Source organism: Pseudomonas sp. B2M1-30 (assembly GCF_025447575.1).
Lineage (GTDB): Bacteria > Pseudomonadota > Gammaproteobacteria > Pseudomonadales > Pseudomonadaceae > Aquipseudomonas > Aquipseudomonas botevensis.
The window spans coordinates 1-114341 of sequence record NZ_JAOEJT010000016.1 but is presented as its reverse complement, the minus strand read 5'-3'; the positions used below and the strand labels follow the sequence as shown (position 1 = coordinate 114341).

At 61.0% G+C, this 114341-nt stretch carries 100 protein-coding genes, 5 tRNA genes and 5 pseudogenes (1 of these 110 running past the window's edge); 32 read left to right on the top strand and 78 right to left on the bottom strand.

Annotated elements, in window-relative coordinates:
- A protein-coding gene (gene iolC, locus N8H74_RS25360; protein ID WP_262151178.1) for a 5-dehydro-2-deoxygluconokinase crosses the window boundary here: on the bottom strand, positions 1-1534 show its 5' portion. The gene continues 404 nt to the left of window position 1, outside the view; only the first 1534 of its 1938 coding nucleotides appear in the window; the start codon lies at positions 1532-1534; the stop codon falls past the left edge of the window.
- Between the two features lie 311 nt (positions 1535-1845).
- Here iolC and N8H74_RS25355 point away from each other — a divergent pair, with 311 nt between their 5' ends.
- Both N8H74_RS25355 and N8H74_RS25350 read left to right on the top strand, forming a co-directional pair.
- Positions 1846-2766 carry a MurR/RpiR family transcriptional regulator gene (locus tag N8H74_RS25355; RefSeq protein WP_217834380.1) on the top strand — a complete coding sequence of 307 codons (921 nt, stop codon included), beginning with the start codon at positions 1846-1848 and terminating at the stop codon, positions 2764-2766.
- A gap of 107 nt (positions 2767-2873) precedes the next feature.
- Complete coding sequence (locus N8H74_RS25350; protein ID WP_262151176.1) at positions 2874-3989, top strand: Gfo/Idh/MocA family oxidoreductase; 1116 nt, start codon at positions 2874-2876, stop codon at positions 3987-3989.
- A gap of 37 nt (positions 3990-4026) precedes the next feature.
- Here the strand turns inward: N8H74_RS25350 and N8H74_RS25345 are convergent, their stop codons facing one another.
- Genes N8H74_RS25345 through N8H74_RS25315 form a run of 7 tightly spaced genes read right to left on the bottom strand, consistent with a single transcriptional unit; the run spans position 4027 to position 10472 of the window.
- Positions 4027-5058 carry an ABC transporter substrate-binding protein gene (locus N8H74_RS25345; protein ID WP_262151174.1) on the bottom strand — a complete coding sequence of 344 codons (1032 nt, stop codon included), beginning with the start codon at positions 5056-5058 and terminating at the stop codon, positions 4027-4029.
- 14 nt (positions 5059-5072) lie between these two features.
- Positions 5073-6176 (bottom strand): FAD-dependent oxidoreductase, encoded by a 1104-nt coding sequence (locus tag N8H74_RS25340; protein ID WP_262151172.1) that lies wholly within the window; start codon positions 6174-6176, stop codon positions 5073-5075.
- Positions 6173-7516: an FAD-dependent oxidoreductase gene (locus N8H74_RS25335; RefSeq protein ID WP_262151170.1), complete on the bottom strand. Its 1344-nt coding sequence runs from the start codon at positions 7514-7516 to the stop codon at positions 6173-6175. Before N8H74_RS25335 ends, N8H74_RS25340 begins: the two co-directional genes overlap by 4 nt.
- The gene (locus N8H74_RS25330; protein WP_262151168.1) at positions 7513-7803 is read right to left on the bottom strand and encodes a (2Fe-2S)-binding protein; all 291 of its coding nucleotides are present in this window, start codon (positions 7801-7803) and stop codon (positions 7513-7515) included. Before N8H74_RS25330 ends, N8H74_RS25335 begins: the two co-directional genes overlap by 4 nt.
- On the bottom strand, positions 7803-8597 hold the full coding sequence (locus N8H74_RS25325) for an ABC transporter permease (protein WP_262151166.1): 795 nt from the start codon (positions 8595-8597) through the stop codon (positions 7803-7805). The genes N8H74_RS25330 and N8H74_RS25325 overlap by 1 nt, the downstream gene beginning before the upstream one ends.
- Before the next feature lie 4 nt (positions 8598-8601).
- Positions 8602-9447: an ABC transporter permease gene (locus tag N8H74_RS25320; protein WP_262151164.1), complete on the bottom strand. Its 846-nt coding sequence runs from the start codon at positions 9445-9447 to the stop codon at positions 8602-8604.
- On the bottom strand, positions 9444-10472 hold the full coding sequence (locus N8H74_RS25315; RefSeq protein WP_262151162.1) for an ABC transporter ATP-binding protein: 1029 nt from the start codon (positions 10470-10472) through the stop codon (positions 9444-9446). The genes N8H74_RS25320 and N8H74_RS25315 overlap by 4 nt, the downstream gene beginning before the upstream one ends.
- 240 nt (positions 10473-10712) lie before the next feature.
- Here N8H74_RS25315 and N8H74_RS25310 point away from each other — a divergent pair, with 240 nt between their 5' ends.
- Positions 10713-11543, top strand: coding sequence for an IclR family transcriptional regulator (locus N8H74_RS25310; RefSeq protein WP_217834371.1), 831 nt, complete (start codon positions 10713-10715; stop codon positions 11541-11543).
- A 90-nt stretch (positions 11544-11633) separates the two neighbouring features.
- Here the strand turns inward: N8H74_RS25310 and N8H74_RS25305 are convergent, their stop codons facing one another.
- Complete coding sequence (locus N8H74_RS25305; RefSeq protein ID WP_217834370.1) at positions 11634-12197, bottom strand: hypothetical protein; 564 nt, start codon at positions 12195-12197, stop codon at positions 11634-11636.
- 433 nt (positions 12198-12630) lie between these two features.
- On the opposite strand from N8H74_RS25305, the gene N8H74_RS25300 reads away from it, so the two are divergent.
- A complete protein-coding gene (locus N8H74_RS25300; protein WP_262151159.1) occupies positions 12631-13032 on the top strand; it encodes a hypothetical protein in 402 nt (133 codons plus the stop codon).
- Between the two features lie 374 nt (positions 13033-13406).
- Here N8H74_RS25300 and N8H74_RS25295 read toward each other — a convergent pair.
- Positions 13407-13730, bottom strand: a pseudogene (locus N8H74_RS25295) (phage holin, lambda family).
- Between the two features lie 315 nt (positions 13731-14045).
- On the opposite strand from N8H74_RS25295, the gene N8H74_RS25290 reads away from it, so the two are divergent.
- Positions 14046-14474: a hypothetical protein gene (locus tag N8H74_RS25290; protein WP_225930202.1), complete on the top strand. Its 429-nt coding sequence runs from the start codon at positions 14046-14048 to the stop codon at positions 14472-14474.
- Positions 14475-14482: 8 nt separating this feature from the next.
- Here the strand turns inward: N8H74_RS25290 and N8H74_RS25285 are convergent.
- Both N8H74_RS25285 and N8H74_RS25280 read right to left on the bottom strand, forming a co-directional pair.
- Positions 14483-14782 (bottom strand): annotated as a pseudogene (locus N8H74_RS25285) (major capsid protein); the annotation flags it as partial.
- 11 nt (positions 14783-14793) lie between these two features.
- Positions 14794-15501, bottom strand: coding sequence for a hypothetical protein (locus N8H74_RS25280; protein ID WP_262151154.1), 708 nt, complete (start codon positions 15499-15501; stop codon positions 14794-14796).
- A 182-nt stretch (positions 15502-15683) separates the two neighbouring features.
- On the opposite strand from N8H74_RS25280, the gene N8H74_RS25275 reads away from it, so the two are divergent.
- On the top strand, positions 15684-16280 hold the full coding sequence (locus tag N8H74_RS25275; protein ID WP_262151152.1) for a hypothetical protein: 597 nt from the start codon (positions 15684-15686) through the stop codon (positions 16278-16280).
- A gap of 44 nt (positions 16281-16324) precedes the next feature.
- Here the strand turns inward: N8H74_RS25275 and N8H74_RS25270 are convergent.
- Positions 16325-16579, bottom strand: a pseudogene (locus N8H74_RS25270) (phage head morphogenesis protein); the annotation flags it as partial.
- Between the two features lie 63 nt (positions 16580-16642).
- Positions 16643-17941: pseudogene (locus tag N8H74_RS29355) on the bottom strand (DUF4055 domain-containing protein); the annotation flags it as partial.
- A 172-nt stretch (positions 17942-18113) separates the two neighbouring features.
- Here N8H74_RS29355 and N8H74_RS25260 point away from each other — a divergent pair.
- Positions 18114-18260, top strand: a pseudogene (locus tag N8H74_RS25260) (MFS transporter); the annotation flags it as partial.
- 185 nt (positions 18261-18445) lie between these two features.
- On the opposite strand, the gene N8H74_RS25255 reads toward N8H74_RS25260, so the two are convergent.
- From N8H74_RS25255 to thrS, 9 genes are all read right to left on the bottom strand, one after another.
- Positions 18446-18522 (bottom strand) — tRNA-Pro (locus N8H74_RS25255).
- A gap of 90 nt (positions 18523-18612) precedes the next feature.
- Positions 18613-18969: a MerR family transcriptional regulator gene (locus N8H74_RS25250; protein WP_003179985.1), complete on the bottom strand. Its 357-nt coding sequence runs from the start codon at positions 18967-18969 to the stop codon at positions 18613-18615.
- A complete protein-coding gene (gene ihfA, locus N8H74_RS25245) occupies positions 18950-19252 on the bottom strand; it encodes an integration host factor subunit alpha (RefSeq protein WP_002553164.1) in 303 nt (100 codons plus the stop codon). The genes N8H74_RS25250 and ihfA overlap by 20 nt, the downstream gene beginning before the upstream one ends.
- A gap of 3 nt (positions 19253-19255) precedes the next feature.
- The gene (pheT, locus tag N8H74_RS25240; RefSeq protein ID WP_262151148.1) at positions 19256-21634 is read right to left on the bottom strand and encodes a phenylalanine--tRNA ligase subunit beta; all 2379 of its coding nucleotides are present in this window, start codon (positions 21632-21634) and stop codon (positions 19256-19258) included.
- A 26-nt stretch (positions 21635-21660) separates the two neighbouring features.
- A complete protein-coding gene (gene pheS, locus N8H74_RS25235; RefSeq protein ID WP_077044525.1) occupies positions 21661-22677 on the bottom strand; it encodes a phenylalanine--tRNA ligase subunit alpha in 1017 nt (338 codons plus the stop codon).
- A gap of 109 nt (positions 22678-22786) precedes the next feature.
- Positions 22787-23143, bottom strand: a complete 357-nt coding sequence (gene rplT, locus N8H74_RS25230) for a 50S ribosomal protein L20 (protein WP_007905879.1) — start codon at positions 23141-23143, stop codon at positions 22787-22789.
- Positions 23144-23173: 30 nt separating this feature from the next.
- Complete coding sequence (gene rpmI / locus N8H74_RS25225) at positions 23174-23368, bottom strand: 50S ribosomal protein L35 (RefSeq protein ID WP_002553160.1); 195 nt, start codon at positions 23366-23368, stop codon at positions 23174-23176.
- A gap of 60 nt (positions 23369-23428) precedes the next feature.
- Complete coding sequence (gene infC, locus N8H74_RS25220; protein WP_217831760.1) at positions 23429-23980, bottom strand: translation initiation factor IF-3; 552 nt, start codon at positions 23978-23980, stop codon at positions 23429-23431.
- On the bottom strand, positions 23980-25902 hold the full coding sequence (gene thrS, locus N8H74_RS25215; RefSeq protein ID WP_217831740.1) for a threonine--tRNA ligase: 1923 nt from the start codon (positions 25900-25902) through the stop codon (positions 23980-23982). Before thrS ends, infC begins: the two co-directional genes overlap by 1 nt.
- Positions 25903-26283: 381 nt before the next feature.
- Here thrS and N8H74_RS25210 point away from each other — a divergent pair, with 381 nt between their 5' ends.
- Together N8H74_RS25210 and N8H74_RS25205 are read left to right on the top strand one after the other, a co-directional pair.
- On the top strand, positions 26284-26583 hold the full coding sequence (locus tag N8H74_RS25210; RefSeq protein WP_217831739.1) for a hypothetical protein: 300 nt from the start codon (positions 26284-26286) through the stop codon (positions 26581-26583).
- 292 nt (positions 26584-26875) lie between these two features.
- Complete coding sequence (locus N8H74_RS25205) at positions 26876-27088, top strand: cold-shock protein (RefSeq protein WP_007956027.1); 213 nt, start codon at positions 26876-26878, stop codon at positions 27086-27088.
- A gap of 70 nt (positions 27089-27158) precedes the next feature.
- Here the strand turns inward: N8H74_RS25205 and N8H74_RS25200 are convergent, their stop codons facing one another.
- Both N8H74_RS25200 and N8H74_RS25195 read right to left on the bottom strand, forming a co-directional pair.
- Positions 27159-27476: an I78 family peptidase inhibitor gene (locus N8H74_RS25200; protein ID WP_217831738.1), complete on the bottom strand. Its 318-nt coding sequence runs from the start codon at positions 27474-27476 to the stop codon at positions 27159-27161.
- A gap of 162 nt (positions 27477-27638) precedes the next feature.
- The gene (locus tag N8H74_RS25195) at positions 27639-27944 is read right to left on the bottom strand and encodes a hypothetical protein (RefSeq protein ID WP_262151145.1); all 306 of its coding nucleotides are present in this window, start codon (positions 27942-27944) and stop codon (positions 27639-27641) included.
- A gap of 131 nt (positions 27945-28075) precedes the next feature.
- Between N8H74_RS25195 and N8H74_RS25190 the strand changes: the two genes are divergently transcribed.
- Entirely contained in the window at positions 28076-28288 is a 213-nt protein-coding gene (locus N8H74_RS25190) for a hypothetical protein (protein WP_217831736.1), read from the top strand.
- A gap of 35 nt (positions 28289-28323) precedes the next feature.
- On the opposite strand, the gene N8H74_RS25185 is transcribed toward N8H74_RS25190, so the two are convergent.
- The 8 genes from N8H74_RS25185 to N8H74_RS25150 all read right to left on the bottom strand — a co-directional run bounded on the left by N8H74_RS25185 (position 28324) and on the right by N8H74_RS25150 (position 35953).
- Positions 28324-29352, bottom strand: a complete 1029-nt coding sequence (locus N8H74_RS25185) for a nucleoside hydrolase (RefSeq protein WP_262151143.1) — start codon at positions 29350-29352, stop codon at positions 28324-28326.
- Between the two features lie 42 nt (positions 29353-29394).
- The gene (gene rbsD, locus N8H74_RS25180; protein WP_217831734.1) at positions 29395-29799 is read right to left on the bottom strand and encodes a D-ribose pyranase; all 405 of its coding nucleotides are present in this window, start codon (positions 29797-29799) and stop codon (positions 29395-29397) included.
- Positions 29796-30713, bottom strand: a complete 918-nt coding sequence (rbsK, locus tag N8H74_RS25175) for a ribokinase (RefSeq protein ID WP_262151141.1) — start codon at positions 30711-30713, stop codon at positions 29796-29798. The genes rbsD and rbsK overlap by 4 nt, the downstream gene beginning before the upstream one ends.
- Positions 30714-30737: 24 nt before the next feature.
- Positions 30738-31757, bottom strand: a complete 1020-nt coding sequence (locus N8H74_RS25170) for a LacI family DNA-binding transcriptional regulator (RefSeq protein WP_262151139.1) — start codon at positions 31755-31757, stop codon at positions 30738-30740.
- A 3-nt stretch (positions 31758-31760) separates the two neighbouring features.
- On the bottom strand, positions 31761-32738 hold the full coding sequence (locus N8H74_RS25165) for an ABC transporter permease (protein ID WP_217831731.1): 978 nt from the start codon (positions 32736-32738) through the stop codon (positions 31761-31763).
- Positions 32735-34288 carry a sugar ABC transporter ATP-binding protein gene (locus tag N8H74_RS25160; protein ID WP_262151136.1) on the bottom strand — a complete coding sequence of 518 codons (1554 nt, stop codon included), beginning with the start codon at positions 34286-34288 and terminating at the stop codon, positions 32735-32737. Before N8H74_RS25160 ends, N8H74_RS25165 begins: the two co-directional genes overlap by 4 nt.
- 56 nt (positions 34289-34344) lie before the next feature.
- On the bottom strand, positions 34345-35301 hold the full coding sequence (locus tag N8H74_RS25155) for a sugar ABC transporter substrate-binding protein (protein ID WP_217831729.1): 957 nt from the start codon (positions 35299-35301) through the stop codon (positions 34345-34347).
- Between the two features lie 199 nt (positions 35302-35500).
- A complete protein-coding gene (locus N8H74_RS25150) occupies positions 35501-35953 on the bottom strand; it encodes a hypothetical protein (protein WP_217831728.1) in 453 nt (150 codons plus the stop codon).
- 337 nt (positions 35954-36290) lie between these two features.
- Between N8H74_RS25150 and N8H74_RS25145 the strand changes: the two genes are divergently transcribed.
- The 3 genes from N8H74_RS25145 (at position 36291) to N8H74_RS25135 (ending at position 38544) form a co-directional block, all read left to right on the top strand.
- Entirely contained in the window at positions 36291-37379 is a 1089-nt protein-coding gene (locus tag N8H74_RS25145; RefSeq protein ID WP_217831727.1) for an asparaginase, read from the top strand.
- A 201-nt stretch (positions 37380-37580) separates the two neighbouring features.
- A complete protein-coding gene (locus N8H74_RS25140; RefSeq protein ID WP_262151228.1) occupies positions 37581-37850 on the top strand; it encodes a DUF1654 domain-containing protein in 270 nt (89 codons plus the stop codon).
- Positions 37851-37854: 4 nt separating this feature from the next.
- Complete coding sequence (locus N8H74_RS25135; RefSeq protein WP_217831725.1) at positions 37855-38544, top strand: endonuclease I family protein; 690 nt, start codon at positions 37855-37857, stop codon at positions 38542-38544.
- 53 nt (positions 38545-38597) lie between these two features.
- Here N8H74_RS25135 and N8H74_RS25130 read toward each other — a convergent pair whose 3' ends face one another.
- Positions 38598-39509 (bottom strand): siderophore-interacting protein, encoded by a 912-nt coding sequence (locus N8H74_RS25130; RefSeq protein ID WP_262151130.1) that lies wholly within the window; start codon positions 39507-39509, stop codon positions 38598-38600.
- 85 nt (positions 39510-39594) lie between these two features.
- The gene (locus tag N8H74_RS25125; protein ID WP_217831723.1) at positions 39595-39963 is read right to left on the bottom strand and encodes an SPOR domain-containing protein; all 369 of its coding nucleotides are present in this window, start codon (positions 39961-39963) and stop codon (positions 39595-39597) included.
- 249 nt (positions 39964-40212) lie between these two features.
- On the opposite strand from N8H74_RS25125, the gene csrA reads away from it, so the two are divergent.
- Entirely contained in the window at positions 40213-40407 is a 195-nt protein-coding gene (csrA, locus tag N8H74_RS25120; RefSeq protein WP_003179932.1) for a carbon storage regulator CsrA, read from the top strand.
- A gap of 207 nt (positions 40408-40614) precedes the next feature.
- On the opposite strand, the gene N8H74_RS25115 is transcribed toward csrA, so the two are convergent.
- The 3 genes from N8H74_RS25115 to N8H74_RS25105 form a co-directional block, all read right to left on the bottom strand.
- Positions 40615-41070 (bottom strand): DUF2214 family protein, encoded by a 456-nt coding sequence (locus N8H74_RS25115; RefSeq protein ID WP_217831722.1) that lies wholly within the window; start codon positions 41068-41070, stop codon positions 40615-40617.
- 116 nt (positions 41071-41186) lie between these two features.
- A complete protein-coding gene (locus N8H74_RS25110) occupies positions 41187-41441 on the bottom strand; it encodes a hypothetical protein (protein WP_217831721.1) in 255 nt (84 codons plus the stop codon).
- Positions 41442-41549: 108 nt separating this feature from the next.
- Positions 41550-41626, bottom strand: a tRNA-Val gene (locus N8H74_RS25105).
- Between the two features lie 183 nt (positions 41627-41809).
- On the opposite strand from N8H74_RS25105, the gene N8H74_RS25100 reads away from it, so the two are divergent.
- On the top strand, positions 41810-43093 hold the full coding sequence (locus tag N8H74_RS25100; protein ID WP_262151124.1) for an FAD-binding oxidoreductase: 1284 nt from the start codon (positions 41810-41812) through the stop codon (positions 43091-43093).
- A gap of 56 nt (positions 43094-43149) precedes the next feature.
- On the opposite strand, the gene N8H74_RS25095 is transcribed toward N8H74_RS25100, so the two are convergent.
- From N8H74_RS25095 to leuC, 23 genes are all read right to left on the bottom strand, one after another.
- Complete coding sequence (locus N8H74_RS25095; protein WP_262151123.1) at positions 43150-44121, bottom strand: XdhC family protein; 972 nt, start codon at positions 44119-44121, stop codon at positions 43150-43152.
- Positions 44122-44123: 2 nt separating this feature from the next.
- Complete coding sequence (locus N8H74_RS25090) at positions 44124-45359, bottom strand: cytochrome c (RefSeq protein ID WP_262151120.1); 1236 nt, start codon at positions 45357-45359, stop codon at positions 44124-44126.
- Positions 45360-45361: 2 nt separating this feature from the next.
- On the bottom strand, positions 45362-45901 hold the full coding sequence (locus N8H74_RS25085) for a (2Fe-2S)-binding protein (protein WP_217831717.1): 540 nt from the start codon (positions 45899-45901) through the stop codon (positions 45362-45364).
- A complete protein-coding gene (locus N8H74_RS25080; protein ID WP_262151118.1) occupies positions 45894-48725 on the bottom strand; it encodes a xanthine dehydrogenase family protein molybdopterin-binding subunit in 2832 nt (943 codons plus the stop codon). The genes N8H74_RS25085 and N8H74_RS25080 overlap by 8 nt, the downstream gene beginning before the upstream one ends.
- A gap of 369 nt (positions 48726-49094) precedes the next feature.
- A tRNA-Asp gene (locus N8H74_RS25075) sits at positions 49095-49171 on the bottom strand.
- Between the two features lie 93 nt (positions 49172-49264).
- A tRNA-Asp gene (locus N8H74_RS25070) sits at positions 49265-49341 on the bottom strand.
- Positions 49342-49395: 54 nt separating this feature from the next.
- Positions 49396-49471: transfer RNA gene (locus N8H74_RS25065), tRNA-Val, on the bottom strand.
- A gap of 252 nt (positions 49472-49723) precedes the next feature.
- Positions 49724-50500 (bottom strand): SDR family oxidoreductase, encoded by a 777-nt coding sequence (locus tag N8H74_RS25060; protein WP_217831715.1) that lies wholly within the window; start codon positions 50498-50500, stop codon positions 49724-49726.
- A complete protein-coding gene (locus N8H74_RS25055) occupies positions 50497-51708 on the bottom strand; it encodes an O-succinylhomoserine sulfhydrylase (RefSeq protein ID WP_262151115.1) in 1212 nt (403 codons plus the stop codon). Before N8H74_RS25055 ends, N8H74_RS25060 begins: the two co-directional genes overlap by 4 nt.
- A gap of 81 nt (positions 51709-51789) precedes the next feature.
- Positions 51790-53295 carry an amidophosphoribosyltransferase gene (purF, locus tag N8H74_RS25050; RefSeq protein ID WP_217831713.1) on the bottom strand — a complete coding sequence of 502 codons (1506 nt, stop codon included), beginning with the start codon at positions 53293-53295 and terminating at the stop codon, positions 51790-51792.
- Between the two features lie 41 nt (positions 53296-53336).
- Positions 53337-53897 (bottom strand): CvpA family protein, encoded by a 561-nt coding sequence (locus N8H74_RS25045; protein ID WP_186552365.1) that lies wholly within the window; start codon positions 53895-53897, stop codon positions 53337-53339.
- 98 nt (positions 53898-53995) lie between these two features.
- Entirely contained in the window at positions 53996-54670 is a 675-nt protein-coding gene (locus N8H74_RS25040; protein WP_262151111.1) for an SPOR domain-containing protein, read from the bottom strand.
- Positions 54654-55961: a bifunctional tetrahydrofolate synthase/dihydrofolate synthase gene (folC, locus tag N8H74_RS25035; RefSeq protein WP_262151109.1), complete on the bottom strand. Its 1308-nt coding sequence runs from the start codon at positions 55959-55961 to the stop codon at positions 54654-54656. The genes N8H74_RS25040 and folC overlap by 17 nt, the downstream gene beginning before the upstream one ends.
- Positions 55958-56878 (bottom strand): acetyl-CoA carboxylase, carboxyltransferase subunit beta, encoded by a 921-nt coding sequence (gene accD / locus N8H74_RS25030; protein WP_262151107.1) that lies wholly within the window; start codon positions 56876-56878, stop codon positions 55958-55960. Before accD ends, folC begins: the two co-directional genes overlap by 4 nt.
- A 202-nt stretch (positions 56879-57080) precedes the next feature.
- Positions 57081-57713, bottom strand: coding sequence for a phosphoribosylanthranilate isomerase (locus N8H74_RS25025; protein ID WP_217831709.1), 633 nt, complete (start codon positions 57711-57713; stop codon positions 57081-57083).
- A 63-nt stretch (positions 57714-57776) separates the two neighbouring features.
- The gene (gene truA / locus N8H74_RS25020) at positions 57777-58601 is read right to left on the bottom strand and encodes a tRNA pseudouridine(38-40) synthase TruA (RefSeq protein WP_217831759.1); all 825 of its coding nucleotides are present in this window, start codon (positions 58599-58601) and stop codon (positions 57777-57779) included.
- A 196-nt stretch (positions 58602-58797) separates the two neighbouring features.
- Complete coding sequence (locus tag N8H74_RS25015) at positions 58798-61431, bottom strand: FimV/HubP family polar landmark protein (protein WP_262151105.1); 2634 nt, start codon at positions 61429-61431, stop codon at positions 58798-58800.
- 208 nt (positions 61432-61639) lie between these two features.
- Complete coding sequence (locus N8H74_RS25010) at positions 61640-62650, bottom strand: aspartate-semialdehyde dehydrogenase (RefSeq protein WP_262151103.1); 1011 nt, start codon at positions 62648-62650, stop codon at positions 61640-61642.
- A gap of 159 nt (positions 62651-62809) precedes the next feature.
- The gene (asd, locus tag N8H74_RS25005; protein WP_011333354.1) at positions 62810-63922 is read right to left on the bottom strand and encodes an aspartate-semialdehyde dehydrogenase; all 1113 of its coding nucleotides are present in this window, start codon (positions 63920-63922) and stop codon (positions 62810-62812) included.
- 66 nt (positions 63923-63988) lie between these two features.
- On the bottom strand, positions 63989-65071 hold the full coding sequence (leuB, locus tag N8H74_RS25000) for a 3-isopropylmalate dehydrogenase (RefSeq protein ID WP_217831706.1): 1083 nt from the start codon (positions 65069-65071) through the stop codon (positions 63989-63991).
- 57 nt (positions 65072-65128) lie between these two features.
- Positions 65129-65896: a class I SAM-dependent methyltransferase gene (locus tag N8H74_RS24995; protein ID WP_217831705.1), complete on the bottom strand. Its 768-nt coding sequence runs from the start codon at positions 65894-65896 to the stop codon at positions 65129-65131.
- Between the two features lie 103 nt (positions 65897-65999).
- The gene (gene leuD / locus N8H74_RS24990) at positions 66000-66644 is read right to left on the bottom strand and encodes a 3-isopropylmalate dehydratase small subunit (RefSeq protein ID WP_217831704.1); all 645 of its coding nucleotides are present in this window, start codon (positions 66642-66644) and stop codon (positions 66000-66002) included.
- A gap of 2 nt (positions 66645-66646) precedes the next feature.
- Positions 66647-68077, bottom strand: coding sequence for a 3-isopropylmalate dehydratase large subunit (leuC, locus tag N8H74_RS24985; RefSeq protein WP_262151099.1), 1431 nt, complete (start codon positions 68075-68077; stop codon positions 66647-66649).
- 140 nt (positions 68078-68217) lie between these two features.
- Between leuC and N8H74_RS24980 the strand changes: the two genes are divergently transcribed.
- Positions 68218-69108: a LysR family transcriptional regulator gene (locus N8H74_RS24980; RefSeq protein ID WP_217831702.1), complete on the top strand. Its 891-nt coding sequence runs from the start codon at positions 68218-68220 to the stop codon at positions 69106-69108.
- Between the two features lie 68 nt (positions 69109-69176).
- Positions 69177-72455 (top strand): bifunctional diguanylate cyclase/phosphodiesterase, encoded by a 3279-nt coding sequence (locus N8H74_RS24975; protein ID WP_262151097.1) that lies wholly within the window; start codon positions 69177-69179, stop codon positions 72453-72455.
- A 127-nt stretch (positions 72456-72582) separates the two neighbouring features.
- On the opposite strand, the gene N8H74_RS24970 is transcribed toward N8H74_RS24975, so the two are convergent.
- Positions 72583-73299, bottom strand: coding sequence for a FadR/GntR family transcriptional regulator (locus N8H74_RS24970; protein ID WP_262151095.1), 717 nt, complete (start codon positions 73297-73299; stop codon positions 72583-72585).
- A gap of 366 nt (positions 73300-73665) precedes the next feature.
- On the opposite strand from N8H74_RS24970, the gene N8H74_RS24965 reads away from it, so the two are divergent.
- Both N8H74_RS24965 and gudD read left to right on the top strand, forming a co-directional pair.
- Positions 73666-75012, top strand: a complete 1347-nt coding sequence (locus tag N8H74_RS24965) for an MFS transporter (protein WP_217831699.1) — start codon at positions 73666-73668, stop codon at positions 75010-75012.
- A 24-nt stretch (positions 75013-75036) separates the two neighbouring features.
- Positions 75037-76380 carry a glucarate dehydratase gene (gudD, locus tag N8H74_RS24960; protein WP_217831698.1) on the top strand — a complete coding sequence of 448 codons (1344 nt, stop codon included), beginning with the start codon at positions 75037-75039 and terminating at the stop codon, positions 76378-76380.
- 25 nt (positions 76381-76405) lie between these two features.
- Here the strand turns inward: gudD and N8H74_RS24955 are convergent, their stop codons facing one another.
- A complete protein-coding gene (locus N8H74_RS24955) occupies positions 76406-77278 on the bottom strand; it encodes a LysR family transcriptional regulator (protein ID WP_217831697.1) in 873 nt (290 codons plus the stop codon).
- Positions 77279-77437: 159 nt separating this feature from the next.
- On the opposite strand from N8H74_RS24955, the gene ampC reads away from it, so the two are divergent.
- The gene (gene ampC / locus N8H74_RS24950) at positions 77438-78604 is read left to right on the top strand and encodes a class C beta-lactamase (protein WP_262151090.1); all 1167 of its coding nucleotides are present in this window, start codon (positions 77438-77440) and stop codon (positions 78602-78604) included.
- Positions 78605-78718: 114 nt separating this feature from the next.
- Here the strand turns inward: ampC and N8H74_RS24945 are convergent, their stop codons facing one another.
- The 3 genes from N8H74_RS24945 to N8H74_RS24935 all read right to left on the bottom strand — a co-directional run bounded on the left by N8H74_RS24945 (position 78719) and on the right by N8H74_RS24935 (position 81145).
- Entirely contained in the window at positions 78719-79285 is a 567-nt protein-coding gene (locus N8H74_RS24945) for a DUF4174 domain-containing protein (RefSeq protein ID WP_262151225.1), read from the bottom strand.
- A gap of 204 nt (positions 79286-79489) precedes the next feature.
- The gene (locus tag N8H74_RS24940; protein WP_262151088.1) at positions 79490-80275 is read right to left on the bottom strand and encodes a sulfite exporter TauE/SafE family protein; all 786 of its coding nucleotides are present in this window, start codon (positions 80273-80275) and stop codon (positions 79490-79492) included.
- A 120-nt stretch (positions 80276-80395) separates the two neighbouring features.
- Positions 80396-81145 (bottom strand): hypothetical protein, encoded by a 750-nt coding sequence (locus tag N8H74_RS24935; protein WP_262151086.1) that lies wholly within the window; start codon positions 81143-81145, stop codon positions 80396-80398.
- Positions 81146-81395: 250 nt separating this feature from the next.
- On the opposite strand from N8H74_RS24935, the gene N8H74_RS24930 reads away from it, so the two are divergent.
- From N8H74_RS24930 to N8H74_RS24920, 3 genes are all read left to right on the top strand, one after another.
- Positions 81396-82544 (top strand): aldose epimerase family protein, encoded by a 1149-nt coding sequence (locus tag N8H74_RS24930; protein ID WP_262151084.1) that lies wholly within the window; start codon positions 81396-81398, stop codon positions 82542-82544.
- A gap of 88 nt (positions 82545-82632) precedes the next feature.
- Positions 82633-83454: an aldo/keto reductase gene (locus tag N8H74_RS24925; protein ID WP_262151082.1), complete on the top strand. Its 822-nt coding sequence runs from the start codon at positions 82633-82635 to the stop codon at positions 83452-83454.
- 30 nt (positions 83455-83484) lie between these two features.
- The gene (locus N8H74_RS24920) at positions 83485-83955 is read left to right on the top strand and encodes a DUF1810 domain-containing protein (protein WP_217831690.1); all 471 of its coding nucleotides are present in this window, start codon (positions 83485-83487) and stop codon (positions 83953-83955) included.
- Here the strand turns inward: N8H74_RS24920 and N8H74_RS24915 are convergent.
- Entirely contained in the window at positions 83920-86280 is a 2361-nt protein-coding gene (locus tag N8H74_RS24915) for a DNA polymerase II (protein WP_262151079.1), read from the bottom strand. The two genes, N8H74_RS24920 and N8H74_RS24915, sit on opposite strands and share 36 nt — an antisense overlap.
- A 210-nt stretch (positions 86281-86490) precedes the next feature.
- On the opposite strand from N8H74_RS24915, the gene N8H74_RS24910 reads away from it, so the two are divergent.
- Complete coding sequence (locus tag N8H74_RS24910; protein WP_262151076.1) at positions 86491-86931, top strand: CBS domain-containing protein; 441 nt, start codon at positions 86491-86493, stop codon at positions 86929-86931.
- Positions 86932-86967: 36 nt separating this feature from the next.
- Here N8H74_RS24910 and N8H74_RS24905 read toward each other — a convergent pair whose 3' ends face one another.
- A complete protein-coding gene (locus N8H74_RS24905) occupies positions 86968-87591 on the bottom strand; it encodes a glutathione S-transferase (RefSeq protein WP_262151074.1) in 624 nt (207 codons plus the stop codon).
- A gap of 255 nt (positions 87592-87846) precedes the next feature.
- On the opposite strand from N8H74_RS24905, the gene N8H74_RS24900 reads away from it, so the two are divergent.
- A complete protein-coding gene (locus tag N8H74_RS24900; RefSeq protein ID WP_262151071.1) occupies positions 87847-88287 on the top strand; it encodes a phage infection protein in 441 nt (146 codons plus the stop codon).
- A gap of 77 nt (positions 88288-88364) precedes the next feature.
- Here N8H74_RS24900 and N8H74_RS24895 read toward each other — a convergent pair whose 3' ends face one another.
- Positions 88365-89453, bottom strand: a complete 1089-nt coding sequence (locus tag N8H74_RS24895) for a DUF1615 domain-containing protein (RefSeq protein WP_262151069.1) — start codon at positions 89451-89453, stop codon at positions 88365-88367.
- A 251-nt stretch (positions 89454-89704) separates the two neighbouring features.
- Between N8H74_RS24895 and N8H74_RS24890 the strand changes: the two genes are divergently transcribed.
- The gene (locus tag N8H74_RS24890) at positions 89705-91915 is read left to right on the top strand and encodes a TonB-dependent siderophore receptor (protein ID WP_262151067.1); all 2211 of its coding nucleotides are present in this window, start codon (positions 89705-89707) and stop codon (positions 91913-91915) included.
- Positions 91916-92037: 122 nt separating this feature from the next.
- Positions 92038-93573, top strand: coding sequence for an FAD-dependent oxidoreductase (locus N8H74_RS24885; protein WP_217831683.1), 1536 nt, complete (start codon positions 92038-92040; stop codon positions 93571-93573).
- A 24-nt stretch (positions 93574-93597) separates the two neighbouring features.
- On the opposite strand, the gene hemB is transcribed toward N8H74_RS24885, so the two are convergent.
- Both hemB and N8H74_RS24875 read right to left on the bottom strand, forming a co-directional pair.
- A complete protein-coding gene (gene hemB / locus N8H74_RS24880; protein ID WP_217831682.1) occupies positions 93598-94572 on the bottom strand; it encodes a porphobilinogen synthase in 975 nt (324 codons plus the stop codon).
- Positions 94573-94764: 192 nt separating this feature from the next.
- A complete protein-coding gene (locus N8H74_RS24875; protein WP_217831681.1) occupies positions 94765-95463 on the bottom strand; it encodes a glutathione binding-like protein in 699 nt (232 codons plus the stop codon).
- A 311-nt stretch (positions 95464-95774) separates the two neighbouring features.
- Between N8H74_RS24875 and N8H74_RS24870 the strand changes: the two genes are divergently transcribed.
- A complete protein-coding gene (locus tag N8H74_RS24870; protein ID WP_217831680.1) occupies positions 95775-96449 on the top strand; it encodes a histidine phosphatase family protein in 675 nt (224 codons plus the stop codon).
- 187 nt (positions 96450-96636) lie between these two features.
- On the opposite strand, the gene mnmH is transcribed toward N8H74_RS24870, so the two are convergent.
- The 3 genes from mnmH to N8H74_RS24855 form a co-directional block, all read right to left on the bottom strand.
- Complete coding sequence (gene mnmH, locus N8H74_RS24865; RefSeq protein ID WP_262151064.1) at positions 96637-97740, bottom strand: tRNA 2-selenouridine(34) synthase MnmH; 1104 nt, start codon at positions 97738-97740, stop codon at positions 96637-96639.
- Positions 97740-98774 (bottom strand): selenide, water dikinase SelD, encoded by a 1035-nt coding sequence (gene selD, locus N8H74_RS24860; protein WP_262151062.1) that lies wholly within the window; start codon positions 98772-98774, stop codon positions 97740-97742. Before selD ends, mnmH begins: the two co-directional genes overlap by 1 nt.
- Before the next feature lie 201 nt (positions 98775-98975).
- A complete protein-coding gene (locus N8H74_RS24855) occupies positions 98976-109499 on the bottom strand; it encodes an autotransporter-associated beta strand repeat-containing protein (protein WP_262151060.1) in 10524 nt (3507 codons plus the stop codon).
- A gap of 498 nt (positions 109500-109997) precedes the next feature.
- Here N8H74_RS24855 and N8H74_RS24850 point away from each other — a divergent pair, with 498 nt between their 5' ends.
- Positions 109998-110957 carry a nucleoside-specific channel-forming protein Tsx gene (locus tag N8H74_RS24850; protein WP_262151057.1) on the top strand — a complete coding sequence of 320 codons (960 nt, stop codon included), beginning with the start codon at positions 109998-110000 and terminating at the stop codon, positions 110955-110957.
- Positions 110958-111028: 71 nt separating this feature from the next.
- Here N8H74_RS24850 and N8H74_RS24845 read toward each other — a convergent pair whose 3' ends face one another.
- From N8H74_RS24845 to N8H74_RS24835, 3 genes are all read right to left on the bottom strand, one after another.
- Complete coding sequence (locus tag N8H74_RS24845; protein WP_262151055.1) at positions 111029-111985, bottom strand: zinc-binding alcohol dehydrogenase family protein; 957 nt, start codon at positions 111983-111985, stop codon at positions 111029-111031.
- 29 nt (positions 111986-112014) lie between these two features.
- Entirely contained in the window at positions 112015-112188 is a 174-nt protein-coding gene (locus tag N8H74_RS24840) for a DUF1427 family protein (protein WP_186533475.1), read from the bottom strand.
- A 119-nt stretch (positions 112189-112307) separates the two neighbouring features.
- Positions 112308-113081, bottom strand: coding sequence for a helix-turn-helix transcriptional regulator (locus tag N8H74_RS24835; RefSeq protein WP_262151052.1), 774 nt, complete (start codon positions 113079-113081; stop codon positions 112308-112310).
- Positions 113082-113217: 136 nt separating this feature from the next.
- On the opposite strand from N8H74_RS24835, the gene N8H74_RS24830 reads away from it, so the two are divergent.
- Complete coding sequence (locus tag N8H74_RS24830) at positions 113218-113445, top strand: DUF6555 family protein (protein ID WP_217831673.1); 228 nt, start codon at positions 113218-113220, stop codon at positions 113443-113445.
- Positions 113446-113484: 39 nt separating this feature from the next.
- A complete protein-coding gene (locus tag N8H74_RS24825) occupies positions 113485-113757 on the top strand; it encodes a hypothetical protein (protein WP_217831672.1) in 273 nt (90 codons plus the stop codon).
- Between the two features lie 30 nt (positions 113758-113787).
- Here the strand turns inward: N8H74_RS24825 and N8H74_RS24820 are convergent, their stop codons facing one another.
- Positions 113788-113943, bottom strand: coding sequence for a metallothionein (locus tag N8H74_RS24820; protein ID WP_217831671.1), 156 nt, complete (start codon positions 113941-113943; stop codon positions 113788-113790).
- A 217-nt stretch (positions 113944-114160) separates the two neighbouring features.
- On the opposite strand from N8H74_RS24820, the gene N8H74_RS24815 reads away from it, so the two are divergent.
- A partial coding sequence (locus tag N8H74_RS24815) for a hypothetical protein (protein ID WP_262151230.1) occupies positions 114161-114341 on the top strand: 181 nt, incomplete at its 3' end.

The following is a 114341-nucleotide window of genomic DNA, read 5'->3' as shown; positions in this document are numbered from 1 at the left end:
GCAGTTCATGTCCGCTGACCTGGGACGCCTGATACAGCCCCTTGATCTGCGCTTCCTGTTCCAGCCGCAGCAGCGGCTCGTCGTCGGGATGAAACTGCACCAGGCACTTGATGATCTGCTCTTGCGGCCAGGCGATCAGGTTGCTGCCGATCGAGCGACCGTGCTCGAAAGCCAAGGGCCGCGATCCCTGCACTTCCACCGGCCGCGCCACCCACCAGCCACGGCCGGTGGCGGCATTCAATGCGTCCTGGCCGAAACGCTGGTCGGCCAGCAGCCCGACATCGGCCTCGACGCCTTGCTCGCGCAGATCGGCTTCGGCCCGCTCCACAGCCTGGATGAACAGTTGCTTGAGTGCGCCGATGCTGCTCAAGTCGCGCCCGCCGCGTTGCGCCAGTTCCACCAGTTGCCCGCGATGATCGAAGGCGAAGATGAACAGTTGCTTCCACTGTTTGCGTGGCACGCTGACCTGATGCAAACGCTGCAACACTACATCCTGGTCGGGCCGGGTAATCGGCACCGGGCTGTTGAACAGGTAATCGAGTTCGGCGCGGGTCGGCATCGCCGGAGCGCAGGCATGGCGCGACACCACCAGCCCGCCACAGGCATTGGCCAACTGGCAGCAGCGTTCGTCGCTGGCGTCCTCCAGCCAACCGCTGAGGAAACCCGACATGAAGGCATCGCCGGCCCCCAGCACATTGAGCACTTCCACGCGCACACCGGCATGAATGGCGCCGTCCTCGAGCCGTGCCGGGATCTCACCGTGAATCACTGTGCAACCTTGCGGGCCGAGCTTGACCACCAGCGTCGCGGCGCTGAGCCGGCGGACATTGCGTAACGCCGTGAGCAGATCCTCGGCGCCGCCGGCAATCAGAAACTCTTCTTCAGTGCCGACGATCAGGTCAAAACGCGGGAGGATTTTTTGTACGTGCTGGCTGACGTTGCGATCGGCGACGAAACGGGTTTCGCCGTCCGCCTTGCCGGTCAGGCCCCAGAGCACCGGTCGATAATCGATGTCCAGCACCCGTTTGACGTTGTGTTTCTCGGCGTAGTCCAGCGCCTGGATGCTCGCCTTGTAAACGCCGTCGGTGGAGAAATGGGTGCCGGTGATCAGCAGGGCCTTGCTGGCGGCAATGAAGGTTTCGCTGATGTCTTCGGCGCGCAGCGCCATGTCCGCGCAATTCTCGCGGTAGAACACCAGAGGAAAGGTTTCGCGATCCTTGAGGCCCAGCAGGACCATGGCGGTCAGACGCTCCGAATCGACCTTGATGGCGCTGACATCACAGCCTTCGCGAGTCAGGGATTCCACCAGGAAGCGGCCCATGTGGTCGTCCCCTACCCGGCTCAGCATTGCCGACTTCAGTCCCAGCCGCGCGGTGCCGAAGGCGATGTTGGCGGACGACCCGCCGAGGTACTTGGCGAAGCTGCTCACGTCCTCGAGCCGCGCCCCGACCTGCTGCGCATAGAGGTCGACGCCAAGGCGCCCCAGGCAAATCAGATCCAATCGACGTCCACTGGCAAAACGAGTCTGGCCCATGCTGGCTCCTGTTATTTTTATCAGCCCGTGTTCCGGACGACGACCGCGCCGGACACGCTTGGTGGATGCAGACTAAAACGACCGGGATCGAACAATCAATAAATATTCCAATTAATTTTTACGTGGAATATTTTTTCCAATAAACTTGGACACAACCGTTCCAGGCCCAGAGCAATCGTTTCAGCAAGCCTCACCGCCGCGCAAGCTCAAGATTTTCTTCGGGCCTACCCTGTAGACTGCGCACAGCCACCTATTGTCAGGGGACGAGGTGAAGCACCGTCCCTATAAGAACAAGCCAGAAGGATTCCCCAATGTCCCGCACCGATCAGCCGGCCACGACCGAGAGCACGCCCGAGAGCGATCTTGTCAGCCCCCCGATCAATGCCGAGCGTCTGCTGCAACTGATTACCCAGGAATACGAAAGCCTGCCGCGCCAGCTCAAACGCATCGCCAGCTACATGAGCCAGCAAAGCGACCGGATCATGGTCGACCGCATCAGCGACATCGCCCGCGAGTGCGAAGTGCATCCATCGGCGATCGTGCGGTTTTCCCAGCGTTTCGGTTTCAGCGGCTTCAGCGAAATGCAGGCGCTGTTCCGTGAGGCGTACACCCACAAGACCACACCGGTGCAGAACTACCAGCAGCGCATCCGCAGCATGATCGCCAACAAGTCGCAGAAAGCCAGCGGCGGCGACCTGGCGCGCGAGTGCATCAACGCGACCCTGTCGGGCATCGAACGACTGGGGCTGGAACTCGATGACCAGGCCTTCGACAAGGCCGTGGACCTGGTAGTGAATGCCGACAACATCTACGTGGTCGGTGTGCGCCGTTCGTTCGCGGTGGCCGATTACCTGGTCTACAACCTGCAACACACCAACAAGCGCATCCATCTGGTCTCGGGCCTGGGCGGCAGCTACCGCGAACAGATGCGCAGCGTGCGCGCCAATGATCTGGTGATCGCCATCAGCTTCACGCCCTACGGCAAGGAAACCCAGCACTGCCTGCGCATCGCCCAGCACCATCAGGCGAAAACCCTGATCATCACCGACAGCAATCTCTCGCCCCTGGCCAAACGCGCCAACACCGTTCTGCTGGTCAACGAAGGCAGTTCGTTTGCCTTCCGCTCGTTGAGCGCGACGCTGTGCCTGTGCCAGGCGCTGTTTATCGCCGTGGCTTATCGACTGGAGTTGAAGGTCGACGAGATTCACGAGCAGGTCGGGTTCGAGGACTGAGCGGACTGCGTCGACAATTCGTAAATATTTTTTCTAAAAATTGATTAGAGAGAATATTTATTCTACAAATAGGCCTTCTGAAAACAACCCTTCAAAAGGCTCTCGTCATGCGCGAACTCGGAATCGGACTGATCGGCACAGGCTTCATGGGCCGTGCCCACGCTTTGGCTTTTCGTAACGTCAGTGCGGCATTCGAGCTGCCCTTCACCCTTCGCCTTGCCGCGCTGGCGGATGCCGATTCCAGCCGCGCGCAAACCTGTGCCACGGCGTGGGGGTTCGAGCAAGCCTATGGCGACTGGCAGCGATTGATCGACGATCCGAAGGTCAACCTGATCGCCATCACCACCCCCAATCACTTGCACTATCCGATGGCCATGGCCGCCATCGCCGCCGGCAAACCGGTGTATTGCGAAAAACCCTTGGCGGTGAATCTGCAGCAGGCCACGGCCATGCACCGTGCGGCCAGGGATGCTGGCGTGGTCACCCGCGTCGGCTACAACTACCAGCACAACCCGATCATCGGCCTGGCGCGAGCGCTGATTCACAGCGGCGGGCTTGGCGAGATCATCAGTTTTCAAGGCGAATTCAGCGAAGACTTCATGGCCGACCCGGCCTCCCCTTGGTCATGGCGCTGCGAGGCCGAGCATGCCGGCGGCGCACTGGCCGATCTGGGCAGCCACTTGCTGGGCATGGCGCGTTATCTGCTCGGTGATATCGAGGCGGTCTGCGCGGATACCCAGACCGTACACCGCCAGCGCCCTGCGACTGCCGGTAGCGAGGAACAACGCCGCATTGCCGTCGACGATCAGGTCCATGCATTGCTGCGCTTCGCCAGTGGCGCACGCGGCACCTTCAGCAGCAGTTGGCTCAAGCACGGCTACAAGAATCATCTGAGTTTCGAGATCAGCGGCACCATGGGCACTCTGGCGTTCGATCAGGAGCGCTTGAATGAATTGCGTCTGTATCGGGTCGGGCAGGACGGCTTCCAACGCTTGCTGGCCGGGCCGGACCTGCCCGGGTATGCGGCATTCAGCCCGGCGCCGGGGCATCAGTTGGGTTACAACGAATTGAAGACCCTGGAAGTGCATGAGCTGATCATGGCCGTGGCCGGCCAGGGAGCCGCCGGTACGGATTTCGAACAGGCGCTGGCAGTGGAACGCCTGGCGACGGCGATTCGCCAGGCGGCGCGGGAGCAGCGTTGGGTCGATGTCAGGGAGGTGTGATTAGCCTCCCCTGCGGTCGAGAAACAGGCGCTAATCCCTACCGCTCGATCGACCGGCTCCAGCGCGCATTCCACTCCGGCCGCGCCTGGTTCACCTGGTCCCAATCAATCGAGATCGCCGTCTGCAAATACCCCTGCATCGCATCCACCCGCGCGCGGGTCTTGTCGGTGGTCGGGGTGGTCGGGTTCGACGGAATCTGGTCACCCTCCTCCAGCGCCGGGGCCTGGGCTTCGGCGGTCAGCAGGAACGCGGCCAGTTTCTGCGCCAGTTCCGGCTGGTCGTTGCGGGCGATCACGCATTCGGCCACGTTCAGCACCACCGAGCCTTCCTTGGGCTGCGCATATTCCATCGGCACACCCAGCAGTTTCTGCGTGGCAACCTGAGTCGGCGTCAGCGGGAAAATCGCGGCTTCGTCGGTCTGCACCATCTCGGAGATTTTTGCCGAGCTGGCGATGTACTCCAGCACATTGGGGCCGACGGTTTTCGGCCAGGCCTTGAAGCCCGGCTCGACATTGCTCTCATCGCCGCCCTGAATGCGGTTGAACATCAGGAAACCATGCAAACCGAAGGTCGATGAGGCCAGAGACTGGAACACCACTTTCTCCTTGAAGCGCGGGTCCGCCAGGTCCATCCAAGAGGTCGGTGCGGCCCAGCCTTTTTCCTTGAACATCTTGGCGTTGTAGCCAAGGCCGGTGACGCCCAGGGTCACCGCCACGGCCTGATCCTTGATTCGGGCCTTGGCCGGGATTTGCTCGAGGGGCGCACTGGGCGCGAGCTTGTCACACAGGTCCATGGAAATGGCGCGGTACATGATGCCGTCGTCAAGGAACATCACGTGCATCTGCGGATTGTCTTTGTTGGCCTGGACCTTGGCCAGGATATCCGACGAGGTGCCCGGCACGATCACCACTTTGACGTTGTTGGCCTTTTCGAACGCGGGCAGCACCTTGTCGGCATAGACCCGCTCCATGGTGCCGCCGTTCATGCCCAGGTACAGCGTCGGCACGGCGTGGGCGGTGGAAGCGAACAGAGCGAGGGACAGGCAGGACAGCGCAATACGTGTGTTCATGGATGTTTTTCCTCTCAGGCTTGGAAACGACAGATGGAAAACGCTTCGATGGGCTGGCGGCTGGCCCCGTTGCAGACAATCTCTGCCAAGGCTTCACCGACGGCGGGACCGAGCTGGAACCCGGCGCCGGCAAAGCCGAAACCGTGGAGCAGGCCAGGTGTGGTACTGCTGGGGCCGATCACCGGTTCGTGATCGGGTAGATAACCTTCGGTGCCGCTCCAGGTGCGGATCGCCTGGGCGCCCTTGAGAAACGGGTACAACTCCCCGGCGTTGCGCAGGATTTCCAGCACCGCCGCTTGCCCCGGGCGTGCCTGTCGAGGGCCAAGGGCGAAGCCGCGACCGCCGCCAAGAATGCAATTGCCCCGGGCCACCTGCCGCGCATAAATTCCGCCGCCCTCGACCCCGGTGCTGACATTCATCACCACCGGCAACGGCTCGGTGACCAGCATCGCCGGGTGCACCGAGGTGATCGGCACCGACTCGCCGAACTGCGCCGCCACCGTGCCGGCCCAGGCACCGGCGCAATTGAGCAGCCAGGGCGCCTGCAAACGCAGGCCGTTGGCGCAATGCACCTGGAACAGTCGACCGTCATGCTCGATCCAGGTCACTTCAGCCTGTTCGAACACCTGCGCGCCGGACTGTTTTGCGGCGCGGGCGAAAGCGGGCGACACCAGCCTCGGGTTGGCATGGCCGTCCTCGGGACATAACGAGGCCCCCACCGCCACATCGCCAACCCATGGAAACCGCGCACGCAACTCGGCGTAATCCAGCAGTTGCAGACCCAGACCAAAACCCCGCACCGAATCGGCGTAGCGGTGCAAAGCCTCCAGGTCGGCCTGACTGCGCGCCAGCTTCAAATGCCCGGAGCGCACATATTCGCCATCGATACCGATCAGCGCCGGCAAGTCCGCCCACAGCTGATGAGCACGCTGCGACAGCGGCAACTGATGCAACGGCCGGCCCTGACGCCGCACACCACCGTAGTTCACACCGCTGGAATGCGAACCGCAGAAATCCCGCTCCACCAGCACCACACGCTTGCCTTTGCGGGCAAGCATCAGGGCCGCCGACGCACCGACAATCCCGCCGCCCAGCACGATGACTTCAGCTTCGATCATGGCTCCAGCTCCACACCAAACGGCAGCGGTTTGATCGGTGCCTGGCCGCGCAGCCGTCCGACGTTTTCAATCCCGCGCCCACTGCGTTCGGCGACGATTTCCGCTGCCGCCAGTCCGCACATCCGGCCCTGACAGCGCCCCATGCCGACGCGGCAATGGGCCTTGACCCGATTCAGTTCCCAGTGGCCCTGATCGACCACCGCGCGCACTTCGCCGACGCTGACCTCTTCGCAACGACACAGGATCAGTTCATCCGGTGCCTGCTGGGCCCACTGTTCAGGGAAGGGAAACGCGGTTTCCAGGCCATGGCGAAAGCGCTGGATGCCAGCCAGTTGTTGTTCCAGAACGACCGAACGACGCTGATCGATGGCAATGCCCAGATCCTCCAGCACCGCCAGCGCCGCTCGCTCGCCGGCCATTTGCGCGGCGTCGGCGCCCATGATCCCGGCCCCGTCGCCCGCCAGATAAACGCTGTCGATGCTGCTGCGCCCGGCGGCGTCCCGTTGCGGCAGCCAGGCACGGTTCAGGGCATTCCAGACAAATTCACAACCGAGCAAATCCGCCAATTGGGTTTCGCTGCGCAGGGCATGGGCGAAGGCCACGGCGTCACAATCCAGGGCGCTCTCCCCCCAACGAATAGCGCTGACCCGCTGTTCACCGTCGATCTGCGTCAGCGTTGCGCCCTGATGCACGGGGATGCCATGGGCTGCCAGCCAGGCGCGGTAATACACACCTTTGGCCAACGTCGTCGGTTGCCCGAGCAACGCCGGCAACGCCCGGCACTGGGCGCTGAACGGCGCACTATCAAGCACCGCGACCACGTTGGCGCCAGCCTTGGCGTATTGATAAGCCACCAGGTACAGCAACGGCCCGCTGCCGCAAAACGCCACTCGCTCGCCGATGGCACAGCCCTGATACTTCAAAGCGATTTGCGCCGCGCCCAGGCTGTAGACCCCGGGCAAGGTCCAGCCTGGCACCGGCAGAATGCGGTCGGTGGCCCCCGTAGCGACGATGACTTTCGAATACTCGAGACTGTCGGCGCGGCCGTCGCTGAGCATATCCAGACGACCGTCCTCGGCGTTCCACACCAGCGTCTCCGGGCGGTAGTCGATCAGCGGCGCCAACTCATCCATCGTGCGATGCACAGCCTCGGCCTTGTGCGCCTCGAAACCATAAAGTTGCCTGGCCGAGCGCCGGAAGTTGGCGGGCTGACGCCGGTAGATCTGCCCGCCCCCGCGCAGGCTTTCGTCCACCATGCACGGCATCACGCCATGGTGCAGCAGGGTCTGCGCCGCACTGATGCCTGCCGGGCCGGCACCGACAATCACCACCGGCTTCATGACTGACGCCCCGGGTCGCGGCTGATGGCCTGGCCTTCTTCCAGCAACGTCGAACAAGCCCTCACCCGCCGACCATCCGCCAGCCGTACCCAGCAGTCCTGGCACGCGCCCATCAGGCAGAATCCGGCACGCCGCTCGGCGCTGAAATCACTGCCGCGCAGGTGTTCGGCGCAAGTCAGCACGGCGGTCAGCAGGGTGTCGCCGAGCAGTCCCGTGGCCGGTTGCCCGTCGAGGGTGAAAGCCAGCGTCGCGCGCTCGTTTTCTGCCAGTCGTTTGAACAGCGCCATCAATGTTTCCCCACCAGCACCCGGTCCAGGCCATAGACCCGGTCGAGCAGAATCATGGTTGCCGCCGTCAGTGCGATCACCAGCGCCGAGACCGCCGCCATCATCGGGTCGATGGACTCGGTGGCGTACACATACATGCGCACCGGCAAGGTTTGCGTGGCCGGCGAACTGACAAAGATCGACAGCGTGACTTCATCGAAACTGTTGATGAAGGCGAGCAACCAGCCACCGGCAACGCCGGGCAGGATCATCGGCAAAGTGATCTGCCGGAACAGCGTGAAACGGCTGGCACCCAGGGATTCGGCGGCCTGTTCGGCGCTGCGATCGATACCGATGGCAGCGGCCAGCACCAGCCGCAACACGTAGGGGGTGATGATTACGACATGCGCCAGCATCAACCAGGTGAAGCTGCCGTTGACACCCATCAGCGCGAACAGCCGCAACATCGCCACGCCCAGGACCAGATGCGGAATGATGATCGGCGACAGAAACAGCGCACTGAAAAAGTTGCGCCCCACAAACTGATAACGGCTGATCGCCAGGGCAGCCGGCACCGCAATCAGGGTCGCCAGGGTCGCGGCGGTGAACGCCAGGATCAGGCTGTTATAGAACGCATGGATAAAATCGGCGCGCTCGAACACCGCGCGAAACCAGCGCAGGGAGAAGCCCGAAGTGGGCAGGCTCAGAGTGTTTTCCGGGGTGAACGCCACCAGGCACACCACCACCAGCGGCGCCATCATGAACATCACCACCAGGCCATGAAACCCGAGGGCCAAAGGACCGTTTCTGGACATGCGCTTAAACCCCCAGGGACTTTTTGTAACGGCTTTCGAGCATGCGGTTCCAGCTCAGCATGATCAGCAGATTGACCAGCAGCAGCACCACCGCAATGGTCGCGCCCATGGGCCAGTTGAGTTCCGAGAGGTACTGGTCGTACACCACCGTGGCGACCATTTTCAGCCGACGTCCGCCCAGCAGGCCCGGGATCGCAAAGGAGCTGGCCGCCAGACCGAACACGATCAGGGTGCCGGACAGCACGCCCGGCATGACTTGAGGCAAGACGATCTTGCGCATCACCGTGGTCTGGCTGGCTCCCAGCGAGAGCGCCGCCTGCTCTGCCGACGGGTCGAGCTTTTGCAACGAGGTCCACACCGGAATAATCATGAACGGCAGCATCACGTGCACCAACGCGATGACCACGGCGAACGGCGTGTACAACAGCTTCACCGGACGTCCGCCCAAGGCCTGGATCATTTGATTGATCAGGCCGTCGGCGCCCAGCAGCAGGCTCCAGCCGAACGCCCGCACCACCACCGAAATCAGCAACGGCGTGAGGATCAGAATCAGAAAAACCGAGCGCCACGGTGTGCCCATGCGGCTGAGGATGTAAGCCTCCGGCACACCGATAACCACGCACAGCAGAGTCACCAGCGCGCTGATCCAAAAGGTGCGCCAGAAAATTTCGTAGAAGTACGAATCGCTGAACAGCGACAGGTAGTGTGCCAGGGTCCATTCATCGGCCTTCACGCCCACCTGATAGTCGAACACGTTGAACGACAGCACCAGCGTCAGGCCCAGCGGCACAATCAACAGCCCGGTAAACAATGCCAGGGCCGGCAGCGACAGCAGATAGCCCCGACTCATGCGCGCACCTCATCGGCCGCCAGCACCCGCAGCAGACTCGCCTGCCAGTCCAGTCCCACCGCCGTGCCGCAACGCAGCGGCGCATCGCCGTCGTTGCTGCGCACCACGGTGATTTCGCCGAGCGCGGTGTTGACGTGATACAGCCACTGGCTGCCGAAGAAGTAGCGGTTGATGACCTCGCCTTGCAGGCGTCCGGAACCGGCGTCCACCAGACTGATTTTTTCCGGGCGCAGGCTCAGGGTCAGTGCGCCTTCGCCGCCGGCATGACGCACCTGGGGGACTCCCGATTCGTCATAGTCACCGGCCAGAAGATTGGCCTTGCCGACAAAGTCGGAAATGAAGCGCGTGCGCGGATGTTCATACAACTTGTACGGCGCGTCGATCTGGGTCACCCGCCCGGCCTGCATCACCACCACACGATCGCTGATGGACAGCGCTTCGGCCTGGTCGTGGGTGACCATCAGCGTGGTGATGCCGACGGCGCACTGAATGCGGCGGATTTCGAACTGCATCTCTTCGCGCAGGTTGGCGTCGAGGTTGGAAAGCGGTTCGTCGAGCAGCAACACCGGCGGTTCGATCACCAGGGCTCGCGCGAGGGCCACCCGCTGACGCTGGCCACCGGACAACTCGCGCGGGTAGCGCTCGGCGTGCTGGCTCAGGCGCACCAGTTCCAGCACGGTCCTAACCTTGCTGGCGATCTCGGTGGCCGGCACTTTGCGCATCTTCAGGCCGAAAGCAACGTTGTCGAGCACGGTCATGTGCGGGAACAGCGCGTAACTCTGGAACACCACGCCCAGGCCACGACTGGCAGGCTTGGCGTGAGTGATATCGCGACCGTCGAGCAGGATCTGCCCGCCGCTGACATCCACGAATCCGGCGATCATTTGCAGCGTGGTGGTCTTGCCGCAGCCCGAAGGACCGAGCAGGGACACGAATTCGCCCTTCTCGACTGCAAGGTCGGTGGCAACCACCGCATCGACGGCGCCGTAGCGTTTGCTCAAGGCGTTGAGCTGGAGAAATGCCATATCTGCGTTCCACCTTTTTGAGTCGCGTCGGGACGCGCTTTTTTGTTTTGGGCAGATGCGAAAAGGGTCTAGCGGGTGCGGTGGCGCTCGATTGGAACCGGCTGCCGTTTGTTGTTCATTTCGCCCCTGTGGACGCAGATTAGGACGAAGACTAGGATGGACGGAAGATAGAATTTCACTGAATGAAGCAGTTTTTTCATTTTTATTCATTCAACAAAATTTGTATCAGGTAGATCATCAATGGATTCCACTGAGCGGAATGAAAGTGCGAAAGAAGTGGGTGCTGGCGCGGTGTCCCGACTGTTCGCGCTGCTGCGCATCCTGGGAACGGTGCCTGAAGGCGGTGAGCGCGTGACCCAACTCGCGCAACAGGTGGGCCTCTCGCAACCCACCACCCACCGCCTGCTGCGCAGCCTGATGGACGAAGGCATGGTCGAGCAGGACGTGCGCACCAAACGCTATCGACTGAGCCTGGAGTTCTTCGCCCTCGCGGCCAACGCCGGCAATACCGGCAACCTGCGCGATCTGGTGCGACCGAGCATGCTGCGCCTCAGCGCATCGCTGGGAGACTCATTGTTCCTCCTGGCGCGCAGCGGCTTCGATGCAATCTGCCTGGACCGCAGCGAAGGCCCCTACCCGATCCGCACCTTTACCGGCGATATCGGCGGACGCGTGGCGCTGGGCGTGGGGCAAGGCAGCCTGGCGATCCTCGCATTCCTGCCGGAGGAAGAACGCGAAACCGTGATCCGCTACAACCTGCCACGGCTCAAGGACTTTCACCTGTACGACGAAGTGTTCCTGCGCTCGGAAGTCGAGAACGTTCGCCGCCAGGGCTACGCCGCACGCAACACCGGGGTCCTTGAAGGCATGGCAGGTCTGGCGGTGCCGATTCTGGATCGCAACGGCCATGCGGTGGCGGCGTTGAGTGTGGCGACCATCAGCGATCGACTCGGGCCGAGCCGGTTGCCGATGGTGGTGGAATTGCTCAAGCGTGAAGCGGCGGGGATCGGGCCGAAGATCAATCCGTTTGATCCGACATTGCGCCGGCCTTCGCAGGTATTCGACAGCTAATCGGTGTGAAAACAGCCAGAAACTGAAAAGCCCTGACAATGACTGTCAGGGCTTTTTGTGTCGCATGAAATGACTTAGTCGCCAGTCACATCACGCTGGAACGAACTTGCCAGTCCCACCGCCGAAAAACTGCCCACTGATCGTGCCATATTGCGTTGGATGAGTCAGCACTGTCAGCAAACGGTTGCCTTCATACAAGGACAGCGACAACGTGCCTCCGTTGATCGCCAGTTGCAGCGTCAGCGGAACGTTGACGAGGTTCTCCGCATCCGGCACGGTTCCCTGCAAGTAGGCATTGGAAATGTCGATGTTGCTGCCGGAGCCCGAGGCTTGACCGATGAAGCGAACCTTGGTGCCTTGCTGTGGCGCTTCAGGCCCGATAATGGCGAGCGACGAACTGATCTGGATCGTTTCAGGATGCGGCGCGCAGCCACAACCACAACCTTCAAAACAGAAATAGCCACAGACGTTTTGCTGACATCCGCAGCCGCACAACGATTGCGGATGAACGTTTTGGTTGAGAACTTCCTGCAGCGCGGGCTTTGCACTGAGAACCGCTTGCCGGCTTTTGATTTCCGCATCAAAGGCAGCTCGCGACTGCTTGCTGAACGCTTCGACCTGGTCAGGTTTGATGTCTTGCAGAGAAAGAGTCATCGTTAAGTCCTTTTATTATTCAGGAAACACCTGGAGACAATCCGCCTCTCACGGGCCGGCGCCTTCCAGGCGCACATGCCGCGGAATCCTGACTCGCGGCCTGTCTTTTAAAGCACAGATTCAGGACCCTTTCCAATTTTCTCCATTCGAAATCCTGCAGTTCGTCGCTTTGCATTTTTGCTCTAGCAAGACCCACCGCTCTGCCAACCGACACCTGGCACAACGGCCGACGAGCCTGCGCCGTGGAGGATTAATACATGGATGAAGTGGCTTGCAGCCGACAAACGACAGGCACGGACCGGCCGGCATCGCCGTCGGTGAGCCCTTGGTCGCGGCCCGGTACGTGAACGGGGATCACCCAGGGCTTGAAATAGTGGCTGGATGCCGGTAATCCCCCCCCGCGAATGGCGCTATGGAACCCAAGGCAAGAAACATGGAGAACCTGACAAAACTGCGCATTGGCCTGACAATTGGAGCAATTGTCGGCTTTCTGCCTATCACTCTGCTTTTCACAGCGGGGCTGATTGGCATCTTCATTCCTGCCATGTTTATTCCTCCCACAACGCCCTTCGTGGTAGCAGGATCCATTGGTATCTGCATCATCTCGATTTTCGGCATCGGCTCGGCCTGGAAAATCTACTCACTTGCGATGGCAGCCTCACCCAATCTTCGAAACAGTCGCCTACTTGCGTTCAGTGCAGTGGTTACCATGTCCTGGGGCTTGATCATCGCTTACTACACCCGCGAAATCCCACAAGCCACATGTATATTCCTGATGCCTGGGATAGTTTCATCGATCATGCTCGCAATTACCCAAAAACGAGTCCGAGCCTGAGAAGGCCTTCTCGCAATATCAATCGCTTATTCGTTTTGGGGCGCCCGACAGCACACCAATCACGTCGCATGCCGCGACACAATTTGCTGATTCGCGAAACGTGTCGCGACAAATCCATAAGCGATCGATCGGTCAGTCGAAGCCCCATTCATCCGTTTCACTGGAAAATGAAAATCCAGCTACTACGGTGTAGGAATTGACTTAAAAGGGGGTCGCCATGGAAGAAGTATTCATCGTGCAAAAGAAACCCGCTAACGGCGTTTTGAACGGTTTCTACTATCGAATCGTCGATGTCCGCACAGGCTAGGCGATCAATCAAAATTTCCTTCAGGCTGTGCAGGCAGAAACTCATTGCCACGAGCTGAATAAGCAACTCAACTGCCCCGAACAAATTGAAGCGTAGAAGCACCCGTCAGGACGACGTATTCAGGCTTCCGACTTGGGAGCTTGAAGTCAGTCACCCGGTCCACGATGTTGCGGATCTTCTCCACGCCCAGGAAACCAGCCCAACCGCCAGAAGGGTGCCATGCTCTGTGGCAGGTCGAAGAAGTCCAGGCCACTGATGATGGTTAAGGTCAGCCCGCCGCAAATTGCGCCCTCCACCAGCATCTGGCGACGGGTGCCGCCTCCGTAGGTGATATACAGGCATGCGCAGCCGCATAGAGGATCGACGAATACTGGCTCAACGCACTATCCAGCTATCGACGTCCAGGCCTTCCCGAAGGCTGTCTTGGCTACAGGTTGATTTGAGGCAAAAAAAAGCCCCAACATGCTGGGCCAAAAACAGAAGCTATCTCACCAGTGCCAACGTTTAGACACAATGAGCCAATCAGACCTGCTATTGATTCGATAAAAACAACCCAAAAATCAGCCTGGCGCCAGTAGCGAGGCCGGAGATTTCACGATTGGCCGTGGAACTCGGCGCCGGAGATGTAACCGGCATATCCACTAACTTGAGATGATGTTACCGGCATGGTCAAATAAGTGATGGCCTTTTGCTACGGTGATCTCAATTGAAACAGAATCGCGGAATAATCATTTTTTTTTCGGCAATGATTTTGCTCTTTATTTTGGTACAGGTATGGCACGCACAATCTGCTCCGGAAGAGAAAAAGCAGGAGCGGGAACGCCAGCTCAAGGGTCTCGCGCTCATCATGAGTGTTCAGTCCGGAAAAGCATCTGACGATTCAACTCGCATCGATTCTGTGACCTACAGCGATGAGGTCATGCGTATCTCTTACACACTCACTAAAGTTACGAAAAACGAAATCGATTCTGATGAATTCACCAAGGACGCAAGAGCGCTTGCGGCTTCTGCATTCTGTAATGAAAAAGGTTTAGGACAATTCGTGAAATCGGGTCTTTCCATTGACCTCCTTTACAAAGATTCAACCGCCTCACCGATAGTCGAGTTTCAGATAGGCAAATCCGATTGCCTCTGAAGCCTGTCTTGAGACGGCTCGTAGCGGATCGGGCCGAAGCCGCCGGCGATCTTGACCGACGAGTTCTTCAGCTCGGTCAGGTCGGTGATCGGCGCGGCTCCGTTCGCAGCGTAGCGGTCGACACGACGCTGTGCGGCGCCCAGGGTTTGAAAGAACGACTCTTGGAGGAAGTCGCCAGTGAAGCCTTCTGACGAGATGATGATTGCGCCATTGCTGGCAGCGTTGAAGGCAGCAGTCATCTGATCCAGCGTTTCGAGAGTCGCCGGCATGATGTATTGGTTGAAAACCTGCATTTGAGACAGGGACATGGACTATTTCCTTACGATTGTGGGAGATCTGGGTACTTGCTGGCGATCGCCGCAGTACGTTCAGTTTTGGTGCCGCCGATGTTTCCTTTCGCGGCCCCGCCGCCACCTCTAGCACCCGCAGCCCCGACGCCCGATGCCTTACTACCCGCGATCAGCGGCGCGAAAGCCGCGTCATTCGCGATTTCTGCTTTCAGCTCGTCCAGCGTTGCCGCCGAGAGCTTGCCCTGTGCGTCGAGGACGACCACAACAGGCTTCCCGTCGCGCTGCTCGACGCTCAGACGGCGTTCGATGTGTGGCAACAGGGCTTTGGCGCTGCCTTGAACCGCCAGGGCAGACGCGATATCAGTAGCGGTACAGCCGACAGGCAGATCCCGGATCTGCCCGCCCAGCGTTCCACGCTCCTGCTCAAGCATGCCGTTCAGCTCAGCTTCGCGGCGGTTGAATTTTTCAGTCCAGGAACGCTCGAGTTCTTCGACATTGCCAGATTTGCGAGCGGCTTCTTCACGCTCCAGGCGCGCGGCTTCTTCCGCCTCCCGCACCTTCTTCTCGGCCAGCTTCTTCTCGCCGAGCAGTTCATCAACCTTGGCCTTCAGGCCGGATACATCTTCTTGCTGCGGCAGACCTTCAATGCCGAGTACGAACTTGCCGTCCTTCTCGATGTAAAGAGCGCGCACGGCTTCATCTACCCCTTCCAGGGTATCCATTTGGAATTTCAGCATTGGGTGTCTCCCAGAGACTTAGATGCAGGCTCGGCCTACTGTTTTTAGGGATTAATAAGTGATGTTGTGGACGGCCACAGACAGGAGGAGCAAATAAATGCTTGAAGGAGCGCTCAGGGAGCAGTATATTTTTGCTCACGGAGCGAAATAATTCGCTCCTTATGCGACCCAAGGAGGTCCAAATGCAAAACCATCAGATCATCTATGATGCAAACAAAAAACCACTTTTCGTCGTCATCCCGTACGACGATGAGTACAAGCGTGCATTCGGAATTGAGCCATCGCGGGGCTCGATGAGCACCACCTACGAAATCCCGCTGGCGATCACCCTGCCAAACGCTGGGGCCGGCGCAACTCTTGACCTTCCACGATTCGTCGAATACTGGGTGCGTTGTGGAATCCAAAGCCTTCCGATCAACAAGCGCGCCAAACCGCTTCGTGACTTCGAAGGCCGGGAGCGCTTCTCGCTCGAAGCTTTGATTCGGATCTGCTTCATCAGCAAGCCGTATCGGAACACTATGCAGGCCGTCAACGAAGTGACCGACCAATTGGTCAAAACCGGTCTGTTTCGCGAGATCCGTTTCAACCAAGCGCAGTTGCTCCCCGGTCAAATCTTTGATCGTGAGCGAGCAATCTCGCAGGCCCAGATCCAGCCATACTCGCGAACTGTCAACTGTCTCGAAATTGTTTACGAAGAAGCAGCCGAGTTCTGTAAGCAGCATCCGATTCCAAAAGAAAAGAAAATCGACTCCCAATGGTTTAATCGAGACCGCCCTTGATTCCTTGAGGCGGGTGTTGCTGAGCAACCCCGCCGCTCATTTTTTCAGAGACCAGCGTTGTAGAAAGCAAACGGCTCGAGCCTTTTCATTTCCAGTAGAGTCAGCGGCGCAAAGTTACGATCAAGCTGCAGTTCGGCGAAGCGTTCAACACTCAGGCCGCCTTCACGAAACAGCTTGGCTCGGACCGGGCCTATGGCCTTGTCCTGAAACGCCGACGGCTGCTGCTGGAGCCAGTCGTAATAGCAGAGGTCAGCCCTCACCTGCTGCGCACCGCCGTCGCCGATGGATGCCCGAACGGCGCAAACTTCGCCACCTCCCCCGACTTCAACTGCTCTAGGAAAACGGCGTGCCGGATCGTGGCATCAAGGATTGTGTGGTTTGCCGCCATTCGTGATTACCTCTGTGTCGTCCAAGGCCGGTCCGGAGCTTTGCGCCTCCAGTTCGTCCCGGATTTCGTCGTCCGTCTTCTCCGGGTTGATCACGCCTCGATCGCGCAGGTACTGCCAGAAGTCACCCTCTGGAAGCTTGCCCCCCTGCACCGCGTTGAACAGCGCTGCCAGGATCATCGCGTCCAGAGTGATCTGGCTAAAGTCCTGATTGAGCTTGTAGACCACCTCGCCGTCAGCATTCACGAACTCGGCCATCCACGCCAGGCACTGGCTATAGGCCTCGCTGACGTTGCTGACCACCAGAGACAGAACGCTGTGTTCGGCGGCGCTGTCGTTGTCGGCCTGGGTGGCGGTCTTCACCGCGCTGCCACGCTCAATCAGTCGGGCGCCGAGCGAAACCATGTCCTGCTTCTTGGCGTCCATGGCCTCCTTGGCAACCGTGTTCGGCTGGACCTGCCAAACGCCGCAAGTACCGCTGACCGGGAGCAGCCAAGGGGCGCGGGACCCAAGGAAAACTCCGTTCGATTCCATATGGTCGCGCCACTGCTCATCAAGACCAGCCATCCACGGCTGAGGCTGTCCCACCAGGTAGGCAGCTTCCTCGTAGTCCGCGCTGTTCCGGTAATGACCGATGTTCACTTCAGCCATGTCGTACAACGGCGCATCATCGATGCTGGTGTCGTTGTTCTCGCTGCCAACAAACTGGAACGGGATCACCTGCCATGGACGGCCAAGGCCATTCAGCGGCGTGAAAGGGGCAACAACTTGGCTAGCCTTGCTTGATCCCTCCTCCCAAACTTCCTGGGTGTATTGCCCTGCCGGATCCAAGCGAAGAACCCTGTACTGGATGACCTGCTCACTACCGAAACCGTCGTCCGTGTCGACATCTACCGTCTCGCGCAGCACAACAAGGCTCAGCAGATGCTGGCCACCGACTTGGCGAGTCTTCCAGTTGATGATCGATTCTGCGGTGTAGCTGGCGACGCTCGCCCGAGCGCGACCGGACAATTCGTCGGCCTTGCTGACAGTTCCAGCCTCAACTGCGGCGTAGTCCACCAGCAGCCCGTGACGACCCACTTCGAGCAGGTGCCCGATGACCGACTGGGACTGCTGATAGACACTCACGCCCTGCCCGTCGATGTCCTTGGCCACGTAATCAAGCGCCCCAGGAACAGTCAGCGTCGGCCAGGTGCGGAACACTGCACCGACCAAGCTGTGCTTCGTGCGCCCGGTGGCGTTGTAGAACACTGCCCGTTTCTTGTAGGCCTCGTGGGGACTGGAGGGAAACGCCACGACAGCAACCTGACAGGGTCGCCATCTCCACCCATTGAGCCTCGGCATTTGCCGGGGCTTTTTCGTTTTCGGCTCCACCACACCCATTGCTCCGAGCTGGGAGTGCTGCTGGAGCCGATCCAAATCAAGTCATGCAGTCGGAGTCGAGCGCATGGATCTTCTGCATCGCCTGTTCGACAAAGCTGAATGGCTCGTCGCGGGCTTGATTGGTGCCATCGTTGCAAGCTGGTGGCACAAGGACGACCTCACCGATTGGCGAGCTTGGGCAATCTTCCTGGTCACTGGAGTGGCTTGCTCGCCGGGCATGCCAACGAGAGCATGACCAAAAACTACCAGCGGGACCATGCGGAAATCATCTGGTCCGAGGCAATTCCGGACCTGAATATCAGCGAAATCACGGGGTAGTTTTGCGCGGATTTTGCGCAGGCACAAAAAAGCCGACCTAACTGATCGGCTTAAGTGTCTGATTCTACTCAGGAATAATGGTCGGGACGGAGTGATTCGAACACTCGACCCCTAGCACCCCATGCTAGTGCGCTACCGGACTGCGCTACGCCCCGACTAGGCGTGAAACCTGTTCTTCAACCTCGAAGAACGCTCAAGAATATATCGCAAGCTTTTGAAAACTGGAAGTATTTAAAGGCTGCTTTTTATTTCTTGAGAACCACCAGCACATCCTCAAGCTCCGCAATCATCTGGCGGATCATTTGTTTGTACTGGGTGGTGTCATCTTTGGCCTCGTCACCGGACAAGCGCAGACGCGCGCCACCGATGGTGAAACCCTGATCGTAAAGGAGCGCGCGGATCTGCCGGATCATCAGCACGTCCTGGCGCTGATAATACCGGCGGTTCCCGCGGCGTTTGACGGGGTTGAGCTGAGGAAACTCCTGCTCCCAGTAGCGCAGCACATGTGGTTTTACCGCACACAGCTCGCTGACTTCACCGATGGTGAAGTAGCGTTTGCCCGGGATGACGGGTAGTTCGTCGTTATGACTTGGTTCCAGCATAAGCCTCAACTCGGGCCTTCAACTTCTGCCCTGGACGAAAGGTGACCACACGGCGAGCCGTGATCGGGATTTCTTCCCCCGTTTTCGGGTTGCGGCCAGGCCGCTGGCGTTTGTCCCGAAGGTCGAAATTGCCGAAACCGGACAATTTGACCTGCTCGTTGTCTTCAAGAGCGTGCCTGATTTCCTCGAAAAACAGTTCGACCAATTCCTTGGCTTCCCGCTTGTTCAGGCCCAGCTCTTCATACAGACGTTCCGCCATCTCAGCTTTCGTCAAAGCCCCCATACGTCACTTCCTTAACGTGGCGTTCAACCTTTGTTCGAGCGAGGTGAGGATATTTTGCGTCGTCGAATTCACCTCATCGTCATTAAGAGTGCGCGATGGATGCTGCCAGGTCAAGCCGACGGCAAGGCTTTTTCTATCAGGATCAATACCTTTACCCTGATACACGTCAAACAGCCTGAGATCCGTGAGCCATTCGCCTGCATTTTCAAGGATTACGTCCAGCACAGCCGAGGCTGCGACGTCTTTATGCGCGATCAGTGCAAGGTCACGACGCACTTCAGGAAAGCGCGACAACTCATGGAATTTCGGCATTTTACCGAGCGCCACTTCAGCCAGAACCAGCTCGAAAACGAACACTGGGCGGTCCAGACCCAAGGCTTTCGACAGTTCAGGGTGGATGGCACCGATGAAGCCGACTTCACGCCCTTCACGCTCGATGCGCGCAGTCTGACCCGGGTGCAGCGCAGGGTGTTTGCCCGGCACGAAAGTGAACGAATCCAGTGCACCGGCGAAGCCCAATACCGCCTCTACGTCCGCTTTGACGTCGAAGAAATCCACGGTATCGCGACCTTGTGCCCAGCCTTCCGGCAAGCGGCTGCCGCATACGACACCGGCGAGCATTGGCTCTTGCTTCAGGCCTTCAAGCTGGCCGACAAAGCGCAGACCGCTCTCGAACAGGCGGACACGGTCCTGCTGACGATTCAGGTTGTGCTGCAACACCTTGACCAGACCTGGCCACAGCGACGAACGCATGGCGGCCATGTCGTTGGAGATCGGGTTGGCCAGCAACAGTGGCTCGACACCAGGACTGAACAGTTCGAACTGCTTCGGATCGATGAAGCTGTAAGTGATCGCTTCCTGATAACCGCGTGCCACCAGCAGGCGACGCAGCTCCGGCAGATCGCTGCGGGCCTCTGCCTTGGCTTGCGGTGCCAGACGGGCTTGCGGATAGCGAACCGGCAGACGGTTGTAACCGTACAGACGGGCCAGCTCTTCGATCAGATCGACTTCCAGGCTGATATCGAAGCGATGGCTTGGCACTTCAACGCGCCACTGCCCTGCTCCATCAGCGGAAATATTCAGACCCAAGGCACCGAGCAGACGCTCGACGTCGGCCGAATCCATTTCCATGCCCAACATCTGAGTGATGCGCTGTGCACGCAGCGTAATCGGTGCGATCGACGGCAGATGCTGCTCGCTCACCGTCTCGATGATCGGGCCGGCTTCACCGCCGGTGATTTCCAGCAGCAGGCCAGTGGCGCGCTCCATGGCTTCACGGGCCAGTTGCCAGTCCACGCCGCGCTCGTAACGGTGCGAAGCATCGGTGTGCAGGCCATAAGAGCGGGCCTTGCCGGCTACCGCGATCTGATCGAAAAATGCGCTCTCCAGGAACACATCACGAGTGGTCGCGGACACACCGCTGTGCTCGCCGCCCATCACACCGGCAATCGCCAGCGCGCGAGTGTGGTCGGCGATCACCAGCGTGTCGCTACGCAAGCTGACTTCCTGGCCATCGAGCAATACCAGCTTCTCACCCTCTTCCGCCATGCGCACATGGATGCCGCCATTGATTTCCGCCAGATCGAAGGCGTGCAGCGGCTGCCCGAGTTCAAGCATCACGTAGTTGGTGATGTCGACGGCAGCGTCGATGCTGCGAACTTCGGCACGGCGCAGGCGCTCGACCATCCACAGCGGCGTCGGTTTGGAGAGATCGACGTTGCGGATGACACGACCCAGATAACGCGGGCATGCAGCCGGGGCCAGCACTTCTACCGAACGCACTTCGTCATGCACCGCAGGAACCGCAAGCACCACAGGACGGGTGACCGGAGCGGCGTACAGCGCGCCGACTTCACGGGCCAGGCCGGCCAGAGACAGGCAGTCGCCACGGTTCGGGGTCAGGTCCACCTCGATGCTCGCGTCATCCAGACTCAGATAAACGCGGAAATCCTCGCCTACCGGCGCATCGGCCGGCAGCTCCATCAGGCCGTCGTTGCCTTCACCGACCTGCAGTTCGACTTGCGAACACAGCATGCCGTTGGACTCGACGCCCCGCAGCTTGGCTTTCTTGATCTTGAAGTCGCCCGGCAGCTCGGCGCCGATCATGGCGAACGGAATCTTCAGGCCCGGGCGCACGTTAGGCGCACCGCACACCACCTGGAAGGTTTCCGTGCCGTTGCTGACCTGACACACACGCAGCTTGTCGGCGTCCGGATGCTGCTCGGTGCTCAGCACCTCGCCCACGACCACGCCACTGAATTCACCGGCGGCCGGCGTTACGCTATCGACCTCAAGACCGGCCATCGACAGACGGGCAACCAGCTCGTCGCGATCTACCTGCGGGCTAACCCAGCCACGCAGCCATTGTTCACTGAATTTCATCCTGCTCTCCTAAAAATTCGTTACGACTAGCGAAATTGCGCGAGGAACCGCAAGTCGTTGTCGAAGAACAGACGCAAGTCGTTCACGCCGTAACGCAGCATGGCCAGACGCTCAACGCCCATGCCGAAGGCGAAGCCCGAAAACTCTTCCGGATCGATACCGGACATGCGTAGCACGTTCGGGTGGACCATGCCGCAACCCATCACTTCCAGCCAGCCGGTCTGCTTGCATACACGGCAGCCTTTGCCGCTGCACATCACGCATTCCATGTCGACTTCAGCGGACGGTTCGGTGAACGGGAAGTACGAAGGGCGGAAACGCACCGCCAGCTCTTTCTCGAAGAACACCCGCAGGAACTCTTCGATGGTGCCTTTCAGGTCGGCAAAATTGATGTCGCGATCAACCAACAGGCCTTCGACCTGATGGAACATCGGCGAGTGGGTGATATCGGAGTCGCTGCGGTACACACGGCCAGGGCAGACAATGCGGATCGGCGGCTGTTTCGATTCCATGGTGCGGACCTGTACCGGCGAGGTATGGGTGCGCAGCAGCATGTTGGCATTGAAATAGAAGGTGTCATGCATCGACCGGGCCGGGTGGTGGCCTGGGATGTTGAGCGCCTCGAAGTTGTGATAGTCGTCTTCGACTTCCGGGCCTTCGGCGATGCCGTAGCCAATACGGGTGAAGAACTGTTCAACACGTTCCAGAGTCCGGGTAACCGGATGCAGACCGCCGGAAGTCTGGCCACGGCCAGGCAGGGTCACGTCAATGGACTCGGCGGCGAGTTTGGCCGCAAGATCGGCCTCCTCGAACAACGCCTTGCGCGCATTGAGAACTTCTGTGACACGTTCCTTGGCAACGTTGATCAGGGCGCCGACCTGCGGACGCTCCTCTGCCGGCAAATTCCCCAGGGTCTTCATCACCTGAGTCAATTCGCCCTTTTTACCAAGGTAGTGAACCCGGATTTGCTCCAGGGCATTGATATCTTCAGCGCTTTGCACAGCCTCTAGTGCTTGAGAGACCAGCGCATCCAGGTTTTCCATGTACAGACTCCAGATACAAAATAGGGGAAGAGCTTGAAGGCTCTTCCCCTATTTATGACGTTTAACACCAGACCCCACACAGGTGAGGCCGGGTGACTGTCGGGGGTACTTAAGCCAAGGTGGCTTTAGCTTTCTCGACAATCGCAGCAAACGCCGCTTTTTCGTTCACTGCCAGATCAGCCAGAACCTTACGGTCGATCTCGATGGACGCTTTTTTCAGGCCGGCGATGAAACGGCTGTAGGACAGACCGTTGATACGAGCACCAGCGTTGATACGAGCGATCCACAGAGCGCGGAACTGACGTTTTTTCTGACGACGGTCACGGTAGGCGTATTGGCCTGCCTTGATTACCGCTTGCTTGGCAACACGGAATACGCGGGAACGTGCGCCGTAGTAGCCTTTAGCAAGTTTCAGAATTTTTTTGTGACGCTTACGGGCAATGACGCCACGCTTTACACGAGCCATGAGTTACTTCCTCTATTCTTGATCCAAAAATTAACGAAGGCGCAGCATGCGCTCGACTTTTGCCACGTCAGACGGATGCAGCAAGCTGCTACCGCGCAGTTGACGCTTACGCTTGGTCGACATTTTGGTCAGGATGTGGCTCTTGAAAGCGTGCTTGTGCTTGATACCGTTAGCAGTTTTCAGAAACCGCTTAGCAGCACCACTTTTGGTTTTCATCTTTGGCATGTTCGGATACTCCGCATTCAGTTGATAAACATAATCAGAAGGCCTGCCGTGCCCTGTTGATTACTTCTTCTTTTTCGGGGCGATGACCATGATCAGCTGGCGTCCTTCCATCTTAGGATGCTGTTCGACCGAACCGTACTCTTGCAGGTCAGCTTCAACCCGCTTGAGGAGTTCCATCCCCAGCTCCTGGTGGGCCATCTCACGGCCGCGGAATCGCAAGGATACCTTGGCCCTGTCCCCGTCACTCAGGAAACGTACCAGGTTGCGTAGTTTTACCTGGTAATCCCCTTCCTCCGTCCCTGGACGAAACTTGATTTCTTTTACCTGAATCTGCTTCTGGTTTTTCTTCGCCGCTGCAATCTGCTTCTTCTTTTCGAAGATCGATTTGCCGTAGTCCATCACTCGGCAAACCGGTGGGACTGCGTCGGCGGAAATTTCTACCAGATCAAGCTTGGCTTCTTCAGCAATACGAAGCGCTTCATCAATCGAGACGATGCCAATCTGCTCGCCGTCAGCGCCAATTAACCGAACCTCGCGTGCCGAGATATTCTCGTTGATCGGGGCTTTCGGTGCAGTTCGTTTATCTTGTCTCATTTCACGCTTAATAATAATTACTCCGAATCTTGGCGACCACGCCGGGAAACCGCTTGCGCGAGGAACTCAGTGAACTGGGAGACGGGCATCGAGCCCAGGTCAGCACCTTCACGAGTACGCACAGCGACAGTCTGCGTCTCGACTTCCTTATCTCCGATAACCAAAAGATAGGGAACCTTGAGCAAGGTATGCTCGCGGATTTTAAAGCCGATCTTTTCATTTCTCAAGTCAGACTTGGCACGAAACCCGCTTTCGTTGAGAGTTTTTTCGACCTGAGCGACAAAATCTGCCTGTTTATCAGTGATATTCATGACCACTGCCTGGGTTGGCGCCAGCCACGCAGGGAATGCACCTTCGTAGTGCTCGATCAGAATCCCGACGAAACGCTCGAAGGAACCGAGGATCGCCCGGTGCAACATCACAGGATGCTTGCGGCTGTTGTCTTCGGAGACGTATTCGGCGCCGAGACGGATAGGCAGGTTGAAATCGAGCTGCAGGGTACCACACTGCCACACACGACCGAGGCAATCTTTCAGCGAGAACTCGATCTTCGGACCGTAGAAAGCACCCTCACCCGGCTGCAGATCGTACGGAAGGCCCGCGCTATCAAGGGCGGCGGCCAGTGCAGCTTCGGCGCGATCCCAGAGTTCGTCGGAACCCACGCGCTTTTCCGGACGAGTGGACAGCTTCATCTCGATGTCCTTGAAGCCGAAATCGGCGTAGACATCCAGCGTCAGCTTGATAAACGCAGCGGATTCGGCCTGCATCTGCTCTTCGGTGCAGAAGATATGGGCATCGTCCTGAGTGAACGCGCGCACGCGCATGATCCCGTGCAGAGCACCCGACGGCTCGTTACGGTGGCAGGCACCGAACTCGGCCAGACGCATCGGCAACTCGCGGTAGCTCTTCAGACCCTGATTGAACACCTGCACGTGGCACGGGCAGTTCATCGGTTTGATGGCGTAGTCGCGGCTTTCCGACTCGGTAGTGAACATGTTGTCGGCGTAGTTGGCCCAGTGCCCGGACTTTTCCCACAGGCTACGGTCAACGACTTGCGGCGTCTTGATCTCAAGGTAGCCGTTGTCACGCTGAACCTTGCGCATGTACTGCTCGAGTACCTGATACAACGTCCAGCCGTTCGGGTGCCAGAACACCATGCCCGGCGCTTCTTCCTGGGTATGGAACAGGCCCAGACGCTTGCCGATCTTGCGGTGATCGCGCTTTTCCGCTTCTTCGATGCGCTGGATGTAGGCAGCCAATTGCTTCTTGTCAGCCCAGGCTGTGCCATAAACGCGCTGCAGTTGCTCGTTCTTGGCATCACCGCGCCAGTAAGCACCGGACAGCTTGGTCAGCTTGAAGGATTTCAGGAAACGCGTGTTCGGCACGTGCGGACCACGGCACATGTCGACGTATTCTTCGTGATAGTACAGGCCCATGGCCTGCTCGTTCGGCATGTCCTCGACCAGGCGCAGTTTGTAGTCTTCGCCACGAGCCTTGAACACTTCAATCACTTCGGCGCGCGGAGTGACCTTCTTGATGACATCGTAATCCTTGTCGATCAACTGCTGCATGCGCTGTTCGATGGCGGCCATGTCGTCCGGAGTGAAAGGACGCTCATAGGCGATGTCGTAATAGAAACCTTCGTCGATGACCGGACCGATGACCATTTTGGCCGTCGGGTACAGCTGCTTGACCGCGTGGCCAACCAGGTGAGCGCAAGAGTGGCGAATGATCTCCAGCCCCTCTTCATCCTTTGGCGTGATGATTTGCAGCGTCGCGTCGCTGTCGATGATGTCGCAGGCGTCGACCAGTTGGCCATTGACCTTGCCGGCCACGGTGGCCTTCGCCAGGCCCGCGCCGATGGATGCGGCGACCTCGGCTACGGAAACCGGGTGATCGAATGAACGTTGACTGCCGTCGGGAAGAGTAATAGTTGGCATGGCGCCTCCTCTCCTAGTGGTGACCCCTACCAAAGGTCACGTGGGTTGGGATGAGCCAGTACAAGATCCGGTCCAGGCCATTCAATGACGAACGCCTGCCTTACAGCGGCAGGAGCCTTGCGGCCAACCGGGAACCAAACCAGAGTGACTGGGATTCAAATCAGGGTATTCGAACGCTGCCGCTACCGGAACTGAAGGTCACCGGAGCCTGCAAACGCCCGAGGCAGGCATGCTAGCACAGATGGCCGGCCATTAAAGCGAACGAGTCGCGCCTGACTCGATTTGCGCACTATTCACGGCATCCGGTGAACTTGAGATGTACGTCTAACCTCAAATGGGCTGAGAATTGCCACGAACCACCCAACCAAGGAGTCTCCAGATATGCGCCTTATCCGACTTTTCGCTTTCGCGGCCCCGCTGGCCATGCTGCTGCCACTGAGCGCGCACGCTGCGTGGCCTGCCGGCGTGAAAGAGCAATATATGAACGATTGCACAAAAGCCGCCAGCCAAAGTGTCAACCCGACCGTGGCCAAGCAGCATTGCACCTGCGGCGCCGACGTTCTGGAGAAAAAATTCACGACCCAGGAAATCGCCCAATTGATGGACAAAAACACCCCACCCAGCGGCGAACTGGGCCAGCGCGCATTGAAAGAAATCTCGGTTTGCCGGGTTCAGAAATAAGGTCAAGCGATAGGGTTTTCGAGCTGCCAGCGGTCAGAAAAGCGCGAAAAAGCTTATTAAACCGATAATTTACGCAGCTTTTATAGCTTTTTTTACGCCCTCCTTTCTCGGCTGAAAGCCTTTGAAACCGGGGCTTTCAGCCATTTCAGCCACTGAGATGACTGCAATATGAAAGCAAACAGTGCCGCCGGGGGGCTACCAAAGCGAACATTTCGACTATGATACCCCGGTGTGCCCAGTTGGCCTGAGCAGCACAGTACTACTGAAAATATATGTTTCTTGGAGATACACCATGTCTAATCGCCAAACCGGCACCGTTAAATGGTTCAACGATGAAAAAGGCTTCGGCTTCATCACTCCTCAAGGTGGCGGTGACGACCTGTTCGTACACTTCAAAGCTATCGAAACTGACGGTTTCAAAAGCCTGAAAGAAGGCCAGACCGTTTCCTTCGTGGCTGAGAAAGGCCAAAAGGGTATGCAAGCTGCACAAGTTCGCCCAGAGTAATCTCCCGGCGCACTAAAAAAACCCCGTCCATGTGACGGGGTTTTTTATGCCTGATCAAACGCTTTGCAGATCAGCCGCAGTTGACGCGGGTGACGACCAGATTGTTATCGGTGTTCAGATTCAGCCGATCAGAGCGGTATTCCAGGGTAATCATGTCGTTGGGCTTGAGGAATCGGGCGTTTTGCGCACCGGCACGGGAACGTGCCTGCTCCAGCAGCTCCGGTGACGCCTTTTTACCGATGGTGAACTCTGCTGCCTGAGCCTCACAGCGGCTATGACCGGATTCGGTCGCCACAGGAGCGCTGGCCGGTTCGCTGGATGTTGTATTGCAGCCAGCCAACATGGCCATAGCCATAACAGTACCCAGTGACGCGAGCTTCCAAGGCATGAAGCCTCCTTCTTTCAATAGTTAAGCTGAGATCGTGCGACCGCCAATCCGGCGTTTGGTTTCACGACAGGCGCAGCCCCCTGCCCCACGATCGGAAAAACGCCGAGTTTGCCTGAGCTACGTCCGATGCCTCACCACAGAATCGTCACTGAATATTAATGCTCAGTAGACATCGATGTAGTCATACGGCGGATTGGGCCAGTTTTCCTTGAGCGCATTGAAAATCTGCATGACCCAGACTTCATCGCTGGCCGCGACATTTCCCACATACCCCGAGCCCTTGGCCCAGGTTTCCAGGCGAAACAGCAGACCATCGATGTCCTGGCCACCCGTGACACCGGAAGAAATATAGGCAATCCCCGCCTTCGTCACACGTAACTGGGTGTGCATGTCGTCACTAGCCGACGCCAGCAGTTGACGCACGCTTTCAAGCGTCAGGCCATCGGGAGAGTTCAAATCGATCTGCACAAGTCAGTCCTGGGTTAAGCCGGAAAAGACCAAGTGTCGCATAGCGTTGCATTCATGCCTAAGTCGCAGTGTCAAATGACCGACAAAGTGGTTAACTCAGGATTCCGAATTTCCGATCCTCGAGCCCCATCATGAGCACCGTAAGCATTACCGCCGATATCAAGGCTGTCTGGCCACAGGGCCATAGCTCATACAGCCCGGGCAGCCCGGAAGAATTGGCGTTGATCAGCATTGATCTGCTGGTCAGGACGCTCGGCACACAAGGCGCGCAATCATTCATCGCGCAGGTGTTCGAGAAGTATCCGGGCGACTACACCGGCGCCTCGGATATCGAGCGGGAGTGAGAGAGCCCGCAGGCTGAAACCTGCGGGTTTGTAGCTTACTTCAAGCGTTTCAGGCGCTCGGTCAGCAGATCGAAGAATCCCTGGGCATCGCCATTTTCCACCCAAAAGGCATTCTTCGGCGCCTTGAGGCCGTCATACCAGTCGACAATGGTTTGACCGAAGGTCGGACCTTCGCGGCTGTCCACCACGACATTCACCGAACGACCGGTGAACAGCTCGGGCTTGAGCAGATAGGCCACGACCGTGGCGTCATGCACCGGACCACCCGGAATGCCGTAGTGCTCCATGTCCCCCTTGATGTACTCATTGAGGATGTCGCCGACAATTTTGCTCGCATTGTTGTTAAGCGCCGCGATCTGCTTCAGGCGCGCATCGCTGGTGAGGATCTTGTGGGTCACGTCCAGCGGCAGATACGTCATCTTGACGCCACTCTTGAGCACCACTTCGGCTGCCTGAGGGTCGGCATACAGGTTGAACTCAGCCACCGGAGTGATGTTGCCACCATTGAAGTGCGCCCCGCCCATGACCACTACTTCCTTGATGCCCTGGACGATTTCCGGCTCCTGGATCAGCGCCAGCGCCAGGTTGGTCTGCGGCCCGAGCATGGCGATGGTGATGCTGTGCGGCTTGGCGCTCTTGAGCGTATCGATCAGGTAGTTGACCGCATTGCCCTGTGCCAGGCCTTTTTTCGGCTCATGTACCGTGACACCCGACAGGCCTTCCTTGCCATGGATGTTCTCGGCGTAGATCGGCGTGCGCATCAGCGGTTTTGGAGCACCAGCGTAGACCGGCACGTCCTCGCGCCCTGCCCACTCGCGCGCCAGACGTGCGTTACGCGACGTCTTGTCGAGGCGCACGTTGCCGGCCACGGTGGTCAACGCCCGAATCTTCAATTCTTCAGGCGAAGCGAGAGCAAACAGCAGTGCAACTACATCATCGGCGCCCGGGTCGGTATCGATGATCAGATCGATCTTCTCTGCCGCCTGGGCGCCAGTTGCGGTTATCAATGACAAAAGCAGCAGACTCCGGATCAGTTGGTGCATTTTCTGAGCATAGCGGTGCATGGCGCATTCCTTGTGCTGGTGAAAAACAGGGGCGATGCCCCGTTAAAACGTTACCCCGGCCACCAGAACGATGTTGCAGTACGGCTGACATTCGCCTGTACGAACTATCGCTCGTGCCTGTCGGCTGAGAACCTTGAATTGCTCATGACTGAGCAGATCACGCCGCCCGATTGCCCCCTCGTCGTTCAACGCATCCAGCGCTGTCAGTGCAGTCGGTTGCTTATCGAGGATTTCCTTGGCCAGCGCATGGCTTTCCACCTGCATCTCGCTGAGCACAACCTTGAGGGTGCTGACGAAATCCGGAATTCCGTGAGTGAGTGCCAGGTCGATCAACTCGACACCTGGAGGCACCGGCAGGCCGGCGTCGCCGATCACCACCATGTCGCCATGCCCGAGGGATGCGATAAGGCGCGACAGCGCGACATTGAGCAAAGGAGTCTTTTTCATGCGGATTTGAAACCCTGTACGTCGGACAAAACGGGAATGGACGGCTGGGCACCGGCCCGGGTGACGGACAATGCCGCAGCGACCTGCCCGAAACGAATGGCTTCGGACTCGGACTTTCCGGAGGCCAGCGCCGCAGCAAAACCACCCACGAAGGTGTCTCCGGCCGCCGTAGTATCGACAGCCTTCACGGTCGGTGCCTGACAATGTTCGAAACCGGTGCCATTGGCGAACAGCGAGCCCTGCGCCCCCAAGGTGATGATCACCTTGCCGGCGCCCATGGCAATCAGATGGCTGGCAGCGCGCTCTGCTGCCGCCAGCGAATCCAACGGCAAACCGCTCAACGCGGCGGCTTCGCTCTCATTGGGAATCAGATAATCGATCGACGAGTACCAATCCGCAGGCAGCGGACGACTGGCGGGCGCCGGATTGAGGATCATGATCTTGCCCAGCTCACGGCCGCGCTTGAGCGCATACCCCACGGTGGCATCAGGGATTTCGAGCTGGCAGATGATCACGTCCGCCGCCTGCAGTACCGCATCGAAGCGATCGATGACCGCCGGCGTCATTGCGCCGTTGGCCCCGGCAACGATCACGATTGCGTTCTGACTGTTGTCGTCGACCACGATCAACGCCACGCCACTGGAATCCTCGACAGTGGTGACCGCCTGACAATCGATGCCCTCGGTCAGCAGTGCGTCGCGCAATTGCACGCCGTACGCATCGTTGCCGACACAACCCACCATCGCCACTTGCGCGCCAAGACGCGCCGCAGCGACAGCCTGATTGGCTCCCTTGCCACCGGACACCGTGGCGAACGAGTGACCGATCAGCGTCTCCCCACCGTTTGGCAGACGAGGCGCACGGGTCACCAGATCCATGTTCAGGCTGCCTATTACCACTACATTTGCTGGCATACATCGCTACTCATAAATTCGGTTTCAGCGGTACTCGGTAAACACACCCGCCAGTGGCGCGGTCGACTCTCGCAAGACAATGCTCGGGGTGACGATCCGCTGATCGGTGGTCAAAGCCGGCGTGGCAATCCTTTTCAGCAACACTTCCGCAGCCATCTCGCCCAGTTGCAGGATCGACTGGCCCACGGTGGTCAGCGCCGGGTACACATACCGGCTCATCTGGATATCGTCGAAACCGATCACCGACAGCTCGGCAGGAACGCGCACATTGCGCTCGGCAGCGGCACGCAGCACACCGATGCCGATCATGTCGTTACCGGCAAAAATCGCACTTGGCGGACTGCCCTCAAGCAGCAGCGACGCCGCGTTGTAACCACCGGTGCTGGTAAAGTCGCTTTCCAGCATCCGCGCCGCCGGCACCTCGACACCCGCCTCCTTCAATGCCCGGCGAAACCCGGCCAGACGCATTTGCGCCACGCTGGTACTGGCCGGACCACCAATGGTGGCGATATCGCGATGCCCCAGCTCCAGCAGATGCCGGGTAGCAAGATAAGCACCGTATTCGTGATCGATGCGCACCAGGTCCGCATCGACACCTTCCAGCCCACGGTCGACGATCACCATTGGCGTTTTCACACCGGCCAGGCCTTCCGCCAGACCACTGTCGCCACCCGCCGATGCGACGATCAAGCCGTCGATACGCTTCTCCAGCAGCACTCGCAGATAGCTGCGCTGCTTTTCCGGGTTGTCATCGGAATTGCAGAGGATCACGCAGTAGCCGTTACGCTCGCAGTAATCCTCGATACCCCGCGCCAACTCGGCGAAGTACGGGTTGAGGCTATTGGGCACCAACAGCCCGATAGTCGCGGTGGTCTTGGCCTTCAATGACCGGGCGACGGCACTCGGCACGTAGTCGAGACTCTTGATTGCCGCCTCCACCTTGAGCCGCACTTGCGCGCTGACCGGTCGGGTCTTGTTCACCACATGGGACACGGTCGTGTAGGAAATCCCCGCGAGCGCCGCCACATCTTTGATCGTTGCCATGTCTCAGCCCCGTCGGCTTGCGCGTTGACTACGATACGTATCCAGCACCACGGCGATGACGATCACCGCTCCCGTGATGATGCGCTTGGTCGGCTCGGTCGCGCCAATCTGCGCCAGACCGGCCGCCAGCACGGAGATGATCAGCACCCCGAAGAAGGTACTGATTACCGACCCACGCCCGCCCATCAGGCTGGTGCCACCGATCACCACTGCCGCAATCACTTGCAGCTCCAGACCGGAGCCGGCATTCGGATCGGCGGCTTCCAGACGGGAAATCTGAAACAGCGCCGCAATCCCCGCCAGCAAGCCCATCAGGCTGAAGACCAGAATTTTGTAGGGCTTGGGATTGATCCCCGCCAGGCGTACCGCTTCTTCGTTGGTGCCGATACCGATCAGATAGCGACCGAACACCGTCCGGGTCAATACCGCTTGAGCGATGAAAATCACCAGCAAGGCGATGATGAACGACGGCGAAATGCCGAAGGCGATCGGGTTCGACAACCAGGCGAACGAATCACCGATATAGGCGGTACGCGACCCCGTCATCTGATACGCCAGACCGCGCGCCATTTCCAGCACACCGAGGGACACGATGAACGACGGAATACGCCAGGCAACCGTGATCGAACCGGTGACAGTACCTGCCAGGGCAGCCACTGCCATCCCCAGCAATGCCGCTGGCAGCACGCTCCAGCCCCAGCCGAGAATCGCCACGCTGACCGTCGAAGCGGCGAGCGCCAGCACCGAGCCAACCGACAGGTCGATACCACCGATGATCAGCACGAAGGTCATGCCCACGGCCAGCACCATCAGATCGGGAATCTGGTTGGCCAGGGTACTGAAGGTGTTATAGGACAGAAAATGGCTGCTCATCACCGAGAACAGCGCGACCATCGCCAGCAAGGCTCCGGCCAGGCCCAGATAGGTGCCCATGCCGTAAAAGTTGCCACTACGTTTGCCGGCGGAAGTTGCAGTTTTCATGGGAGATCCCTAGGCGCTGCTTCGTTGAGCAACGCATCACGTTTTTGGTAGCCGGCGAACGCGGCGGCAAGCAAATCATCCTGGGTCCAGGTGTCACGCTCGAAGGTGTCGATCAGCCTTCCTGCCGACAGCACTCCGATCCGGTCGCAAATCAACATCAGCTCGCGCAAGTCGCTGGAGACCACCACCAGGGCTTTCCCCTGCCGGGTCAGCTCGCCCAGCAAGGCATAGATATCGAATTTGGCACCGACATCGATACCGCGGGTCGGCTCATCGAACAGCAGCACCGAACAATCACGCTCCAGCCAGCGACCGATCACGACCTTCTGCTGGTTACCGCCCGACAGCTCGGAAACCAGTTGAGTCGGACTCGAGCTGCGGATGCGCATGGCATCAATCTGCCGCTGCGCGAGCGCAATCTCGTCGCCGCTGTTGACGAAACCACCGCTGGAAATTTCCGGCATGTTGCCCAGGGCGATGTTGGCGCTGATCGACTGACTGAGCAGCAGGCCTTCACCCTTGCGGTCTTCGGTAATCAAAGCAATGCCGTTGCGCACCGCATCGACCGGCGAGCGGATGCTCACCACTCGAGCCGGCGAGCCGAGCGCCACCGTGCCGCCGTCGGCGACATCCGCACCGAAGATCAAGCGCAGCAGCTCGGTGCGCCCCGCGCCGATCAGTCCGGAAATACCGAATATTTCACCGGCACGGACTTCGAAAGAGACGTCTCGCACTTTATCGGAACGGCTCAACCCGTTGACCGTCAACGCCGGAGCACCGATCTTGCGCGGCCCCATGTCGATGTGCTCGCCCAACTCGCGCCCGACCATCAGGGTCACCAGTTGTTCGCTGTTGTAATTGGCCATCGGCTCGACGCAAACCAGATTGCCGTCACGCAGCACGGCAATCCGCTGGGCGACTCGCGCCAGCTCTTCGAGACGGTGGGAGATGTAGATGATCGCCACGCCACGCGCCTGCAACCGGGTGATCTGCTCGAACAGCATTTCCACTTCGCGAGCCGTGAGCATCGCGGTGGGCTCGTCGAGGATCAGCACATGGCAATCGCCGATCAGGTTGCGGGCGATTTCGACCATTTGCTGATGACCGATGCCCAACTCGCCGACCAGGGTATCCGGGTCGATGGCATCCAGCCCGACCTGAGCCATCGCCTCGATGGCAGCCTTGCGCAGTTGCTTGCGACTGATCCAGCCGCCATTGCTTGGCAAATTGTCGAGAAACAGGTTTTCCGCCACCGACAGGGTCGGCAACAGATTGAGTTCCTGCATGACCATGCGCACGCCGAGCTCTTCGGCCTGGGTGCGACTGCCCGGGCGATAGTCCTTGCCCTGGAATTGCATCTGGCCCGTGGTGGGCGTCACCAGGCCGCCGATGATTTTCGACAGGGTGCTTTTACCCGCGCCATTCTCACCGGTCAGCGCCAGCACTTCACCGCGCATCAGCTCCAGATCGATGCCTGCAAGCACTGGCTGCGCATAAGTCTTGCCGATACCGCTGACCGAGAGGACAGCGTTCGGGGCGGAAACTGACATAAAAACTCTCCATGCGCCCGCCCGGACGGGCGAGCGCCATTGTGTTGCCAGAAGACTTATTGGGTAACCAGTTCAACCGGCGTTTCGATCACGCCGTTGGCACCGCTGTCGACTTTCTCGCCCTTGATGATTTTCAGCGCGGTCTGGATGCCGAACACCGCCTGCTTGGCGGCGAACTGGTCTGCGGTGGCCAGCACACGACCGTCCTTGAGCATTGGCTTGATGGCGTTGATGTTGTCGTAACCGACCACCTTCACCTGGCCGGCCTTGCCAGCGGCACGCACAGCGGAAACGGCACCGACGGCCATGCTGTCGTTACCGGCCAGCAAAGCCTTGATTTCCGGGTATTCGCTCAACATCGAGGAGGCAACCTGATTGCCTTTGTTGATTTCCCAGTCACCGGACTGCAGCGACACGACCTTGATTTGCGCCGCCTCCATCGCGTCCTTGAAACCGGCCGTACGGGCCTGGGCATTGGTCGTGGTGGAGACCCCTTCAATGATGCCAACTTCATCCCCGGCCTTCAGTTGCTTGGCCAGGTACTCGCCGACCAGGCGCGCACCCTTGCGGTTGTCCGGGCCTACGAACGGAACGTTGATGTTTTTGCTTTTGACGACTTGCGGATCAAGCTGATTGTCGATGTTGATCACGGTGATACCGGCATCCACAGCTTTCTTGATGACCGGCACCATGGCCTTGGAGTCGGCCGGCGCGATCACCAGTGCGTCGACCTTGGACACGATCATTTGCTCGACGATACGAATCTGGTTCGCGGTGTCGGTCTCGTCCTTGATGCCGTTGGAGATCAGGTCGAAATCAGCGGAGTGTTCTTTCTGATAGGCCTTCGCGCCGTCTTCCATGGTCAGGAAGAATTCGTTGGCCAGGGACTTCATGACCAGTGCGACTTTGGGTTTTTCAGGGGATTCGGCGAAAGCCGAAGAGACAGGCAGTGCGGCGGACGCGGCAGCCAGCATAGCGACAGCGAGAAGACGTCCAGCGAATGGCAGCTTCATTGGGTTCACTCCGATCTTATGATTATTGTGAGCAACGCTTGCACTGGCATAAGCTGCACCACTTGCGTCAATGGATAGACCACCACGAAAGCCGCGCAAACGTTTGCGTAGACCGAACTATGCGAATCCCGCCGACATTTGTCAACGATTGAAAATCTGCTTTTTTCGTAGGGCGATTCCTTGCAGAACCGCCCTTTCATCATGCCGTGGTGTTGATCACCGAACCGCTACCCGCTTCTTTGGCAAGTTCCTTGGCCAGGCTGCCGGCCACAACGGCAAGCGCCGCATTGGTCTGAGCGATCTGTCCCTGAACAGCCGTGACGGCCGTCGTCTTGGCCTCTTCCGTCGGATACTTCGCAGCCTGCGCAGCCGCCAGTTGCTGTTGTTGTTCCTGCAGCTGTTTCTGCAACTCCTTCATGCGCTTGAGCAGCATTTTTACCGTGAGACTCTGGCCGCCTGCCCCACCGCTTTCATCTGCCTTTTCCTCCGGAGCGGCGCCACCGGTTCTGACCTGAGCGGGAGCACCTTCATCCTTATCCTTCGCCTTCTCCGCCGCTTCCTGATCGGCCTTTTTCAGCGCATTGATCGTATCGACAGATCGACCACCGATGGTGACCTTGCCCGGATCCGAAAAACCAATTGTCATCGACATAAAAGCCCCTGAGATGTGTATTCCTTTTCATACAAATCGACCAGAACCTCGATTTCTTTAGAAAGCTGTGGGAATCGCCAATCAATGTCGTGTAGTCCTTTTCGGAGATCCGACCAGGAAAATGCCCCGCGTTCGGATACCCGGATGCGCGGCCCTTTGCAGATGACCTTGCCATGAACAAATCTTGATTTAAATCATAAGGTTAAACATTTCCCTCAAGCACAGTACGTCTGGTACAGATCCTGCTCCCCTCCCGATACCCCAGGCATTCAGATCGGTCGGGGGTGCATCTAGATGAACCTGCATCAGCACCGTCTCACTACTAGAAGAGAAAATAATGAAATCTGCATTCAGTACTTTGCTTCCGGGCGCCATGGCCCTCCTGCTGCTCCTGCCCTCTGCCGCTCAGGCAAAAGAAGTCGAAACCCAGACCAAACTCGCCAACGTCGTCATTCTCGCGACAGGCGGCACCATCGCCGGCGCTGGCGCCAGCGCTGCCAACAGCGCCACTTACCAAGCGGCCAAAGTGGGTGTTGATCAACTGATCGCCGGCATTCCCGAACTGAGCAAGCTGGCCAATGTGCGTGGCGAACAAGTCATGCAGATCGCCTCGGAAAGCATCACCAATGACAACCTGCTGCAACTGGGCCGCCGCGTTGCCGAGCTGGCGGACAGCAAGGATGTCGATGGCATCGTGATCACCCACGGCACCGATACCCTCGAAGAGACTGCCTATTTTCTGAATCTGGTGGAAAAAACCGACAAGCCGATCATTGTTGTCGGCTCCATGCGCCCAGGCACTGCCATGTCCGCAGATGGCATGCTCAATCTGTACAACGCGGTCGCGGTGGCCAGCAGCAAGGAAGCCCACGGCAAAGGCGTACTGGTGACCATGAACGACGAAATCCAGTCCGGTCGCGATGTCAGCAAGATGATCAACATCAAAACCGAAGCGTTCAAAAGTGCCTGGGGCCCCCTGGGCATGGTGGTAGAGGGCAAGTCTTACTGGTTCCGCCTGCCAGCCAAGCGCCACACCATGGACTCGGAGTTCGACATCAAGAACATCAAGAGCCTTCCTGATGTGGAAATCGCCTATTCCTACGGCAATGTCAGTGACACTGCCTACAAGGCACTGGCGCAGTCTGGCGCCAAAGCGATCATTCACGCCGGCACCGGCAATGGCTCGGTTTCCTCTCGCGTAGTTCCGACCCTGCAAGCCCTGCGCAAGGACGGCGTGCAGATCATTCGCTCGTCTCATGTCAATGCCGGCGGTTTTGTTCTGCGCAACGCCGAACAGCCTGACGACAAGTACGATTGGGTCGTCGCCCATGATCTGAACCCGCAAAAAGCCCGCATCCTGGCCATGGTCGCCCTGACCAAAACCAACGACAGCAAAGAACTGCAGCGGATGTTCTGGGAATACTGATTCGCCTCCGCCCGATCCGCTCTCGATCGGGCATCTCCTCACCACTCGCCATTGCGGCGAGTGATGAGGAGATGCCTACAGTTGCTTCTGATCTTTCCTGCAGAAAAATTTAACCTGCACCACATCAAAACCGGAAAAGCGCTGTCAGAGGATTCTCTTTAATTTTAAGCAGTTGCGAAAATGCCCACAGTTAAATACTGTATGCACGTACAGCATAATAAGGATAACCTCGTGGCCACCTCCCCTGATGCTCCTGACGCTTACGAACGCATGGGCATGCGTGTTCAAAAAATCATCAATTCCCCCTCCGCACAAAAAGCCAAAGCCGCCCTGATTTTCCGCCTCGCGGATGAACCCGTGGATGAGTGGGAGCGCTTGCTTGAGGAGATTGACGAGAACGACAACGTCACGCTCGCTTATCGCGACGATGGTGGTGTGCAGATTTTCTGGGTTGTGCCTAAGGAAGATTGATTCAATGAGTGTCCGCTGTTTTGCTTTGCTGTTGCTGTTCATTTCCATCGGTGCCCAGGCTGCTGCGCCGCGCACATTCAACGAAGCCAAGAAGGTCGCCTGGAAGCTGTACGCACCACAGTCCACCGAGTTTTATTGCGGCTGCAAATACACAGGCAACAAGGTAGATCTGGCCGCTTGCGGTTATGTGCCCCGCAAAAACGCCAAACGCGCATCACGAATCGAATGGGAACATATTGTCCCGGCCTGGGAGTTTGGCCATCAGCGTCAGTGCTGGCAGGACGGCGGTCGCAAGAATTGCACGCGCTACGATCCGTCCTATCAGAAAGCCGAAGCCGACTTGCACAACCTCGTGCCGAGCATCGGCGAGGTCAACGGCGACCGCAGCAATTTCAGCTACGGCTGGCTGCCTGTGCAGAAAGGCCAGTACGGCTCATGCCTGACTCAGGTCGACTTCAAGGCGAAGAAGGTCATGCCCCGCCCTTCGATTCGCGGCATGATCGCCCGCACCTATTTCTACATGAGCAAGCAATATGGCTTGCGTCTGTCGAAGCAAGACCGGCAACTCTACGAAGCATGGGACAAGACTTATCCGGTCCAGGACTGGGAACGCCAGCGTAATCAAAGCGTGGCGTGCGTGATGGGTCGCGGCAATGAGTTCGTCGGACCGGTGAATATGAAAGCCTGCGGTTGACCTACCGCGCACAAAAAAGGCCTCGAACATTAAGTTCGAGGCCTTTTTTGTGGCTAGCTGCCGGGCTTGTTGTAACGCCAGTAGCCCATCAGATTGAGCGAGTCACGAGGAATGCCACGCTCCTTGATCAGATGTTTGCGCAGACTCATCACCGCAGCGGACTCGCCGGCGACCCAGCCATAGAATCCCTCGGCAGCCAGGTCGGCAACCTCCCAGAGAATGTCCTTGTCTATGTCGACATCCGCCAACTCGATCGCTTGGCCGACCGACGATGCATCCACTGGCAATACCGCCTGGCGCACCGCCTCCACCATCAGCGTGCCAGCCACTGCCGCCCCCGCCTGTTCCCGAATCAGCCACTCCACGAACAGACCCGGCCAATCCGGGACCGGCAGCATGTCCTGCGTACTCTCCACCTCGAAAAACGCCTGGGTCTGTGGCGGCTCGGCAAGTGCCGCCAGTTCGTCCAGGATTCCCATCGCGGCCGGCAACGCAGTCGAATCAGCCACCAGCAAAACCTGCTTCAGGTTCTGCGGGGGCTTCCATTCGTAGCCACCCGCTTCTTTGGCCGAGAAACGGCTGTCGGGTGCCAGAATCTGCATCGACTCTCCCGGCTGCGCATGCAACGCCCATCGCGAGGCGGGACCGGTCTCACCGTGCAAGACAAAATCGATGTCCACCTCGCCCTGCTCTGCACGCAAATGACGGATGGTATAGGTGCGCATTGCCGGACGCCGATCCGCCAGCATTGCACGGAAACGGTTATACCAGCCTTCACTTTGAGCCAGTCTTGAAGGCGACCCATTCTGGGCAGGGAAAAACAGTTTGACCCGCTGATCCGGCGCCCAGGTTGCCATCTCGCTCACTGGAGGACCGGAAAGCGTTACCCGCATCAGATGAGGGCTTAACTGTTGCTTTTGACGCAGCACTACATCGAACAATTTGTAGGGTGTGGCGGAGGCCATCGGGAGCTCCTTCTGGATTCGTCGGTAACTCCATTGAAACGAGCCACACCAGACGCCCTTTAGCCTTCCCCGCCGAATGGATCCCTTACTGAGCGGCTGTGCGCTCGATCACCAGCGATTCGATGTTCTGCTTTTTCGCCCGAACCAGGGCAGCATTCAACTCAACCTGACGCGCTTCGGCATCGGCTTTCGAGTTGAACGGGCCAACCAGAATCCGGGTATTGCCACTGCTGTCCTTGATCACGCTGGGCACAAAAGCGTGCTCGATCAACCAGCCGCTCAGGTCGCTGACCGCCTGAGTGGTTTCACCACGCACCTCAAGATCCCACTGTGGGGCCGAGGCTACGGCAGACGCCGCAACGGCCTCCGACTTCGGCTTTTGCGCATCCACACTCTTGCCTTCACCACATCCTGCCAGGACCAGAGCCGCGACTACCCAGACCAATTTGCGCACAACGCGTCCCTCTGAATTCCGAAAGCGGCGATCTTAACATTCGCGAATGCTTTCCGAGTCCAACAAAATGGGCACAAAACAACGAGATTGATGATTACAGCCCCTGTATAGTTACGCGCTGGGAATTAATGCCGCATCTGCGCGTCAGAAAGATGCACCCAAAATGTGAGACTTCGCACTAATCTATACGTACCACCGACCTCTGCACTGCCTGCATCAGGTGCCCCACAAGCAATCAAGGAGAAGACCATGCTGATACTCACCCGCAAAGTCGGTGAAAGCATAAACATTGGTGACGACATAACGATCACCATTCTCGGCGTCAGCGGCCAACAGGTTCGCATCGGCATCAACGCGCCAAAGAACGTTGCCGTACACCGCGAAGAGATCTACCAACGCATTCAGGCTGGCCTGACCGCCCCGGACAAGCCGCAGACTCCCTGAGCCCTATCGCAGTCAGTAGCCAGTTCGTTTGCCTTCGTGTAATGGCTGGCTAAAGATTCAAGCGTCGTACCGCCCCTGCCTCATGGGCCACGAAACCCGCAACGCCTCTCCCTCCTGCGCGCGCCTCCTTTTTCGCAACCGATACTAACCATCATTTCAATGGTTGGCTGTCGGACGTTTCCGAAGAAGAGCAGGGAATCTGTCCGTCTAGCCGAACGTCACGCCACGCGCCATGCCGGTGGCCGCCACAACCATCAGAATCAACAACAACGCTTCGACATGACTGATGCGGGCAAATACCTTTGCACGTCCGATATCGAGGGTCGCGCCCCGCGCCTGGGCGATACGCCATTTGATCAGCGTGACCATCGGTGCGAGCTCCAACAGCAGGATCAGCACAAACAGCGTCATCTTCAGATGGAACAGCGGTTGGTGCAGGTAATAATCAGAACCCTTCTCGTAACCACCAAAGGCGCGCATGCCGCCGGTGACGAGCAACACCAGCGCCGAAATCCCCCACAGATTGTCCGCCAGCAATACTCGTCGAACTTCACCCGCCCCGGCCGCCAGACGACTGAATGCCGTTCCACGAGTCAACACGGCCCAGAAGCCCAAGGCAAACGCCAATAGATGAATCGCTGCAAGAAACCAATGAACCAGCATTGATGAACTCCCGTCAGGCAGAGTAGGAAATCGGCCAGACAGTAGTAGTCGATAAAGCGCGACTCTGCCCGACAGAGCGTCGAGCGCAATACTTGTCGAAAGGACAGGAAGGGATATCAGAGGAAGGCAAATCGCAGGCAAAAAAAATCCCAAGCAGCTGATGGAAGCTTGGGATTTAAAAATGCATAAACCGTGGTGGTGAACGCGGGACGGATATTACTGAACCAACGTACTTGTAACAAGCTATTTTCGATAACTGGTTGGTTAAATAGAATCGTAAGCCTTTCAATATCCACACTATTTTCATGGCTGATAACAAAAATTGCTGATAGACGGCAATTGAGCCACAACCGAAAAATCCAGTCCGACACAGAAACGCTCAAGATGGGTTCTGCAAAAGTTTTGCAAACGACAAAAAGCAAAAAGGGGTCACCGTTTCCGGTGACCCCTCTAGACCGCCCAGCAGAGCGGATTTTGTTTGGTAGGCGCGATTGGACTCGAACCAACGACCCCCACCATGTCAAGGTGGTGCTCTAACCAACTGAGCTACGTGCCTGCTGTGAGGCGGCATTCTACGGAATTCCGGAGGGGTGTCAACACCTTTTTTTCACCTAACCCTATGAATATGCAAAATATTTAATTTCGCCCCGGCAAAGAAGATTTTCCGGTGGCTGGCGGAGGATTTTCAACTCGGGTAGGATCGACGCACTCGTAAAATATATTAAACAGAGGCTGCAGGATGGCGAACACCCCTTACCCAGAGTCTTATTACGCGGCATCGGCCAATGCCGTACCGCCACGTCCGGCCTTGCAGGATGATGTGGAGACGGATGTCTGTGTGATTGGCGCTGGTTATACGGGGCTTTCCTCGGCCCTGTTTCTGCTGGAGAACGGTTTTCGCGTGACCGTTCTGGAGGCGGCCAAGGTCGGCTTCGGCGCCTCGGGTCGCAATGGCGGGCAAATCGTCAACAGCTACAGCCGTGACATCGATGTGATCGAGCGCACGGTCGGCCCGAAACAGGCGCAATTGCTTGGGCAGATGGCGTTCGAAGGCGGCCGGATCATTCGTGAGCGGGTCAGCAAATACAACATCCAGTGCGACCTGAAGGACGGCGGCGTGTTCGCCGCCCTCTCGGCCAGGCAGATGGGTCACCTGGAATCACAGAAGCGCCTGTGGGAGCGCTTCGGTCACACACAACTGGAGCTGCTCGACCAGCGCCGCATCCGCGAAGTGGTGGCCTGTGATCAATACGTGGGCGGCATGCTCGACATGAGCGGCGGCCATATTCATCCATTGAACCTGGCGCTGGGTGAAGCCGCCGCCGTGGAATCCCTGGGCGGCACGATCTACGAACAATCGCCAGCCGTGCGCATCGAGCGCGGCGCCAATCCGGTGGTGCATACGCCGCAAGGCAAGGTCAGGGCCAAGTTCATCATCGTGGCCGGCAACGCCTATCTCGGCAATCTGGTGCCGGAACTGGCGGCCAAATCAATGCCGTGCGGTACGCAGGTCATCACGACCGAGCCCCTCGGTGATGAACTGGCGAAAACCCTGCTCCCGCAGGATTACTGCGTTGAAGACTGCAATTACCTGCTCGACTACTACCGCCTTACAGGTGACAAACGTCTGATCTTCGGCGGCGGCGTGGTCTATGGCGCGCGGGATCCGGCGAACATCGAGGCGATCATCCGCCCGAAAATGCTCAAGGCGTTCCCGCAACTCAAGGATGTGAAGATTGACTACGCCTGGACCGGAAATTTCCTGCTGACTCTGTCGCGCTTGCCGCAGGTCGGACGCCTGGGCGACAACATCTATTACTCCCAGGGTTGCAGCGGCCACGGCGTCACCTACACGCACCTGGCCGGCAAGGTATTGGCCGAAGCCCTGCGCGGTCAGGCCGAGCGTTTTGATGCGTTTGCCGATCTGCCGCATTACCCCTTCCCTGGCGGGCAAATGCTGCGCACACCGTTTGCCGCGCTGGGCGCATGGTATTACGGGCTGCGGGACAAACTGGGCGTTTGATGAGCCCCAAATAGAAAAGGGCCGCTATGACAGCGGCCCTTTTTTTTGCCCGGGAATCAGAGCTGCTCCCGAGCAATCCCGCTACGGATCCGCAAGATATCCGCCAGCACCGCCAGAGCAATTTCCGCCGGGGTCTTGCTGCCGAGGTTCAGGCCGATCGGTGCGTGAATCCGCGCCAGCTCGCCCTCCCCCAGCCCGCCAATCCGACGCAACCGCTCGAAGCGCTTCTGCGACGTCTGCAGCGAACCCATCACACCAATATAAAAAGCCTCGGTGCGCACCGCCTCCATCATCGCCAGGTCGTCGATACGCGGATCGTGAGTCAACGCCACCACCGCCGTATCACGGTGACAGCCGCCATCGGCAATGAACACCGACGGCAATTGCCGACGAATCTCCACGCCATCAAGCACCACACCTTCCAGCACCTCATCGCGGGGATCACAGAGAATCACCTCGAACCCGAGACCGACCGCAAAATCGGCACATGCCTGCGCCACGCTGGAATACCCCGCCAGCAACAATCGCTGGGCCGCGCCGACACGAATCCTTACCCGATCAATCTCGCGCTCGATCCGCGCACCTTGCTCGCGATCGGCAAACAGACCGCGCGCACCTGTCGCCAGATCGACCTCGCGGATCAACCGACGCTGCCCCAGCAGCGCCGATTCGAGTTCACGCAGATGCGCCTGCACCTCGCAGCCGGCGTCAAATTTCTCTACCAGCACATCGAGAATACCGCCACAGGGCAGGCTGACCCGCGAACGCGGATCGTCGCCTTCCCCGTAACGCACGACGTTGACCGGATCGAAAAACGCACCTTCCGCGACGCGCTCGAGAAAGTCTTCCTCGACACAGCCGCCGGAAAGCGACCCGATCCACTGCCCGCCATCGTTCACCGCCAGCAGCGAACCCGGCGCGCGCGGCGCCGAGCCGTAGGTCGTCAGCACGGTACAGAGCCAGATGCGCTGTCCGGCGGTCGACCACTCCAGCGCTCGGCGCACCACTTGCAGATCGAGATGCTGCATGGTCAGTGCGCCTTATGCTCGACGGACGGTGCGTCAGCCTGGAGCTTCTGCACATCGCCAATCGCCAGTTCGCCCGTCTGACCACCCCAACCCTGACGCAGGTAATTCAGCAGATCGGTCAGTTGCTCGGCACTCAGCTTGTCGGCGAAACCCGGCATCGGTTGCATGTGTTCGAACCCGGCGAATTTCTGCTCGCCGATGCCATCCTCGATGACCCGCAGCAAGTTGCGCGGATCTTCCAGGCGCAGCGTGGTGTTGCCGCGCATGGCGACGGCGATGTGCGGCTTGCCCTCACCACCGGCCGCGTGACACCCGGCGCAGACGTTCAAATATTCCTGACGACCACGCTGGGCACTGGCACTGAGCTTGTCCAGAGACACTTCGGTCAACTCTTTTGCCGCTGGCGGCTTGTCGCCGAGCAGGAAGGTGGCCATCGCCGCCAGGTCAGGATCGTTCAGGCCCTGAGTGCTGTTGTGGAACACCGGAAACATCTCGTTGAACATCGTGCCCTGGGCGCTCATCCCGTGCTTGAGGAACGTGCTCAGATCCTGATGATTCCAGCCCCGTGCCGCCAGGTCTGTCGCCAGCAGGCTCGGCGCCAGATAGCCGTTGAGGATGCCGCCAGTCATGCGTTTGTCTTGCTGCATCGCTCCCGGCAAACCGCGCGGGGTGTGGCATTCGCCGCAATGGCCGAGCACGTCGACCATGTATTGGCCGCGCTTCCAGGCTTCGCTTTTGCCCTCGGCGGACTCCAGCTTCACGTCTTTGCCGTACAGCATGTTCCAGCCCGTCAGGCCCAGGCGCACGTTGAACGGAAAGCTCAGGCTGGTCACCGGCGCAGCGCGCTCGATAGGCTCGACGGTTTTCAGATACGCGTGAATCGCGTCCGAGTCCTCTCGCGGCATCAAGTGATACGAGGTGTAAGGCATTGCCGGGTACAGATTGGCGCCATCACGACGCTTGCCCTTGGTCAGCGCGGCGAAGAACTCTTCATCGGTGTAGAGGCCAATCCCGTGCTCCTTGCTCGGGGTGATGTTGGTGCCGTAGATTGTGCCGAACGGCGACACGATCGGCAGCCCGCCGGCATAGGGAGCGCCGCCCGGCGCGGTGTGGCAGGCCATGCAGTCGGCGGCGCGGGCGAGGTACTCGCCGCGCTTGACCGCATCATCCGCGTGCGCCAGAAACACCGGCGCAGCCAGCCCGACCGCCAGGGTCAGGCGGGTCAATAAACGCTTCATGCTTAACCCTCCTTGACCAGGCCGAGATCGGTCAGCACGTTGCGGGTGGCGTTGTAGTAACGCACGTACCCGGTGCAACGGCAGACGTGATGGCCGAGGCTGTCCTCGATGACCTGCTCCAGCTGGCTTTTGACGATCGGCTGGCGTTGCAGTTTCTCCACCAGCACGGTGGCGGCATTGACGAAACCTGGCGCGCAATAGCTGCACTGGAAAGCGAATTCGTCGACGAAACGCTGCTGGATCGGGTTCAGTTCGGTGACCTGGCCCTGCTCGTCACGCTTGGCGTGGCCTTCGATGGTGCGCACTTTCTTGCCCTCGAAGTAATGCGCGCCAGTGATGCAGGTGCGCACTTCTTCGCTGGTGCCGTCCGGGTTGTCGACGATCACCACGCAGGCGTGGCAGATACCCTGGCCGCAGCCGAGGCGCGAACCGGTGAGGTTCTTGTATTCGTGCAGGTAATCGATCATCGGCAGGTCATCAGGGATGTCCACCGGGCCGACGGATTGACCGTTGAGAGTCAGTTGAAGCGGACGGTTAGCCATTGAGGGCCTCCTTGATGCGCGCAGCAGTGATTGGCAGATCGCGAACACGTTTACCGATGGCGTGAGCCACGGCGTTGCCGATGGCGCCGACCACCGGAATCATCACCACCTCGGCGATGCCTTTGGACGGGTCGCTTGGCGACAGGGGCGGCAGGATCTCCGCCGTCTGTTTCCACACCGCAACGTGACGCGCCATCGGCAGGCGATAACGGTTGAAGTTCCAGTCACCCTCCCCCGGCCCGCCCTCGTACAACGGCATCTCTTCCATCAGCGCGTGGCCGATCCCCATGGCGATTCCGCCTTCGAGCTGGCCCTTGACCAGTTCTTCGACCAGCACCCGGCCGCACTCCAGCCACGAGTGATGGTTGAGCACTTCCACTTCTGCCGAACCTTTGTTGACCTTCAGTTCCACCAGCGTCGCGACCGGGCTGTAGTACGTCACGGCGGCATTGTTCAGTTGAACCACCGGATAGGCGACGTTCTGCCGATCCAGCAGGTGGAAACCGGCGCTGTTCATCTGCGCCTTTTTCGCATTTGGAGCGCCATCGCCGTACTTCACGGCCAGACCATCCAGCGGCAGACGTTCGCGCACGCCGTCGATGCTGTACTCGGCCTCGGCCCAGCTCCAGCGGTTGAAGCCGTGTACCGTGGCACCGGTCACCAGACCGCGTTCATGGGCACGCTTGGCCAGCTCTTCGAAGCTCAGTGGCTGCATGCCGTTGGCAGTCAGCTTGCCGTCGACCCAATGCGCGTCTTCACGCCGCACCACATAAGGGTTGGCCTGGCCGCCGTACGGGCCTTGTCGCCAGATTTCCAGCGCTGCCGGCCACAAACCGTGGTTGAACAGCACACGCGCCGCTTCACGGGTGGCGTGGCTGAAGTAGTAGGCCGAGTTGGTCGCCGACGAGGCCGACGCCAGTTTGCCGACCCAGCGTGGATTGCGCAGGAAGTTGTCCTGCTCGGCCTGGCTCATGATGTAAGGGTTGCCGGCGGTGACCAGCTGCATTTCCTTCCATTCGGTTTCGCCAGTCTTCACATCGTGGGCCGGACTGCCGAGGAAATCGGCGACGACCAGCGCTTGCGAAGTGGACATGCCGGTGCCGATCTCGATGCCGATATGACGCAGGGAAATACGCCCGTCGGCGCTGAACTCGATGCTGGCCATCGGCGCTTCGGAGCCGGTGCCGAAGTCTTTCTGACAGATGGCGAAACCGACGCCGTACCAGTTATCCGGATCCGCCGCTTCGCGCTGCTTCTTGATCGCGTCGCGGTTTTTCCAGACTTCGTGCAGCGACGCCTTGTCGAGAATCTCGTGCAGGCGCAACGCACCGGCCGGAATCGCGCCCTGGGTGTTTTTCATCCCCGAGCGCAACGCATTCTTGCGACGCAGGTCGATCGCATCGACACCGAGGCGATCGGCGATTTCATCGACCATCATTTCGGTCGAAGCCATGCTTTGCAGGGTGCCGTAGCCGCGCATCGAACCCGCTTCAACCGCGCGGGAGTGGTACGCGGTGACCTGCAGATCGTTTTGCGGCATGTAGTAGATCGATTGCGCCGCCGTGGCGCCAACCGCCGCCACTGACGGGCTGTAGTTGATCCGGCCACCGCCATCGACGCTCATTTCCGCGCGGAAAATCTTGAAGCTGTGATCGGTCTTGTCCACCGCCAATTGATAGCGGATGTCGAACGGGTGACGCTTGATACCGCTCTGGAACTGCTCGTAGCGGTCGTTCGCCAGACGCACCGGCACACCGGCGCCGTACAACGCGGCAAGGGCTGCGTAGTAAACGAAAATGTTGTGGTCTTTCGAACCGTACCCCACGGTGTAGCCAGGGTGCATGTTCAGATTGGCCAGGCCATAGCGCGACGGCGCGATCATTTTCGCGGTCTCGGTCGCGGTTTCCAGCGGGCATTGGGTGGCGACGACGAAATGCAGGGTCTTGGTCGCCGGGTCGTACCAGCCGTTGCCGTTGTCCGGCTCCATGGCGGCCGGTTCGATCGATGGGGTCTTGTAGCGCTCGTCGAACACCAGCCAGTTGTCCGGCGGCGTGTCGATCTCTTTTTTCATGCGGTCGGCGTAGAACAGGCCGCGCTCGGTCAGGTTGCCGTGCAGGTTCGGCTGGGAATTCCATACCGGGCGACGATTCTTGAGCATCGGGAACAGGATCGAGTCCTTGAGACTGGCGAACTCATCTTCGTCCGCCGAAGTCGCACCACCGACGCGCACGTAACGGAAACTGCCATAGGGATCGCCTTCGTAGAACGGCACCTGGGCGCCGTAACGAATCGCTTTGTCATTGAATTTGAGTTTGTTCTTGGCCTGGCGGAAACGCTCGAAATCGTTCCAGATCAGGATCGCCACCGGATGACCGATGAACATCGGCACCTTGCCTGGCGGCAGCAACGGGTCCGGGGCGTGCTCTTCCGGGAATACGATGCCGTCCTGGTCCAGATCGGCAGCGGTGACGATGCGATCAGGCTGCAACTCGGCACCGAGCCACGACAGGTCATAGCCGTCGTAGATGCGGTCGGCCTTGATGGTTTTCAGCAACATGGCATGGCCTTGCTGCTGAGGCCAGCCCGGCATGTCCCTGGAACGGATGTCGCGAGCAAACACTTTGCTGCCGCAGACCTTGGACAAGGCATCGTTACGCTGGCGTGCCTTGCCGTTATTGCCGAGCCATTGCTCGGACGGCACGGTCACGCTGTTTTCCATCAAGGCAGCCAGCGCCTGGCTGCTGAGCGGCGTGAGCGTGACGCTCACCCCCGCCACCAGCCCGCCCTGAAGGAACGAGCGCCGGGATATTTCACGGTTGGACATGGATCATCCTCTGGGTGGTTATGGATCCACCCTTCTGGTTATGTACTGGGAATCTCGAGTCTTGCAGAAGCCCTTTCTGGCGAAACAAAGGGCTGTGATGACAGTGCAAAGCTGACCGAAAGGTTAACTTTATAGGTTTCTGCGCCTGCGGAAAACAACTGGAAACAAAAATCTGACTAAAGAATCAAAAAAACACTGTGGGATTTGTGCTGATGAGGGAGCCGGAGCTTGGGAGGGGGCAAAGGAGGAAAGGTCAAATTTCAGACACAAAAAACCCCGGTCTTTCGACCAGGGTCTTTGCTATCGATCCGAATCAGCCAGCTGCTGGTTTCGGCGCTTCAAGGCGTTCAGTGGTCCTCGAAGCAGATATGGCGCAGCGGACGGGACTCGAACCCGCGACCCCCGGCGTGACAGGCCGGTATTCTAACCGACTGAACTACCGCTGCGTATCGCTTTGAGCTTGCGCTCAAGTAACTCGTTTGACTGAAAGCTTCGGTGCTTTGCAATCGCGAACCAGACATCGCCTGACTCGTAAAATATGGCGCAGCGGACGGGACTCGAACCCGCGACCCCCGGCGTGACAGGCCGGTATTCTAACCGACTGAACTACCGCTGCGCGTCGGTGGAGGCATTTCAGCCTTCCATCTTGCTTTCGCAAGACTCTCGGGAGTGGTGGGTGATGACGGGATCGAACCGCCGACATTCTGCTTGTAAGGCAGACGCTCTCCCAGCTGAGCTAATCACCCGTTTGCATCTCCGAGGCCGCGAAATTTACGCAGGTAGCGAACCTAAGTCAATAGCAGGATTGAAGTTTTTCTGAAAAAGACAAAATCATGTCGCTGCGCCGGGAATCAGCGCCAACCGCCCTCCCCTGCGCAACCAGACCACTTTCGCGGGCAGGCCCGCTCCCACAAGAGGAATGCATTCCAAATACGGGAGCGGGCCTGCTCGCGAAGACATCGGCACATCCGCCACCGACGCCCGGGTTAAAGCGCGATCTACTCGCTGTAAATCATCTTCTTGGTCATGCCGCCGTCCACCACGAACTCCTGGCCCGTGACGAAACCGGCATTCTTCGACAGCAACCAGGCGACCATCGCCGCCACATCTTCGACCGTCCCTACCCTGCCCGCCGGATGCTGGGCATGATCGATTTCGGTCAACGGTTCAGCGCGACGCGCCGAAGGATCCCGCGCATCGATCCAGCCCGGACTGACGGCATTGACGCGAATCTCCGGCCCCAGGCTGATCGCCAATGCATGGGTCAGCGCCAACAGGCCACCCTTGCTCGCCGCATAAGCCTCGGTATCGGGTTCAGACTGCGCCGCGCGGGTCGACGCCAGATTGACGATCGCCCCGCTGTGCGCCCGCAGATAAGGCGCACAATGCTTGGCCAACAGCATCGGCCCGGTGAGATTCACCGCCAGCACTCGATTCCAGTAAGCCAGATCAAGGCTTTCCAGCGTGATGTTGTGCGGATCGGCCACCGCCGCGTTGCACACCAAGGCATCCAGACGACCAAACTGCCCCAGCACTTCGGCCACGCCCACTTTCACCTGATTCTCGTCAGCCACGTCCATCGCGACAAACCAGGCGTTTTCGCCCAGTAGCTTCGCCACTTTCGAGCCACGCGCACGATCCAGGTCACTCAGCACCACCTGCCAGCCTTCACTGATCAGCCAGGCTGCGATCCCCAGACCGATACCGCGAGCGGCCCCCGTGACCAGCGCAACGCGGCCATGGGTGCTCGCATTGGGAGAGGACAACTCGATCACAACGCCGCCAGACCGCGCGACAGGTCCGCTTGCAGGTCTGCCACGTCTTCCAGACCGACCGCAATGCGGATCAGGCTGTCACGGATACCCGCCGCTTCCCGCTCCTGCGGCGCCAGGCGACCGTGGGAGGTGGTGCTCGGGTGCGTGATGGTTGTTTTGCTGTCACCGAGATTGGCGGTGATCGAAATCAGTCGGGTCGCATCGATAAAGCGCCAGGCGCCCTCTTTGCCGCCTTTGACTTCGAAACTCACCACCGCGCCGAAGCCCTTCTGCTGGCGCTGGGCCAGTTCGTGCTGCGGATGGCTCTTGAGACCCGCGTAATGCACCTTCTCGATGCCGTCCTGCTGCTCCAGCCACTCAGCCAGTTGCTGGGCGTTGGCACAGTGCGCCTTCATCCGCAGGTTCAGGGTTTCCAGGCCCTTGAGGAAAATCCAGGCATTGAACGGGCTCAAAGTCGGCCCGGCGGTACGCAGGAAGCCGACGACTTCTTTCATCTGCTCGCTGCGACCGGCAACCACACCGCCCATGCAACGGCCCTGGCCATCGATGAATTTGGTCGCCGAATGCACAACGATGTCCGCACCGAGTTTCAGCGGTTGCTGTAACGCCGGGGTGCAGAAGCAGTTGTCGACCACCAGCATCGCGCCTTTGGCGTGAGCGATTTCCGCCAGTGCGGTGATGTCCACCAGCTCGGCCAGCGGATTGGATGGCGACTCGACGAAAAGCAGTTTGGTATTGGACTTGATCGCCACATCCCAGGCCGACAGGTCCGCCAGCGGCACGTAGTCGACTTCCACGCCGAAACGCTTGAAGTACTTCTCGAACAGACTGATGGTCGAGCCGAATACGCTGCGCGACACCAGCACATGATCGCCGGCGCTGCACAGACTCATCACCACCGCCATGATCGCGGCCATGCCGGTCGCGGTGGCGACCGCTTGTTCAGCGCTTTCCAGCGCGGCGATGCGTTCTTCGAATGCGCGCACGGTCGGGTTGGTGTAACGCGAATAGACGTTGCCCGGCACTTCACCGGCAAACCGCGCGGCAGCGTCGGCGGCGGTACGGAACACGTAGCTGGAAGTGAAGAACATCGGATCACCGTGCTCACCTTCCGGCGTACGGTGCTGACCGGCACGTACGGCCAGGGTATCGAACGCTACGCCTTCGAGGTCGCTGTCCAGCCGACCGGCATCCCATTCCTGACTCATGCTGTCACTCCTTGCCCTGTTCTCGAAAATTGAAAGTCTTTTTGCCAGATACAAAACCGGCCCCTCAGGGCCGGTAGTCACTCAGTTGTTGTACAGGTCGATGATCGCGCTGACCGCCTGCGTCTTGACCTTGGAGGCATCGTTACGCGCCTGCTCGATCTTGTTCAGGTAGGCCTCGTCGACATCACCGGTGACGTACTTGCCGTCAAACACCGCGCAATCGAACTGCTCGATCTTGATCTTGCCGCCGCCGACCGCTTCGATCAAGTCAGGCAGATCCTGATAGATCAGCCAGTCCGCGCCGATCAGATCAGCCACGTCCTGAGTCGAACGGTTGTGCGCGATCAGCTCGTGGGCGCTCGGCATGTCGATGCCGTACACGTTCGGGAAGCGCACCGCCGGGGCTGCGGAGCAGAAGTAGACGTTTTTCGCGCCGGCTTCGCGGGCCATCTGAATGATCTGCTTGCACGTGGTGCCACGCACGATGGAGTCGTCCACCAGCATCACGTTCTTGCCACGGAACTCCAGCTCGATGGCGTTGAGCTTCTGGCGTACCGATTTCTTGCGCGCCGCCTGGCCCGGCATGATGAAGGTACGACCGATGTAACGATTTTTGACGAAACCTTCGCGGAATTTCACACCGAGGTGGTTGGCCAGCTCCAGCGCGGCGGTGCGGCTGGTGTCCGGGATCGGGATGACCACGTCGATATCGTGCTCTGGACGCTCGCGCAGGATCTTCTCGGCCAGTTTCTCACCCATGCGCAGACGGGCCTTGTAGACCGACACGCCGTCGATGATCGAGTCCGGACGCGCCAGATAGACGTGTTCGAAGATGCATGGGGTCAGGGACGGGTTGGTCGCGCACTGACGGGTGTGCAGCTTGCCGTCTTCGGTGATGTAGACCGCTTCGCCCGGTGCCAGGTCGCGGATCAGGGTGAAGCCGAGCACGTCCAGGGAGACGCTTTCGGAAGCGATCATGTACTCGACGCCTTCGTCGGTGTGACGCTGGCCGAACACGATCGGACGGATGCCGTGCGGGTCACGGAAACCGACGATGCCGTAACCGGTCACCATCGCCACCACCGCATAACCGCCAACGCAACGGTTGTGTACGTCGGTCACCGCAGCGAACACGTCTTCTTCGGTCGGCTGCAGCTTGCCGCGCTGGGCCAGCTCGTGAGCGAACACGTTGAGCAGCACTTCCGAATCGGAACTGGTGTTGACGTGACGCAGATCGGATTCGTAGATCTCTTTGGCCAACTGCTCGACGTTGGTCAGGTTGCCGTTGTGCGCCAGGGTGATGCCGTACGGCGAGTTGACGTAGAACGGCTGGGCCTCGGCCGAAGTCGAGCTGCCGGCAGTCGGGTAACGGACGTGGCCGATACCCATGTGGCCGACCAGGCGCTGCATGTGACGTTGTTGAAACACGTCACGCACCAGGCCATTGTCCTTGCGCAGGAACAACCGGCCATCATGGCTGGTCACGATACCGGCAGCGTCCTGGCCGCGGTGCTGGAGCACGGTTAGCGCGTCATACAGCGCCTGATTGACGTTCGACTTACCGACGATACCGACGATGCCACACATGCGACGCAACCCCTACTTAATGGATCTGAACTGAACAACACTCACTGAGGCGTTTTGGCCGACGGCAAGAGTTGCTCCTTGAACGGAATATCAGCGGGTACGCTGATTCCGCTGGCAAGCCACTGACTGCTCCAACCCAGTATCAGGTTTTTGGACCAGTCTGCGACCAATAGAAACTTTGGCACGAGCTGGGATTCTTTCCACCACCCGTCCTGCTGTACCGGCCCCAGGCTCAACAGCCCGACTGCCACGACCACCAGCAACACGCCACGCGCAGCGCCGAAGGCCATGCCCAGGAACCGGTCGGTGCCGGATAATCCGGTGACGCGAACCAGTTCGCCGATAAGATAATTGATCATTGCGCCCACGATCAGTGTGGCGACAAACATGATGGCACAGCCCGCGATCACGCGAGCCGATGGCGTTTCGATGTATCCGGCGAGGTACTCGGACAGTGAGCCACCAAACATCCAGGCAACCGCTCCTGCGATGATCCAGGTCACCAGCGATAACGCTTCTTTGACGAAGCCGCGGCTCAAACTGATCAAAGCGGAGATGGCGACGATTGCAACGATCGCCCAGTCAACCCAGGTAAATGGCACAGTGCAGCCTACAGACGGATAAGGCGGCGCATTTTAGCAGAGCGCAGGGCCGTCGGTAAGCTGCGATTGTCAGTGCATTTCAATCCGGGCGATAGTTTTTAGCCGCGCTCAGGCTGGAAGCGCACGACAAAACCCTTGAGATTCTGCTGACGGCTCAAAAGATCGCGCAGACGATCGGCTTCGGCGCGCTCGATCAGCGGCCCGACAAACACCCGATTCTTGCCCTCGGCGGAACGGATATAGGCGTTGTAGCCCTGGCTGCGCAGGCTTTTTTGCAGACTCTCGGCGCTGGCGCGACTCGACAGACTGGCAAGCTGCACCGACCAGCTCACCGACAGGCCATTGGCGTCAACCCGACTCTGGGTGGTATCAGGCTTGGCGGGAGCCGCAGCAATCGGCTGAGCCGGCGCCGGGATCGGCGCAGGTTTGGCGGCGGGCGCCGGTGCCGGAGCCACCGGTTTTGCGGCCGCAACAGGCGCCGCAGGTGCCGGAGCCGGCGCAGCGGCAATCGGCTTGGACGGCGCAACCTGCTCCGCAACCTCGTCATCAGTCGGCACAGGCTCTTGCGGCAACACTTGCGGTTCCGGCACAGCCACCGTTTCCATCTGGATCTGCGCAACAGCCGGCGCCTGCGGAGCTGCCGGCGCTTCGACCGTCACCTGACGCTGTTCGTCTTCACGGGTAAACAGCATCGGCAGAAAAATCACCGCCAGCGCCACCAGCACCAGGGCACCGACCATGCGCTGCTTGTACGCTTTATCCAGCAAAGCCATTTGCCGCTTCCTCCGTGGAGTGCCGGGCCAGCCATTCGAGGGCCTCGGCGACACAATAAAATGATCCGAACAACAGAATCTCGTCGTCACTGGTCGCCACCGCGCACTGCCCTTCCAGGGCGGCCGCGACGCTGTCGTAAGACGTCACCGAAGCCCCAAGGTTCTGCAATGCTTCATGCAATTCGGCCACCGGACGAGCGCGCGGCGAATCCAGCGGCGCCACGGCCCAGTGCTGGACGCTGGCATTCAGTTCGCCAACGACGCCTGGCAGATCCTTGTCCGCCAGCAGGCCGAATACCGCCAGACGCTTGCCGACCGGAGGTCTGGCCGCCAGACGCCGGGCCAGATACTCCGCCGCATGGGGGTTATGACCGACATCGAGCAGCAGGCTCAGGCGCTTGCCGCTCCACTCGAACGAACGCCGATCGAGGCGACCGACCACGCGAGTGGCTTGCAGAGCCGCAGCAATCTGCCCCGCCTCCCAAGGCAACCCGAGCAGCAGATAAGCCTGCAACGCCAGTGCGGCGTTTTCCATTGGCAGGTCGAGCAGCGGCAAATCGCGCAATTCGACTACGTGACCGTCAGCATCCGTACCACGCCATTGCCAATGCTGGTCGGTAATCCCCAGGTCGAAATCACGTCCGCGCAGGAAGAACGGGCAGGCCAGTTCGCGCGCCTTGTCGAGCAACGGTTGCGGAGGATTCAGATCGCCGCACAACGCAGGCTTGCCCTGGCGGAAAATCCCGGCTTTCTCGAACGCCACGGACTCACGGGTATCACCCAGGTAATCGGCATGATCGACGCCAATGCTGGTGACCAGCGCGATATCGGCGTCGACCACGTTGACCGTGTCCAGACGCCCGCCCAGACCGACTTCCAGCACCACGGCATCGAGCGCGGACTGCTGGAACAGCCAGAATGCCGCCAGGGTGCCCATTTCGAAGTAAGTCAGGGAAGTGTCGCCGCGCCCGGCCTCGACCGCTGCGAAGGCTTCGCACAACTGGGCATCGGTCGCTTCGACGCCATTGAGCTGCACCCGCTCGTTGTAACGCAGCAGATGCGGAGAATTGTAGACACCAACGCTCAGGCCCTGCGCCCGCAGCAACGAAGCCACGAAAGCGCAGGTCGAACCCTTGCCGTTGGTGCCGGTGACCGTAATCACCCTTGGCGCCGGCTGGCCCAGCCCCATGCGGGACGCTACCTGTTGCGAACGCTCCAGCCCCATGTCGATGGCCGAGGGATGCAACTGCTCAAGGTAGGCGAGCCACTCGCCAAGGGTGCGCTCGGTCATACGTTGGCAGGCACCGGCGGAACGACGATCGGCTCAACCGGAGCGGCAACGAACTTTGGCGTCGGCTGACCGGTCATCTGTGCCAGCAGGTTGCCCAGGCGCGGACGCAGCTCGCGACGGTCGATGATCAGGTCGATTGCACCGTGTTCCAGCAGGAACTCGCTGCGCTGGAAGCCTTCCGGCAGTTTTTCACGCACGGTCTGCTCGATCACGCGCGGACCGGCGAAACCGATCAGGGCTTTCGGCTCGCCGACGATCACGTCGCCGAGCATCGCCAGACTGGCGGAAACGCCGCCGTAGACCGGGTCGGTCAGTACCGAAATGAACGGAATGCCTTCTTCGCGCAGACGCGCCAGCACCGCCGAGGTCTTGGCCATCTGCATCAGCGAGATCAGCGCTTCCTGCATGCGCGCACCTCCGGAGGCAGCGAAGCAGACCATCGGGCAGCGTTTTTCCAGCGCGTAGTTGGCGGCGCGCACAAAGCGCTCACCGACGATGGCGCCCATGGAACCACCCATGAAGCTGAATTCGAACGCCGAAACCACCACCGGCATGCCCAGCAGGGTGCCGCTCATGGAGATCAGCGCGTCTTTTTCGCCGGTCTGCTTCTGTGCAGCGGTCAGGCGATCCTTGTACTTCTTGCCGTCGCGGAATTTCAGACGGTCAACCGGCTCCAGATCGGCACCCAGCTCGGCGCGACCTTCGGCATCAAGGAAAATATCGATCCGCGCACGTGCGCCGATGCGCATGTGGTGGCTGCACTTGGGGCAAACGTCTAGGGTCTTTTCCAGCTCCGGACGATACAGCACAGCCTCGCAGGACGGGCATTTGTGCCACAGACCTTCAGGCACCGAGCTCTTCTTGACCTCCGAACGCATGATCGAAGGGATCAGTTTGTCTACCAACCAGTTGCTCATGCTTTCTTTCTCCAGTACCGGCGGCCCGAACGCTCTGGTTCGCGGCCCCGCGTATGCCCTTCAGCTAAATTCATGTGTGTGTGGCGATGATCGATGGAACGCCACGGTCAGCGCGAGACATGACCTGCGTGCAACCCCAAAAACCCTCAGCCATGCCTGCTTTGTGCAAGTGCTGTTATGGACGGCGGCAGTCTGCCAGCCGTCACATCGACGACGCGTTACCGCGCACGGCGTTGATGAACGCTTGAATCTTTGCGTGATCCTTGATGCCCTTGCTCGCCTCTACCCCGCCGCTGACGTCCACCGCGTAAGGCCGCACACGGGCGACCGCCTCGGCCACGTTGTCCGGCGTGAGGCCGCCGGCCAGGATCAGCGGCTTGCTCAAGCCTTGCGGAATCAATGACCAGTCGAATGCCTCACCGGTTCCGCCGGGCACGCCTTCGACATAGGTGTCGAGCAATACGCCACTGGCGCTCGGGTAGGCATTGCAGGCGGCGGCGATGTCATCGCCCGCCTTGACCCGCAGGGCCTTGATGTACGGCCGATGCCAGCCTTCGCACTCGGCGGCGGTTTCGTCGCCGTGAAATTGCAGCAGATCCAGCGGCACGGCATCGAGGATTTCCCCCAGCTCGCAGCGACTGGCGTTGACGAACAGCCCGACCGTGGTCACAAACGGCGGCAATGCCTTGATGATCGCTCGCGCCTGCTGCACGGTCACGGCCCGTGGGCTCTTGGCGTAAAACACGAAGCCGATGGCATCGGCTCCGGCTTCGACGGCGGCCAACGCATCTTCTATGCGGGTAATCCCGCAAATCTTGCTGCGAACGGCTGACATGTCGATAAAACCCCAAGGCAAATCCGAGAAAGTCCCGGATGGTAACAAATGGATTGGAGGGCGTCAGCCGTCAAGTTCCGAGAATCCGGTAAGGAAATGTGGCCCGATGAAACGCTCGGGCAACGGGAACTCGTCGTGATACTCGACCTGCACCAGATACAGACCGAAAGGATGGGCCGTGACCCCGCCGGAGCGCCGCTCGCGGCTTTCAAGCACCTCTTTCATCCACTCCACCGGGCGCTCGCCGGCACCGATGGTCATCAGCACCCCGGCAATATTGCGCACCATATGATGCAGGAACGCGCTGGCACGTATGTCGAGCACGATCATTTTGCCGTGACGGGTCACGCGCAGGTGATGCAGTTGCTTGATCGGCGATTTGGCCTGGCACTGACCGGCACGGAACGCGCTGAAATCATGGGTGCCCACCAGATACTGCGCGGCCTCGGCCATGCGCTCGACATCCAGCGGACGGTGATTCCAGGTGATTTCTTCATTGAGATGCGCCGGGCGGATCTGATCGTTGTAGATCACATAGCGATAGCGCCGCGCGATCGCCTTGAAACGCGCGTGAAAATGCGCCGGCATCACTTTGGCCCAGCTGACGCTGATGTCGTGGGGCAGATTGATATTGGCGCCCATGACCCAGGCCTTCAGCGAACGCTCGACCTGGGTATCGAAATGCACCACCTGCCCGCAGGCATGCACGCCGGCATCGGTACGCCCGGCGCACTGGATCGAAATCGGCGTGTTGGCGACTTTCGACAAGGCTTTTTCCAGGGTTTCCTGCACCGTGGCCACACCCGTGGACTGACGCTGCCAGCCGCTGTAGCGCGAACCCTTGTATTCAACGCCCAGCGCGACGCGGAAAAAGCCTTCGGGCGCCATTTCGGCGGCGGGGTTATCTATGTTTGCCAAGGTGGGACAGCCTGCTGATGTACAAAGGCGGGCATTATAAGGCCGTGGCCCGGGGATGCTAGAAAGTTCTCCGCCGGACGTCCCGGCCTCTTTGTGCGCAAGCCCACCTCCAACAAAAAACGGCAGCCTCGAGGGGCTGCCGTTTTGTTTACTGCCGAACGCAGACTCAAGCCAGGTGCGAAAGCATTTCCTTGGCTTCGCCGCGCTGCTTGTCGTCACCCTCGGTCAGCACTTCGTTGAGGATGTCGCGCGCGCCATCGTTGTCGCCCATGTCGATGTAGGCCTGGGCCAGATCGAGTTTGGTGGCGGCTTCGTCAGTACCGGACAGGAAGTCGAAGTCCTCGTCGTTCAGATCACCACCGAGCGCCGCGTCGGCTTCAGTGAAGCTCGGCTCGGCGATGCTGCTCGACAGACGATCCAGCTCGGCGTTGACGTCATCCAGCTCCGCCGCGAACGCATCCGGTTCGGCCGGGGTGGCGTCCATTTCGTCCGCCAGGGACAGATCGAAATCGGCTGGCAGTTCCAGATCATCCAGCGGCACCTCGGCCACGGCTGGCGCCTCGACCGGTGGCAGATCCTTCACGCCTTCGTCCAGATCCAGCAGGAAGTCGTCTTCGGCTGCCAAGGCTGGCGACGGTTCGGCGCCGAGGTCCAGATCCAGGTCGAACTCCGACAGGTCGTCGAGGTTTTCCTTGATCTCGGTCTGCTGTTGCAGCACCGATTCGAAGCTCAGGTCATCGTCGGACGGGAATTCGTCCAGCTCGACCGGTGCTTGCGGCTCGACCGCTGCCGGCTCCACCGGAGTGATCTTGTCGAGATCGTCGAGACTCAGGTCGAAGGCGCTGTCCAGCTCGTTGTCCAGAGGCGCAGGCGCTTCAGGCTCGTCGAGCAGCAACTCCTTGACGTACTCCGCGTCCAGTTCGGCCGCGATGGCAGCGGCCGCCAGACCGCTCGCCGCGACGACCGCCATGGCCGGGAAGCGGGTTTTCAGCTCTTCGACCTTGGCGAAGTTGTCGCCATTGGCAACCAGTTGACGCTCCTGACCGACGAACGCGTCGCGATCACCCTGGCGACCGTAGACTTCCATCAACTTCAGACGCAGATCGCTGCGCTGCGGCTCAAGGCTGACGCCCTCCTCCAGCAACGCCGCCGCCTGGTTCAGACGACCACCATCGATGTGCGACTGCGCCTTGGCCAGTACGTCGTCGGAACGCTCGGCGGCCGGTGCGACCAGCGGCGCGGCGATCGGCTCGGCCATCACCACCGGAGCCACCACCGGCGCTGGTGCAGGTGCAGGTGCAGGTGCAGGTGCAGGTGCAGGTGCGAGCTTGACGCTGGCCGCCGGCACTTCCAGACCATCGAAGCTGTCTTCCGGCAGGTCCAGCTCAGGCGAGAACGATTGCTCCTCCAGGGCACGAGCCATGCGCAGATGCTTCTCGGCTTCCTGCTGAGCCTTGCGGCGACGTGCCAGCAGCAACAACAGCAGCAACAGCACCACCGCGCCACCGCCAACCAGGCCCAGCAGAATCGGATTGGTCAGCAGTTCGTTGAAGGCTTTGTCGTCATCGGCGGCAGGTTTTGGCTCGACCACCGGCTCGACCGGGGCCGGAGCAGCCGCCTCAGGTGCCGGCACTGCCGGGGCCGTTTCAGCCGGCGTGGCGGGTGGAGTGGCGGCCAGTTCGGCAGTGATCGCCGGAACCGTCGGCACGGCTGGCGCAGCAGCGGCCGGGGCAGTGCCCGAACCCTCGGCCTGCATCTTCGCCAATTGATTGTTTTTCAGCTCGATCAGACGTTGCAGCTTGTCCAGCTGGCTTTGCAGATCGGCCATGCGGCTTTTCAGTTCCTCGTTGTCACGACGGGTCGTGTCGAGGCTTTCCTGGGTGACCGCGAGTTTATTACTCAACGCCTTGGCATCGCCGGCCGGGCCTTTACCACGGCCCTTGGCGCTTTCAGCGGAAACCAGACTCAGGTTGTCCTTGGTGTTTTGCGCGGCACCGGTGTTGCCACGGCCACGCTTGGTAGCGTCCAGTTGTTGCTGCCCAGTGCCCGGTTTGGCCGCATAACGGCGCCCGGAACGCCAGGCTTCGTTCTGCGCCGCCACTTCGGCAATCGCCTTGGACTGCGGCAACGCGGTGCTTTGCACGGCGTCCGGCATCCGCAGCACCTGACCGGTCTTCAGACGGTTGATGTTGCCGTCGATGAACGCATCCGGGTTCAACGCCTGGATCGCCAGCATGGTTTGCTGAATCGAACCGCCAGTACGCGCCTTCGCCGCGATTTCCCAGAGGGTGTCGCGCGGGGTGGTGGTGTGCTGGGCAGGATGGGTGGCACCAGTGGTCGGCGCGGTAATGGTTTGCGACGGCGCAGGCTGGGCGGCGGCATCGGCGGTCTGCGGCGAGAACTTCGACGGATCGAGCAGCACGCTGTAGTCGCGCAGCAGGCGACCATTGGGCCACATGACCTGCACGAGGAATTTCACCATCGGTTCGGACAGCGGCTTGCTCGATGTCACGCGCAGCACGCTTTTACCGCTGGCGTTGAGCACCGGGGTAAAGGTCAGGTCATTGAGAAAGGCCTGGCGATCGACGCCGGCCTTGGCGAAATCTTCCGGCGAGGCCAGGCTCGGCACCACTTCGGCAGCGGTGAGGTCCTTGACGTCGAGCAGCTCGATTTCCGCCACCAGCGGCTGGTTCAGGGTCGACTTCAGGGTCAGCTCCCCGAGCCCGAGGGCATGCGCCATACCGGAGGACAGCGCCGAGGCGGCCGCTATTGCTAACACCAGTTTGCGAACTTGAACCATAGCCTCATCCTTTGTTTGAACGTTCCTCGGCCAGCGAGAAGATGTTGATTACCGCTGCCGTAAGGCATTGCGCGCGACGACGACAGATGTCGCGCGCGATCATTTCTTTGATGCCCCGGAAAGTCCCGGAGGGTATTACGTTATCGAGTGTTCCGGGCAAGCATAGCGCCCGCCTAGAATCAGTCGACAAATTGTTGCCAAGTATCTTTTACAGCAGGTCTTTTATCAACAACTCGGCCACTTGCACCGCGTTGAGGGCCGCACCTTTGCGTACGTTATCTGACGTCAGCCACAGATTAAGTTCCGCCGGTTCGTCGACACCGCCGCGCACCCGCCCGACATAGACCACGTCCTGCCCCACCGCGTCACCGACCGCCGTCGGATAATCGCCAGCCTCGACCAGCTCGATGCCCGGCGCGTCCTCGAGGGCGGCGTTGACCTTTTCCAGGTCGACCGCGTTCGCTGACTGCAAGGTCACGCTAAAGCTATCGCCAAAAAACACCGGGGCTTGAATGCAAGTCGCGGAAATCTTTAATAAAGGTCGGGCCAGCACCTGGCGCAACTCGCGCACCAGACGTTTTTCCAGCAGCGTGTGGCCCTGGGCATCCGGAGTGCCGACTTGGGCCAGCAGGTTGAAGGCCATCTGCCGGTCGAAGAATTTCGGCTCCAGCGGACGCATATTCAGCAATTCGGCGGTCTGGCGCGCCAGCTCGGTCACCCCCTCACGCCCCTGGGCGGAAACCGCCAGATTCGCCGTGACATGCACGTATTGCAGGTCGATCAGCTCAAGCAGCGGCGCCAGCACCACGGCCAGGGTGGTCGCCGACGGGCTTGGGCTGCTGACCTGGAATGGCACGTTCAGACCATCCAGCACCTGAACGTTGGCTTCCGGCACCACTTGCGGCGCCTGATCCGCCGGCAACGCACCGGACAGATCGACCAGCGAGCAACCGGCGGCATGGGCACGAGCCGCGTAGCTCAGGGTGACCGCCGGGCCGGCGGCGAAAAACGCCAGTTTGACCTTGCTGAAGTCGAACTCGTCGACCTCACGCACTCGCACGCTCTTGTTGCGAAACATCACCGAACTGCCAGCGGATTCGCTGCTGGCCAACAGATGCAGATTGCCGACCGGAAAGTCGCGCTCTTCGAGAATCTGGACGAGGGTTTCGCCGACCGTACCGGTGGCGCCGATCACGGCAATATCAAGGGTCTGGGTCATGGTGCGGCCTCTGGCGAAACGGGGGGAGCGGCACTTTACCGGCTGAGGGGGATGCAGGCAATTTCTGCCGGGTTTTGCACGGGCTGCACCGACCCCTTCGCGGACATAAAAAAACCCGCACCTCTTTCAAGGCGCGGGTTCTTTGATTGCTTCAGACGATCAACGCTCGAGCAGGATCCGCAGCATGCGGCGCAGCGGCTCGGCCGCGCCCCACAGCAGTTGGTCGCCGACAGTGAACGCGCCGACGAATTGCGAGCCCATGTTCAGCTTGCGCAGACGGCCCACCGGAACATTCAGGGTGCCGGTGACCTTGGTCGGACTCAGCTCCTGCATGCTGATTTCGCGGTTGTTCGGCACCAGCTTGACCCAAGGGTTGTGCTGGCTGATCAGCCCTTCGATATCGGCGATCGGCACGTCTTTGTTCAGCTTGATGGTCAGCGCCTGGCTGTGGCAGCGCATGGCGCCGATGCGCACGCAGATGCCGTCGACCGGGATCGGGCTCTTGAAGCGACCGAGGATCTTGTTGGTTTCGGCCTGGGCCTTCCACTCTTCACGGCTCTGACCGTTCGGCAGTTCCTTGTCGATCCACGGGATCAGGCTGCCGGCCAGGGGCACACCGAAGTTTTCGGTTGGATAGGCGTCGCTGCGCATGGCTTCGGCCACACGACGGTCGATGTCGAGGATCGCGCTGGCAGGATCGGCCAGTTGATCGGCGACAGCGGCGTGGGTCGCGCCCATCTGCTTGATCAGTTCACGCATGTTCTGCGCGCCGGCACCGGAGGCCGCCTGATAGGTCATGGCGCTCATCCACTCGACCAGGCCAGCCTCGAACAGACCGCCCAGGCCCATCAGCATCAGGCTGACGGTGCAGTTGCCGCCGATATAGTTCTTGGTGCCCGCGTCGAGCTGCTGGTCGATGACCTTGCGGTTCACCGGATCGAGAATGATGACCGCATCATCGTTCATCCGCAGGCTCGAGGCCGCGTCGATCCAGTAACCCTGCCAGCCGGCTTCGCGCAGCTTGGGGAACACTTCGCTGGTGTAGTCGCCGCCCTGGCAGGTCAGGATCACGTCGAGGGTCTTCAGCTCTTCAATGCTGTAAGCGTCCTTGAGCGGAGCAATGTCCTTGCCCACGGACGGGCCTTGGCCACCGACATTGGAAGTGGTGAAAAACACCGGCTCGATAAGATCGAAATCCTGCTCTTCCAGCATCCGCTGCATGAGCACGGAACCGACCATGCCGCGCCAACCGATCAGACCTACACGTTTCATCGCAACTACACCTTCTTGAAAAGTGGGCCGCTGCTTCGTATTGAATTTCGCAGCGGGCCGCAGAGATTACAGATTCCGCAGCGCGGCGACTACTGCGTCGCCCATTTCCTGCGTTCCGACTTTAGTGCAACCGGCCGAATAGATATCACCGGTACGCAGGCCCTGATCCAGAACCACGCTGACGGCTTGCTCGATGGCATCGGCCGCATCGTTCAGGTTGAAGCTGTAACGCAACATCATCGACACCGACAGAATGGTCGCCAGCGGGTTGGCGATGCCTTTGCCGGCGATGTCCGGCGCCGAACCGTGGCAAGGCTCGTACATGCCCTTGTTGTTGGCGTCCAGCGAGGCCGACGGCAGCATGCCGATGGAACCGGTGAGCATCGACGCCTCGTCGGACAGGATGTCGCCGAACATGTTGTCGGTGACGATCACGTCGAACTGCTTCGGTGCGCGCACCAGTTGCATCGCGGCGTTGTCGACGTACATGTGGCTCAGCTCGACGTCCGGATAATCCTTGGCGACCTGCTCGACCACTTCACGCCACAGCTGACTGGAGGCCAGCACGTTGGCCTTGTCCACCGAGCACAGTTTCTTGCCACGCACACGGGCCATGTCGAAACCGACACGGGCGATGCGGCGGATTTCGCTTTCGCTGTACGGCAGGGTGTCGTAGGACTGACGCTCGCCGTTTTCCAGAGTACGGGTGCCGCGCGGCGCGCCGAAGTAGATACCGCCGGTCAGCTCGCGGACGATCAGGATGTCCAGGCCGGCAACGATTTCCGGCTTCAGGCTCGAAGCGTCAGCCAGTTGCGGGTACAGGATCGCCGGACGCAGGTTGCCGAACAGGCCCAGTTGCGCACGGATTTTCAGCAGGCCGCGCTCAGGGCGGATGTCACGCTCGATAGTGTCCCATTTCGGGCCACCGACGGCGCCCAGCAGCACCGCGTCAGCGGCGCGGGCACGGTCGAGGGTTTCGTCGGCCAGCGGCACGCCGTGCTTGTCGATGGCCGCGCCACCGATCACGTCATGGCTCAGCTCGAAGCCCAGGCGGTACTTGTCATTGGCCAGCTCCAGAACCTTGACCGCTTCGGCCATGATTTCCGGGCCAATACCGTCACCTGGGAGAATCAGAATCTGCTTGCTCATGCTTTCCTCATGTCTTCAGTCGGTGCGCCGCTGACCGGCGCGCCCGGAAAAATGCTTTTAGCGTTCAGCCATCAGAACCAGTACATCTGTACTGAACGAACCATCGGCCTCAATCTCAAAATATTCGCGCACTTCGTTGCCCATCGACTGCTGCAACTGGCGGATTGCCGCGCGCATCACCTCGGGGGTACGCATGCGCTCGACCCAACTGCTGTACTCCAGACGCAGGCGCTGACGGCTGGTGCTGCGGGTATGCAGACCCGCCTCGCTGACCTGACGCAGCCACTCGCCGGCGCAATAATCGCGCACATGGCTGGTATCGCGCAGCACTTCAACGCTTTGCAGATAGGTGTCGAACAACGGACTGCCCGGCGACATCACGTCAACGAACGCCGCCACACCGCCAGGTTTCAGTACCCGACGCACTTCGCGCAAGGCCAGGCCGAGGTCGCTCCAATGGTGCGCCGAATAACGGCTGAATACGAAGTCGAATTCGCCATCGGCGAACGGCAGGCGCTCGGCGGCACCGTTGACCGTGGTCACATTGCCCAGGCCGCGATCCACGGCAGCCGCCGCAACCACGTCGAGCATCTGCTGCGACAGGTCGTAGGCCACGACCTCCTTCACCAGTGGCGCCACATGAAAACTCACGTGGCCGGCGCCGCAACCCAAGTCCAGCACCCGAGCCTCGCCCTGCCCCGCCACCTCAGCCTGTAGCAGCGCGAATTCGGTGCCTTGAGCGTGAACGGCGCTGCTCAGGTAGGCGGCGGCCTGTTCACCGAATTGCTTTTGTACAACCTGACTGTGCTGGGCGGTGCTGGTCATGGGGGACATCCTTTTGGGGGCAAAACTTTGGGGTGTCTGACCGGGTTCTTCGCGAGCACGCCCACGAAGAACCCGGCCTGACGACATCAATCTCAAATCTTGCTTATGCGTCGCGGAACAACCATGGCTGACTCTTGCGGTGCGCCGCTTCGAACGAAGCAATCGCATCGCCGTCCTGCAAGGTCAGGCCGATATCGTCCAGACCGTTGAGCAGGCAGTGCTTGCGGAACTCGTCGATTTCGAAGCTGTAGGACTTGCCGTCCGGACGGGTCACGGTCTGCGCCTGCAGATCCACCTTCAACTGATAGCCAGGTTCGGCTTCGACCTGCTTGAACAACTCGTCGACTTCTTCATCGGTGAGGATGATCGGCAGCAAGCCGTTCTTGAAGCTGTTGTTGAAGAAGATGTCGGCGTAGCTCGGCGCGATGATGCTGCGGAAACCGTACTCTTCCAGCGCCCACGGCGCGTGTTCACGGCTGGAGCCACAACCGAAGTTCTCCCGGGCCAGCAACACGCTGGCGCCTTGATAACGCTCGGCGTTGAGCACGAAGTCCTTGTTCAGTGGACGCTTGGAGTTGTCCTGATACGGCTGCCCCACATCGAGGTAGCGCCATTCGTCGAACAGGTTCGGGCCGAAGCCGGTGCGTTTGATCGACTTCAGGAATTGCTTGGGGATGATCTGATCGGTGTCGACGTTGGCACGATCCAGCGGCGCCACAAGACCGGTGTGCTGAGTGAAAGCCTTCATGGTTACTGTGCTCCCTGAATCAATTCACGAACGTCGATGAAACGACCGTTCACTGCCGCTGCGGCGGCCATGGCCGGGCTGACGAGGTGGGTACGGCCACCGGCGCCCTGACGGCCTTCGAAGTTACGGTTGGAGGTCGAGGCGCAATGCTCGCCGGACTCCAGGCGGTCCGGGTTCATCGCCAGGCACATCGAGCAACCCGGCTCGCGCCATTCGAAACCGGCCTCGAGGAAAATCTTGTCCAGACCTTCGGCTTCAGCCTGAGCCTTCACCAGACCCGAACCCGGCACGACGATCGCCTGCTTGATGGTCGAGGCGACCTTACGGCCCTTGGCAATCTCCGCCGCCGCGCGCAAGTCTTCGATTCGCGAGTTGGTGCAGGAACCGATGAACACGCGGTCGAGCTGAATGTCGGTGATCGCCTGATTGGCGCTCAAACCCATGTATTTCAAGGCGCGGACGATCGAATCGCGCTTGACCAGATCCACTTCCCTGGCCGGATCCGGCACATTCTGGTCAACGGCCAACACCATTTCCGGCGACGTACCCCAGCTGACTTGCGGCTTGATCTGCGCGGCGTCGAGCTCGATCACGGTGTCGAATTTGGCATCGGCGTCGGACACCAGGTCTTTCCAGGACTCGACCGCTGCGTCCCATTGCGCGCCTTTCGGGGCGAATGGACGACCCTTGACGTATTCCACGGTCTTTTCGTCTGCCGCTACAAGACCCACACGGGCGCCGGCTTCGATGGACATGTTGCAGATGGTCATGCGGCCTTCGACGGACAGGTCGCGGATCGCGCTGCCGGCGAATTCGATGGCATGGCCGTTACCGCCGGCGGTGCCGATCTTGCCGATTACGGCGAGGACGATGTCCTTGGCGGTCACGCCGAACGGCAACTGGCCTTCGACACGCACCAGCATGTTCTTCATTTTCTTGGCGACCAGGCACTGGGTGGCGAGCACATGCTCGACCTCGGAAGTGCCGATACCGTGCGCCAGGGCACCGAAGGCGCCGTGGGTCGAGGTGTGGGAGTCGCCGCAGACCACGGTCATGCCCGGCAAGGTCGCGCCCTGCTCCGGGCTGATGACGTGGACGATGCCCTGGCGGACGTCGTTCATCTTGAACTCGACGATGCCGTACTCATCACAGTTGTCATCGAGGGTCTGAACCTGCAAACGCGAGACCTGGTCGGCAATGGCTTCGATGCCGCCCTTGCGCTCCGGCGTGGTCGGTACGTTGTGGTCCGGGGTCGCGATGTTGGCATCGATGCGCCATGGCTTGCGCCCGGCCAGACGCAGGCCTTCGAAGGCTTGCGGCGAGGTCACTTCATGGATGATGTGACGGTCGATGTAGATCAGCGCGGAGCCATCGTCGCGCTGTTTGACCAAATGCGAATCCCAGAGCTTGTCGTAGAGCGTTTTGCCGGCCATCAGACGTTTCCTCATCAGCTTGTTTCTATGCCCTGGGCTTTTCTATATCCCTTTGGCTTGTGAGGTCGATCCTATGAGGTTAGATTGAATAACTCAAATTCATATTTTTTATGCTTTGAATAACCAACTGGAATACAACCATGGACCTGGCCAATCTCAATGCCTTTATCGCAATTGCCGAAACCGGCAGCTTCTCCGGTGCCGGCGAGCGCCTGCACCTGACGCAACCGGCAATCAGCAAACGCATCGCCGGCCTGGAACAGCAATTGAAGGTGCGGCTGTTCGATCGACTGGGCCGTGAAGTCGGCCTGACCGAGGCCGGCCGGGCCTTGCTGCCAAGGGCTTACCAGATTCTCAACGTGCTGGACGACACCCGCCGCGCCCTGACCAACCTGACCGGCGAGGTCAGCGGCCGCCTGACCCTGGCCACCAGTCACCACATCGGCTTGCACCGCCTGCCGCCCTTATTAAGGGAGTTCACTCGCCGCTACCCACAGGTTGCGCTGGATATTCAGTTCCTCGATTCGGAAGTGGCCTACGAGGAAATTCTCCACGGCCGGGCCGAGCTGGCGGTGATTACCCTGGCCCCGGACCCTCACGCACTGGTCAAGGCTACCCCGGTATGGGACGACCCGCTGGATTTCGTGGTCGCCCCGGAGCACTCGCTGATCAATAACGGCGCGGTCAATCTGGCGGACATCGCCGGTCATCCGGCGGTTTTTCCCGGCGGCAACACCTTTACCCACCATATCGTCCAGCGCCTGTTCGAGGCCCAGGGCCTGACGCCGAACATCGCCATGAGCACCAACTATCTGGAAACCATCAAGATGATGGTCTCCATTGGCCTGGCCTGGAGCGTCCTGCCGCGCACCATGCTCGACGACCAGGTGGCGCGGATACCTTTGCCGGGCATACAGCTCAGTCGCCAGCTAGGCTATATCCTGCACACCGAACGGACGCTGTCGAACGCGGCACGGGCCTTTATGGCCTTGCTGGATGCACAAATCGATCTGCCAGGGACTCACGGCTGACTTGTGCTACTCCTATAGAGCTGCGATCCCCGTGCCAAACGCCCAAACCAGCCCAAGGCCCCTTAACAATGCCGAAATCTGTTGACCGTATTCCGCCGATGCCGCGTATTCAGGCCATTGATCCACGGCGTTCCGAGCAGAGTTGGGAAAGTGCGCCGCAATTGCTCGCGGCGCTCAATGGCGCCCGCCTCGGCGCCTGGTATTGGGACATCGAGCGCGGGCAGATCAGTTGGTCACGCGGCACCCAGGCGTTGTTCGGCTTCGACCCACGGCAACCCCTGCCCGAAGATCTGGAATATCTCGACCTGCTGCCCCCGGAAGACCGGGCAAAAACCATTCGCGCGTTCCACGCGGTGATTGCCGGCGCGCCGCTGGAACAGGCCATGCACCACCGCATCCGCTGGCCCGACGGCAGCCTGCACTGGCTGGAGATCAACGGCAGCCTGCTGCCCGACAAGCACGGCCGGCCCCGAATGATCGGGGTGATCCGGGAAATCACCCACCAAAGGCAACGGGAACAGGCGCTCAGCAGCTCGGAGAAACGTTTCGCCACGCTGTTTCATCTGTGTCCGAACATGGTGTTGCTGACGCGCCAGGAAGACGGCCTGATCAGCGAAGCCAACCAGTATTTCGAAAGCCTGTTCGGCTGGCCGGTGCAGAACGCCATCGGTCGCACCACCCTGGAGCTGGGCCTGTGGGTACATCCCGAACAGCGCGCGGAACTGGTCAAGAAGACCAAGGCCAAGGGCGAACTGATCAGCATGGAGGTGCAATTTCGCGCCAGCAACGGCCAGGTGCACGACGGCATTCTCAGCGCACAGAAGGTCGAACTCGAAGGCCAGCCGTACCTGCTCAGCACTTTTCTCGACACCACCGAGCGCAAAGCGGCGGAACTGGCCCTCAAGGACAGCCAGGAACGCCTCGACCTGGCGCTGGATTCGGCACAACTGGGCACTTGGGACTGGCACATTCCCAGCGGCATGCTCTACGGCTCGGCGCGGGCCGCGCAATTGCACGGGCTGGACCCGAAACCCTTCCACGAACCCTTCGAGGAGTTTTTCGAAGGCGTGCCCGGCGAAGAGCGCGACACCATGCGCAACGCTTATCGCAGCTTGCGCGAAGGCCCGGCAGGCAACTATCAACTGACCTATCGCGTTCAACTGCCGGACGGCAGCTCGCGCTATCTGGAAAGCCGTGCCCGCCTCTACCGCGACGACCAGGGTATGCCACTGCGCATGGCCGGCACCTTGCTGGACATCACCGATCAGGTCGAACGCGAACAGCGCCTCGAAGCCTCGGAAGAGAAATTCGCCACGCTGTTCCAGGTCAGCCCCGACCCGATCTGCGTGACCCGCCAGGACACTGGCGAATTCATCGAGATCAACTCCAGTTTCACCCAGACCTTCGGCTGGACCACCCACGACGTGATCGGCCACACTGCCGAAGAAATCGGCCTGTGGGACGCCTCGGCGAAAAGCCTGCAACGCATCGAACGGGTGATCCGCGAACAAGGCCTGAGCAATGTCGCGATCATCGTCCAGCACAAGGACGGCCAGTCGCTGACCTGCGTGATTTCCAGCCGACAGATCAGCGTCGGCAACCAACCGTGCATCGTCACCACCCTGCGCGACATCACCCAGCAACAACGCTCGGAAGCGGCACTCAAGGCCAGCGAAGAGAAGTTCGCCAAGGCGTTCCACTCCAGCCCCGACGCGATCACCATCACCGAACGCGACACCGGGCGTTATCTGGAGGTCAACGACGGTTTCTGTCGCCTCACCGGCTATCGCGCCGATGAAGTGGTGGGCAAGACCGTGTATCAGGTCGGCATCTGGGCCGAGGAAAAACAACGCTCGGCGCTGCTCGCCGAATTGCAGATCAAGGGCCGCGTTCATCACCAGGAGATGCTTGGGCGCAATAAGCGCGGGGAAATATTGACCGTGGAAGTCTCGGTCGAGCCGATCACCCTCAACGAAACCGCGTGCCTGCTGCTGACCGCCCGGGACGTCAGCCTGCTGAAAAACGCCGAAGCACAGATCCGTCACCTGGCCTATCACGACCCGCTGACCAACCTGCCCAACCGCGCCTTGCTGATGGATCGCCTGAGCCAGCAGATCGCCCTGCTCAAACGCCACAACCTGCGCGGCGCGTTGCTGTTTCTCGACCTGGATCACTTCAAGCACATCAACGACTCGCTGGGCCACCCGGTCGGCGACACCGTGCTGAAAATCATCACCGCGCGACTCGAAGCCAGCGTGCGCATGGAAGACACCGTCGCCCGCCTCGGCGGCGATGAATTCGTGGTGCTGCTCAGCGGTCTGGAGGGCACACGCAACGAAGTCAGCACCCAGGTGCGCGCCCTGGCCGACACCATCCGCGAACTACTCTCGGAACCGATGTTCCTCGACGGCCAGCGCCTGCAAGTGACGCCGAGCATCGGCGTGGCGCTGATTCCCGATCACGGTTCGACCCCGACCGATCTGCTCAAGCGCGCCGACATCGCCCTGTACCGGGCCAAGGATTCCGGGCGCAACACCACGCAGATGTACCACAACACCATGCAGAAAGCGGCCAGCGAGCGGCTGCGCATGGAAACCGACCTGCGCCTGGCGCTGTCCCGTGGCGAATTCGACGTGCATTACCAACCGCAGATCGACGCTCAGGACAATCGCATCATCGGCGCCGAAGCCCTGGTGCGCTGGAACCATCCGGAACTCGGCGCACAATCGCCGGGGGAATTCATCAAAGTGCTGGAAGACAGCGGACTGATCCTCGAAGTCGGCACCTGGATTCTCGACGAGGCCTGCTGCGCGTTCAAAAACCTGATTGCCGAAGGCCTGGTCGATCCGCTGAATTTCACCCTGTGCGTGAACATCAGCCCGCGCCAGTTCCGCCAGAACGATTTCGTCGAACGCATCGAACACAGCATGAGCAGCCATGGCCTGCCCTGCTCGCTGCTGAAACTGGAAATCACCGAAGGCATCGTCATTCAGAACCTGGACGACACCATCAGCAAAATGCGCCGCCTGAAGAAGCTCGGCGTGAGCTTCGCCATGGACGATTTCGGCACCGGTTATTCATCGCTGACCTACCTCAAGCGCTTGCCGGTGGACACGCTGAAGATCGATCAGTCGTTCATCCGCGACGCCACCACCGACCCCAACGACGCCGAAATCATTCGCGCCATCGTCGCCATGGCCCGCAGCCTGGAACTGGAAGTCATCGCCGAAGGCGTGGAAACCCCGGAACAACTGGCATTCCTGCAAGGCCTGGGCTGCCACTTGTATCAAGGCTACCTGCACAGCCGCCCGCTACCGCTGGAAGGCTTGAAAGGACTGCTGAACTGACCTCGCGCCCACATTGCTTCGAGCCCCGTGGGAGCGGGCTTGCTCGCGAATGCGCCAGGTCAGTCAATGATGCAGTTGGAGGTGCCGACGCTTTCGTGGGCAAGCCCACTCCCGCGAAGCGCTGTGGTCAGGCATCTCCCGCCGAGAACCGGTCGCGGCTGTTGGTCAGGTGTAGCCACATTGCCGCGCGGGCAGCGTCCGGGTCCTGACGCTTGATCGCGTTGAGAATCGCCTCGTGTTCCAGATTGGCCAGTTGCCCGAGCTTGCTCAAATCCGCCGCCCCCCGCTCGGCGGCATTGACCCGGGCTCGCGGAATCATGGCGTTGCCCAAATGCTGGGTGATTTCAGTGAAACAGGCATTGCCGGTAGCCTCGGCGATCAACAGATGAAAGCGCCGGTCGGCCTCGACGCAACTGTCGTTGTTGGCGAGCAGGCGCTGATAGTCGTCCAGGGACTGACGCATCTGCACCAGTTGCTGCTCGGTCCGGCGTTGCGCCGCCAGCGCCGCCGCCTGGGTTTCCAGGCCCATGCGCAACTCCAGAATGCTGCGTACCCCCAGCGCCGTGTCGACATTCAGTCGCAAGCCCTGCTCCGGCGCACGCTCGATGACAAACGTGCCGATGCCGTGACGCGTTTCCACCAGACCTGAAGCCTGCAACTTGGAAATCGCCTCGCGCACCACCGTGCGACTGACACCGTGCTCCTGAACGATCGAGTTTTCCGAAGGCAACTTGTCCCCCGGCAGCATCTGGCCGAGCAGGATGCTCTGGGCCAGTTTTTCCACCAGGTCGTGGGCCAGGCTGTGGCTGCGCTTGCGCGCCGGGGCGTCGAGGTCTTCTTGCATGGTCGGTTCCGGTGGACGGGGCTTTCGGATCGTAGCACCGCGAGGCTTGAGCATTGAGTGAAATCTGCGTGGAAACACACCTCAACTTGTATGACAACATTCAAGAAACTTACAAATCCCGGCTCAAAAATCTACTTTCCCATGAAACATCCTGAAGAAAGCCCACCGCAAGACGCCGCCTACAAAACCCATCAAAGCCCAATAAAACGGCACATTCAAATCAAAAAGCATAAAAAACGTCCCATACAGAGAAATTTGATTGGCTCGCCAACCTTGTAGGACAAAAAAATCTAGTTGTATGATGTCTATCAACAACGCAACATCCAGCCACACCCCGCATAAAAATAACGAGTGGGAGAAAATCCAGTGAAAACATCCATTACCGGGATGAACGAGGGCGTCGACTCAGCGCTGTCCTCGGCCATTTCCAAAGTCAAACGCCACATCCTGCCGCTGTTCGTGATCATGTTCATCGTCAACTACATTGACCGGGTGAACATCGGCTTCGTCCGTACTCACATGGAACACGACCTGGGCATCGGTGCCGCTGCCTATGGTTTCGGCGCCGGTCTGTTCTTCATCGGTTACGCGCTGTTCGAAGTCCCTTCCAACATGCTGTTGCAAAAGGTCGGCGCACGGATCTGGCTGACCCGGATCATGCTCACCTGGGGCCTGGTGGCCGCCGGCATGGCGTTCATCCAGAACGAAACACACTTCTATATCCTGCGATTTCTGCTCGGCGTGGCCGAGGCCGGCTTCTTTCCAGGGGTGATCTATTACTTCACTCGCTGGCTGCCGGCGGCCGAGCGCGGCAAGGCGATCGCAATCTTCCTCAGCGGTTCGGCAGTGGCCTCGCTGATCTCTGGCCCGCTGTCCGGCCTGCTGTTGCAAATCAACGGCCTGGGCATGCACGGCTGGCAATGGATGTACTTCATTGAAGGGATGTTCTCGGTCGGCCTTTGCGTGTTCGTCTGGTTCTGGCTCGACGCCAAACCCCACGACGCCAAGTGGCTGAGCCGCGCCGAACAGGACGCGCTGGTCGACGCCATCGACGCCGAACAACGGGCGCGGGAAGCCGCGACGGCGATCAAGCCGTCACTGGGCAAGCTGCTCAAGGACCGTCAGATCATCCTGTTCTGCCTGATCTACTTCTTCATTCAACTGACCATCTACGCCGCGACCTTCTGGCTGCCGAGCATCATCAAGAAGATGGGCGAGATGAGCGACTTCCAGGTCGGTTTGTTCAACTCGATTCCGTGGTTGCTGTCGATCCTCGGCATGTACGCCTTCGCGTCGTTCTCGGCGAAGTGGAAGCACCAACAGGCGTGGGTTGCCACGGCATTGCTGATCGCGGCGGCGGGGATGTTCATGTCGACCACCGGCGGGCCGGTCTTTGCCTTCGTGGCGATCTGTTTTGCCGCACTGGGCTTCAAATCCGCCTCGTCGCTGTTCTGGCCGATTCCCCAGGCGTACCTCGATGCGCGCATCGCCGCTGCGGTGATCGCGCTGATCAACTCGGTGGGCAACCTCGGCGGCTTCGTCGCGCCGACCACCTTCGGCCTGCTCGAACAACACACCGGCTCGATCCAGGGCGGCCTCTACGGCCTGGCCGGAACCTCGATCATCGCCGCGATCATCGTCTTCTACGCCCGCACCCAACCCAAATCCGCACCTGACGTCGCCGTGGCCGATGCCGCGCCGAAGCACGCCTGAATTCCGTTACGAAGGACAACAACCATGACCATCCACGACATCGCCAAAGCCCCGATCATCACCGACATGCAAGTCATTCCGGTGGCCGGCCACGACGGCATGCTGCTGAACCTGAGCGGCGCCCACGGGCCGTTTTTCACCCGCAACATCGTCATCCTCAAGGACAATTCCGGGCACACCGGCGTCGGCGAAGTGCCCGGTGGCGAGCGCATCCGCCAGACGCTGGAAGACGCACGTGCCCTGGTGGTCGGCAGCCCGATCGGCACCTATCAGAAAATCCTCAATCAAGTCCGCCAGACCTTCGCTGACCGCGATGCCGGCGGCCGGGGCCTGCAAACCTTCGACCTGCGCATCACCATCCACGCCGTCACCGGCCTGGAAGCCGCTCTGCTCGACCTGCTCGGCCAGCACCTCGACGTGCCGGTGGCGGCGCTGCTCGGCGAAGGCCAGCAACGTGATGCAGTGAAAATGCTTGGTTATCTGTTCTACGTCGGCGACCCGCGGGAAACCGACCTCGCCTACCGCAGCGAACCGGACGCCGACAACGACTGGTTCCGCGTCCGCCACGAAAAAGCCCTGAGCGCCGACGCCGTGGTGCGTCTGGCCGAGGCTGCGCACGCACGCTATGGCTTCCAGGACTTCAAGCTCAAGGGCGGCGTGCTCAGTGGCGATGCCGAAATCGAAGCGGTGACGGCGCTGGCCGAACGTTTCCCCGACGCACGCATCACCCTCGACCCGAACGGTGCGTGGTCACTGAAAGAAGCCGTGCGCCTGTGCCGCGATCAGCATCAGGTTCTGGCTTACGCCGAAGACCCGTGCGGCGCGGAAAACGGCTACTCGGGCCGCGAGGTGATGGCCGAGTTCCGCCGTGCCACCGGCCTGAAAACCGCGACCAACATGATCGCCACCGACTGGCGGGAAATGGGCCATGCAATCCAGCTGCAATCAGTGGACATTCCGCTGGCCGACCCGCACTTCTGGACGATGCAGGGCTCGGTGCGCGTGGCGCAGATGTGCCACGAGTGGGGCCTGACCTGGGGCTCGCACTCCAACAACCACTTCGACATTTCCCTGGCAATGTTCACCCACGTCGCGGCAGCGGCACCGGGTGATATCACCGCCATCGACACTCACTGGATCTGGCAGGACGGCCAGCGCCTGACCAAAGCGCCGCTGCAGATTGTCGACGGTTGCGTGCAAGTGCCACAGAAACCGGGGCTGGGGGTGGAACTGGATCTGGATCAAGTCGCCAAGGCCCACGAGCTGTACAAAGGCATGGGCCTGGGCGCGCGGGACGACAGCGTGGCGATGCAGTTTCTGATTCCCGGCTGGAAGTTCGATAACAAAAAGCCGTGCCTGGTGCGCTGAACATCCCACAGATCGAGGTCGCGTATCAGGCCGAGGCTTGCAGCAGCCAGTGTTTGAACGCCGTCATCGCCGAGGTTTCCGGCCGTGACTGCAACCGGGTCAGCCAATAGCTGCCGGTGGTGATTTCGATGGCAAACGGCTGGCGGATGGTGTCTGCCGCCAGTTGCCGGGCAAACATCATCGGCGGCGCCAGGGCCACGCCACTGCCCTGCAACGCCGCCTCCATCATCGCCAGCGACGAGTCGAACACGATGCTTTGCGGCGGCGCGGCGTGGGTCGCAAGACCTGCGGCGTGAAACCACTCCGGCCATTCATCGGTGCGATAGGAGCGCAACAGGCGCTGTTGCAGCAAGTCCCCCGGCGTGTGCAGTTGCCGGGCCAGCTCCGGCACGCACAACACCGACAGCGGTGCTTCAAGCAAGCGCGTTGCTTCGATGCCATGCCACGCGCCCGCGCCAAAGCGGATCGCATAATCCAGCCCCTCAGCGGCAACATCGACCCGGTTGTTGTTGGTCGACAGCCGCAAATCTATTAGCGGATGTTTCGCCTGGAAGTCCGCCAGCCTCGGCAACAACCAGCCGACAGCGAACGTCCCGACCGCCCCGACCGTGAGCATTTCCCGATACTGCCCGCCCGCCAGACGCTCGAGCATCTGCGCGATATGGTCGAAAGAGGTGGTCAGAACCGGCAGCAAGGTTTCCCCTTCCCCGGTCAGCATCAGCCCACGGGGCAAGCGTTTGAACAGGGTCACGTTGAGCTGCGCCTCGAGGCTTTTCACCTGATGGCTCACCGCCGCCTGGGTCACGCACAACTCCACGGCGGCGCGAGTGAAGCTCAGATGACGCGCGGAAGCTTCGAACGCACGCAGGGCATTGAGGGGCAATTGAGGTCGAATCATGGCCAGTCCCAAATTTTTCTAATGGCTCATCTGAGATATCGTCGTTTGTCGATCGCCGCCGGACTGCCTAGATTTGGCGGCGCTGATCAGCCGCCTGACGAAAACCGCTCGCAGTGTAGCGGCATAAGACAATCAACACTCATGGAGAGTGGTTTCCACATGCATCCAAGAAAACTGACCAGACTCAAGTCCTATAGCGCCTTCGGACTTTTCTTCAGCACCGCCGCCTGCCTGGCCGCGCCTCATTCCGAGGAGCAGATGCGAGCGCTGGTCGATGCGACGGTCGCGCCCGTCATGCAACAACAGAACATTCCCGGCCTTGCCGTGGCCATCACGGTCGATGGCCAGCCGCATTACTTTAACTACGGCGTCGCGGCGAAGGATACCGGTCAGAAAGTCAGCGAAAACACCCTGTTCGAGATCGGCTCGGTGAGCAAAACCTTCACCGCAACCCTCGGCGGTTACGCCCAGGCCAGCGGCAAACTGGATTTCTCGGCTATGGCCAGCAGCGTCCTCCCCGCCCTTCGCGGCAGCGCCTTCGACAAGATCAGCGTACTGCAACTCGGCACCTACAGCGCTGGCGGCCTGCCGCTGCAATTTCCGGACAACGCGGATTCTTCCGACAAGATGCTCGGTTATTTCCAACACTGGAAACCGGTTTATCCCGCAGGCAGCCATCGCCAGTACTCCAACCCGAGTATCGGGCTGTTCGGCTTCCTGACCGCCAAAAGCCTCGGCCAACCGTTCGATCAGGCGATGACCGAAACGCTGCTGCCGAAACTTGGCTTGCAGCACACCTTCCTGAAGGTGCCAACGACGCACGCGGATCTCTACGCCCAGGGCTATGACAAGACTGACAAACCGGTACGCGTCGGCCCCGGCGCCCTCGACGGTGAAGCCTACGGGGTGAAGACCAGCGCAGCAGATCTGCTCAAGTACCTCGACGCCAACCTCAACAGCGCGAAACTCGAAGCACCGCTACAAAAAGCCATCGCCCTCACCCACACCGGTTACTACACCGTCGGCGACATGACTCAGGGCCTGGGCTGGGAACGCTACACATACCCGATCAGCCTTGAGCGCTTGCTGGATGGCAACTCCACGCCGATGGCGATGGAAGCGCACAAGGTCCAATGGCTCAACCCGCCACAACCGGAACCGCAGAACGTACTGTTCAACAAGACCGGCTCCACCAGCGGCTTCGGCGCGTATGCGGCGTTCGTGCCGTCGAAGAAGATCGGCATTGTGATTCTGGCCAACCGTAATTATCCGAATGCGGAACGGGTGAAGATTGCGCACCGGATTCTCGGAGAGTTGGCCGAGTGATCCAGCAATAAAAATGGGCGACCTGCAAAGGTCGCCCATTTTTATTGTGCTTGAGGCTACGCCTGCAATCGCCAGTCCAGGACGATTAAAATTCATCACCCCTGAAGCAACCCCTCAATCATCCGGCATTTCCGGCGGCTTGCTCGGTTTGGCTGGCTTGGCGGGTTTGGTGCCCTTCGCGCCTTTCGCCGGTGCCGGCTCGGTGGCGGCTGGCGTTGCCACGCTCGGTACGACGACCTCCTTCTCGGATGCTGGCAAGGCATCGATGGTGTCGAAGATTTTCTTCAGGTTCACCGACGCCGTTTCGTCGCCCGATGCGGAGAGTTTGGTTTCGCCGTCCTTGCCGATCAGGAAGAACTTCGGATAAGCCCCGGCGCCCATTTTCAGGGAGCGCAGCAGCGCCATGGTGTCCTGCTGACCGAGGTCCTTGCCATCGAGCTGGCCGGCCATGTTGAGGATCGTGTAGACCTTGATATTGCGATCGGCGACGCCTTTTTTGTTGGCTGGATCTTCCAGCTCCTTTTTCAGGCTCGTCCACTTGGGATCAACAGTGCTGGACGCGATCACGATCAGTGGCCGGAACCTCCCCACATCCCCGGCAGTCGGCGAGTCGTTTTCAGCGGCGAACAAGGGGCCGGCAATCGCCAGCAAGAGTGTCAGGGTCAATGACCTGATGAGCATGCGCATCTCCTTTTGATATCCACGCTCTAATGATTGCGCATCGTGGCGATTGTTCCGGGGGGCGCCCGGCAAAAGTGTTTCGCCTTGCTCAAAGCGTAGGTCAGCAACGATTTTGCGCAACCGGCCAGGTGCTGATCCTGACCGGCATTTGATGATCTTTCATGACGGTTTGATGCGGGGAAAATCGCAGGGATTGGCGTCAGATCAGAACGCCAGTTTGTACCCGATCAGTACCAGCATGGTCGCCAGGCACGGGCGCAGCAGTTCGTCGGAGATGCGCCCGGTGAGGTGGCTGCCGAGCCAGATGCCCGGCAGCGAGCCGAGCAACAGGTAGCCCAGCACGCCCCAATCCATGTTGCCCATGCTCGCGTGGCCAAGGCCGGCGACCAGGGTCAGCGGTACGGCGTGAGCGATTTCGGTGCCGACCAGGCGCCGGGTCGGCAGCAGCGGATAGAGAATGAACAGCGCAACAGTGCCCAGGGCGCCGGCACCGATCGAGGTCAGCGCAACCATGGTGCCAAGGATCAGCCCGGTGAGCACGGTCATGGCATTCAGGCGTGCGCCGCTCGGGTTGTAGTTGCCGCCAGCCCGTTTGTGGGCGAACGCCAGCAGACGCTTCTTGAAGAAAATCGCCAGCGCCGTGGCGAACAGCACGAAGCCCAGGGCTTGTTTGATGATGGCGTTCATCGCATCCGGCGCGGTGTGCAGGGTGCTGAGAAACCACAAGGTCATCGCCACCGCCGGCACGCTGCCGAGGGTCAGCCAACCGGTGATGGACCAGTCGATGTTGTTGTTTTTCTTGTGAACCAGAACGCCGCTGGATTTGGTAATGGCGGCGTACAGCAGGTCAGTGCCCACCGCTGTCGCCGGGTTGATGCCGAACCACAGCAGGATCGGCGTCATCAGCGAACCGCCGCCGACACCGGTCATGCCGACAATAAAACCCACCACCAGCCCGGCAATCACCAGGCCGAAATTTGCCAATTCCATTAAGACGTCCAGAAAAACGACAGGAAAAATCTGGCCCGCAGCATAGCGATTTTTCTTATAACCTCCTATATCGATAGGATCTATCGTTATGCCTTTCCACTATACTCCGCGAGACGGCGTTCACTGCACCGGCAGGAAATTCAGGAACAACAGACTCTGCGCGTAGTTCAGACCGATACGCCGGTAACGCTCATCGAGCATCTGGGTCAGCAGGTCCAGGCGCGCCACGACTTTGCCGAATTCGGTGGCGAAACTCAGGTTGCTGCCCTCCTCGGAAATTTCATTGGAGAACAACAGCGGCTGGCCTTCCTTGTTCTGACGCTGGGACAGAATCCATGTGGCCTTCTCGATATTGCGCGCGGCGTTGTTGACGAAGGTCGGGTTGATCGCGTCGGTCATGTAGAACTCGAGGCGGTTGCCGTGAGCGGTCACCAACATGCTGCCGATCGCATAGATGAAAGCGCCGACCCGATCCCCGAGAAACTCCGGGCTCATGGCGTAACTCAGGGCCGCCAGGTCCTTCTTGCCGCCCAGGGTCGGCAGCGGCTGTTGCTGCTCGATGGCCTGGCGCACCTGTTTCACCGCCGTGTTGACGTCGAGAAATCCTGATTTGCGCAACTCGTCCGGGTTGCGCAGGTAGAGCTTGCTCATCAGCAGATAGAGGCTGTCGAGGTTGTCGCGCATCGCCAGGGTCGCCATGCGGTCGACGCTGGTCTGGAGAAACTCCTGGGGTTTGGCCTGGCGAAACTGGGTGACGAAATCGTTGCCGTCCTGATGACTGCAACCGCCGAGCAACAGCGTCGACAGACACGCCGGCAACAGGCACAGACAACGCAAAAACACAGTGATCTGGGTAACGACTCGGGGCATGAATTCTCGAACGGACACATTCCTGTGCGGCGGGAGTCACCGCAACCTGGCCATGGATAGAGCCGGCGATCACGGAAAAGTGCGGTGCCAATATCGTTTCCCGACCTTCGGTGCGAATACCATCATTCAATTTAGTCGGACTTTATTTTTGCAATAAACGTTTAATCCACTATAAATGTCCTTCAGCACGAAAATTAGATTGACTATTTATCGATATTTCTCAAAACAACAACAAAAAGGAAGATCAACCATGCTTCAATCCCGTCACCTGCTCCCCGGCCTCGGACTGTCCCTGATGCTCTCGCCCCTCTGCGCCCAGGCCGCTGGCCTCTCCAGCGAACACAAAGCTTTCGGCAAAACCAATGACGGCACTCCCGTCGAGCAATTCATCCTGCGCAACAGCCACGGCATGCAGGCCACCGTCATCACCTACGGCGCGACGCTGCAGGCGCTGCAAGTGCCGGACAAACACGGCAAGCTCGACGATGTAGTACTCGGTTTCGACGATGTGCAGGGCTACCAGAAAGGCACGGCGTACTTCGGCGCGACCATCGGTCGCTTCGGCAATCGCCTGGCCGATGGCGCTTTCGAACTCGACGGCAAGCGTTATCAGGTGCCGCAGAACGACAAGACCAACGCGCTGCATGGCGGCACCCAGGGCTTCGACAAGAAGGTCTGGAAAGCGCAGGAGACCAAGGACAAGGATTCGGTGGGCGTGACCCTGACGTACCTGTCGGCGGACGGTGAAATGGGTTTCCCCGGCAACCTCACCACCGAGGTCACCTATCGCCTGACCGACAGCAATGAGCTGCGCATCGACTACAAGGCTAGTACCGACAAACCGACGGTGCTCAACCTGACCAACCACAGCTATTTCAACCTGGCCGGTGCCGGTAACGGCGACATCCTCAAGCAGCTCGCCACCCTGCACGCCAGCCGCTACACCCCGGTCACCGCCAAACTGATCCCGACCGGCGAACTGGCCCCGGTGGCCGGCACGCCGATGGACTTCACCAAACCCACCGCCATCGGCCAGCACATCAAGGCCGATCACCCGCAACTGAAATTTGCCGAGCCGAAACAGGGCGGCTTCGATTTCAACTGGGCACTGGATAACAAAGGCGATATCAAACAACTGGCCGCCGAGGTCAGTGACCCGCAATCCGGCCGTCACTTGCAGCTGTACACCAGCGAACCGGGCGTGCAGTTCTACACCAGCAACTTCCTTGACGGCACGGTCAAGGGCAAGGCGGGCAAGGTGTATCCGCATTGGGGCGCGTTCACGCTTGAGACCCAGCATTATCCGGACTCGCCGAATCAGCCGGACTTCCCGAGCACGCGACTGGATCCCGGGCAGACCTATACCCAGAGCGTGGTTCTGAAGTTCTCCGCAAAATAATCGCCCTCCTCCTTTCTGGAACCGCGCGGAACCCGTGGGCTATCCTGCTGCCCACTCAGGTATCGACGATTTCAGAAAGGAGGTTTGAATGCGTACCCTCGAACTGGCAGGCGTGCAGGTTCCGGTGATCGGTCAGGGCACCTGGCGCATGGGCGAAGACCGCTCGGCGCACAAGCGTGAAGTGGCGGCCCTGCGCAGCGGCATCGAACTGGGCATGAGCCTGATCGACAGCGCTGAAATGTACGCGGAAGGCGGCGCCGAAGTGGTGGTCGGCGAAGCCATCGCCGGCCTGCGCGACCGGGTGTTCCTGGTGAGCAAGGTCTACCCGCACAACGCCAGCCGCAAAGGCATTCCCCAGGCCTGCGAGCGCAGTCTGCGCCGGCTCGACACCGACTACATCGACCTGTATCTGCTGCACTGGCGCGGCCAGTATCCGCTGGAAGAAACCGTCGAGGCTTTCGAACGGCTGCGCGAGGACGGCAAGATCGGCCGCTGGGGCGTGTCGAATTTCGACGTCGATGATCTGCAAGAACTGTCCGCTCCGGCCTGCGCCACCAACCAGGTGCTGTACAACCTGGAGGAACGCGGCATCGAATTCGACCTGCTGCCGTGGTGTCAGCAACAGCGCATGCCGCTGATGGCCTACTGCCCGATTGGCCAGGGCGGTGCGTTGCTCGCCGACCCGGTCCTGCAGCAGATTGCCGCTCGTCACGACGCGACCCCGGCGCAGGTTTCGCTGGCGTGGATTCTGCGTCAGGATGGTGTGATTGCGATCCCCAAGGCTGTGCGGCCGGAACACGTGCGACTCAATGCACAAGCGGCGCAACTGCAACTGGACGCCGGGGATCTGGCGGCGCTGGACCAGGCGTTTCAAGCGCCACAACGCAAGCAGCGGCTGGCGATGGTCTGAGCCGCTGCCGACTGTCAGAGGGCACAGCCCATGAGAAGTACTGATCAGTACGATCCGTTCAACCTGCAACGCTTCGTCCAGGCCCAGGACCCGGTGTTCGAACGGGTCCAGCGGGAACTGGACGAAGGGCGCAAGCGCAGCCACTGGATGTGGTTTGTCTTCCCGCAATTCGCCGGACTCGGCGGCAGCGAAATGTCCCGGCGCTTCGCCATCGGCTCCGCCGCCGAGGCCCGGGCCTATCTGGCCCACGAACGGCTCGGCGCCCGGCTACGCACCTGCACGCAGCTGGTGCTGAATGTGCGCCAGCGTTCGGTGGCTGAGATTTTCGGCCACCCCGACGACCTGAAATTCCATTCGTCTCTCACCCTGTTCGCCCAGTTCAGCGCCGACGACAGCCTGTTCCATCAGGCCCTGGAGCGCTATTTCCACGGCATCGAGGACGAATGGACGTTGCAGTTGCTGGACTCAAAACAGGCCCAGTTGCCCCCCAATCAGGGTTGAGAAATCGTCGTCGACGAACGGCAGGATCGCATCCGCCACCGGTTGCAGTTGCCGGGTGATGTAGTGGTCGTAATCGATGGCCGCGCGTCGCGCCTCCAGCGGTTCCGGGCCGGCCAGGGTGATGACGTAGCTGATCCAGCCGCCGTTCTGGTATTGCCGGGGACGCCCGTGCTGCGCGTTGTAATCATCGGCCAGCCGCGCGGCGCGCACATGAGGCGGTACGTTACGCTCGTAGTCGTCGAGGGTACGACGCAGGCGCTTGCGGTACACCAGCCGATCATCGAACTCACCGGCCAGGGTCTTGTTCACGTAGTCGCGCACGTAATCCTGATAGGGCTTGCGCTGGAAGATCCGCTGGTACAACTCCTGCTGGAACTGCCGGGCCAGCAGGGACCAGTCGGTGCGCACCGTTTCCAGACCTTTGTAGACCATTTCTTCGCTGCCATCGGCGCGCGTCACCAGACCGGCGTAACGTTTCTTGCTGCCCTCCTCCGCGCCGCGAATGGTTGGCATCAGGAAGCGCTTGTAGTGGGTTTCGAATTGCAGTTCGAGGGCGCTTTCCAGTCCGTACTCGTCACGCACATGGGCGCGCCACCAGTCGTTGACGTGCTTGACCAGCGCATGGCCGATCGTCGCCGCTTCTTCCTGACCGTGGGGACGACGCAGCCAGACGAACGTCGAGTCGGTGTCGCCATAGATCACCGCATGGCCCTGGGCTTCGATCAACTGCCGGGTGCGCAGCATGATTTCGTGGCCGCGCAGGGTGATCGAGGAGGCCAGTCGCGTATCGAAGAAACGGCAACCGCTGGAACCGAGCACGCCGTAGAAGGCGTTCATGATGATTTTCAGCGCCTGGGACAACGGCGCGTTGTGCTCGCGCTTGGCGGTCTCGCGGCCTTCGGCGACCCGCGCAACGATGGACGGCAGGCAATGCCGGGTGCGGGAGAACCGCGCGCCGCGAAAGCCCGGCACCGAATCGGCGTCGTCGGGGTGCTGCAAGCCTTCGATCAGGCCCACCGGGTCGATCAGGAACGTGCGGATAATCGACGGATAAAGGCTCTTGTAGTCGAGCACCAGCACCGACTCGTAGAGTCCCGGCTGCGAGTCCATGACAAATCCGCCGGGGCTGGCCTGGGCCGGTTTGCTGCCCAGGTTCGGCGCGACGAAGCCCTGACGGTGCATCAGCGGCATGTAGAGGTGGGTGAATGCCGCCACCGAACCGCCGCTGCGATCGGCCGGCAATCCGGTGACGCTGGCGCGCTCCAGGAGGAAGGTCAGCAGTTCGGTCTTGGCGAAGATCCGCGTGACCAGCTCGCAGTCCTTGAGGTTGTATTTGGCCAGCGCCGGTTTGTCCTCGGCGAACATGCGGTTGATTTCGTCCATGCGCTGGTACGGGTTGTCGATGGACTTGCCTTCGCCGAGCAAGGTCTGGGCGACGTTTTCCAGGCTGAACGAGGGAAAGCTCCAGGTCGCCGAACGCAGCGATTCGATGCCATCGATAATCAGCCGACCGGCCGCCGAAGCGAAGTAGTGCGTGCGGCTGCCGTGCTCGCGCCACTGCATCTCTTCCCCGCCACGCCCGAGCTTGAGCGGCACGCCGAGGCGCCGGGCGTGTTCATGCAGGACGCGCAGGTCGAATTGCACGAGGTTCCAGCCGATGATCGCATCAGGATCGTGGCGGGCGAACCAGTCGTTGAGTTTCTTCAGGATCAGGGTGCGCGAGTCGCAGTATTCAAGGTCGAAGTCGACGATGCTGGCGTCGCCATTCGGCGCGCCGAGCATATACACCTGACGCTCGCCGCAACCTTCCAGGGCGATGGAGTACAACTCGCCCTGCTCGGTGGTTTCGATGTCCAGCGAGACCAGGCGCAGGCTCGGCCGATAGCCGGGCGCGGGCTTGAGATGGGCGTCGATCAGCGTGCCGTCGCCATCCGGGGTGCCATGGAAGCTGACCGGGGCGGTGATGAAACGCTCCATCAAGTAGCGCTCCGGCGGTCGCACGTCAGCTTCGAAGACCTCGACACCGGCGCGGTTGAGCGCGGTTTCCAGGCGCATCAATTGGCCGTGTTGCTGGCAATACAGACCGAGCACCGGGCGATGCTCGAAATCCTGCAGGGCCAGGGGGCGCAGTTCGACGTTCTTTTCATCGGCCAGCACGCGCTCGGCCTGCTCGCGCTGCTGCGCCGGGATGAACGCCACCGACGGCTGGTGCGGCAAGCGCACGCGCTGCGGCCCGGCGTCGGTCGCCAGCCAGAACTCGACTTCGGTGCCGGCCGGGGTATCGCGCCAATGCCGGGTCAGGACGAAGCCCTGCGGTAAATCCACCACTGCAACCTCAAAAATTGAATCAGGCAGGCATTCTACGCTGCCTCGTGCAAGGCGCGGGAGCTGACGCCGTCACCCCAAAAAGGGCCACGCCCGGCAATTATTCGGCCAAATGACGTTTTTTGCGTGTTATCTGCCGTTTTGCGGCCTTGCTCTCAGGGCCAGCGTCTACGATGCTTCAAGAACAACGACAACACCTGAGTAACCGCCATGAAGACCGTCGCCCAACTGCTCAAGCTCAAAGATCAGAAGAATCAGGAAGTACACCAGATCCAGCCCGGTCATATGGTGCTCGAGGCGCTGATGAAAATGGCCGAGAAGAACGTCGGTGCCCTGCTGGTGGTGGAAAACGACGAAGTGGTGGGCATCATCAGTGAACGCGATTACGCGCGCAAACTGGTGCTCCACGGCCGCTCGTCGGTGGGCACGCCGGTACGCGACATCATGGTGTCGCCGGTGATTACCGTCGACTCCCGCCAAACCGTCGACACCTGCCTGAGCATCATGTCCGACAAGCGCCTGCGTCACTTGCCGGTGGTCGAAGACGGAAAACTGCTCGGCCTGCTGTCGATCGGCGACCTGGTCAAGGAAGCGATTGCCGAACAGGCAGAACTGATCAAGCAACTGGAACAGTACATTCGCGGGGAGTGAGCCTGCAAACCGGCTCCCGCCGAGTTGTTGGGCTGTTCAGGTAGGCCAGTGCCGGGCAAACACCGGCGCCAGCACCGGATGCTGGTCGATGCGCTGCAACCAGGCGTGGAAACCGGGGCGGGTCTGGCGCAGGTGTTCACGGGTGCCGGCCCAGCGCGTCACCACCGCCGCTAGCACATCAAGCGCTCCCGGCGTCTCGTCGCCCAAATACAACTTGGCGGAGAACTGGTCGGAGAACACTTCCCAGGTCCAATACAGCCGCTCGCGGGCGCCAGCCATGAGGTTTTGCCGCGATGCCTCATCCGGCATCACCAGCCAGCGCTCGGGATAGTCGATGACGCCTATGGCCGCGTAGCAATTGCTGACGATATACACCATGCCGCGAATGGCCTGGTCGCGCTCGGCGGCGCGGGCCGGCAGCAGTCCGGATTCAGGAAAGCTCAGACCGAGGTGGATCAGGATCGCCGCGCTCTCGGTAATCGCGCTGCCATCGGGCAGTTGCAGGGTCGGGATCTGTTTCAGCGGGTTGAGTCTGGCCAGCGCCTCGGCGGCCTCGGTGGAAACTTCGATATCGATGAAACGGTACGGAATCTGGCACAGCTCAAGCGCCGCCTCGATGGCCGCCGCACCTGAATTCCTGTGCCCGTAAAGTTGATACATGTGTCCCCCTCGATTGGCTGCCGACCGCTGCGGCGATTCGCGCGGTCCCGCCCGGCGCTCTATCAGTTGTAGCCCATTAACAGGAGTCGGGGCCGCGCCAACTGACGAGGTGAGTCTTTATCACCCCCGACGCAGGGCTCGCCGATAAACCATCATTGCCATCGATGTTCACAATCATGGCAATGAAGTTCTCATAAAAAATCCCGGGCGTAACATCTGCTCCATACCAACCAAAACACCCCGGAGCACACGATCATGAAACGCCAAACCCTCCTCAGCATCGCTTTCTCGCTTTTTGCAGTTAACGCTTTTGCCGCAACTTCCACCCAACCGGTTGTCGCCGAAGGTGGCTCGGATCGCCTGATTGAAAGCCGCGTTGCCGAAGGCGGTTCGGATCGTCTGCTGGAACGTCGCGTCGCCGAAGGTGGCTCGGATCGTCTGCTGGAACGTCGCGTGGCTGAAGGTGGCTCGGATCGTCTGCTGGAACGTCGCGTGGCTGAAGGTGGCTCGGATCGTCTGCTGGAACGCCGCGTCGCCGAAGGTGGCTCGGACCGTCTGATCGATCGCCGCGTCGCTGAAGGTGGCTCGGATCGTCTGCTGGAACGCCGCGTCGCTGAAGGTGGTTCGGATCGTCTGCTGGAACGTCGCGTCGCCGAAGGTGGCTCGGACCGTCTGATCGATCGCCGCGTTGCCTGAATGAATGGCTTTACCGCAGCAACCCAGAAAAAACCCGGCTCCCGTCAGCCGGGTTTTTTACGTCTTTTTTTGCCTCATCAGTCCTTGGCCATGCAACGCCGGTAGCGCTCGTCCACCCGTTTGGCGAACCAGGCGGTGGTCAGTTTGCGGGTGATTTTCGGGCTTTGCAGGACGATCCCCGGCAGTACCGCACGCGGCAATGACTTGCCCTCGGCCTGCTCGGCCAACTCGAACACTCGCTTGTAGAGTCGGGTGTCTTCGAATGCCAGGGTTTTGCCCTTCTCCAGTTGATCGCGAATGCTCGGATTGCGCATGCCCAATGATTTGCCCAGGGTTCGCACCGCCAGTTCGGTGCTACCGGGCATGATCGAGTCATAACGAATCAGGTCGCCGTCGAGCGCCAACGGGATTCCCGAGGCACGGCTGACGGCATTCTGGAACGCGGCGTTGCGGCTGGCGTACCAACCGGCGTTGAAGTCGGCGAATCGGTACAGCGGCTCGCGATAACTCACCGGATAACCCAGCAAATGGGCGATACCGAAATACAGGCCGCCGCGACGGCTGAACACTTCCCGGCGGATCGTGCCGTCCACCGGATAGGGATAATCCTTGGCGTGCTGTTCGGCGAATTCGATGCTGACCTGCATCGGCCCGCCGGTATGCACCGGGTTGAACCCGCCAAACAGCGTGCGCCCCATCGGCACCATGCCGATGAAGTCATCGAAGATCGCGCTCAATTCCTTTTCGCTGCGCGCCGCGCTCAGGCGTTCGCTGTAGGTCTTGCCGTTCGACGAACGCACTTGCAACGCACCGCTGACCAGCAGGCTGGGGATATGCACCTTGGCGGCGCGGCGGTCGATTTCGTCGCGGGCGATCTTGCCCAGCCCCGGCACCGTCGGATCGGCCTGAAAGGTCGATTCCTGCTCGGCGACGGCCAGCACCGAACACAGGTTCTGCGTGGTCGGGCTGATGTTCTGCGCGGCGAACGCGGCGTAGATGTCGGTGGCCCAACCCTGGCGATCCGCAGCCTTCGCCGGCATCAGCCGCACGATCTGCGCCTTGACCTCGGCGGGCGCACGCGGCGCGGGTTCGCCACTGCGTTGGCCGGCGCACCCGGCCAGGGCCAACAGTGCGGCGAGGCTGATCAGTAATCGAGAGGTGTGCATTGATGCTCCATTGCAGTCCGTTGAGCCGGGGTCACCATACGATCAATGGTGCCGCGCAGGCTAGGACTCCCGCGAGCCAGAGCTGTTCCTTGCGACTGCCCACAAGCGCCCTCCACCAACAGAGTGATGACAAAGAGATTGCAAAACGTTACTGAGAACACTTAGCATTTGCGCCTGGAGTCGCATTTGCGCAAGGAGTTCCCGCGCTGCCCTATTTTTTCTCATTGGCCGCGCGCCATCAGGAACCTTGAATGTTCGCTCCTGCCCGATCCAACGTGCCTTTCCGTCCGACGCTGCTCGCCCTACTGTGCTCCCTGACCGTCACTGCCCACGCCGCCACCGAAGGCGCCGGCCAGGAACTGGTGCTGGACAACGTCAACATCAACGCCCAGGCCCCGACACCGAGCAACGCCCTGCCCCCGGTGTTTGCCGGCGGACAGGTCGCACGCGGCGGCCAATTGGGCGTACTGGGCAATCAGGACATGATGGACGTGCCGTTCAGCGTCGCCTCGTACACCGAACAACTGATCCAGGATCAGCAGGCCGAAACCGTCGGTGACGTGCTACTCAATGACTCCTCCGTACGCCAGGCCGTCGGCTATGCCAACCAGGCACAAGTCTTCGTGATTCGTGGCCTGCCGCTCAACGGCGATGATATTTCCTACAACGGCCTGTACGGCGTCTTGCCACGGCAGATCATTTCCACCGACGCCCTGGAGCGCGTGGAAGTGTTCAAAGGCCCGAACGCCTTCATCAACGGTGTGACCCCGACCGGCTCCGGCATCGGCGGTGGCGTCAACCTGCAACCCAAGCGTGCCGGCGACGTGCCGCTGCGCCGCTTCACCACCGACATCAACAGCGAGGGCCGTCTCGGTCAGCACCTGGACATCGGCCAGCGTTTCGGCGAAGACAACCGCTTCGGCGCACGGATCAACCTCGCTCAACGCGAAGGCGATACCGGCATCGACCACGAGAACCAGCGCTCGAAACTGTTCGCCATCGGCCTCGACTACCGGGGTGACGCGCTGCGGATTTCCGGCGACTTCGCCTACCAGAAGCAACGGGTGAATGGCGGCCGCAACTCGGTGTTCCTCGGCACCGCGACCAAAATCCCGGACGCGCCGTCGGCCGACATCAACTACGCGCCGAAATGGGGTTTCACCGACATCGAAGACACCTTCGGCATGCTCCGCGCCGAGTACGACCTCAACGACAACTGGACCGCTTATGCCGCTGGCGGTGCCAAGCACACCCGTGAAGTCGGTCGCTATAACTCGACGACCCTGACCGACAACCTCGGCAACGCGACCACCACCGGCTCGTTCATCCCCCACGATGAAGACAACACCAGCGCCATGGCCGGCCTCAATGGCCGCTTCCTGACCGGTCCGGTCAGCCACAAGCTGAACTTCGGCCTCGCCGGGATCTGGACTGAACAGCGCAGCGCCTACGATTTCGACCTGACCAAGTACGCCAACAACATCTACCATCCGCTGGAAACCCCATCGCCGACCGGCAACTTCTCCGGCGGTGACTTGAACGATCCAGGCATCACCGGCAAGACCTTCGTGCGCAGCGGCGCGGTGTCCGACACCCTCGGTTTCTTCGACGATCGCCTGCTGGTGACCGTCGGTCTGCGTCGTCAGCAGATGGTCGTCCAGGGCTACAACTACGCCAGTTACGGCAGCGGCAGCCGCAAGTCGGCCTACGACGAATCGATCACCACCCCGGTATACGGCATCGTCTTCAAGCCGTGGGAACACGTGTCGTTCTACGCCAACCGCATCGAAGGCCTGGCACAAGGCCCGACCTCGCCGACTTCGGCCGGCGGACGCGTGGTGGTCAACGGCAACGAAGCCTACGCTCCGGCACGCTCCAAGCAGCTTGAGGCAGGCGTGAAACTCGACATGGGCACCTACGGCGCGAGCCTCGGCGTGTACCGCATCGAGCAGCCGAGCGACGGTTACACCCAGGTCATCGACGCCACCACCGCGCAGTACGTGCGTGAAGGCAAGCAGATCAACAAAGGCGTGGAAATGAACGTGTTCGGCGAGCCGATCGAAGGCCTGCGCCTGATCAGCGGTCTGACCCTGATGGACACCGAGCTGAAGAAAACCCAGAACGGCGCCAACGACGGCAACCGTGCGATCGGCGTGCCGACCTTCCAGTTCAACGCTGGCGTGGACTGGGACGTACCGGGTCTGCAAGGCGTCGCCCTGGATGCACGGATGCTGCGCACCGGCGGCCAATACGCCGACGCGGCGAACAACCTGAGCCTGCCGACCTGGAACCGCTTCGACGCCGGTGCGCGCTACGCCTTCAAGGTTGAGCAGAAAGACGTCACCGTGCGCCTGGGCGTGGACAACCTGACCAACGAGAAATACTGGGAATCGGCCCTCGGTGGCTACCTCACCCAGGGCGAACCACGGGTGGCGAAGCTGTCGGGGACCATCGACTTCTAAAGCGCCAGATCAGAAGCCCCCGCCGCTTAACCGCCCCGGGGGCTTTTTTTTCGCCTGTCCGATGGACTGGCCGCCCGCGCCGTCTGATCCATACTTGCTGCACACCAAAAGGAGGACAGGCCATGAACCGCAGCGATGTATTGATCATCGGCGCAGGTCCCACCGGACTGGTGCTGGCCCTGTGGCTGAGCAAACTGGGCGTGCGCGTGCGCATCATCGACAAGACCTCCGCGCCCGGTACGACTTCCCGGGCGCTGGCGGTGCAGGCGCGGACGCTGGAGCTGTACCGCCAACTGGATCTGGCCGAAACGGTGGTACGCAACGGCCATCGGGTGGCGGCGGCGAATTTCTGGGTCAAGGGCAAACAGGTCGCGCAATTGCCCCTGAACCGCATCGGCGAAGGCCTGACCGCCTATTCATTCGTCGAAATCTACCCGCAGGACCAACACGAACGCCTGCTGATCGAGCGCCTGGAAGACTACGATGTGGTGGTCGAACGCAACACCGAACTGGAAAGTTTCGAGGAAAGCGGCGACGGCCTGACCGCCCACCTGCGCTTGCCGGACGGTCGTCAGGAAGTCTGTCAGGCCTGCTACCTGGCGGGATGCGACGGCGCCCGCTCGGTGGTACGCAAAACCCTCGACACCGGTTTTCCCGGCGGCACCTACCAGCAGATTTTCTACGTGGCGGATGTCCAGGCCAGCGGCCCGCCGCTCAATGGTGATTTGCATGTGGATCTGGACGAAGCGGACTTTCTCGCGGTGTTTCCACTGGCCGGCGAAGGCCGCGCGCGGCTGATCGGCACCGTCCGCGACGAGCGTGCGCAGCGCGCCGAAACCCTGCAATTCGCCGATGTCAGCAGCCGTGCCATCGAACACCTGAAAATCCATATCGAAGAGGTCAACTGGTTCTCCACCTACCGCGTGCATCATCGGGTGGCGGATCACTTTCGCAGCGGCCGGGCGTTCTTGCTCGGCGATGCGGCGCACGTCCACAGCCCTGCCGGCGGCCAGGGAATGAACACCGGGATCGGTGACGCGATCAATCTGGCCTGGAAACTCGCCGCCGTGCTCAGCGGCGGCGCCACGGCCAAACTGCTCGACACCTATGAAACCGAACGCATCGCCTTCGCCCGGCGGCTGGTGTCCACCACCGACAAGGTGTTCACGTTCGTCACCGCCGACGGGCGCATGGCCGACCTGTTGCGCACGCGTCTGGCGCCGTTCCTGATCCCGAAACTGGCCTCGTTCGAGGCGAGCCGCGAGTTTCTGTTCCGCACCATTTCACAGGTCACCCTCAACTATCGGGGCATGACGCTCAGTCAGGGAGTGGCCGGCCATGTCCACGGCGGCGACCGTTTGCCCTGGGCGCATGACGGTGAAGGCGACAACTACGAACCGCTGCGCCAACCGTGCTGGCAGGTGCATGTGTACGGCGACACCAGCGACGAGATGATCGCCTGGTGCCACGAGCATCATCTGCCGCTGCATGTGTTCGACTGGCGCCCGGCGTTTGAAACGGCAGGACTGGGGCGCAACGGTTTCTACCTGTTGCGCCCGGACACCTATGTGGCGATTGCCGACAACAGCGCCGATCCGAAGGTGATCGAGCGCTATTTCCGGGATCACGGGATCAGGCCGTTCTTTGCCTGCCCCTGACACCCACAAGGTTGTGTGGCGCTGTCAGATGCCGGCCAGGGCCAGGTCCATCGCAAAGTAGGTGAAGATCAGGTCCGCACCCGCGCGTTTGATCGCGCCGAGGCTTTCGCGCACCACGCGATCTTCGTCGATGGCGCCGGCCTGGGCACCGAACTTGATCATCGCGTACTCGCCGCTGACCTGATACGCCGACAGCGGCAGGTTCGAGGCCTCGCGGATGTCGCGGATGATGTCCAGGTACGCGCCGGCCGGTTTGACCATCAGCGCGTCGGCGCCTTCCTGCTCGTCGAGCAAGGATTCTCGCAGGGCTTCGCGGCGGTTCATCGGGTTCATCTGGTAGCTTTTGCGATCGCCCTTGAGCGCGCTGCCGCCGGCTTCGCGGAACGGCCCATAAAGCGCCGAAGCGAATTTGGTCGAATAGGCCATGATCGCGGTCTGGGTGAATCCGGCCTCGTCCAGCGCCCGGCGAATCGCCTGCACCTGGCCGTCCATCGCCGCCGACGGGGCGATCACATCGGCACCGGCACGGGCCGCCGCCACGGCCTGTTTGCCGAGGTTGATCAGGGTCTGGTCGTTATCGACCTCATGGTTGTGCATCACGCCGCAGTGACCGTGATCGGTGTACTCGCAGAAGCAGGTGTCGGACATCACGATCATCTCCGGCACCGCATCCTTGGCGATCCGCGACATGCGCGACACCAGCCCGTTTTCCCGCCAGGTGTCGCTGCCGTTGCCGTCCAGATGATGGGACACGCCGAAGGTCATCACCGACTTGATCCCGGCCCGGGCATAACGCTCGATTTCGCTGGCCAGCTTGCGCTCGGGAATGCGCATCACGCCGGGCATGCTCTTGATCGGCACGAAATCGTCGATCTCTTCTTCGACGAAAATCGGCAGCACCAGATCGTTGAGGGTGAACTCGGTTTCCTGGAACAGGCTGCGCAGGCTCGCATTGCGGCGCAGACGGCGTGGACGTGCTTCGGGGAACTGACTGGACATGGGGCCTTTCCTGAAAAACGGCGGACGAGACGAAAGTCGTAGGGGGCGCAGCTTATGCCTTGCAGGCATTGGCGTACAAACCTGGATCAATCAAGAGTGCATTACCGGCTGCGCAATAATCAAAAACCCTGGTGGGAGCACGCTCACGCCCGCCAGGGTTTCGGTTTGCCAGAGGATGTGTAGCGGCCGAGATTACGAAGGAATGGTCAACCCCTTCACCACTGCCGGCCGCGCCAGGAAGCGCTCCAGCACCCGGGTCACGTTGGGGAAGTTCTTGATCCCGACCAGATCACCGGCCTCGTAGAAACCGATCAGGTTGCGTACCCACGGGAACGTCGCGATGTCAGCGATGGTGTAGCGCTCGCCCATGATCCAGTCGCGTCCTTCCAGGCGGCCGTCGAGGACTTTGAGCAAGCGTTTGCTTTCCTCGACGTAGCGATCACGCGGACGCTTGTCTTCGTAATCCTTGCCGGCGAATTTGTTGAAGAAACCGAGCTGACCGAACATCGGGCCGATGCCGCCCATCTGGAACATCAGCCAGGCAATGGTTTCGTAGCGCAGCGCGCCTTCCTGGGCCAGCAACTGACCGCTTTTGTCCGCCAGATAAATCAGGATCGCGCCGGACTCGAACAGCGGCAGCGGTTTGTCGTCCGGACCGTGAGGGTCGAGGATCGCCGGGATCTTGTTGTTCGGGTTCAGCGACAGGAACTCGGGGGACATCTGGTCATTGGTGTCGAATCCGACGCGGTGCGGCTCGTAAGGCAGGCCGATCTCTTCGAGCATGATCGAAACCTTGACGCCGTTGGGGGTCGGCAGGGAATAGAGCTGAATCCAGTCTGGGTATTGCGCGGGCCATTTGTTATTGATCGGGAACGCGGACAGATCAGTCATGGGAAGCATCCAGTCACAAATTAAAGGCCCGAGCATAATCCATGATCGCCCGCTCTGGCTCGGGATGTTTTAAGCGAGCCGGGGCGGTTTACTTAAATCCGCAACATCCTGTCGCTAACCTGCGCCCAAGCCGTTTGCCACGGCCGCTAAAGTGCCGCGCACCGGTTCAATCGAACCAAAACGGCCTTGGGGACTCTGAGCTAGTCCTTTTGCAATGGACGCGCTTCACGACATGGAAACCACCCCGGCGCCGGGAGCCCGTGGTGCAGAGGTTTGTCAGCCTTAACCGAATACGTTGAAGAACCTTATAGATGACGAACCTTTTGAGATTCGCCAAACGCTTCAAACACCGCGCGTGCGTGACCCTTCCCGCCCTGCTGGCCGCCAGTGCGCTGTTCCTGTCGCTTGAATCCAGCGAAAGCCGCGCGCAACCGGTGGACGGCACCCAGACCCTGGTGTTCCTGCGTCACGCAGAGAAACCGGCCGGCGGCCTGGGTCAGCTCAACTGCCAGGGCCTGAACCGCGCCATTGATCTGTCGACGCTGCTGCCGGAGAAGTTCGGCAAGGCCGACTACGTGTTCGCCGCCAACCCGACGCGCAATGTCGAGGAAGGCGAACTGGACAACTCCTACAGCTACATTCGCCCGTTGATGACCATCAGCCCCGCCGCGATCAAACTGGGCCTGCCGGTGAACATCGAGTTTTCCGCCAACGACACCAGCGACCTGGCCCGCGAGCTGCTCGAGGACAAGTACCACAACTCGACCATCTACACCGCGTGGTCTCACGGCTACCTGCCGGAACTGATCAACAAGGTCGCCGGCAAAGCGGTGGGCGAGAAGCAGCAGATCACCGATGACTGGGCGTCCGGTGATTATGACTCGCTGTACGTGCTGACCCTGACCTGGCACAACGGCAAGGCCAGCCTGCAGAGCCACAGCTACAAGCAGGGCCTGGATCACGGCAAGGAAACCTGTCCGACTTGAGTGTTGCAGTGATTGATCCGGCGCCTTCGCGGGCAAGCCCGCTCCCACACTTGGAATGTGGTGCCATTGTGGGTTGGAAGGCAGCCGAATGGCAGGAACAAGCAAGACAGTGGCTCCCACATTGAGCCTGCGCATGCCGACCCCTTTGGGAGTGGGCTTGCCCGCGAAGGGGCCAGGGAAGTCCCCCTCAACCCTTCTGATTCACCCGCTGCCGCAGATACTCGATCACCGCCTCCCGCTCCCCGGCAAATTCGATCCGCGCGCCCTTCTTCTCGCGCTGGAACACATACATCGGATCGTAATACTCGCCCAGCAGTCCCTCGATCCAGCCCCGGTGCAGGTCCACCGCGCCCGTGCGGCCCTGTTCGGCCAACGCCTCTTCCATCAACACCAGTATCCGTCGGTGGCGCTCGCCGCCGAGGCGTTTCTGCACATTGTTCAGGCTCGCCAGCAGACGCTCGCCAAACAAGGCAAAACCGGCCTCGCCGTGCACGGCGCAAAACTCCGCCGACAGGTCCACCACGTAATCACGCAGGATCCGCTCCACCCGATGTTCAAAGCTGTCCTCCAGCCAGACCATCGGGTACTGCTGCATACCCTGATACAGCGGCAACGGCAGCGCGCAACTGCCAACCACCCGGCTCTCGTCCTCCAGCACGAATTGCTCGATGCCGGTCGCTCGTTTCTTGAGGATGTCGATGGCCAGACGGTTCTCGAAATCGATGTTCGACGGCTGCCCGGTGGCGCGCTTGCCGAAGCTCGAACCCCGGTGATTGGCATGGCCTTCCAGATCCAGGCCGTTGCGCAACTGCACCAGCGCCTCGGTCTTGCCGGTGCCGGTCATGCCGCCCAGCAGCACGAAATCGCACTGGGCCACGGCATCGTCGAGGGTGTCGATCAGAAAGCTGCGCATCGCCTTGTAGCCGCCGCCGATACGCGGGTAGTCGATGCCGGCTTCGTCGCGCAGCCACTGCTGGGTGATCTGCGAGCGCAGACCGCCACGAAAGCAATACAAATAACCATCGGGATGCGCCCGGGCGAAATCGGCCCAGGCCTGGATGCGCCCGGCCTTGACCGCGCCGGACACCAATTGATGGCCCAACTCGATCGCCGCCTGCTGCCCGTGCTGCTTGTAGCAGGTGCCGATGCGCTGGCGCTCGATGTCGTTCATCAGCGGCAGGTTGACCACGCCGGGGAACGCGCCCTTGTGAAACTCGATCGGCGCGCGGGCATCCATCAGCGGCCGGTCGTTGAGAAAAATGTCGCGGTAATCGGTGAAATCGACGGACATCAAATCACCTCGACCGCGTTGCTCTGTCGCTCGACCAGTTCGCCGATCGGCGCCAGGTCCAGGCCCAGTTCCGCCGCCACGGCGAGGAATTCGGCGTCACCCTCAGGGGTCACGGCAATCAGCAGGCCGCCGCTGGTCTGCGGATCGCACAACACACGTTTGTGCAGTTCCTGCAGGCGCCCCAGCTTGCTCGAATAGCTGTCGAAGTTGCGCAAGGTGCCGCCGGGCACGCAGCCCTGTTCGAGGTAATACTCGACGCTCGCCAGACGCGGCACCCGGTCATAGGCGATGCGCGCGGTCAGGTGGCTGCCGTCGGCCATTTCCACCAGATGCCCGAGCAGACCGAAACCGGTGACGTCGGTCATGGCGGTCACCCCGGCGAGTTTGCCGAAGCGGCTGCCGGGTTTGTTCAGGGTACACATCCAGTCACGGGCCACGCCGACATCGGCGGTGCGCAATTTGCCCTTTTTCTCCGCCGTGGTAAGGATGCCGATGCCCAGGGGTTTGGTCAGGTACAGCAGGCAACCGGCGGTGGCGGTGTCGTTGCGCTTCATGTGGCGTTTTTCCACCAGACCGGTGACGGCCAGGCCGAAGATCGGCTCCGGCGCATCGATCGAATGCCCGCCGGCCAGGGGGATACCCGCCGCGTCACACACCGCGCGGCCACCACGAATCACTTCCCGGGCCACTTCCGGCGCCAGCACGTTCACCGGCCAGCCGAGGATCGCAATCGCCATCAATGGATCGCCGCCCATGGCGTAGATATCGCTGATCGCGTTGGTTGCGGCGATGCGGCCGAAGTCGAACGGGTCGTCGACAATCGGCATGAAGAAGTCAGTGGTTGAGACCACGCCGCGCTCGGCATCGATTTCATACACCGCCGCGTCATCGCGCGAGGCGTTGCCGACCCACAGTTTCGGATCGAGATTCTGCGCGCCGCTGCCGGCCAGGATCACCTCCAGCACCTGGGGAGAAATCTTGCAGCCGCAACCGGCGCCATGGCTGTATTGGGTCAGACGAATCGGCTCGCTCATGGGAGAGTCTCTGGCAGGGAATGGGGCGGATTCTAGCAGAGGGGGGCTTTGGGGACAGGCTCGCGGTTTGCTGCGCAATCGAGTGGCCAGCGCCCCAGCAACCCGCGATCATTCCTCTCTCCCCCGGAGAGGGTGAGCAACTGTTCATGTGACACGCAAAAAAAACCGCCCTCGCGGGCGGTCAAAACGCTTCGCTCCCGTTCAGAACCCAAGGCTGAAGCTGATGGTCATCGCATGGTCGTTGCTCTGGCTCGACAGTTGCCCCGAGTAGCCGATGCCGAGTTTGCCGGCCGGGCTGATCTGGAAGTCCACGCCGGCCTCGACGATGGCGCTGTCCTTGGCAATCGGCACACCCTGGGTGCTGAACGAGGCGCCGCCATTGATGAAGGTCAGGTCGGCGTCAGGCTTGGTGTCACCGAAGGCATGCCGCCAGCCGATCGCCCCGCGCGGGGTGAGTTGGCTGCCGTTGGCCAGGGTGATGAGCTTGCCGACACGCAGGCCCAGGGTCGAAAAGGTAATGTCCTGATCGGCATCGGCCTTCAGGCGCCCTGCCCCGCCCTTTTCCTTGGCGGTGTCGGTGTCGTAGTTGACGTAGGCCAGCCCGGCGTAGGGTTCCAGCGCCACGCCGCCGGCATTGATGGCATAACCGACTTCACCGAACACCTGCGCGCTGCGAGCGTCGTAATCGGCCTTCAACCGGTCGTTGTAGGCGCCGACGTTGACGTCACGTTTGGTTTCGATGCTGTGCCAGCTGTAAGCCGCCCCCAGACGCACGGCCAGCGCGTCGAATTGCGAGTTGAGGTAGCCCGCCAGGTGGTAGCTGTCGACGGTGGCGTCCGAGTTGCGATCATGAGCGTTCAGGTTGCTGCGGGTGTAACCGGCGGCCATCCCTGCGCGCCACTGATCGTCCAGTTGTTTGTCGGTGCCGAGCATGAAGCCGCCGAGGCTGCGATCCATCTGTGCACTGTTGCTGTCGCCGTCCGAATCGCCCCAGGCGCCCAGTGCGCGGATCCAGCCGACCATTTCGCCGTGGCAACCGTTGCTGCTCAGTTGGTTGTCACTTGGCGCCAGCGCCCGACGAGGATCGTCCGCCGCACTGCACGATGGCTGCCGCATACGGTCGTTGACCGCGTCACGCACATAGCGCGAGTCCTCGAGCATCGCACTGGCGGTGCTGGCGTGGATTTCCCCCGACAGGTTGTCGAAGGCACTCCGTGCGCCGGCCACGCTGAGGTTGACGACTTCATTGAGCAACGCAGCACCCGCCGCGCCATTGCGCGACAACGCCGACGCAGCGCTGAACTGGTTGCCGGTGGCGGCGACGTCGGTGAACGAGGTGTTGTTGCGGCTGACCTGCAGATTCACCGCGTTGGCGTCATACACCAGCGCCGTACTGAGGAACGCGTATTGCGGCAGATCCGCTGCGCTGAAGGTGCCGGTCACACCACCACCAGCGGTAATCAGCGAATACACCGAGTTGCCGGTGAACGGTGCCAGGCTGTTGACCTGCAAGCCGCCACTCAGGGCTGCCGTGCCACCGACCACCAGCGGCGTGGCGGTTGGCGAACTGACCGTCAGCGCCAGCACCCCATCGGCGGCGTTGGTCAGGTTGCCGCTGACACTCAGGGTGCCGGCCTCGGCCCCGGATTGCACCACCCCATGGTTGACCAGCGAGCCGACGCTGCCATTGCCGCTCAGCCCCGCGCCGTTGGCGACGGTGACTTGCCCGCCCAGCGAAGCCCGCGCGGCGCGACTGCCGACTTGCAGCACGCCTTGATCCACCGACACCGTGCCACTGAACGGTTGATCGCCCGTCAGCAACAACGTACCGGTGCCCTGCTTGGCAATCGCACCAGTCCCGCTGAGGCGACCGTTGAACCGACCGTCGACGTTCTGCTGGAACACCAGCGCCGCGTTGTTGAGGATGTTGCCTTGCAGACTGGTGGTGTTACCGACCAGCGTACCGCCGCTGACCGTGGTGCCACCGCTGTAGGTGTTGGCGCCGCTGAGAATCAAGGTGCCGGAGTCGAGTTTCTCGATACCGCCACTGCCCACCAGCGGCACACCGATTTCCGTGCTTGCCCCGGCATTCACCCGCACGGGCGCGAGGCTGCCATCCGGGCCGTTGACCGGGGTCAGCGTGCCGCCCGCACCTGGCGTCAGACTGTAGCCGCTCGCCAGGAACTGCAACCCGGTGAAGTGCTGGTTGCCGACCACGCTGACCGTCCCGCCCTGCCCGCCAAACACCGCGAACTGACCGCTCGAGCCCTGTGCCTGGGTGCCGGTCGGGTCGGTCCAGTTGGTGCCTGGCCCCCACACGCCGCTGCCGCCGCCGATGCTGCCGTCAGGATTGGTCTTGCCGCCGTTCCAGAACTGCACCTCGCCCGGGGTGCCTTGCACCAGCAGGTTGATCTGGTTGGCGATGGCGGTCTGCAAGGTCAGGTTGGCCGCCGAAACCGGCAGGCTGCCGTACACCAGACCGTTGTCGGTCAGGGTGCCGCCGTAACTGAACAGTTGATAGACCCCGGTGCCGAAGCCGCCCGCATTGGCGATGTTCAGAGTGCCGTCGAGGGTCAGGTTGCCGGCGACGCTGACCACGGTGGTGGAACTGGCCGCCGAACCGAGACTGAAGTCCAGGTTGGTCCCCGAGGACAGCGCCAGCGAACCGACCGACAACGGCGTCGCGCCGCCGCCACCGAGCAATGTCGCGCCACTCGCCAGTTGCACCGCCCCGGCGAGATTGCCGCTGCCGCCGATCTTCGCCCCGCTGGCGACGTTGACAGTGGCGCTGTCGAGCACGCCATTGACCCGCAGCGTGCCGGCCTGCACCGACGTGTTGCCGGTGAAGCTGTTATTGCCAGTCAGGAGCAATTGCCCGGTGCCGGTTTTGTTCAGCGTGCCAGTGCCGGTGAGGTTGCCGGTGTAACTGCCATCGGCGTTCTGTTCGAAGGTCAGCGCCGCGTTGTTGACGATCGCCCCTTGCAGGCTGCTGGTGTCACCACGGGTGCTGCCGCCGTTCAACGTAGTGCCACCGCTGTAGCTGTTGGCACCGCTGAGCACGAGATTCGCACTGCCGTTTTTCAGCAGACTGCCGTTGCCGGTAATGGCACCGATCAGCGTGGCGTCCTGGTTGCCGGCGAGGGTCAGTTGCGCGCCAAGGTTGATCGCGTTCGCCAGTTGCAGCGCGGAGGTGCTGTCGAGCGTGGCGTTGCCAAGCACGCTCAGCGCACCGCTGCTGATCGCGCTGTTGTTGCCCAGAATCAGCGAACCTCCGGAGAGCTGGGTGCCGCCGCTGTAGGTGTTGTTGCCATTGAGGGTCAGGCTCGAAGCGCCCGTCTTGATCAGGCTGCCACTGCCGCTGACCACACCGCCCAGGGTCAGGGCGTTGCTGCCGGCGACAGTCAGGCCGCCGTTGAGCACCACGGCGTTGGCGAGGCTGACGGCGCTGTTGCTGTCGAGCGCAGTGCCGTTGGCAGCGGTCAACACACCGGTGCCGAGGGCTGCGTCGTTGCCGACCACCAGTTTGCCGCCGTTGAGCGCAGTGCCGCCGGTGTAGCCGTTGGCGGCGTTGAGCACCAGGGTGCCGGCGTCGTACTTGCCGAGGATACCGCTGCCGTTGAGCGCCACGCCGAGGGTGGCCGTGACGTTCGGGTCGACCCGCACGGTGGCGTTGCCCAGTGAGCCGTTGACCAGATTCAGCGCCCCCGCCGTGCCGTTCTGCAGGCTGTAGCCATCGGTGACGAATTGCAGTCCGGTGATGTTTTGCGTGCCGTTGACGGTCACGGTGCCGGCCGTGCCCTGGAACACCGCGAAGCTGTTGGCCCAGGTCTGGTTCAGCGTGCCATCGACGTTGGTCCAGTTGGTGTTGCTGCCGCCCCAGGTGCCGCTGCCGCCGTCGATCGAGCCGTTAGGCGCGAGCTGGCTGCCGTCCCAGAACTGCACAGTGACGCCCGGCGCGGTGACCAGCAGGTTGATCTGGTTGCCGATGTTGGTTTGCAGTTGCAGATCGCCCGGCGTCACGCTGCCCGGCACGCTGCCGATCAACAGGCCGTTGTCGGTCAGGCCGCCGGTGTAGTTGATGATCCGGTAGACACCGCTGCCGAACCCGCCGATGTCACTGACATTGAGGGTGCCGTCGAGGGTCAGATTGCCGCCGACATTGAGCAGCGCGCTGCCGCCACCGGAAACCGGTGCGCCGAGGCCGACATCCAGATTGGAGTTGGCGTTGAGTACCAGCGAATTCACCGACAGCGCGTTGCCGGTGGACAGCGCCAGATGACCGCCATCGGCCACGCTCACCGCGCCGGTCAGGCTGCCGTTGCCGCCGAGGGTGCCGCCGCTGTTGACCAGCACGTTGGCGCTGTCCAGCGAGCCGTTGACCAGCAAGGTGCCGGCGTTGACGTTGGTGTCGCCGCTGATGGTGTTGAGTCCGGCGAGGGTCAACGTGTTGCTACCGAGCTTGGTCAAACTGCCGCTGCCGCTGATGACGCCGTAGTAAGCATTGCTCAAGGTGTTATTGCCAATGCTCAGGGTATCGCTGGCACCGACGGTTGCGGTGCCGTTGCCGGTCAGTCTGTCGATGGTTGCCGAAGCACCGAGGTTGAGCGCCGCCCCTACTCCGAGATTGACCCCGGCACCGTTGCCCAGCGCGCCACTGCTGAGCGTAGTCAGGCTGCCGCTTGCCACATCGAAGCCACCGCTGAAGGTGTTGGTGCCGGAAAGGGTCAGATCCGACAGGCCATTTTTGGTCAGCGTACCGGTCCCGCCGATCACCCCGCCCAGCGTCAGATTGTTGTTGCCGGCGACCGTCAGGTTGGCACTGACGGTGACGTCGTTGGCCAGCACCAGAGGCGTGCTGTTGTCGAGGGTCGAATCCCCTGCCGCATTCAAAACACCACTGCCCAATGCGCCCGAAGAACCGACAGTCACGGTGCCGGCGTTCAGCGTGGTGCCGCCGCTGTAAGTAGTGGCGCCATTGAGGGTCAGGTTTGATGCGCCGTTTTTCACCAGCCCACCGGCGCCGCTGACAATACCGCCGAGGGTCAGGTCGCTGCTGCCGGCATTGGTCAGGTTGGCGTTGAGCACGACGTTGTTGGCCAGGGTCAGCGCGCTGTTGCTGTCCAGTGTCGAGGCGCCGCCCACGGTGAGATTACCCAGGCCGATGGCGGTGTTGCTGCCGGCGGTCAGGGTGCCGGCATTCAGGGTCACGCCGCCAAGGAAGTTGTTGCTGCCGTTGAGAGTCAGGTTGGCCGCACCGTTCTTGGTCAGGCTGCCGGCGCCGCTGATCGTGCCGTCGAGGGTCAGCCCATTGCTGCCGACAATCCCGAGGTTGCCCGCAAGGTTGATCGTGTTGCCGGCGCTCACGGCGGCGCTGGCGTCCAGTGTGGTGCCGTTCGCTGCGTTCAGCGTGGCCGAACCCAGCGCGGAGTTCGACGCCAGGATCAGTCCGCCGGCATTCAGCGCCACCGGACCGATGAACGAGTTGTTGCCGCCGAGAGTCAGGTTCGCGGTGCCGTTTTTGATCAGGCCACCGGTGCCGCCAACCACCCCGTTAAGGGTCAGCGCATTGCTGCCGACCACGGTGAGATTGCCGTTGAGCGCCACCGCGTTGTTCAGGATGACGGCGGTATTGCTGTCCAGTTGCGTGCCGGCATTGGCGGTCAGTTGACCGCCGCCCAGCGCGGTGTTGCTGCCGACGACGATTTTGCCACCGTCCAGCGCGGTGCCGCCGCTGTAGCTGTTGGCGCCGTTGAGCACCAGGGTGCCGGTGTCGAGTTTGTTGAGAATGCCGCTGCCATCGATATTGACGCCGATGGTCGCGGTCACGCCCGGATCGACCCGCACCGCCGTGGTGCCACCGGTGCCGTTTACCGCCGTCAGCAACCCCGCCGTACCGTTGACCAGGTTGTAGCCATCGACCATGAACTGCAGGCCGGTGAACAGCTGCGTACCGTCCACCGTCACGGTGCCGGCCGTGCCCTGGAACACCGCGAAGTCGCCGGCCCAGGTCTGGTTCAGCGTGCCGTTGGCGTTAGTCCAGTTGGTGCCGACGGCGGTCCAGTTGCCCGTGCCGCCATCCACCGAACCGTTCGCGACAGTCTGGCTGCCGTCCCAGTAGCGGATGTTGACGTTCGGTGCCGAGACTTGAATGTTGATCTGATTGGCGACCCCGGTCTGTACCACCAGATCACCGAGGCCGAAACCGACCGGCACGCTGGCGACATCCAGGCCCAGATCGGTCAGCGCACCGGTGTAGTTGAACAGACGATAGACACCGACGCCGAAACCACCGGCATCAGTGACATTGAGATTGCCGTTGAGGGTCAGGTTGCCGCCGACGTTCATCAGCGACGTGGTGGACGGCGCGCCAAGCTGCACATCGACATTGCTGCCCGCGCCCAGCACCAGTGAACCGGCGGACAGATTGCTGCCCGAGGCCAGTGCCAGCGTGCCGCCAGTGTTGACGTTCAGGGTGCCGAGCATCGATCCGGAACCGGTCACGCTGCCGCCGCTGTTGATGTTGACCTGAGTGCTGGCCAGCGAACCACTGAGGTTCAGGGTGCCGCCGTTGACCGTGGTGTTGCCGGTCAGGCCGCTGATCCCGGTGAGGTTGAGGGCGCCGGTGCCGACCTTGGTCAGACCGCCGCCGCCACTGATATCGCCGTCGAACGTGCTGGTGCTGCTGACGCCGCCCACGGTCAGCGTGGTGCCGACGCCGGTCTGCACACTGCCGCTGCCGGTCAATGCCGCAAGACTGGCGCTGCTGCCAAGGTTGAGCCCGGCACCCGCGCCGATATTGACCCCGGAGGTGTTGCCCAGCGCATTGGTGTTGAGCGTGGTGACGCTGCCGGAGACGATGTTCAGCGCCCCGGTGAAGGTGTTGCTGCCCGACAGGGTCAGGTCCGCCAGACCGTTTTTGATCAGGCTGCCGGCGCCGTCGATCACCCCGCCGAACGTCAGGTCGTTGTTACCGGCCAGGGTCAGCCCGGCGTTGAGCGTGACGTTGTTGCCGAGGCTGAACGCCGAACTGTTGTCCAGGGTTGCCGCGCCGCCGACGGTCAGCCCGCCGCTGCCCAGTGCGCTGGAGGTGCCGAGGGTCAGCGTGCCGGCGTTGAGCGTAGTGCCGCCCTGGAAGGTGTTGACGCCGTTGAGGGTCAGCTCGAACGCCCCGTTTTTCACCAGCGCGCCCGTACCGCTGATCACGCCGCCGAGGACGAGATTCTGCGTGCCGCCAACGGTCAGCGCCGCATTGAGCGCGACGTTGTTGGTCAGATTGACCAGCGGCGAATTGCTGTCCAGCGTCGCCGCGCCACCGACAGTCAGTGCCCCGGAACCCAGCGCGGAACTGTTGCCGACCGTCAGCGTGCCGGCGTTCAGCGTGGTGCCGCCGAGGAAGCCGTTGGCCGCGTTGAGGATCAGATTGGCGCTGCCGTTTTTCACCAGGCTGCCGGCGCCATTGACCAGTCCGGTCAGGGTCAGGTCGGCCGTGCCTCCCACGTTCAGCGCACCGGCCAGGTTCACCGCGTTGCCGAGGCTGACAGCGGTGTTGCTGTCCAGCGTGGTGTTGGCGGCGGCATTGAGTGTGCCGCTGCCGAGCGCGGTGTTGCTGCCGACGATCAGTTTGCCGGCGTTCAACGCGGTGTTGCCGAAGTAGGTGTTGGCGCCGTTGAGGGTCAGGTCGGCCGCGCCATTTTTGGTCAGCCCGCCGACCCCGGCGACCACGCCGCCAAGGGTCAAGGCATTGCTGCCGCCGACGGTCAGGGTGCCGGCGACGTTGACGTTGTTCGCCAGCGACACCGCCGCCCCGGCATCCAGCGTGGTGCCGTTGGCCGCGTTCAACACGCCGGTGCCGAGCGCGGTGTTGGAGCCGACGATCAGCGAACCGGCGTTCAGCGCGGTGGTGCCGCTGTAGGTGTTGCTGCCGTTGAGGGTCAGGGTCGACGCACCGGTCTTGATCAGGCCGCTGCCGCCGCTGATGACGCCGCCCAGAGTCAGCGGGTTGACGCCACCGGTGGTGAGGGTCGCATTGAGGTTGATCGCATTGCTCAACGTGACGTTGCCGCTGCTGACCAGGCTGCCCGCCCCTTCCACCGACAACAGGCCGGTGCCGAGCGCGGCGTTGTTGCCGACGGTGAGGGTGCCGGCATTCAGGGTGGTGCCGCCCTGATAGGTGTTGGCGCCGGTCAGGCTCAGGTTGGCACTGCCGTTTTTCACCAGTTGATTGGTGCCGCTGACCACGCCGCCCAGCGTCAGCGCATTGCTGCCGCCGATGCGCAGGGTGTCGTTGAGCACAACGTTGTTGGCCAGCGTGATCGACGCGTTGCTGTCCAGCGTCGACACGCCGCCGACGGTGAGGTCACCCGCACCGAGCGAAGCGGCATTGCCGACGGTCAGGGTGCCAGCGTTGAGGGTGGTGCCGGCGAGGAAGCTGTTGGCGCTGCCGAGGATCAGGTTGGCGCTGCCGTTTTTGGTCAACCCGCCGTTGCCGCTGATCACGCCGCCGAGGGTCAGGTTGGCGCTGCCGCCGATGTTCAGGTTGCCGGCCAGCGCGATGGCGCTGTTCAGGCTGACGGCGGTGCTGGCATCCAGCGTCGTACCGGCCGCTGTGTTGAGGGTGCCGCTGCCCAGCGCATTGTTGGCGGCGAGGATCAGCGTACCGGCATTCAGCGCGGTGTTACCGATGAACGTGTTGGTGTTGCCCAGCGTCAGGGCGGCGGTGCCGTTCTTGATCAGGCCCCCCGCGCCGGCGATGACCCCGTTGAGGGTCAGCGCCTGCGTGCCGCCGATGGTCAGGTTGGCGGCCACGTTGATGGCGTTGGCCAGCGCCACCGCAGCGGTCGCATCCAGGGTGGTGCCGGCGGCGGTGTTCAAGGCGCCAGTGCCGAGCGCCGTGTTGCTGCCGACGAACAGGCTGCCGGCGTTGAGCGCGGTGATACCGCTGTTGGTGTTGTTGCCGGTCAGGGTCAGGCTGGCCGTGCCGCTCTTGGTGATCGAACCGGTGCCGGACAGCACGCCGGCCAGGGTCAGGGCATTGCTGCCCAGCACGTTCAGTGCGCCGGTCATGCCGATGTTGTTGCTCAGGCTGACGTTGGCGGTGCTGTCCAGGCTGGTGCCGGCGGCGGTGTTGAGCGCGCCGCTGCCCAGCGAATTGTTGTTGGTGACCAGCAAAGTGCCGGCGTTCAGCGCGGTGGTGCCGCTGTAGCCGGTGTTGGCGCCGCTGAGGGTCAGGCTGCCGCTGCCGGTCTTGGTCAGACCGCTGCTGCCGGTGAGCAGACCGGACAGGGTCAGCGCCCCGGCACCGGAAGTGGTCAGGCCAGCGCCAAGGCTGATGGCGTTGCTCAGGTTGAGGGTGCCCGGTGCCGACAGCGTCGAAGCGCCCGTGACGTTGATCGCGCCGCTGCTCAACGCCAGGTTATTGCCCAACGCCACCGTGCCGCCATTGAGCGTAGTGGCACCGCCGTAGGTGTTGGCGGTGCTGAGGGTCAACTGCCCGGCACCGGTCTTGGTCAGGCCGCCGACACCAGACAGCACGCTGCCCAGGGTCAGGTCGTTACCGCCCTGCACCGTCAGGCCATTGGTGCCGACGGTGATCAGGTTCGACAGCGTCAGCCCGCCGGTGCTGGCCTGCAGGATCCCGCCGTTGACCGTGAGGATGCCGCTGCCGAAGGTGGCGTTGTCGTTGAACTGCGCCAGACCACCATTGATGGTGGTAGCGCCGCTGACCAGTGGCCCCTGCAAGGTCCAAGTACCGCTGTTGATGGCCAGGTTGTTGAAGTTGATGTAGGTGGCGCTCGACGCCGTGCCTACGCCCGTCGTGCCGCCGCCGATACCCAGCGGGTTTTGCAGCACCAGGCTGTTGACGCCGCCGGCACCGCCGTCGACTTTCCCGGTCGGGGCAAACGTCAGGTTGACGTTAAGCAGGCCACCGAGGCCCACCGTCACCTGAATCCCGTCCCCCACATTGACGCTCGACCCGGTCACCGCCGTAAAGGTGTTGGCGCTGCTCGCGCCCATCGACACGCCGCCGGTGATGGAGCCGGCGTTGATGAAGGTGTTGCCGCCCGCCGAGGTTTCGAAGGCAATACGCCCGTTGATCGTCCCCGAGCTGCTGTTGGTCAGGTTGACTTGCGAACCACCCCATACCCCGATCACCGGCGTATCCGCCAGGGTGATGCCGCCGATCGACAGCCCGGTCGAGGTAATGGTGCCGTTGTTGGTGATACTGGTGGTGCCGCCGCCGGCGTTATTCACCCCGAGTGCCAGGCCATCGACACTGGTGAGGTTCAGCCCGAGCAACATCCCGGTGCCGCGCATGATGCCGCTGGCATTGTTGAGCACGCTGACCGTGCTGGTCAGCCCGGAGCCGACAAAGGCACCGCCGCTGAGCACCGACACCAGGCCGAGCAGCGCCGGGTCGATGGTCCCGGAGTTGTTCAGGGTGACGTTGACCCCGGTCAGGTCCAGCACCCTGCCGCCGAGGGTCGCGTTCATCTGCGCCCCGCTGTTGACGTTGACCGTCAGGTTGTTGCTGGGGCTGGTGAAGTTGTTGAGAAACAGCGGCAGGCTTGGCACGCCGGTACAGGTCACGATCGACCCGGCCGTGGAGCAGGTGGCCTGCGCCGGCGCACTCACGCCGCCGAACAGCAATCCGGCAATGCTCAGTTGCACAGCAAGGGAAAGAGGGGAAAAACGCGAAACGAGGGCAATACCGGACCTTGCTTGCACGGGCTACTCCTTGTCGTGGCCAAATTCTTCCTTGAGCGCGTGTACCCGAAACGCTTATTCCACACGCGAATCAAGACTGCGACGGTCATCACAAAACCGTGTCATTCCCGACACACGCTAGTAGACGCCCTGCAATGGGGCATTGGTTAAATGGCATTAATACTTTGGTGTAGGAAGATTCCGGAATAAGGATCCAAGTCCCGGATTCATGGGCTTGCGCAGGGATTCGGTGTGGGAGCGGAGTCGCTCGCAAAAGCGCTTCAGCCGTGAAACACAATGTTTCTGAACCGGTATCTTCGCGAACAGGTGCGCTTCCAAAAGACGCAAAAGAAGATGACCGCTCTGTCAGAAAAATCCGTAAAAAGATCGAACTTTCAGCGCTTTGAAGAAATTGGTACGGCTTGTGCAAACGTTTGCGCAGTGTTGATGCCGACATTTTCGTAACAAAACCGTACAGGCCAGGGAAATCCGGGCCTTGATCTGCAAAAAGGACTTTGAATGCACGTTTCTTCCTGCCGCCGCCCTCATGGCGTGCGCACTGTCGCTGTTTCCTTGCTACTGGCCGGCGTTACCGGATTTCTCAGCCACGGCGTCCTGGCGCAACCCGCCCCCGCCGACGAGTCCGCCCAGGGCGAAACCCTCAGCCCCGAGGCCAGCCCGCCGAAAAAAGGCGCGTACCTGTCGGACTGGTACAACCAGGACCTGACCCTGATCGGCAGCAAGGACATCAGCTTCGGCCCGCAACCGGCTGATGACATCTACCTTGAATACGAATACTTCGGACGCAAAGGCCCGTTCGAGCTGTACGGCTACATCGACATTCCGAAAATCTTCAACATTGGCAACAGCCACGACAAAGGCGTGTGGGATCACGGCTCACCGGTGTTCATGGAACACGAGCCGCGCATCTCCATCGACTACCTCGCCGGCCGCAGCCTGGCCATCGGTCCGTTCAAGGAATGGTATGTGGCGTTCGACTGGATCTACGACCACGGCAGCAACAGCGCCAATCGCGCCAACACGCTCTACAGCGGCTTCGGCACGGACATCGACACCCGCTCACGGGTGAATCTGTCGGCCAACCTGTACGGGCGTTATCAGTGGGAAAACTATGGCGCCAGCAATGAATACTCCTGGGACGGCTACCGCGCGCAGCTCAAGTACATCGTGCCAATCAGCAGTTTCAGCAACGGCGCGTCACTGACCTACATCGGTTTCACCAACTTCGATTTCGGCTCGGACCTGCACAAAGACAACCCGGCGCGCACCGCCAATGCCACGGTGGCGACCAACGTGCTGCTCTACTCCTTCACCCACCTGCGTTTCACGCTGGTGGGCCGTTACTTCCACAACGGCGGCAACTGGGAGGACGGCAGCGAGCTGAACTTCGGCGACGGCAATTTCCGCGCCCGCTCCAATGGCTGGGGGTATTACGCGGGGATCGGGTATCAGTTCTGAACGGGATTTGGATCTGCCCCAAGTGGGAGCGGGCTTGCCCGCTCCCACGGGGTTATGGGGTGCTGTTGAAATCAGGGGATGAGGATGACCTTGTCCCCGCCGCCCTGATTCACCTCGGCATACCGCGCCAGGCCTTCGGCCAACGGCGCCTCCACCAGCCCTTGCGGCAATGGCAGCAGGTCTTCGTCGAAGAACCGGCCGAACTGCTCCAGCATCGCCGCGCACGCCTCGACGCCGTACAGCAACGAGTTGATCCCGACCACCGAGCCGCCCTTGCGGTACAGAGCCAGCGCCGGCAATTGCACATGGCCGTCCACCGGCGCCGCAATGATCGCGATCCGCCCGAACGTCGCCAGTGCGGCGACCGAGGCCGGCAGCCAGAAACCGGTGGTGTCGAAGATGACATCGGCACCGCCCTGATACACGGCGTTGACCTGCGCGCCCAGCTCTTCGGGCTTATCCAGTTGAATCGTCGGGTAGCCCTGGGCCTGCAACTCCCTGACCTGCTCCGGCCGGCGCGCCGCCGCCAGCAACTGCGCGCCGCGTACCTTCGCCAGGGCCAGCGCTGCCGTCGCCACCGCCCCGCCACCGATCACCAGCAAACGGGTTTCGCCGTTCACCAGACTGCGCTCCAGCGCATCCCACGCCGTGGTGTACGGAACCCCGAGGCTCGCCGCCTGGGCAAAACTCAAGTGCGACGGTTTGGGTGCCACGCCATTGGCCGGCAGTTTGACGAACTGCGCGTGGGAGCCGTCGGCGAAGAAACCCAGCTCGCGTCCGGTGCCCCACACTTCCTGACCGATCAGGGCCTGCGGCCCTTCCACCACCACCCCGGCGAAATCCCGACCGGGAATCCGGGGCAGCGTGGTGTAAGGGAAACGCCCGAGGACGTTTTTCACGTCGCTGGGATTGAGCCCGGCCGCCCTGATCTGCACCAGCACTTCATCCGCCGCCGGCACCGGGGTCGGCACCTCGACGTAGCGCAGGGAGGACAGATCACCGGTTTTATCGAATTGCAGCGCTTTCATGGACATCTCCACCGAAGGAAAAAAGAAATTCAGGACAACCAGCCCGCCACCAGTTGCCGCCCCACCGGCCACAACTGCTCACCGGCCAGCATGCCCAGCAGACCGACCAGCGCGATGGCCGGCGGTGCGGGAGAACGAAAATCCAGGGCGCCATACAACAGACCGACGCCCAGGCCGATGGCCAGCGAAATCAGGTAATTCATGGGGGGAAACTCCGCCGCTTGAAGGGAATGGGCAAAGTCTAGGGAATCGTGGCCGAAGGCATCGGCCAAGGACTTCTGAATTTCGGCCAACTCTCACACAGCGTTCGTGTGTGCCGGTGTCATGCGGTGTATTGCGAAGGCGCCACGCCCAACTCACGGCGGAACATGTCGCTGAAACTGCTCGGCGAGTAACCCAGCTCACGGGCGATGCTGCTGACCGCCACGCCCTGGATCAACTCCGCCGCTGCCGTTGCCAGCTGCACCTGCCGACGCCATTCGGCGAAGCCCATGCCCAGTCCTTCCTTGAACAACCGCGCCAGCGTCCGCACACTGGCCCCGGCGTTTTCCGCGTGCTGCTCGAAAGGAATCTCCAGCGACGGCGCGGCCATCACCGCCTGGCACAGATTCATCAGGCGCCGGTCGGACTCGTCCGGCAACGGGATCTTCAACTGCGAACGCCTGGCGCGCTTCAGCTCCAGCAACGCCAGCCCCACCAGCGCCTCGTAGTACGCCGGCTCGCCACTGTCGCCCTGCTCCACCAGCCCGACGATCAACTCACGCAGCAAACCGCCGACTTCGATCACCTGCACCTGCGCATCCAGCGTCGCCGCCAGCGCCGGGCGCAGGTAGATATTGCGCATCTGCAAGTCCGACACCACCCGAATCCCGTGGGGCACTCCCGGCGGCAACCACACCGCCCGCTGCGGCGGCACCACCAATGCCTCATGCGGCGTCTCGACCCACATCACCCCGCTCATCGCATACAGCAACTGCCCCCAGACATGCTCATGGGGCTCGATGAACAACCCGCGCGGGTACGTGCGCGCCAGCGGCTGCACCGGCACATCGGTATCACTCAGATCGGGAGGCGCAGCGAGGGCCATGGCAAGCATTCATCGGGGCTGACGGAAACGCCATGGTAACCAGCCGCCCGTTCCATCGCCAATGTGAGAGACCGTCGGACAATCCGAATGAATTTTCCGCAAGCGCCGCGATCCCTCTAATACCACAGGGAGGAAGACCGGCTTTATGAACAACGCAAAACTGTTTGTCATCGAATACACCCTTCACGGCGCGCCCAAATCGTTCATTATCCGCTCGGACAAAATGGACAACGCCGAGGCCTGGCACTGGGCGAGCTGCGACGCGGGCGTGGGGCGGATCCCCCGTTTCGGCCGGGAAAAAGTGCAAAAGACCAGCAAGCCGATGGCGGAGAAATTCGGCGTGGAGAACGTCACCTGGCGACCGACCAGCTAAGCTGCTGGCAACGGCGGGCATTCATTCGGGGGAACACACATGACGACCATCAACAGCCCGGCACACCTGGACTACGGCCTCGACACCCTGTTCGGCCGGATCACCAAAAGCGTGGAGTGCCCGGTCGGCCTGGAACCCGTCGAAAACGACCCCTACCGCTTCGCCCTCCGGGTTCCGGCACCGTTGCCGGAGGACCTGGAAAACGCCAAAACCATTGTCGTCAAAGTCGAAGGCCGGAAACTGCAAGGCACCGTCCGCCACACCCAACGACTGGACGACGACAGCCTGAAACTGGAAGTGGAGCCTGACTAGACTCCACTTCTTTTTCACACGCACCGACACTCAATGCGCGCACTTGCACCCCTTGCTCGAACACTCCTCGCCATGCTCATGATGCTTGGCACACGCCTCGCAGCAATAATGCTTGCCGTGCCGCACCACGGGATGCTCACCGAGCTTGCAATTACACTTCGGACAGTCACAGGTTTTATCAGGCATGGGACAGACTCCTTCAGTGGTGGTTGTCTGAGGCTTGGAAAACAAGCCGTAGAGAGCAGTGTAGGAGCGTTTGGCGGAGGCCTGCACAAATGCGCATGAATGGTGCGTCGGCGCGTGCGCGCGGACCCAGATGTTTTTGGACAGGCTTGAGATCGCAGCCCTCACCCTAGCCCTCCCGAAACGTCGGACCGCCCGGAGGAAGAGGGAACTGACCGAGGTGGCCGAAAAGAATATGTACACCCGGCAAAACCAGGTCGGCCCAAAAGCCGCCTTCGCGGACAAGCCCACTCCCACAAAAGCAAAAGCAAAAGCCGTCCACACCCGCTTCTCACCACTCAACACAATGAGCGTTAGCTCGAGTACCGCTTTTGATCTTGCCGTGCCGGCCCCTTCGGCAG

What these genes read in the sequence shown, in the direction of transcription:
- N8H74_RS25340 (WP_262151172.1), bottom strand. Translation starts at nt 6,176, where the DNA reads ATGATCGAAGCTGAAGTCATCGTGCTGGGCGGCGGGATTGTCGGTGCG.
- N8H74_RS24900 (WP_262151071.1), top strand. Translation starts at nt 87,847, where the DNA reads ATGAAACGCCAAACCCTCCTCAGCATCGCTTTCTCGCTTTTTGCAGTT.
- N8H74_RS25315 (WP_262151162.1), bottom strand. Translation starts at nt 10,472, where the DNA reads ATGGCATTTCTCCAGCTCAACGCCTTGAGCAAACGCTACGGCGCCGTC.
- N8H74_RS24935 (WP_262151086.1), bottom strand. Translation starts at nt 81,145, where the DNA reads ATGCCCCGAGTCGTTACCCAGATCACTGTGTTTTTGCGTTGTCTGTGC.
- leuB (WP_217831706.1), bottom strand. Translation starts at nt 65,071, where the DNA reads ATGAGCAAGCAGATTCTGATTCTCCCAGGTGACGGTATTGGCCCGGAA.
- N8H74_RS25055 (WP_262151115.1), bottom strand. Translation starts at nt 51,708, where the DNA reads ATGAGTCAGGAATGGGATGCCGGTCGGCTGGACAGCGACCTCGAAGGC.
- rpmI (WP_002553160.1), bottom strand. Translation starts at nt 23,368, where the DNA reads ATGCCAAAGATGAAAACCAAAAGTGGTGCTGCTAAGCGGTTTCTGAAA.
- N8H74_RS25115 (WP_217831722.1), bottom strand. Translation starts at nt 41,070, where the DNA reads ATGCTGGTTCATTGGTTTCTTGCAGCGATTCATCTATTGGCGTTTGCC.
- thrS (WP_217831740.1), bottom strand. Translation starts at nt 25,902, where the DNA reads ATGCCAACTATTACTCTTCCCGACGGCAGTCAACGTTCATTCGATCAC.
- N8H74_RS25345 (WP_262151174.1), bottom strand. Translation starts at nt 5,058, where the DNA reads ATGAACACACGTATTGCGCTGTCCTGCCTGTCCCTCGCTCTGTTCGCT.
- N8H74_RS25100 (WP_262151124.1), top strand. Translation starts at nt 41,810, where the DNA reads ATGGCGAACACCCCTTACCCAGAGTCTTATTACGCGGCATCGGCCAAT.
- N8H74_RS24940 (WP_262151088.1), bottom strand. Translation starts at nt 80,275, where the DNA reads ATGGAATTGGCAAATTTCGGCCTGGTGATTGCCGGGCTGGTGGTGGGT.
- N8H74_RS25095 (WP_262151123.1), bottom strand. Translation starts at nt 44,121, where the DNA reads ATGCAGCATCTCGATCTGCAAGTGGTGCGCCGAGCGCTGGAGTGGTCG.
- N8H74_RS24980 (WP_217831702.1), top strand. Translation starts at nt 68,218, where the DNA reads ATGGACCTGGCCAATCTCAATGCCTTTATCGCAATTGCCGAAACCGGC.
- N8H74_RS25310 (WP_217834371.1), top strand. Translation starts at nt 10,713, where the DNA reads ATGGATTCCACTGAGCGGAATGAAAGTGCGAAAGAAGTGGGTGCTGGC.
- N8H74_RS25210 (WP_217831739.1), top strand. Translation starts at nt 26,284, where the DNA reads ATGCGCCTTATCCGACTTTTCGCTTTCGCGGCCCCGCTGGCCATGCTG.
- N8H74_RS25140 (WP_262151228.1), top strand. Translation starts at nt 37,581, where the DNA reads ATGCACGTACAGCATAATAAGGATAACCTCGTGGCCACCTCCCCTGAT.
- N8H74_RS25160 (WP_262151136.1), bottom strand. Translation starts at nt 34,288, where the DNA reads ATGTCAGTTTCCGCCCCGAACGCTGTCCTCTCGGTCAGCGGTATCGGC.
- folC (WP_262151109.1), bottom strand. Translation starts at nt 55,961, where the DNA reads ATGACCGAGCGCACCCTTGGCGAGTGGCTCGCCTACCTTGAGCAGTTG.
- N8H74_RS24995 (WP_217831705.1), bottom strand. Translation starts at nt 65,896, where the DNA reads ATGACCAGCACCGCCCAGCACAGTCAGGTTGTACAAAAGCAATTCGGT.
- N8H74_RS24945 (WP_262151225.1), bottom strand. Translation starts at nt 79,285, where the DNA reads ATGCTCATCAGGTCATTGACCCTGACACTCTTGCTGGCGATTGCCGGC.
- leuD (WP_217831704.1), bottom strand. Translation starts at nt 66,644, where the DNA reads ATGAAGGCTTTCACTCAGCACACCGGTCTTGTGGCGCCGCTGGATCGT.
- pheT (WP_262151148.1), bottom strand. Translation starts at nt 21,634, where the DNA reads ATGAAATTCAGTGAACAATGGCTGCGTGGCTGGGTTAGCCCGCAGGTA.
- N8H74_RS24830 (WP_217831673.1), top strand. Translation starts at nt 113,218, where the DNA reads ATGAACAACGCAAAACTGTTTGTCATCGAATACACCCTTCACGGCGCG.
- rbsK (WP_262151141.1), bottom strand. Translation starts at nt 30,713, where the DNA reads ATGCCAGCAAATGTAGTGGTAATAGGCAGCCTGAACATGGATCTGGTG.
- N8H74_RS25190 (WP_217831736.1), top strand. Translation starts at nt 28,076, where the DNA reads ATGAGCACCGTAAGCATTACCGCCGATATCAAGGCTGTCTGGCCACAG.
- N8H74_RS25090 (WP_262151120.1), bottom strand. Translation starts at nt 45,359, where the DNA reads ATGAAGCGTTTATTGACCCGCCTGACCCTGGCGGTCGGGCTGGCTGCG.
- N8H74_RS25350 (WP_262151176.1), top strand. Translation starts at nt 2,874, where the DNA reads ATGCGCGAACTCGGAATCGGACTGATCGGCACAGGCTTCATGGGCCGT.
- N8H74_RS24970 (WP_262151095.1), bottom strand. Translation starts at nt 73,299, where the DNA reads ATGCAAGAAGACCTCGACGCCCCGGCGCGCAAGCGCAGCCACAGCCTG.
- purF (WP_217831713.1), bottom strand. Translation starts at nt 53,295, where the DNA reads ATGTGTGGCATCGTCGGTATCGTCGGTAAGTCGAACGTCAATCAGGCG.
- asd (WP_011333354.1), bottom strand. Translation starts at nt 63,922, where the DNA reads ATGAAACGTGTAGGTCTGATCGGTTGGCGCGGCATGGTCGGTTCCGTG.
- N8H74_RS25010 (WP_262151103.1), bottom strand. Translation starts at nt 62,650, where the DNA reads ATGACCCAGACCCTTGATATTGCCGTGATCGGCGCCACCGGTACGGTC.
- N8H74_RS24875 (WP_217831681.1), bottom strand. Translation starts at nt 95,463, where the DNA reads ATGACTGATCTGTCCGCGTTCCCGATCAATAACAAATGGCCCGCGCAA.
- N8H74_RS24885 (WP_217831683.1), top strand. Translation starts at nt 92,038, where the DNA reads ATGAACCGCAGCGATGTATTGATCATCGGCGCAGGTCCCACCGGACTG.
- leuC (WP_262151099.1), bottom strand. Translation starts at nt 68,077, where the DNA reads ATGGCCGGCAAAACGCTCTACGACAAGCTCTGGGATTCGCATTTGGTC.
- N8H74_RS25355 (WP_217834380.1), top strand. Translation starts at nt 1,846, where the DNA reads ATGTCCCGCACCGATCAGCCGGCCACGACCGAGAGCACGCCCGAGAGC.
- N8H74_RS25275 (WP_262151152.1), top strand. Translation starts at nt 15,684, where the DNA reads ATGCAAAACCATCAGATCATCTATGATGCAAACAAAAAACCACTTTTC.
- pheS (WP_077044525.1), bottom strand. Translation starts at nt 22,677, where the DNA reads ATGGAAAACCTGGATGCGCTGGTCTCTCAAGCACTAGAGGCTGTGCAA.
- csrA (WP_003179932.1), top strand. Translation starts at nt 40,213, where the DNA reads ATGCTGATACTCACCCGCAAAGTCGGTGAAAGCATAAACATTGGTGAC.
- N8H74_RS24920 (WP_217831690.1), top strand. Translation starts at nt 83,485, where the DNA reads ATGAGAAGTACTGATCAGTACGATCCGTTCAACCTGCAACGCTTCGTC.
- N8H74_RS25040 (WP_262151111.1), bottom strand. Translation starts at nt 54,670, where the DNA reads ATGGCTTTGCTGGATAAAGCGTACAAGCAGCGCATGGTCGGTGCCCTG.
- N8H74_RS24850 (WP_262151057.1), top strand. Translation starts at nt 109,998, where the DNA reads ATGCACGTTTCTTCCTGCCGCCGCCCTCATGGCGTGCGCACTGTCGCT.
- N8H74_RS25080 (WP_262151118.1), bottom strand. Translation starts at nt 48,725, where the DNA reads ATGTCCAACCGTGAAATATCCCGGCGCTCGTTCCTTCAGGGCGGGCTG.
- N8H74_RS25300 (WP_262151159.1), top strand. Translation starts at nt 12,631, where the DNA reads ATGGAGAACCTGACAAAACTGCGCATTGGCCTGACAATTGGAGCAATT.
- N8H74_RS25150 (WP_217831728.1), bottom strand. Translation starts at nt 35,953, where the DNA reads ATGTCGATGACAATTGGTTTTTCGGATCCGGGCAAGGTCACCATCGGT.
- N8H74_RS24825 (WP_217831672.1), top strand. Translation starts at nt 113,485, where the DNA reads ATGACGACCATCAACAGCCCGGCACACCTGGACTACGGCCTCGACACC.
- N8H74_RS25170 (WP_262151139.1), bottom strand. Translation starts at nt 31,757, where the DNA reads ATGGCAACGATCAAAGATGTGGCGGCGCTCGCGGGGATTTCCTACACG.
- N8H74_RS24835 (WP_262151052.1), bottom strand. Translation starts at nt 113,081, where the DNA reads ATGCTTGCCATGGCCCTCGCTGCGCCTCCCGATCTGAGTGATACCGAT.
- N8H74_RS25330 (WP_262151168.1), bottom strand. Translation starts at nt 7,803, where the DNA reads ATGGCGCTGTTCAAACGACTGGCAGAAAACGAGCGCGCGACGCTGGCT.
- N8H74_RS25205 (WP_007956027.1), top strand. Translation starts at nt 26,876, where the DNA reads ATGTCTAATCGCCAAACCGGCACCGTTAAATGGTTCAACGATGAAAAA.
- N8H74_RS24975 (WP_262151097.1), top strand. Translation starts at nt 69,177, where the DNA reads ATGCCGAAATCTGTTGACCGTATTCCGCCGATGCCGCGTATTCAGGCC.
- N8H74_RS25165 (WP_217831731.1), bottom strand. Translation starts at nt 32,738, where the DNA reads ATGAAAACTGCAACTTCCGCCGGCAAACGTAGTGGCAACTTTTACGGC.
- N8H74_RS25155 (WP_217831729.1), bottom strand. Translation starts at nt 35,301, where the DNA reads ATGAAGCTGCCATTCGCTGGACGTCTTCTCGCTGTCGCTATGCTGGCT.
- N8H74_RS25335 (WP_262151170.1), bottom strand. Translation starts at nt 7,516, where the DNA reads ATGAAGCCGGTGGTGATTGTCGGTGCCGGCCCGGCAGGCATCAGTGCG.
- hemB (WP_217831682.1), bottom strand. Translation starts at nt 94,572, where the DNA reads ATGTCCAGTCAGTTCCCCGAAGCACGTCCACGCCGTCTGCGCCGCAAT.
- N8H74_RS24930 (WP_262151084.1), top strand. Translation starts at nt 81,396, where the DNA reads ATGCTTCAATCCCGTCACCTGCTCCCCGGCCTCGGACTGTCCCTGATG.
- N8H74_RS25305 (WP_217834370.1), bottom strand. Translation starts at nt 12,197, where the DNA reads ATGACTCTTTCTCTGCAAGACATCAAACCTGACCAGGTCGAAGCGTTC.
- N8H74_RS25145 (WP_217831727.1), top strand. Translation starts at nt 36,291, where the DNA reads ATGAAATCTGCATTCAGTACTTTGCTTCCGGGCGCCATGGCCCTCCTG.
- N8H74_RS25015 (WP_262151105.1), bottom strand. Translation starts at nt 61,431, where the DNA reads ATGGTTCAAGTTCGCAAACTGGTGTTAGCAATAGCGGCCGCCTCGGCG.
- N8H74_RS25200 (WP_217831738.1), bottom strand. Translation starts at nt 27,476, where the DNA reads ATGCCTTGGAAGCTCGCGTCACTGGGTACTGTTATGGCTATGGCCATG.
- N8H74_RS25185 (WP_262151143.1), bottom strand. Translation starts at nt 29,352, where the DNA reads ATGCACCGCTATGCTCAGAAAATGCACCAACTGATCCGGAGTCTGCTG.
- N8H74_RS24890 (WP_262151067.1), top strand. Translation starts at nt 89,705, where the DNA reads ATGTTCGCTCCTGCCCGATCCAACGTGCCTTTCCGTCCGACGCTGCTC.
- mnmH (WP_262151064.1), bottom strand. Translation starts at nt 97,740, where the DNA reads ATGTCCGTCGATTTCACCGATTACCGCGACATTTTTCTCAACGACCGG.
- N8H74_RS25280 (WP_262151154.1), bottom strand. Translation starts at nt 15,501, where the DNA reads ATGCTGAAATTCCAAATGGATACCCTGGAAGGGGTAGATGAAGCCGTG.
- N8H74_RS25325 (WP_262151166.1), bottom strand. Translation starts at nt 8,597, where the DNA reads ATGTCCAGAAACGGTCCTTTGGCCCTCGGGTTTCATGGCCTGGTGGTG.
- N8H74_RS25130 (WP_262151130.1), bottom strand. Translation starts at nt 39,509, where the DNA reads ATGGCCTCCGCCACACCCTACAAATTGTTCGATGTAGTGCTGCGTCAA.
- N8H74_RS24845 (WP_262151055.1), bottom strand. Translation starts at nt 111,985, where the DNA reads ATGAAAGCGCTGCAATTCGATAAAACCGGTGATCTGTCCTCCCTGCGC.
- rplT (WP_007905879.1), bottom strand. Translation starts at nt 23,143, where the DNA reads ATGGCTCGTGTAAAGCGTGGCGTCATTGCCCGTAAGCGTCACAAAAAA.
- N8H74_RS25320 (WP_262151164.1), bottom strand. Translation starts at nt 9,447, where the DNA reads ATGAGTCGGGGCTATCTGCTGTCGCTGCCGGCCCTGGCATTGTTTACC.
- N8H74_RS24910 (WP_262151076.1), top strand. Translation starts at nt 86,491, where the DNA reads ATGAAGACCGTCGCCCAACTGCTCAAGCTCAAAGATCAGAAGAATCAG.
- N8H74_RS25135 (WP_217831725.1), top strand. Translation starts at nt 37,855, where the DNA reads ATGAGTGTCCGCTGTTTTGCTTTGCTGTTGCTGTTCATTTCCATCGGT.
- N8H74_RS24870 (WP_217831680.1), top strand. Translation starts at nt 95,775, where the DNA reads ATGACGAACCTTTTGAGATTCGCCAAACGCTTCAAACACCGCGCGTGC.
- gudD (WP_217831698.1), top strand. Translation starts at nt 75,037, where the DNA reads ATGACCATCCACGACATCGCCAAAGCCCCGATCATCACCGACATGCAA.
- truA (WP_217831759.1), bottom strand. Translation starts at nt 58,601, where the DNA reads ATGGCGCCCGAAGGCTTTTTCCGCGTCGCGCTGGGCGTTGAATACAAG.
- ampC (WP_262151090.1), top strand. Translation starts at nt 77,438, where the DNA reads ATGCATCCAAGAAAACTGACCAGACTCAAGTCCTATAGCGCCTTCGGA.
- N8H74_RS25250 (WP_003179985.1), bottom strand. Translation starts at nt 18,969, where the DNA reads ATGCTGGAACCAAGTCATAACGACGAACTACCCGTCATCCCGGGCAAA.
- accD (WP_262151107.1), bottom strand. Translation starts at nt 56,878, where the DNA reads ATGAGCAACTGGTTGGTAGACAAACTGATCCCTTCGATCATGCGTTCG.
- selD (WP_262151062.1), bottom strand. Translation starts at nt 98,774, where the DNA reads ATGAGCGAGCCGATTCGTCTGACCCAATACAGCCATGGCGCCGGTTGC.
- N8H74_RS24925 (WP_262151082.1), top strand. Translation starts at nt 82,633, where the DNA reads ATGCGTACCCTCGAACTGGCAGGCGTGCAGGTTCCGGTGATCGGTCAG.
- N8H74_RS24840 (WP_186533475.1), bottom strand. Translation starts at nt 112,188, where the DNA reads ATGAATTACCTGATTTCGCTGGCCATCGGCCTGGGCGTCGGTCTGTTG.
- ihfA (WP_002553164.1), bottom strand. Translation starts at nt 19,252, where the DNA reads ATGGGGGCTTTGACGAAAGCTGAGATGGCGGAACGTCTGTATGAAGAG.
- N8H74_RS24905 (WP_262151074.1), bottom strand. Translation starts at nt 87,591, where the DNA reads ATGTATCAACTTTACGGGCACAGGAATTCAGGTGCGGCGGCCATCGAG.
- N8H74_RS24820 (WP_217831671.1), bottom strand. Translation starts at nt 113,943, where the DNA reads ATGCCTGATAAAACCTGTGACTGTCCGAAGTGTAATTGCAAGCTCGGT.
- N8H74_RS25085 (WP_217831717.1), bottom strand. Translation starts at nt 45,901, where the DNA reads ATGGCTAACCGTCCGCTTCAACTGACTCTCAACGGTCAATCCGTCGGC.
- N8H74_RS24895 (WP_262151069.1), bottom strand. Translation starts at nt 89,453, where the DNA reads ATGCACACCTCTCGATTACTGATCAGCCTCGCCGCACTGTTGGCCCTG.
- N8H74_RS25025 (WP_217831709.1), bottom strand. Translation starts at nt 57,713, where the DNA reads ATGTCAGCCGTTCGCAGCAAGATTTGCGGGATTACCCGCATAGAAGAT.
- N8H74_RS24955 (WP_217831697.1), bottom strand. Translation starts at nt 77,278, where the DNA reads ATGATTCGACCTCAATTGCCCCTCAATGCCCTGCGTGCGTTCGAAGCT.
- rbsD (WP_217831734.1), bottom strand. Translation starts at nt 29,799, where the DNA reads ATGAAAAAGACTCCTTTGCTCAATGTCGCGCTGTCGCGCCTTATCGCA.